This window comes from Mucilaginibacter sp. P2_A4, assembly GCF_056405015.1.
The window spans coordinates 115344-230686 of sequence record NZ_JBFUCX010000007.1; the positions used below are offsets into that span (position 1 = coordinate 115344).

General features: G+C 42.5%; 105 protein-coding genes and 1 tRNA gene (2 of these 106 cut by a window edge). 70 read left to right on the top strand and 36 right to left on the bottom strand.

What is annotated here, in order from left to right:
* From AC1DYB_RS14590 to AC1DYB_RS14600, 3 genes are all read right to left on the bottom strand, one after another.
* A protein-coding gene (locus tag AC1DYB_RS14590; RefSeq protein ID WP_477435975.1) for a cation-translocating P-type ATPase crosses the window boundary here: on the bottom strand, positions 1-1271 show its start. It extends 1426 nt beyond the left edge of the window; 1271 of the gene's 2697 nt are visible here — the first part of the coding sequence; its start codon is at positions 1269-1271; the stop codon falls past the left edge of the window.
* A 17-nt stretch (positions 1272-1288) separates the two neighbouring features.
* Complete coding sequence (locus AC1DYB_RS14595; RefSeq protein ID WP_477435977.1) at positions 1289-2131, bottom strand: universal stress protein; 843 nt, start codon at positions 2129-2131, stop codon at positions 1289-1291.
* A 348-nt stretch (positions 2132-2479) separates the two neighbouring features.
* A complete protein-coding gene (locus AC1DYB_RS14600; RefSeq protein WP_477435979.1) occupies positions 2480-3307 on the bottom strand; it encodes a DUF6920 family protein in 828 nt (275 codons plus the stop codon).
* Between the two features lie 277 nt (positions 3308-3584).
* On the opposite strand from AC1DYB_RS14600, the gene AC1DYB_RS14605 reads away from it, so the two are divergent.
* The 3 genes from AC1DYB_RS14605 to AC1DYB_RS14615 all read left to right on the top strand — a co-directional run bounded on the left by AC1DYB_RS14605 (position 3585) and on the right by AC1DYB_RS14615 (position 5308).
* Positions 3585-3800 carry a hypothetical protein gene (locus AC1DYB_RS14605; RefSeq protein ID WP_477435981.1) on the top strand — a complete coding sequence of 72 codons (216 nt, stop codon included), beginning with the start codon at positions 3585-3587 and terminating at the stop codon, positions 3798-3800.
* Entirely contained in the window at positions 3797-4219 is a 423-nt protein-coding gene (locus AC1DYB_RS14610; protein WP_477435983.1) for a hypothetical protein, read from the top strand. Before AC1DYB_RS14605 ends, AC1DYB_RS14610 begins: the two co-directional genes overlap by 4 nt.
* Before the next feature lie 228 nt (positions 4220-4447).
* Positions 4448-5308 (top strand): universal stress protein, encoded by an 861-nt coding sequence (locus AC1DYB_RS14615; RefSeq protein WP_477435985.1) that lies wholly within the window; start codon positions 4448-4450, stop codon positions 5306-5308.
* A gap of 140 nt (positions 5309-5448) precedes the next feature.
* Here the strand turns inward: AC1DYB_RS14615 and AC1DYB_RS14620 are convergent, their stop codons facing one another.
* Positions 5449-6486 carry a sensor histidine kinase gene (locus tag AC1DYB_RS14620; protein ID WP_477435987.1) on the bottom strand — a complete coding sequence of 346 codons (1038 nt, stop codon included), beginning with the start codon at positions 6484-6486 and terminating at the stop codon, positions 5449-5451.
* 308 nt (positions 6487-6794) lie between these two features.
* On the opposite strand from AC1DYB_RS14620, the gene AC1DYB_RS14625 reads away from it, so the two are divergent.
* Entirely contained in the window at positions 6795-7847 is a 1053-nt protein-coding gene (locus AC1DYB_RS14625; protein ID WP_477435989.1) for a response regulator, read from the top strand.
* An 80-nt stretch (positions 7848-7927) separates the two neighbouring features.
* On the opposite strand, the gene AC1DYB_RS14630 is transcribed toward AC1DYB_RS14625, so the two are convergent.
* From AC1DYB_RS14630 to AC1DYB_RS14645, 4 genes are all read right to left on the bottom strand, one after another.
* Positions 7928-8305, bottom strand: coding sequence for a response regulator transcription factor (locus AC1DYB_RS14630; RefSeq protein ID WP_477435991.1), 378 nt, complete (start codon positions 8303-8305; stop codon positions 7928-7930).
* 95 nt (positions 8306-8400) lie between these two features.
* Positions 8401-9933 (bottom strand): sensor histidine kinase, encoded by a 1533-nt coding sequence (locus AC1DYB_RS14635; protein WP_477435993.1) that lies wholly within the window; start codon positions 9931-9933, stop codon positions 8401-8403.
* Between the two features lie 166 nt (positions 9934-10099).
* Complete coding sequence (glgP, locus tag AC1DYB_RS14640; RefSeq protein ID WP_477435995.1) at positions 10100-11761, bottom strand: alpha-glucan family phosphorylase; 1662 nt, start codon at positions 11759-11761, stop codon at positions 10100-10102.
* A 106-nt stretch (positions 11762-11867) separates the two neighbouring features.
* The gene (locus tag AC1DYB_RS14645; RefSeq protein ID WP_477435997.1) at positions 11868-13202 is read right to left on the bottom strand and encodes an acetate/propionate family kinase; all 1335 of its coding nucleotides are present in this window, start codon (positions 13200-13202) and stop codon (positions 11868-11870) included.
* A gap of 209 nt (positions 13203-13411) precedes the next feature.
* On the opposite strand from AC1DYB_RS14645, the gene AC1DYB_RS14650 reads away from it, so the two are divergent.
* Complete coding sequence (locus AC1DYB_RS14650) at positions 13412-13621, top strand: YgaP family membrane protein (RefSeq protein WP_477435999.1); 210 nt, start codon at positions 13412-13414, stop codon at positions 13619-13621.
* Positions 13622-13696: 75 nt separating this feature from the next.
* Complete coding sequence (locus tag AC1DYB_RS14655) at positions 13697-14080, top strand: hypothetical protein (protein ID WP_477390419.1); 384 nt, start codon at positions 13697-13699, stop codon at positions 14078-14080.
* A 53-nt stretch (positions 14081-14133) separates the two neighbouring features.
* Here the strand turns inward: AC1DYB_RS14655 and AC1DYB_RS14660 are convergent, their stop codons facing one another.
* Together AC1DYB_RS14660 and AC1DYB_RS14665 are read right to left on the bottom strand one after the other, a co-directional pair.
* Positions 14134-14283, bottom strand: a complete 150-nt coding sequence (locus AC1DYB_RS14660; protein ID WP_477436001.1) for an AAA family ATPase — start codon at positions 14281-14283, stop codon at positions 14134-14136.
* A gap of 6 nt (positions 14284-14289) precedes the next feature.
* Positions 14290-15048 carry a glucose 1-dehydrogenase gene (locus AC1DYB_RS14665; RefSeq protein ID WP_477436003.1) on the bottom strand — a complete coding sequence of 253 codons (759 nt, stop codon included), beginning with the start codon at positions 15046-15048 and terminating at the stop codon, positions 14290-14292.
* A 488-nt stretch (positions 15049-15536) separates the two neighbouring features.
* On the opposite strand from AC1DYB_RS14665, the gene AC1DYB_RS14670 reads away from it, so the two are divergent.
* The 4 genes from AC1DYB_RS14670 to AC1DYB_RS14685 all read left to right on the top strand — a co-directional run bounded on the left by AC1DYB_RS14670 (position 15537) and on the right by AC1DYB_RS14685 (position 22213).
* Positions 15537-17915: a phosphoketolase family protein gene (locus tag AC1DYB_RS14670; protein ID WP_477436005.1), complete on the top strand. Its 2379-nt coding sequence runs from the start codon at positions 15537-15539 to the stop codon at positions 17913-17915.
* Between the two features lie 173 nt (positions 17916-18088).
* Complete coding sequence (locus tag AC1DYB_RS14675; RefSeq protein WP_477436007.1) at positions 18089-18922, top strand: hypothetical protein; 834 nt, start codon at positions 18089-18091, stop codon at positions 18920-18922.
* A gap of 16 nt (positions 18923-18938) precedes the next feature.
* On the top strand, positions 18939-21497 hold the full coding sequence (mgtA, locus tag AC1DYB_RS14680) for a magnesium-translocating P-type ATPase (RefSeq protein ID WP_477436009.1): 2559 nt from the start codon (positions 18939-18941) through the stop codon (positions 21495-21497).
* Positions 21494-22213 carry an LOG family protein gene (locus AC1DYB_RS14685; protein ID WP_477436011.1) on the top strand — a complete coding sequence of 240 codons (720 nt, stop codon included), beginning with the start codon at positions 21494-21496 and terminating at the stop codon, positions 22211-22213. Before mgtA ends, AC1DYB_RS14685 begins: the two co-directional genes overlap by 4 nt.
* Positions 22214-22364: 151 nt before the next feature.
* Here the strand turns inward: AC1DYB_RS14685 and AC1DYB_RS14690 are convergent, their stop codons facing one another.
* Positions 22365-22640 (bottom strand): helix-turn-helix domain-containing protein, encoded by a 276-nt coding sequence (locus AC1DYB_RS14690; RefSeq protein WP_295711488.1) that lies wholly within the window; start codon positions 22638-22640, stop codon positions 22365-22367.
* Between the two features lie 318 nt (positions 22641-22958).
* Between AC1DYB_RS14690 and AC1DYB_RS14695 the strand changes: the two genes are divergently transcribed.
* The 8 genes from AC1DYB_RS14695 to AC1DYB_RS14730 all read left to right on the top strand — a co-directional run bounded on the left by AC1DYB_RS14695 (position 22959) and on the right by AC1DYB_RS14730 (position 30352).
* Positions 22959-23384, top strand: a complete 426-nt coding sequence (locus AC1DYB_RS14695) for a QcrA and Rieske domain-containing protein (RefSeq protein ID WP_477436014.1) — start codon at positions 22959-22961, stop codon at positions 23382-23384.
* A gap of 12 nt (positions 23385-23396) precedes the next feature.
* Entirely contained in the window at positions 23397-23834 is a 438-nt protein-coding gene (locus tag AC1DYB_RS14700; protein ID WP_477390405.1) for a thioredoxin family protein, read from the top strand.
* The gene (locus AC1DYB_RS14705) at positions 23821-24777 is read left to right on the top strand and encodes an FAD:protein FMN transferase (RefSeq protein WP_477436016.1); all 957 of its coding nucleotides are present in this window, start codon (positions 23821-23823) and stop codon (positions 24775-24777) included. Before AC1DYB_RS14700 ends, AC1DYB_RS14705 begins: the two co-directional genes overlap by 14 nt.
* 3 nt (positions 24778-24780) lie before the next feature.
* Positions 24781-25008 carry a DUF4266 domain-containing protein gene (locus AC1DYB_RS14710; RefSeq protein WP_295711496.1) on the top strand — a complete coding sequence of 76 codons (228 nt, stop codon included), beginning with the start codon at positions 24781-24783 and terminating at the stop codon, positions 25006-25008.
* 14 nt (positions 25009-25022) lie between these two features.
* On the top strand, positions 25023-26246 hold the full coding sequence (locus AC1DYB_RS14715; protein WP_477436019.1) for a DUF3570 domain-containing protein: 1224 nt from the start codon (positions 25023-25025) through the stop codon (positions 26244-26246).
* A 26-nt stretch (positions 26247-26272) separates the two neighbouring features.
* Positions 26273-26962: a VIT1/CCC1 transporter family protein gene (locus AC1DYB_RS14720; protein WP_477436021.1), complete on the top strand. Its 690-nt coding sequence runs from the start codon at positions 26273-26275 to the stop codon at positions 26960-26962.
* A 22-nt stretch (positions 26963-26984) separates the two neighbouring features.
* Entirely contained in the window at positions 26985-27803 is an 819-nt protein-coding gene (locus AC1DYB_RS14725) for an AraC family transcriptional regulator (RefSeq protein ID WP_477436023.1), read from the top strand.
* An 80-nt stretch (positions 27804-27883) separates the two neighbouring features.
* Positions 27884-30352, top strand: a complete 2469-nt coding sequence (locus tag AC1DYB_RS14730; protein WP_477436025.1) for a TonB-dependent receptor — start codon at positions 27884-27886, stop codon at positions 30350-30352.
* 42 nt (positions 30353-30394) lie between these two features.
* On the opposite strand, the gene AC1DYB_RS14735 is transcribed toward AC1DYB_RS14730, so the two are convergent.
* Positions 30395-31060 carry a cytochrome b/b6 domain-containing protein gene (locus AC1DYB_RS14735; RefSeq protein WP_477436027.1) on the bottom strand — a complete coding sequence of 222 codons (666 nt, stop codon included), beginning with the start codon at positions 31058-31060 and terminating at the stop codon, positions 30395-30397.
* A gap of 277 nt (positions 31061-31337) precedes the next feature.
* Between AC1DYB_RS14735 and AC1DYB_RS14740 the strand changes: the two genes are divergently transcribed.
* The 3 genes from AC1DYB_RS14740 to AC1DYB_RS14750 all read left to right on the top strand — a co-directional run bounded on the left by AC1DYB_RS14740 (position 31338) and on the right by AC1DYB_RS14750 (position 34170).
* Complete coding sequence (locus AC1DYB_RS14740; RefSeq protein WP_477436029.1) at positions 31338-32012, top strand: response regulator transcription factor; 675 nt, start codon at positions 31338-31340, stop codon at positions 32010-32012.
* Positions 32012-33292 carry a sensor histidine kinase gene (locus AC1DYB_RS14745; RefSeq protein ID WP_477436031.1) on the top strand — a complete coding sequence of 427 codons (1281 nt, stop codon included), beginning with the start codon at positions 32012-32014 and terminating at the stop codon, positions 33290-33292. The genes AC1DYB_RS14740 and AC1DYB_RS14745 overlap by 1 nt, the downstream gene beginning before the upstream one ends.
* A gap of 119 nt (positions 33293-33411) precedes the next feature.
* Positions 33412-34170 carry a hypothetical protein gene (locus tag AC1DYB_RS14750; protein ID WP_477436033.1) on the top strand — a complete coding sequence of 253 codons (759 nt, stop codon included), beginning with the start codon at positions 33412-33414 and terminating at the stop codon, positions 34168-34170.
* 211 nt (positions 34171-34381) lie between these two features.
* Here AC1DYB_RS14750 and AC1DYB_RS14755 read toward each other — a convergent pair whose 3' ends face one another.
* The gene (locus tag AC1DYB_RS14755) at positions 34382-34846 is read right to left on the bottom strand and encodes a hypothetical protein (protein ID WP_477436035.1); all 465 of its coding nucleotides are present in this window, start codon (positions 34844-34846) and stop codon (positions 34382-34384) included.
* Between the two features lie 345 nt (positions 34847-35191).
* Entirely contained in the window at positions 35192-35803 is a 612-nt protein-coding gene (locus AC1DYB_RS14760) for a TetR/AcrR family transcriptional regulator (protein WP_477436037.1), read from the bottom strand.
* Positions 35804-35932: 129 nt separating this feature from the next.
* On the opposite strand from AC1DYB_RS14760, the gene AC1DYB_RS14765 reads away from it, so the two are divergent.
* From AC1DYB_RS14765 to AC1DYB_RS14855, 19 genes are all read left to right on the top strand, one after another.
* The gene (locus AC1DYB_RS14765; RefSeq protein WP_477436040.1) at positions 35933-36523 is read left to right on the top strand and encodes a carbonic anhydrase; all 591 of its coding nucleotides are present in this window, start codon (positions 35933-35935) and stop codon (positions 36521-36523) included.
* A 30-nt stretch (positions 36524-36553) separates the two neighbouring features.
* Positions 36554-37183: an HD domain-containing protein gene (locus AC1DYB_RS14770; protein ID WP_477436042.1), complete on the top strand. Its 630-nt coding sequence runs from the start codon at positions 36554-36556 to the stop codon at positions 37181-37183.
* A 330-nt stretch (positions 37184-37513) separates the two neighbouring features.
* A complete protein-coding gene (locus AC1DYB_RS14775; RefSeq protein ID WP_477436044.1) occupies positions 37514-38335 on the top strand; it encodes a DUF2249 domain-containing protein in 822 nt (273 codons plus the stop codon).
* Positions 38332-39618, top strand: coding sequence for a cytochrome C oxidase subunit I (locus AC1DYB_RS14780; RefSeq protein WP_477436046.1), 1287 nt, complete (start codon positions 38332-38334; stop codon positions 39616-39618). Before AC1DYB_RS14775 ends, AC1DYB_RS14780 begins: the two co-directional genes overlap by 4 nt.
* A complete protein-coding gene (locus AC1DYB_RS14785) occupies positions 39605-39937 on the top strand; it encodes a metal-sulfur cluster assembly factor (RefSeq protein WP_477390359.1) in 333 nt (110 codons plus the stop codon). Before AC1DYB_RS14780 ends, AC1DYB_RS14785 begins: the two co-directional genes overlap by 14 nt.
* A complete protein-coding gene (locus tag AC1DYB_RS14790) occupies positions 39937-41121 on the top strand; it encodes a hypothetical protein (protein ID WP_477436048.1) in 1185 nt (394 codons plus the stop codon). The genes AC1DYB_RS14785 and AC1DYB_RS14790 overlap by 1 nt, the downstream gene beginning before the upstream one ends.
* A 78-nt stretch (positions 41122-41199) precedes the next feature.
* Positions 41200-42153, top strand: a complete 954-nt coding sequence (gene ric, locus AC1DYB_RS14795) for an iron-sulfur cluster repair di-iron protein (RefSeq protein WP_477436050.1) — start codon at positions 41200-41202, stop codon at positions 42151-42153.
* A 43-nt stretch (positions 42154-42196) separates the two neighbouring features.
* The gene (locus tag AC1DYB_RS14800; RefSeq protein ID WP_477436052.1) at positions 42197-42625 is read left to right on the top strand and encodes an RrF2 family transcriptional regulator; all 429 of its coding nucleotides are present in this window, start codon (positions 42197-42199) and stop codon (positions 42623-42625) included.
* A gap of 183 nt (positions 42626-42808) precedes the next feature.
* The gene (locus tag AC1DYB_RS14805; RefSeq protein WP_477436054.1) at positions 42809-43297 is read left to right on the top strand and encodes a c-type cytochrome; all 489 of its coding nucleotides are present in this window, start codon (positions 42809-42811) and stop codon (positions 43295-43297) included.
* Positions 43298-43317: 20 nt separating this feature from the next.
* Entirely contained in the window at positions 43318-45300 is a 1983-nt protein-coding gene (gene nosZ, locus AC1DYB_RS14810) for a Sec-dependent nitrous-oxide reductase (RefSeq protein ID WP_477436056.1), read from the top strand.
* A 23-nt stretch (positions 45301-45323) separates the two neighbouring features.
* A complete protein-coding gene (locus tag AC1DYB_RS14815; RefSeq protein WP_477436058.1) occupies positions 45324-45935 on the top strand; it encodes a hypothetical protein in 612 nt (203 codons plus the stop codon).
* Complete coding sequence (locus tag AC1DYB_RS14820; RefSeq protein WP_477390345.1) at positions 45932-46372, top strand: nitrous oxide reductase accessory protein NosL; 441 nt, start codon at positions 45932-45934, stop codon at positions 46370-46372. The genes AC1DYB_RS14815 and AC1DYB_RS14820 overlap by 4 nt, the downstream gene beginning before the upstream one ends.
* Complete coding sequence (locus tag AC1DYB_RS14825) at positions 46369-47607, top strand: nitrous oxide reductase family maturation protein NosD (RefSeq protein ID WP_477436060.1); 1239 nt, start codon at positions 46369-46371, stop codon at positions 47605-47607. The genes AC1DYB_RS14820 and AC1DYB_RS14825 overlap by 4 nt, the downstream gene beginning before the upstream one ends.
* On the top strand, positions 47595-48311 hold the full coding sequence (locus AC1DYB_RS14830; protein ID WP_477436062.1) for an ABC transporter ATP-binding protein: 717 nt from the start codon (positions 47595-47597) through the stop codon (positions 48309-48311). The genes AC1DYB_RS14825 and AC1DYB_RS14830 overlap by 13 nt, the downstream gene beginning before the upstream one ends.
* Complete coding sequence (locus tag AC1DYB_RS14835; protein WP_295711562.1) at positions 48305-49072, top strand: ABC transporter permease subunit; 768 nt, start codon at positions 48305-48307, stop codon at positions 49070-49072. The genes AC1DYB_RS14830 and AC1DYB_RS14835 overlap by 7 nt, the downstream gene beginning before the upstream one ends.
* Positions 49072-49491, top strand: coding sequence for a hypothetical protein (locus tag AC1DYB_RS14840; RefSeq protein ID WP_477436064.1), 420 nt, complete (start codon positions 49072-49074; stop codon positions 49489-49491). The genes AC1DYB_RS14835 and AC1DYB_RS14840 overlap by 1 nt, the downstream gene beginning before the upstream one ends.
* Before the next feature lie 2 nt (positions 49492-49493).
* On the top strand, positions 49494-49874 hold the full coding sequence (locus AC1DYB_RS14845; protein WP_477436066.1) for a hypothetical protein: 381 nt from the start codon (positions 49494-49496) through the stop codon (positions 49872-49874).
* 141 nt (positions 49875-50015) lie between these two features.
* Entirely contained in the window at positions 50016-52292 is a 2277-nt protein-coding gene (locus tag AC1DYB_RS14850) for a TonB-dependent receptor (RefSeq protein WP_477436068.1), read from the top strand.
* 44 nt (positions 52293-52336) lie between these two features.
* On the top strand, positions 52337-53026 hold the full coding sequence (locus tag AC1DYB_RS14855; protein ID WP_477436070.1) for a Crp/Fnr family transcriptional regulator: 690 nt from the start codon (positions 52337-52339) through the stop codon (positions 53024-53026).
* Between the two features lie 471 nt (positions 53027-53497).
* Here the strand turns inward: AC1DYB_RS14855 and AC1DYB_RS14860 are convergent.
* Positions 53498-53571, bottom strand: a tRNA-Met gene (locus AC1DYB_RS14860).
* 239 nt (positions 53572-53810) lie between these two features.
* Between AC1DYB_RS14860 and AC1DYB_RS14865 the strand changes: the two genes are divergently transcribed.
* The 3 genes from AC1DYB_RS14865 (at position 53811) to AC1DYB_RS14875 (ending at position 57146) form a co-directional block, all read left to right on the top strand.
* Positions 53811-54191: an START-like domain-containing protein gene (locus AC1DYB_RS14865; RefSeq protein WP_295720991.1), complete on the top strand. Its 381-nt coding sequence runs from the start codon at positions 53811-53813 to the stop codon at positions 54189-54191.
* A gap of 110 nt (positions 54192-54301) precedes the next feature.
* Positions 54302-55726: an LptF/LptG family permease gene (locus AC1DYB_RS14870; protein WP_295720990.1), complete on the top strand. Its 1425-nt coding sequence runs from the start codon at positions 54302-54304 to the stop codon at positions 55724-55726.
* 214 nt (positions 55727-55940) lie between these two features.
* Positions 55941-57146, top strand: coding sequence for a bifunctional 3,4-dihydroxy-2-butanone-4-phosphate synthase/GTP cyclohydrolase II (locus AC1DYB_RS14875; protein ID WP_295720989.1), 1206 nt, complete (start codon positions 55941-55943; stop codon positions 57144-57146).
* Between the two features lie 176 nt (positions 57147-57322).
* Here AC1DYB_RS14875 and AC1DYB_RS14880 read toward each other — a convergent pair whose 3' ends face one another.
* Positions 57323-61711 carry a translocation/assembly module TamB domain-containing protein gene (locus AC1DYB_RS14880; RefSeq protein ID WP_477436073.1) on the bottom strand — a complete coding sequence of 1463 codons (4389 nt, stop codon included), beginning with the start codon at positions 61709-61711 and terminating at the stop codon, positions 57323-57325.
* A gap of 233 nt (positions 61712-61944) precedes the next feature.
* Here AC1DYB_RS14880 and tsaD point away from each other — a divergent pair, with 233 nt between their 5' ends.
* Together tsaD and AC1DYB_RS14890 are read left to right on the top strand one after the other, a co-directional pair.
* Positions 61945-62946: a tRNA (adenosine(37)-N6)-threonylcarbamoyltransferase complex transferase subunit TsaD gene (tsaD, locus tag AC1DYB_RS14885; RefSeq protein WP_295720987.1), complete on the top strand. Its 1002-nt coding sequence runs from the start codon at positions 61945-61947 to the stop codon at positions 62944-62946.
* A gap of 138 nt (positions 62947-63084) precedes the next feature.
* On the top strand, positions 63085-63255 hold the full coding sequence (locus AC1DYB_RS14890; RefSeq protein ID WP_295720986.1) for a hypothetical protein: 171 nt from the start codon (positions 63085-63087) through the stop codon (positions 63253-63255).
* Positions 63256-63576: 321 nt separating this feature from the next.
* Here the strand turns inward: AC1DYB_RS14890 and AC1DYB_RS14895 are convergent, their stop codons facing one another.
* Both AC1DYB_RS14895 and uvrA read right to left on the bottom strand, forming a co-directional pair.
* Positions 63577-64173, bottom strand: a complete 597-nt coding sequence (locus AC1DYB_RS14895) for a glycoside hydrolase family 19 protein (protein ID WP_295720985.1) — start codon at positions 64171-64173, stop codon at positions 63577-63579.
* A gap of 307 nt (positions 64174-64480) precedes the next feature.
* On the bottom strand, positions 64481-67414 hold the full coding sequence (gene uvrA, locus AC1DYB_RS14900; protein WP_295720984.1) for an excinuclease ABC subunit UvrA: 2934 nt from the start codon (positions 67412-67414) through the stop codon (positions 64481-64483).
* A gap of 509 nt (positions 67415-67923) precedes the next feature.
* Here uvrA and AC1DYB_RS14905 point away from each other — a divergent pair.
* The 5 genes from AC1DYB_RS14905 (at position 67924) to AC1DYB_RS14925 (ending at position 73311) form a co-directional block, all read left to right on the top strand.
* Positions 67924-68508 (top strand): RNA polymerase sigma factor, encoded by a 585-nt coding sequence (locus AC1DYB_RS14905; protein ID WP_295720983.1) that lies wholly within the window; start codon positions 67924-67926, stop codon positions 68506-68508.
* Between the two features lie 268 nt (positions 68509-68776).
* Entirely contained in the window at positions 68777-68920 is a 144-nt protein-coding gene (locus tag AC1DYB_RS14910; RefSeq protein ID WP_295720982.1) for a hypothetical protein, read from the top strand.
* Positions 68921-69222: 302 nt separating this feature from the next.
* Positions 69223-69984 carry an endonuclease III gene (nth, locus tag AC1DYB_RS14915; RefSeq protein WP_477436076.1) on the top strand — a complete coding sequence of 254 codons (762 nt, stop codon included), beginning with the start codon at positions 69223-69225 and terminating at the stop codon, positions 69982-69984.
* A gap of 219 nt (positions 69985-70203) precedes the next feature.
* Positions 70204-71226: a recombinase RecA gene (gene recA, locus AC1DYB_RS14920; protein ID WP_295720980.1), complete on the top strand. Its 1023-nt coding sequence runs from the start codon at positions 70204-70206 to the stop codon at positions 71224-71226.
* Positions 71227-71676: 450 nt separating this feature from the next.
* Positions 71677-73311 (top strand): ABC transporter substrate-binding protein, encoded by a 1635-nt coding sequence (locus AC1DYB_RS14925; RefSeq protein WP_477436078.1) that lies wholly within the window; start codon positions 71677-71679, stop codon positions 73309-73311.
* A gap of 267 nt (positions 73312-73578) precedes the next feature.
* On the opposite strand, the gene AC1DYB_RS14930 is transcribed toward AC1DYB_RS14925, so the two are convergent.
* The 6 genes from AC1DYB_RS14930 to AC1DYB_RS14955 form a co-directional block, all read right to left on the bottom strand.
* Complete coding sequence (locus AC1DYB_RS14930) at positions 73579-73902, bottom strand: hypothetical protein (protein ID WP_295720977.1); 324 nt, start codon at positions 73900-73902, stop codon at positions 73579-73581.
* 160 nt (positions 73903-74062) lie between these two features.
* Positions 74063-74629 (bottom strand): hypothetical protein, encoded by a 567-nt coding sequence (locus AC1DYB_RS14935; protein ID WP_477436081.1) that lies wholly within the window; start codon positions 74627-74629, stop codon positions 74063-74065.
* A gap of 113 nt (positions 74630-74742) precedes the next feature.
* Entirely contained in the window at positions 74743-77010 is a 2268-nt protein-coding gene (locus AC1DYB_RS14940; RefSeq protein ID WP_477391743.1) for an aconitate hydratase, read from the bottom strand.
* Positions 77011-77163: 153 nt separating this feature from the next.
* Positions 77164-78387, bottom strand: coding sequence for a PQQ-dependent sugar dehydrogenase (locus tag AC1DYB_RS14945; protein ID WP_477436083.1), 1224 nt, complete (start codon positions 78385-78387; stop codon positions 77164-77166).
* Positions 78388-78428: 41 nt separating this feature from the next.
* The gene (locus tag AC1DYB_RS14950; RefSeq protein ID WP_477436085.1) at positions 78429-81188 is read right to left on the bottom strand and encodes a glycoside hydrolase family 2 protein; all 2760 of its coding nucleotides are present in this window, start codon (positions 81186-81188) and stop codon (positions 78429-78431) included.
* Positions 81189-81361: 173 nt separating this feature from the next.
* Positions 81362-81997, bottom strand: coding sequence for a polysaccharide deacetylase family protein (locus AC1DYB_RS14955; RefSeq protein WP_477436087.1), 636 nt, complete (start codon positions 81995-81997; stop codon positions 81362-81364).
* 94 nt (positions 81998-82091) lie between these two features.
* Here AC1DYB_RS14955 and AC1DYB_RS14960 point away from each other — a divergent pair, with 94 nt between their 5' ends.
* Together AC1DYB_RS14960 and AC1DYB_RS14965 are read left to right on the top strand one after the other, a co-directional pair.
* Positions 82092-83540: a TolC family protein gene (locus AC1DYB_RS14960; protein ID WP_477391739.1), complete on the top strand. Its 1449-nt coding sequence runs from the start codon at positions 82092-82094 to the stop codon at positions 83538-83540.
* Positions 83541-83580: 40 nt separating this feature from the next.
* Complete coding sequence (locus AC1DYB_RS14965; RefSeq protein WP_477391738.1) at positions 83581-84930, top strand: efflux RND transporter periplasmic adaptor subunit; 1350 nt, start codon at positions 83581-83583, stop codon at positions 84928-84930.
* A gap of 216 nt (positions 84931-85146) precedes the next feature.
* Here AC1DYB_RS14965 and AC1DYB_RS14970 read toward each other — a convergent pair whose 3' ends face one another.
* The 4 genes from AC1DYB_RS14970 to AC1DYB_RS14985 form a co-directional block, all read right to left on the bottom strand.
* Positions 85147-85971: a type 1 glutamine amidotransferase gene (locus tag AC1DYB_RS14970; RefSeq protein ID WP_477436090.1), complete on the bottom strand. Its 825-nt coding sequence runs from the start codon at positions 85969-85971 to the stop codon at positions 85147-85149.
* A gap of 100 nt (positions 85972-86071) precedes the next feature.
* Positions 86072-87169, bottom strand: coding sequence for a carboxylate-amine ligase (locus AC1DYB_RS14975; protein ID WP_477436092.1), 1098 nt, complete (start codon positions 87167-87169; stop codon positions 86072-86074).
* A gap of 242 nt (positions 87170-87411) precedes the next feature.
* Complete coding sequence (locus AC1DYB_RS14980) at positions 87412-88503, bottom strand: ATP-grasp domain-containing protein (protein ID WP_477436094.1); 1092 nt, start codon at positions 88501-88503, stop codon at positions 87412-87414.
* Positions 88504-88641: 138 nt separating this feature from the next.
* Positions 88642-89349: an alpha/beta fold hydrolase gene (locus AC1DYB_RS14985; RefSeq protein ID WP_295720966.1), complete on the bottom strand. Its 708-nt coding sequence runs from the start codon at positions 89347-89349 to the stop codon at positions 88642-88644.
* Between the two features lie 161 nt (positions 89350-89510).
* On the opposite strand from AC1DYB_RS14985, the gene AC1DYB_RS14990 reads away from it, so the two are divergent.
* Positions 89511-90299, top strand: coding sequence for an alpha/beta hydrolase (locus AC1DYB_RS14990; RefSeq protein ID WP_477436097.1), 789 nt, complete (start codon positions 89511-89513; stop codon positions 90297-90299).
* A 17-nt stretch (positions 90300-90316) separates the two neighbouring features.
* Here the strand turns inward: AC1DYB_RS14990 and AC1DYB_RS14995 are convergent, their stop codons facing one another.
* Positions 90317-90823 carry a hypothetical protein gene (locus tag AC1DYB_RS14995; protein ID WP_477436099.1) on the bottom strand — a complete coding sequence of 169 codons (507 nt, stop codon included), beginning with the start codon at positions 90821-90823 and terminating at the stop codon, positions 90317-90319.
* 110 nt (positions 90824-90933) lie between these two features.
* Between AC1DYB_RS14995 and typA the strand changes: the two genes are divergently transcribed.
* Both typA and AC1DYB_RS15005 read left to right on the top strand, forming a co-directional pair.
* Positions 90934-92745 carry a translational GTPase TypA gene (gene typA / locus AC1DYB_RS15000; protein ID WP_477391732.1) on the top strand — a complete coding sequence of 604 codons (1812 nt, stop codon included), beginning with the start codon at positions 90934-90936 and terminating at the stop codon, positions 92743-92745.
* A 241-nt stretch (positions 92746-92986) separates the two neighbouring features.
* Positions 92987-94006: a right-handed parallel beta-helix repeat-containing protein gene (locus AC1DYB_RS15005; RefSeq protein WP_477436101.1), complete on the top strand. Its 1020-nt coding sequence runs from the start codon at positions 92987-92989 to the stop codon at positions 94004-94006.
* 24 nt (positions 94007-94030) lie between these two features.
* Here the strand turns inward: AC1DYB_RS15005 and AC1DYB_RS15010 are convergent, their stop codons facing one another.
* Positions 94031-95506 carry a lipopolysaccharide biosynthesis protein gene (locus AC1DYB_RS15010; RefSeq protein ID WP_477436103.1) on the bottom strand — a complete coding sequence of 492 codons (1476 nt, stop codon included), beginning with the start codon at positions 95504-95506 and terminating at the stop codon, positions 94031-94033.
* Between the two features lie 53 nt (positions 95507-95559).
* Here AC1DYB_RS15010 and AC1DYB_RS15015 point away from each other — a divergent pair, with 53 nt between their 5' ends.
* Genes AC1DYB_RS15015 through AC1DYB_RS15035 form a run of 5 tightly spaced genes read left to right on the top strand, consistent with a single transcriptional unit; the run spans position 95560 to position 100352 of the window.
* Complete coding sequence (locus AC1DYB_RS15015) at positions 95560-96570, top strand: glycosyltransferase (RefSeq protein ID WP_477436105.1); 1011 nt, start codon at positions 95560-95562, stop codon at positions 96568-96570.
* Between the two features lie 31 nt (positions 96571-96601).
* Positions 96602-97375 (top strand): class I SAM-dependent methyltransferase, encoded by a 774-nt coding sequence (locus AC1DYB_RS15020; RefSeq protein ID WP_477436107.1) that lies wholly within the window; start codon positions 96602-96604, stop codon positions 97373-97375.
* A gap of 12 nt (positions 97376-97387) precedes the next feature.
* Positions 97388-98287 carry a sugar transferase gene (locus tag AC1DYB_RS15025; protein ID WP_477436109.1) on the top strand — a complete coding sequence of 300 codons (900 nt, stop codon included), beginning with the start codon at positions 97388-97390 and terminating at the stop codon, positions 98285-98287.
* A gap of 42 nt (positions 98288-98329) precedes the next feature.
* Positions 98330-99607, top strand: coding sequence for a glycosyltransferase family 4 protein (locus AC1DYB_RS15030; RefSeq protein ID WP_477436111.1), 1278 nt, complete (start codon positions 98330-98332; stop codon positions 99605-99607).
* A complete protein-coding gene (locus tag AC1DYB_RS15035) occupies positions 99600-100352 on the top strand; it encodes a glycosyltransferase family 2 protein (RefSeq protein ID WP_477436113.1) in 753 nt (250 codons plus the stop codon). Before AC1DYB_RS15030 ends, AC1DYB_RS15035 begins: the two co-directional genes overlap by 8 nt.
* A 5-nt stretch (positions 100353-100357) precedes the next feature.
* Here AC1DYB_RS15035 and AC1DYB_RS15040 read toward each other — a convergent pair whose 3' ends face one another.
* The 6 genes from AC1DYB_RS15040 to uvrB form a co-directional block, all read right to left on the bottom strand.
* Positions 100358-100717 carry a DUF5615 family PIN-like protein gene (locus AC1DYB_RS15040; RefSeq protein ID WP_477391723.1) on the bottom strand — a complete coding sequence of 120 codons (360 nt, stop codon included), beginning with the start codon at positions 100715-100717 and terminating at the stop codon, positions 100358-100360.
* A complete protein-coding gene (locus tag AC1DYB_RS15045; protein ID WP_477436115.1) occupies positions 100718-100948 on the bottom strand; it encodes a DUF433 domain-containing protein in 231 nt (76 codons plus the stop codon).
* 92 nt (positions 100949-101040) lie between these two features.
* Complete coding sequence (locus AC1DYB_RS15050; protein WP_477436117.1) at positions 101041-103530, bottom strand: YfhO family protein; 2490 nt, start codon at positions 103528-103530, stop codon at positions 101041-101043.
* A gap of 83 nt (positions 103531-103613) precedes the next feature.
* On the bottom strand, positions 103614-103910 hold the full coding sequence (locus AC1DYB_RS15055; RefSeq protein ID WP_477436119.1) for a hypothetical protein: 297 nt from the start codon (positions 103908-103910) through the stop codon (positions 103614-103616).
* Between the two features lie 6 nt (positions 103911-103916).
* On the bottom strand, positions 103917-104168 hold the full coding sequence (locus AC1DYB_RS15060) for a DUF4834 family protein (protein WP_295721271.1): 252 nt from the start codon (positions 104166-104168) through the stop codon (positions 103917-103919).
* A gap of 150 nt (positions 104169-104318) precedes the next feature.
* The gene (gene uvrB / locus AC1DYB_RS15065; RefSeq protein WP_295721273.1) at positions 104319-106343 is read right to left on the bottom strand and encodes an excinuclease ABC subunit UvrB; all 2025 of its coding nucleotides are present in this window, start codon (positions 106341-106343) and stop codon (positions 104319-104321) included.
* A 150-nt stretch (positions 106344-106493) separates the two neighbouring features.
* Here uvrB and upp point away from each other — a divergent pair, with 150 nt between their 5' ends.
* From upp to lptC, 10 genes are all read left to right on the top strand, one after another.
* Positions 106494-107138, top strand: a complete 645-nt coding sequence (gene upp / locus AC1DYB_RS15070) for a uracil phosphoribosyltransferase (protein ID WP_295721274.1) — start codon at positions 106494-106496, stop codon at positions 107136-107138.
* Between the two features lie 143 nt (positions 107139-107281).
* Entirely contained in the window at positions 107282-107974 is a 693-nt protein-coding gene (locus AC1DYB_RS15075; protein WP_477436122.1) for a YjjG family noncanonical pyrimidine nucleotidase, read from the top strand.
* The gene (locus AC1DYB_RS15080; protein WP_477436124.1) at positions 107971-108498 is read left to right on the top strand and encodes a DinB family protein; all 528 of its coding nucleotides are present in this window, start codon (positions 107971-107973) and stop codon (positions 108496-108498) included. The genes AC1DYB_RS15075 and AC1DYB_RS15080 overlap by 4 nt, the downstream gene beginning before the upstream one ends.
* Before the next feature lie 262 nt (positions 108499-108760).
* Positions 108761-109615, top strand: coding sequence for a UDP-2,3-diacylglucosamine diphosphatase (locus AC1DYB_RS15085; RefSeq protein ID WP_477391715.1), 855 nt, complete (start codon positions 108761-108763; stop codon positions 109613-109615).
* Positions 109616-109966: 351 nt separating this feature from the next.
* Positions 109967-110974 (top strand): glycosyltransferase family protein, encoded by a 1008-nt coding sequence (locus tag AC1DYB_RS15090; protein WP_477436126.1) that lies wholly within the window; start codon positions 109967-109969, stop codon positions 110972-110974.
* Between the two features lie 126 nt (positions 110975-111100).
* Positions 111101-112087 (top strand): DUF6427 family protein, encoded by a 987-nt coding sequence (locus AC1DYB_RS15095; protein ID WP_295721284.1) that lies wholly within the window; start codon positions 111101-111103, stop codon positions 112085-112087.
* Positions 112088-112246: 159 nt separating this feature from the next.
* A complete protein-coding gene (purQ, locus tag AC1DYB_RS15100; protein ID WP_477436129.1) occupies positions 112247-112939 on the top strand; it encodes a phosphoribosylformylglycinamidine synthase subunit PurQ in 693 nt (230 codons plus the stop codon).
* Positions 112939-113682, top strand: coding sequence for a type III pantothenate kinase (locus AC1DYB_RS15105; RefSeq protein WP_477436131.1), 744 nt, complete (start codon positions 112939-112941; stop codon positions 113680-113682). The genes purQ and AC1DYB_RS15105 overlap by 1 nt, the downstream gene beginning before the upstream one ends.
* Positions 113675-114988 (top strand): BamG family beta-barrel-assembly machinery protein, encoded by a 1314-nt coding sequence (gene bamG / locus AC1DYB_RS15110; protein ID WP_477391709.1) that lies wholly within the window; start codon positions 113675-113677, stop codon positions 114986-114988. Before AC1DYB_RS15105 ends, bamG begins: the two co-directional genes overlap by 8 nt.
* A 7-nt stretch (positions 114989-114995) precedes the next feature.
* Positions 114996-115343, top strand: partial view of an LPS export ABC transporter periplasmic protein LptC gene (lptC, locus tag AC1DYB_RS15115; RefSeq protein WP_295721292.1) — the 5' portion only. The gene runs 234 nt beyond the window's last position; the window shows 348 of its 582 coding nt (coding positions 1-348); it begins with the start codon at positions 114996-114998; its stop codon lies beyond the right edge, outside the window.

Below are 115343 nucleotides of genomic sequence, written 5' to 3' on the forward strand. Positions count from 1 at the left end.
GCATCGGTATCCAAACTCCCGGCAACTGCTATTTGTAACAACGCAACTTCCACCGGATCTCCGGAGAACTTCTTTTCCCCACCGCTCATTTCGTCTGTTGCAATGATGGCATTATTGCATAAAATACCAGTTAAGAGCAATTTTTCAAAGTTTTCGGCGCTCACGTTAATCGCATCGTCCGGGAAATTTAAACTGTTATTTTCTATGATTACTTTGATACTTTCCTCCGGAAACGCCAATGTATCGGCATAGATCTTATTTTCAGTTAAGGTTCCGGTCTTGTCAGTTAGTATCACCCCGGTACTCCCCAGCGTTTCTACCGCGGATAGTTTTTTTACGATTGCATTACGCCTGGCCATAAGCAACATCCCAAAAGATAAAGCAACCGTTGACACAATAGGTAAGCCCTCAGGTATGGCAGCCACTGCTAGCGCAATGGATGTTTCAATGATGATCAATATTTGCTTACCCTGGATAAACCCTGTTGCCGCAAAAATAGCGGTCATAGCCAGTGTTATCCAGATCAGTTTCCGACTCAATCTATTCAGCTTTTTATCCAGTGGCGTGGCCGTATCGGTCGAATTTTCCACTAAAGCGGTAATCGTGCCTAATTGCGTATGTGCTGCAATACCAGTGATCACCATTTTCCCATTCCCGCTGAGCACGGACGTGCCTTTAAAAGCCATGTTTTTTTGATCCCCAACCACCGTATCCTCAGTTAATGCTGCTGTGTTTTTTTCAGATGGAAGCGATTCGCCGGTAAGCGATGATTCATCACACTGCAAGCGGTGCACCTCTACTAAACGGCCATCTGCCGGGATTATATCCCCGGCCTCCAGCGGAACCAGATCGCCGGGAACCAGCTGTTCCGACGGGACAGATTTTGTTTTACCATCACGAATCACCTTTGCCAGTATGACGTCCATTTTTTTGAGTGCCTTCATAGAACTGCGTGCTTGCACTTCCATAAAAAAGCCAATCAGGGCATTGATAACAATAACAACCAAAATGGCTATTGTCTCCAACAGATCCTTAAAGTAAAGTGAAACGGTCGCCCCCAATACCAGGAGGTAAACGATTGGGCTCCTGAATTGCAACAGTAGGATAAACCAGAGGCTTTTTTGCTTTTGAGTTTTATAGATATTAAGCCCGTAGGATTTACTGCGTTTTGCAGCCTCATTTTGAGGAATACCTTTATTCACATTTGTTTGAACGAGTGTTGCAACTTCCTCCAGGGATAATGAAAAAGGGTGATCTAAGGGATATTTCATTATCATTTGGTAAGCTGTTATTTGTTTTCCATTTTATTGAAGGTGAGTAAAGGGATTTTTCCATGAAAGGAGTAATTCTCTGCATTGGAAGGGAAAAATAATTTTTCAAACATGGACCTTGACTGATGGGTAAACAAAACCAAAAGAGATGGTTTACTGATTTTAATGGCATCGTCAATATCTTCCAGCAAAGCATTGGTGATATCTCTTTCTCTTTTTAGGATACTCACAGTATAATTCGCTTTTTTCTTTAACATAGCCTCCATAAACTCTTTATCAAATGCAAACTCATAAGGATAGGAAATATGCATCATTTCAACACTCGCCTTTATAGGTCGTGCAAAGGCAATTACTTTATCGAGTTCACGTTCGTAATCGGTCATGTCCGATGCATACAGTATATGCTTTAATTCTTTGAGATGATAATTACTTGGAATGCATAGTACAGGGATTGCAGAACTGGAGATGAGCTTAGCAGTATGGGTCCCGAATATTTTTGTGAGGGCGCCCGCACCACGGGTACTGATACATATATAGGAGCAATGATGTTTGTTTGCATAATCCATGATCCCATCCACCACATCAATGTTAGATACCAGTACCAATTGATAGTTGCTTTCAGGTTCCTCAATAGCCTTGTAGATTTCTGCAATAAATGAAGATAGCTCTTCAACCGTTTTTTTTCTGAAGTTACCGGCATACTCTTCAAAGGCTTGTTCACTCCATTTGAAAGGTTTTAACAGATGGTATACATGAAGAATAATCAATTCGGCTTTGCGTTGCTTCGCCAGCTTAATGGCAAAACGAATTGCGGCCCTTGAATTGGTGGACTGGTCGGTAGTGACGAGTATCTTTTCCATAATTTTATTTATTGGTGATTTAAAGGTCAATTGGCTAAAAAACCTGCATTGCTTTTATATTTATTATTGATGAGCAATAAATAAATGTATATCAATAGCTTTCATCAGTCTTTCAGCCATAATAATTACTGCATTTTTGGCAATGGCTTACTTATAATTACAAATATTTCTTAAAAAATTGAGTTATATAATGATGGCTGGCATTAAAATAAATGATGCAAATCACGAATTCATTTATCAACCTTTTAATAAGATAAAGCACATTCCGGCAGTTTCGATGGTGTCAAATCAGGATATACTTAGGTGCTAAAATAGATGTGATAAAGGATTTGTTCTAAACAGACATGTTTAGCTGCTTCCGTCTATTGTGTTTGATATCGCTCTATCAAATATATTGTTCTCCAGTCCGTCAATTTTACCCTTGAAATAACAGTAGTCTTCATGCGGCATTTTCCACACTGCCCTGAATTCGGAAGGGAACCTGATCCCGTTTCTTTCCATATAACCTCCGGCATAGGCGATCCATTTATACTTTTTGAAAGTTCCGTGATCCGTATAATAGCGATCTGAAGTTTCAAAGCGAAGAAACTCATGGTGTTTATTGAAGTAGAAAATACCGCTTGCAGAAACACCTCGATCATAAATGATCCCTTCCAGGGTATAATGATCCAATTCTTTCCAGCTGATATAGGGTTGTAGCGCATAAGCTGGGATCAGCATGGTTTCTGCCAAAATCGTTACCAGTTCCGCCACATCCATTTCTTTTCCCTGGGTATCAGATAGTGTGAAAATATTCATCAGCTTGATCAGCATGCTTCCCTTTCCATTTTGATATTTATCCCGCGCACCAAACGGCACTACACCCATCAATTTGGATCGCATATACACGATTCTCGCAGGTACCGGAAGAAAGTTCACCTGTTTGCATACCAGGGGAGTCCAGTTTTGTTGATTGGCTGTTTTTAAAAACGCCTCTTTCCAACTGACGCTACAACAGATCAAATTTTCTTTACCGTTGAAGCCAGAGGCAGACAAGCACTGTTGCAGGACTTCTGGCAAATCCGTTATATCCCGCAGAGGTCGGCTTACCCCGGAGAGATAATACTGCTCGGTTTCAGCCTTAACTTCTGTAGCGAAGATCTTTTTCAGTGAGGTGAAAGCGTTAAAGCCAAACATGGGATGATATGATAATATAGGGTGTCAAAATAGTTCTGGTGCTTATTTAACAGTGACCGTGCTAAATAGAGTTCTATCAAGGTCGATGCTGCTCAAAATTGCAGAGATATTGCTCCCGAAAAAATGCCGAAACTCACTTTAGTTCATAAAATATCGTCTGCCGCCGGTTAATATGATGGTTTTTTCCGACATAAGGTCACCATAAAACATGACCGCCATCAATTTTATACTGCACATAATTAGTCAGCTTTATATAACAAATTGATTGTGTAAAGTCATGAAAACAATAGTAATAACCAATGATTTTTCAGAGGGTTGGAAACAGGTTGCCCGTTATGGATTTGAACTGGCCAAACAATTAAAAGCCAGCGTGACCCTTTGTAATGCCATGATCATTCCGGCACAAATTTCACAAACTGGTTTGGCAGGCCGGCCACCTCAAGTTTTTGAGGAGTTGATGGACGACGAAAATTTATCAATTATAAAGCTATGAACACGAAACAATCCGACACTCAATTAGAGTACGAACTACAGGAACTGTATATTTTAAGCCAGCACTGGTTGCAGGACATTTCTTTTATGGAAGATGAAGTGCGTTTTTTTAAGAATATTCTGCTTAAATATCAGGAAGCGTGCCCTCTAAAAGAAATGCCAGCCACGGCAGCAGACTTTATAACAAAAATACGGGGACAGGAACAGCGTATAGATTCCCTTAAAATAAAGATTCCGGAATTTCTCCATTTTCTTAAACCGTTCATTGACGATTCGAAAAAGGAAATGGGAATTGATTTTCTGGAAAGATACAATAAGCTGGGAACAGAATTAAGGGCTCTGTTTGCAGCGGTGAAGGTAACCAAGACAGACCTATTCAATTACACGGAAGCGATTATGACAAAGGAAAAAGTGGAATAAAAGCGATGATACTCTATATAACCAACTCATCCATGATCTCGATGATGAGGTTAATCCTTTCCATCTAGGAGGGTTACAAAAATTTAAATTCGTCGTTCGGATTGTTATGTTGATGGTCACAAATCTCGGAGGAATAACAGGCCCTGATCAGTAAATTAAAAGATGGCGGTCGTTCTTTGAGAACAATAAAATGGAAAGATTTGAAAGTAAAGCCTTAATTAAAATGCCATGAAAAGAATACTTCTGCTTACTGACTTTTCCGAAAACGCTGCGCATGCGGCTCGGTCGGCAGTGATGTTGGGAGAAAAGCTGCATGCCGATCTCCTATTGCTGCACAATATAGCCGGCATCCCGGTAACACCCCATCATATAGGCGGTGGCTTTGTGGCCGAGGAAACGAGTTGGCAGATGGATGAAAGCCGCGGGCATCTTCTCAAGCTTACCGAGCAACTTCAAGTAATGATTGGTAAGCTGGGTTCAATGAGTTACAACCCGGTTGTACACCGCCAGATAGCCGAAGGCAGCCTCGGCGAGAACATTCTCACTGTAGTTAAAGAGCAGAAGATTGAAATGATCGTGATGGGCGGCAGGTCCGGAAGCGCCTTTGATCATCTATGGTTCGGGAACGACACCAGGTCGGTGATAGAACAAGCGGGCTGCCCTGTAATCGTCATACCGCAGGAGCATGACCTCGGCATAATAAAAAAAGTGGTTTTCGCCACAGACTTTAACGCCGGGGATATAAAAGCCGTTAAATACCTGGTCAAATTGGGGGAACTATTTGATTTTCAACTGGAAATTGTTCATGTCAGTCAGTTCGGTAAACAGGAAGGAGCGGATGATCAAAAGAAACTGTCGTTCGTGAGCCAGGTCTACAAATTAAATTATCCGAAAATTATATACAAAGATATCAGAGGTAAGGATTTCCTCGCGAGGGTTGATCGTTTCTGCGGGGAAACGGGAGCAGACCTGCTCGCGCTTGTACATTATCCACATTCTTTTTTTTCACGTCTGTTGCAGGGCAGTCATACGATGAAAGCCCTCAGTCGTCCGCATATACCTGTACTGGTGTTTCCCGGCAAGAATTGAAAATAAATGATCATGAAACTGCTGCAGATTAATTTTAGTCCTCCGTTGATCATACCTTTTTATTCGTTTTTTTTTCTGGCTGCCGGTCCCTGTCAGACTTTTACGCTATCGGTTCCTTCCGCATTCCTAAGACTGAAAGCTCAGCGGCTCACCGGAAAGGTCATTTCAAAACAGGTTTCTTCTTGCGGCCTGCTGTAAAAACTTAAAGTGCCACCCATCAACTGTACATATCGTTTAACAATGTGCAGCCCCAGTCCCGTGCCGGGGATATTTCCCGAATCATCAACCCTGTGAAAGATCGTGAACAGTTGATGCTGGTCTTTTTCTGCTATACCGGTGCCATTATCCTTCACGCTGATAGTGATCCATTCCTCCGTAATTTGCAGCAGCAACCAGATATGCGCCTGTTCACCCGCGTATTTGACCGCATTGAACAATAAGTTGGTCAGCGCCTTCCGGATTAGTTCCTGATCGAGTCCGACCATGCCGACGTTACCCGTTTGTTCATAGCTGAACTGCTGACCAGGCTTGCCCATGAAACAAACTTCCTCCATTGTCTCCCGGCACAACGTATCCAGGTCGAAGCTGACGGCGCTGGCCATTACCCGCCCGGTATCCAGTTTTTCGAGCGAGAGAAAGTCATCCAGGATAACCTCGAGTCGGTGAACCACCGTTTTAATCTTCAGGCTATGTTTGACGATGTTTTCCGTTTCCTGTTTTTGGGCGTATTTTTCGATCAGCGCGGCTGAGAGCATTACCGAGCTCAATGGCGTGCGGAACTCGTGCGAAGCAAGCGTGATAAAATTGCTTTTCAGTTTATTCAGCTGATGTTCGTGCTGGTAGGCCCGGGAACGGCTCTTCAGCTCATTCAGAACGATATAGACCAAAAAAGCCACAATCATCAGCACCATGGCCGTTCCGGCTGTCACAAATAGTTTGATCTGTCTCAATGCACCGGATTGCAGACCCGTGCGGGCGGTCGTAGCCTGCAATTGGCTGAGGTGCACATACGAAATCAATCCCAACACCACAACCAGGACGACAGAAACCCCGCAGCCGGTATAAAACAGCAGGCGGAAACGATACATAATATTATCCCCGCGGTCAGGGATTCTGTCATTGCTATGCTCAACATATTTCCTCCAGCCGAGGATCGCTGCTAATTGGTTATTGTTCATCTGTTTTTTTTAGACAATTTATCCTGTTCTGCCCGGTAACGCAATGATGGCTAACAGAAGAAGGCATGAGTTTAGTCATGTTGTGCACAATAGTTGCGGGATTTTTCTGACGATGATCACCCCTTGATGTGTCTCCGGTCATATTTTTCGGAGACTGGCCTGCCTAATTTTAAGGGTCAGTAATAAACGGTAATACGACTATATGACACTACTCTTTGGTGCCGCCCGTACGTGCTGTGTGCTGGCAGTCAGGGTATTAAATTTGCACAACAGAATGTTAAATTTACTATAGTTAACGAGACTGGAACATGAATATCAAAATTTTGATTATAGAAGATAACTGCGATATCCGCGAAAGCGTAGCGGAGATATTGGAGTTGGCAGGTCATACGGTATATGTTGCCGGTAATGGCAAAGAAGGGGTGGAGCAGGCCCGGATACAGCTGCCTGATATAATTCTGTGTGATATCATGATGCCGGAACTGGATGGATACGGTGTGTTGCACCTGTTGGGCAAAGTGCCCCAAACGGCCCATATTCCCTTTATTTTTCTGACAGCTAAGGCCGAGCGGGTGGATCTGCGCAAAGCTATGGAAATGGGTGCCGACGATTACCTGACCAAGCCTTTTGACGATGTGGAACTGCTGAACGCAATTGAAAGCCGCTTGAAGAAAAGGGAACAGCAAAAGGAATTTTACAGCAAGACCCTGGACGAGCTGGGCCATCTTGTTGCCCGGAACAATGGACTGGCAGAGCTGCAACGGATTATTCGCGAACGCAAGACCCGGCATTTTAAAAAAAACCAGGTTATTTACTATGAAGGTGATAAAGGGAACGGGCTTTATATTGTACTTGAGGGGAAAATAAAGACCAGTAAACTGGCCGAGGATGGCCGTGAACTGATCACCGCTATGCATACCGCAGACCAATACCTGGGCATCCACGCATTGTTGGCCGATGATGCCTATGCCGAAACTGCCACAGCGCTCGAGGACAGTCAGCTCTGCCTAATTCCCAAAGAACAACTGGAGCAATTGCTGAGTGTATACCCTGATCTGGCGCGTCAGTTTATTAAGCTGTTGGCTGGTCAGATTCGGGAAAACGAGGATCAGCTATTGCAGATGGCTTATCATTCGGTCCGGAAAAAGCTGGCCGAAGCTATTTTGCGCCTGCAGCGTCAGTCCGTTTCTACAGATGCCGGGCTCAAAATATCCCGTGAAGATTTGGCGGCGCTGGCAGGTATAGCTACCGAAACGGTCAGCCGTACCTTATCAGATTTCAGGAGCGAAGGCCTGATTGATAAGAACGGCAATCTGATCACGGTACTCGATTTGAAGCGCCTCGAGCGCATGAAAAACTAAAAGGTGGGTTGGTAGACCTTTCCCTTGCCCATCGCCAGGTTGAAAGGAATGTGACGATAATCATGTGAAAACTTCTGCCGTCAGTGCTTGTCAGCGAGCAGGCAGCAGCGGCCGAGCACTTCCAGGAGTTCTTCGGAACTGAAAGGTTTGCGGATATAGCCATCGGCGCCTAAGCGCATGGCAGCCTCCATTTCCGTATTTTCCGAGTTGGCAGTAAGAAATATGAATGGAATGGCCGCGGTTGAAGGTATGGCTTTTAATTCCCGAAACACCTCATACCCATCGGCCTGGGGCATCATAATGTCGCACAAAATAATATCCGGAAGGCATTCCTGTGCAAGCAACATCCCGGCCCGTCCGTCGGTAGCCGCCACAACCTCGTAGCCTTCCAATTCCAACAGTTCACAGGTGTTTTCCCGGATGTCATCATTGTCCTCTATTAGTAAGATCTTTTTCATGGTGGCTGTTTTTTGTTGTGCGGTGACCTGGCCGCAGACTATCTATAAAATTAACAAAGATTGTTTAATATTCCTATTAGTTTTGAAACGTCCCTTTACTTGATCTGCGGCTGCCGGAAACGCAGTGTGAAGGTGCTACCCTGGCCGGATTGACTCTCAAAGCCGACCGCCCCATCCATGAGGCTTGCGTACCTGGCCACAATATTAAGACCCAGCCCCGTGCCCTGGATCGACCCGGTGTTCCCTGCGCGAAAAAATGGGCTAAACAAATGCACCTGGTCTCCTTCCGGTATGCCGATTCCCTGGTCAGAGACAGACAGGCGACATTCGCCGGTGAGAAGTTCAGTGTCCAGCCTGATTATGGTATCTTCGGCTGAATATTTGATCGCGTTGGATAGTAGGTTATGCAGGCAGTTCCTGAGCAATTGCTGATCCAGCAGCACTGGTTCTGTTGCTCCCGTATGCCGGTAAAGTATTCGTTGTCCTGGTTTGGCCAGCATCTGCATTTCCAGGGCCGTTTCCTGGCAAAATTCAGACAGGTCAAATTCTGTCAGCGAAACACTGATCTTCCCAGACTCCAGCTTTTCCATTGAAAGAAACTCGCCCAGGATGCCGGAAAGGTTATTGACGGAATTCTTAATTTTGCCTATATGTTTGGCAATATTAAGGTCCGTGTAAGGCTGCGCATATTTTTCGATGAGGGAGGCGGAGAGTTTGATTGCGCTAAGCGGTGTGCGGAACTCATGAGAGGCCATTGATACGAAACGGCTCTTTAGCTGACTCAATTCTTTTTCTTTTTGCAAGGCCCGGTTCAGTTCGTCCGTTCGTTGTGCAACCATGTCCTCCAGGTGTGTAGTATAGGTCTTTACTTGTTCCTCTGCCAGTTTCTGCCGGGTAATATCACGGGCGATCTTGGAGGCGCCGACAACCCGGCCCGAAGTGTCGCGTACAGGGGAAACGGTCAGCGAGATCGGTATTTCCTGCCCAGTTTTGGTTCGGCGCACGGTTTCGAAATGTTCCACCTTTTTGCCTTCGCTAATCGCTTTGATGAGCCGTTTTTCTTCCGCCAGCCGTTCGGCGGGGATGATCAGGCTGATGTGCTGCCCTACTGCTTCGGCGGCGCTGTACCCGAACAGCCGCTCCGCGCCCCGGTTCCAGCTGGTGATGTGGCCATCCAAGTCCTTGGTGATAATGGCGTCATCGGATGAATCGACGATAGCGGCGAGCAGCGCCTGTTGTCTTTCTGACCTGCGCTGCGCGGTTACGTCGATCAACGTATGGATTGCGCCGTCGTAGTTTTCTGCCTCGTCCCATACCGCGATGGAAGAGACCAGGACATACCGGTCCGCACCATCGGGCATCCGGTAGCGGATCTCCTGCCGAACACCATCCTGATGCATTCTGATCTCCATGGTTACGGATTTATTGCCTGCATCGATCTGGCGCCCTTCGTGGTCAAATTTCGTTAGGGCCGGGTACCAATCTATTTGTCCCGTTAGCGGAGTGATTTCGAACAGTGACGCGGCAGCGGTATTATATTCCACCAATACATCGTTTCGGTCGCATAGATATACGGCTATGGGAAGCTTCTCGTAATACTGAATGGAGGAGGGGCGAACATCATCCATAGAAAAAGGTTTTTGTAGTTGTTGATTGCTAATTTACTATAAATTAACAAATTATATATTTTATTTCTTAGTAATCAACAACGAAACAATACGAGTGACGAGGGGCCCTCCTCTCTCTCCCAAAAAAAAGAATAATCGTTATAACATGGTCTTTAAACTTAAAATTTTATTTATTACCGTTGTACATTTTAGTATAATATTCATTGGCCAGCCGTCCGGACTCAAAATTGGGAACTATATCGGCCGCCGCTTTTTTAAGAATGGCCAGCCACTGTTCCGGGTGATCATAATACATGGGTAATACCACATTTTCAAGGGTGTCCATGAGGTTACGGTTTTCGTGAACATCTTTTTCCACCTCCGAAAGTGTGTCTGGTGCCGGTTGTATCAGGAAGCAATTATCCTTGTCGCGGGCGAATTCAGGTACCCAGCCATCCGGCATAGACAGGTTAATACTGCCGTTCATCGCAGCTGTCATACCGCTCGTCCCCGAAGCTTCATGGTAGAGCCGGGGATTATTGAGCCAAACGTCCGAACCTTTTTTTAACAATGCGGACAGCTGCAACTCATAGCCGGTAAGTACCGCGCAACGGGCAAACGGTTGGGCGCTGGCGATGATCTGGTTGAACAGCCCGATCGACTGCTCATCACGGGGGTAAGGCTTCCCCGCCCATATTAGCTGCACCGGCCGGTTCGTCTGGTTTAGCAGGCTGATAAACCGGGCCCAGTCTGCCATCAGTAAATCGGCACGTTTATAACCGGTAAAGCGCCTGGCCCAAACTATGGTAAGTATGTTTTCATCAAACAACTTACCGCATTGATCGGCCACCACCTTAAACAACTCCCGTTTCATTTCTTTTTTTCGACGGATGATCGCCTGGTCATCCCCGATAGCGATCGCGTTATCAAGCGGGGCATCCTTCCAATAATTTTTGTTCTGCGCGTTGGTGATCGGGATGATATCGCAGATACCGGGGTTGTCGCCCCACATTTGTTGTGCCACTTTGCCATGAAGCCTGGAAACGCCATTCGCCTTCCCTGAGAATTTGAGTGCCGCAAGGGTGTAGTTAAATTGATCGCCCGCTAAACCCAGCAGGCTTTTGACCTCATGTTCCTGCAGGTGGTAAAAAAAAGACATTTCTTTTAGCAGACTGTATTTATGCGATTCGTTGCCAGCCATCTCCGGTGTATGGGTCGTGAAAACCACTCTTTTTCTTACCTCTTCCAGGCTTTTGTATTTGGCATAGAGGTAGAAGTTAAGCGACAATGCGTGTCCTTCATTCATGTGATAAACATCCGGCGCCATGCCCAATATATCCAGCAAGCTGGCGCCACCGATCCCTAAAACAATGGTCTGCGCAATCCTGCTCGCCTCATTGGGGTCATACAGGTAATGGGTGATAGATCGTGAAAGTTCATCATTCTCCTTGATATCGGTGCTTAGCAGAAACAGGGGGGCGGTACCAAAGGTCTCCGGGTGCAGCAGGTAGGCTTTAACCTGCACCGGAGCGTCATGCACCCTGACTGTAAAAATGATACCGGTATCTTTTAAAAAAGTATATTCTTTTTTGATGAACGTGGTTTTCATCAAGCCCTCGCTGTCCCTGGTTTGGTCATAATAGCCATATTTCCAAAGGATTCCTATACCTAACAGGTTTTGCTTAAATTCATATGCACTGCGCATGTGTGAGCCAGCTAAAAAGCCTAATCCGCCGCAATAGATTTTGAGCGCTTGGTCAACAGCGAATTCCATCGAGAAGTAGGCGACACTCGTGGCATATTTTTCATCCGGCGAGTAGCCGAAAATTTCAGGTTTGGTCATCATCATTTTGAGCGTTAGCTTGTTTTTTCGGCCGCGGGCCGGTAATCATCTACTGCCAGTGGCAATGTTTTTCGTTGGTGTTTATCAGAGCTCTTTTCATTATAATCAGCATTTAATTAATAGATGCTGCCGCCCGTACCAGCCTGGCCATCATTAATTCCTCATCAGTTTTAATGACACGGACCATTACACGGCTTGTTGCTGTTGATATGGTATTTTCATTTGCTGCATTCTTTTGCAAATCCAGCTCCAGCCCTAAAAAACGGAGGCCCTTACAAATTCGTTCGCGGATGATGGCAGCGTTTTCGCCGATGCCGCCGGTGAATACCAGCGTTTCTAAGCCTTCCAAAGCGGCAGCGAGCGAACCGATGTGCTTCCTGGCACTGTAACAGAAAACCGCGAGCGCTTCTTTCGCCTGCGTATCTTCGGGTTCCATTTCCAGTAGTTGCTGTACATCGCTTACGCCGGCAATGGCTTTTAAGCCGGCATGTTTGCTGAGCAGTTCCTCCAGTTCGGCCGGTGTCATCTGGTACTGATTTAACAGGAACAACAATACGCCCGGGTCCAGATCCCCGGAGCGGGAACCCATCACTAAGCCGCCGAGTGGACTAACTCCCATTGTGGTATCCACACTGCACCCTTGATCTACCGCGGCCATGCTGGCGCCATTGCCCAGATGAGCGATTATCGTTTTTTGCCGGGCTGCAACCGGATCTTGCGCCATTAGCTCTTCCAGGATATAGGCGAAGGAAAGACCATGGAAACCGTATTTAAACAAACCTTTTTCACGGTATGTTACAGGCAACGGGTAGTTTTTCGCGATAGCAGGCATATGGCGGTGGAAGGCGGTGTCAAAACAGGCTATCTGCCGGCGCCCCGGATAAGCGGCCCGAAATGCCCGTATTGTTGCAAGTTCAACCGGTAAGTGATTTGTTGCCAGGTATGTATATCGTTCCAGGTCGTCGAGCAGCTCATCGGTGATTATTTCAGGTTCGCGGTGGTCCGGTCCGCCCTGTACCAGCCGGTGGGCGATGGTGTTTATCGTATGATATTTTTTTTGACCACTTAGCCAGGTGATCAGCTCGCTGACAGCGGCCTGGAAACCGGTATAATGTGCTGAACGGCTTTCGAGTATCTGCCCTGCGGCATCTTTAATTTCCAGCCCGGAATTTTCCTGCCCGATGCGGCTAATTTGGCCGCTGAGTTCCAGCAAACAGGTATTCGCCCGGTAAATGCTGAATTTCAGGCTCGAAGAACCGCAATTGATACATAAGCTATAATTTTCTGCCTGTTCAGCCATGTCCTCTCCGGTGATATTATGATGGGATATAATTCGTATTTCTGCAAAGGTAGTATAGGCCATAGCCGCGTAAAATGATCTGACCAGGTAAAAAAACTGACGGCGGTCATTAACCGGTGGTGGCCTTGATACAACTGGATGCTCCATGGCATAAGTTATTCATCCTTGAAATTGTGTCATCCGGATCCCAAAGAAAAACAGGCAACGCGCTGATAGCCGGAAAATGAGCAGTATCATGCGTAACGCAGTTGCGGGTCACGAAAAACGCGTGGGGCCTTACCGAACTTTGTCTTTATCAGCGAACGGATCAATCAAATTGCCGGCTCGTTTAATTAACAAATTTAATCTATACAGATATGAAAAAGAATATCGGTATACCCTACAAAGTAGCGTGCGTTTTGGTGGCTGCCGCCATTTTGGCTTTATATTTTTTTAGCGTTATTTCCGGCCTGCTGGCTATGCTATTGCTCGTGATCGCCGCTGGTCTCCTGCTAACCGGCCTGGCTAGTTTTTGTCAATTGTTTTTTCCGTCAAGGATACGGACCCGGAAATCCCTGATCAAATAAGTATAATGATAAATGTCACTTTCCGGGCTGCTGCCGGTCATTCCGGTTTTGGGAGGTCCGCCGTAATCTTGTCATATGAAAAATCATGTTAATATTAAACACATCAAAAACCTGAACAATGACGGTTTGAGAGGCACTGCGTTTTATAAACAAGAGTTGGGCATCCTGCAGGAAAGACTGCAAGAGATCGCGGCCGACAACACGACGCGCGAAGTACAGGAAGAAGTAGAGCATTTCCAGAACCAGTTTCTGATCCACGGGAATTACCTGGATGAGTTAAAGCAAGATATTCACGTCAATGACCAGGACATCGAGGCCGAGCTGCTGCTTACAGGTACTATGGTTTCAGAAGCCGTTGCTAACGAACATTCCCTGATCCATGAGCGTTACCTCAATGAAGAAAAAATATTTAACGACTTACGTCATGAATTTAACTCCATGGCTGCGAAGTGGATGTGAAGATGTTTAAGTAAATTTTACCGAAGTTCCGTTATGAGCAGCTGAATACCTGCTCATAACGGAACTTCCTGACATTGGCTGCTGACGGGCTTAAAGAAAGCCACCTTTTGAGCACTGCCCAAAAGTGTGTGCATTAGCCGGATGGCCACAACTGATTTTCCGCTGTGCGCTTCAGTAGCGGCGATATATATTGTTTTGCCCATATCCGATTAGTAGGCCGTCCAACCACCGTCAGCGGTCAGCACCGCCCCATTAATGAAAGCTGATTTTTCTGAAGCCAGAAATAAAGCCAGTTCTGCAATCTGCTCCGGATTTGCAGCCGGCGGGGCATTACCGGCTCCAGCGTTCATTCTTTCAAAACCGAAGGGGTGGGGTTCCATGCCTTGAATAATGTTGGTATTTACGCCACCGGGCGCTATCGCATTGCAGCGAATGTTTTTTGTGGCATATTGGTAGCCGATATTTTTGGTGAGGCCGACCAGGGCGTGCTTGGAGGCTGTGTAAGCGGCGCCTGCCCGGCCGCCGTACAGACCGCCAATTGAGGCGATATTGATGATCGTTCCTCCTTGTTTCTTCAGGAAAAGTTGAACGGCCTCCCTACAGGTGAAAAAAGGACCATTTAGATTGGTGCCCAGCACTTTGTTCCATAATTCATCACTGACCGCGGCCACCGGGGTGAAATTATCCATAACGCCGGCATTATTGACCAGGATGTCGAGCGTTTGGTAGCTATCAAGCACAAATTTTATAACCAGTTGCACGTCCTCTTTGCGGGCGATATCCGCAGCAATGCACAGTGCTGTTCCTCCTTTCGCGTTGATCCCCGCCGCAACGGTTTCGATATTTTGGTGGTGGATATCGGTCAGTACAACTTTGGCGCCTTGCTCGGCAAAAGTTTCCGCGATGGCTTTCCCGATCCCTGATCCGGCTCCGGTCACCAGGGCTGTTTTTTGTGTCAATAGCTTCATAATTGTAGGATTTGATTAAACAAAAGTCCTGCGTAAATCGGAGTTAAAGAATGATCACGGTCATCCAAATGGATGATGCCATACCGTAAAGATCAGGCAGCAAAATACGGCAGTCATTTTGCAGAAGTTGCCAAACCTCGCTTTTTCGGGGTATGGTTACGTCTCTTCGCTGTTTTGGGTGTGCTTATGTCCATTTGTTTTATACAACTCCACGCTAAAGGTGACAATTGTCATCTCTATAAATAACAACGATCATTTATCCGATGAAGGGTTGATTGTAGCTTCGTCTTAGTTTACAGTGGGCTTTAGCAAAGCAGTCTACAGTGCTATCACTAACGATTATTGCGGCTTTTGAATGTCAGGTTCAGTGCCGTGGCTCCTGCCGGACAACCGTGTAAAATGGCAGGGGGATTATTCCACAAGTAAAAAACTAAATTATCGCAAATATATAGTTCAACCCTAATGGCTCAGTAATCAAAAAAGCAATTATGAATACATTATCTCAAAAAGAACTGACTGATATTAATGCCTACTGGCGGGCAGCAAACTACCTGGCAGCAGGGCAGATATATTTACAGGAAAACCCCTTACTAAAGGAGCCTTTAAAGCCAGGGGATATTAAGCCACGCTTGCTTGGCCACTGGGGTACTTCTCCGGGATTAAACCTGATCTATGTTCATTTGAACAGGCTGATCAAAAATACGGGCGCAAATGTGCTTTATGTTTGTGGACCGGGGCACGGTGCTCCCGCCATTGTAGCCAACACTTACTTAGAGGGCACCTATTCAGAAATTTATCCGGAGGTTGGACAAAACGCGCAAGGCATGCGGCAGTTGTTCCGCCAGTTTTCGACACCGGGAGGTGTGCCCAGCCATGTAGGAGCTCATGTGCCCGGATCGGTGCATGAGGGCGGTGAATTGGGATATGCGTTGAGTCACGCATTTGGAGCAGTATTTGATAATCCTGACCTGCTGGCCGCCTGCGTTGTTGGAGATGGGGAAGCGGAGACAGCTCCGCTGGAAGGTAGCTGGAAATCGATCGCATTCCTAAACCCCGTACGGGATGGCGCCGTATTACCGATACTGCACCTAAACGGTTATAAAATATCCGGTCCTACAATACTTGCCCGGATGACCGATGTGCAATTGACCCAGCTATTCTCTGGTTATGGCTATGATGTGTTTTTTGTGGAGGGGGATATACCTGCGATGGTTCATCAGCAAATGGCAGGGATATTGGACGAGGCGTACCGGAGGATCAGGTTGATACAGGAAAAAGCCAGGACGGGCGGTATTACAACACCTATCCGGTGGCCGATGATTATTTTACGGACGCCAAAAGGCTGGAGCGGACCGAAAGAATGGAAAGGGGTTCCAATTGAGGGTACCTTCCGGGCGCATCAAGTGCCGCTTACCGGGGTAAAAGAAGATCCGGATAAACTGATATTACTTGAATCCTGGATGCGCAGCTACCGGCCAGAAGAATTGTTTGATGACGCTGGAAAATTGATACCCGAATTGGCCGCCCTGGCGCCGCAAGGGGATAAGCGGATGAGTGCATTGCCTGATGCTAACGGAGGGGTGCTGCTAAAGGAACTTATTTTACCTGATTTTAGCTCATACGAATTAAAAATAAGAGGCCCTGGTGAAACAGAAGCGGAAAGCACCCGCAATTTTGGCAAATACCTCCGCGATGTTTTTACCCTTAATAAAGATGCTAAAAACTTCAGGCTTTTTTGCCCGGACGAAACGACCTCGAACCGCCTGGAAGCAGTTTTTGAAGTAACCAACAGGTGTTCTATGGAACAGATTTTGCCAAAAGATGACAAGCTGGCCGACGATGGGCGGGTGATGGAAGTATTAAGCGAACATTTGTGTGAAGGATGGCTGGAAAGTTATTTACTCACCGGGAGACATGGCTTGTTCCCCTGTTATGAGGCTTTTGTCACCATTGTAGATTCTATGGTGAGCCAGTATGCCAAATGGATAAAAACATCGCGTGAGCTGCCTTGGCGCAAGCCTGTAGCATCGTTGAACTATTTACTGACTTCACATACCTGGCGACAGGATAATAATGGCTACAGTCATCAGGGGCCTGGTTTTATAGATACGGTGGTGAACAAAAAAAGCTCCGTAGTCAGGATTTATTTGCCGCCTGATGCCAATACCCTTTTATCGGTTATGGACCATTGCCTGCGCAGTAAAGATTATGTAAATGTGGTGGTGGCAGGAAAGCAGCCGGAATTGCAGTGGTTATCTATGAAAGAAGCTATTGAGCATTGTGCCAAAGGAGCTTCGGATTGGAAATGGGCGGGTAATAGCCATGGGCAAATGCCTGATGTAGTATTAGGCTGTGCCGGTGACGTACCCACATTGGAATCTGTTGCTGCAGCGAAATTATTAATGGATCACTTTCCCGATCTGGTGGTTAGGTTAGTTAATGTGGTGGATCTGATGGCCCTCTCTCCGCAGGCTTATCACCCACATGGGATGAGTGATGAATTGTTTAGTGAACTGTTTACAAATACAGCGCCCGTAATTTTCGCATTTCATGGTTACGTACGCATTATTCATGATCTGGTGCATGGCCGCCCTGATCCTGCCCGTTTTCATGTGCGTGGCTTTATGGAGGAAGGAACCACAACTACGCCCTTTGATATGGTGGTATTGAACCAGATGAGCCGCTATCATTTAGCGATGGAAGCAGTGAAAAGAGTGCCACGGATGCATCAGCAAGCAGATGGTTTTATCAACTGGTGCGAATCCAGATTAAAGGAGCATCACAACTATATCTGTGCTCATCTGGATGATATGCCCGAAATTAAGAACTGGAAATGGACCAGGACTGAAACGGTAGTGGAAGATTGATCGTTTTTGCATACCCGCCAAATTACCAATAAGTAGTACGCATCATCATAATGATGCGTACTACTTCGATTCAGGGTCTGACGTTAAACAATTCCTGATGTGATGTTTATCATTTAATTGCCGGGGCATTATTGCAAAATTTACAACAGGGGGAATATTCAACCGGATACATTATGAAAACTATTATCGTTCTCCATGACAACTCGCCGGCAGACCTTCATGCAGCCGCTTTCGCCAAGATGATCGCCAGGAAGATCCAGGCAAAAATAGTGATTTGTCATACTTCAAAAGTACGGAACCAGAAACGCGAAAAAGTGCGGGCTGGAACACATCTCGCAGCGGATGAGCATGAACAGTTTGTAAATAAAGTATTGGATGAAACAGATGTGCCAAATTATTCTGAGCGTAACAATAATCCCGTTATTGAAGAAATGAGGATTACTGATTTCAATATTCCCCGCTTTGCGGAGATGGTCAATAAAGATCAGGTATATATGATCATCAAGGGTTTGCCTTCTAAAGTAAAAAAGATCGATGCGGAAGGCAAACTGGATGCCTATTGCGTATTGAACCGGGTGCTTAGCCCGCTCATGTTGATCCCGGAGGATTGGCCGCTGAAAGATCTGGAACGCCTGGTTTATATAGCGGACCTCCGCTATTGCCGTATAGCTATTGTTAAATACCTGGTTGAGCTGGCTAAGCCATTTTACGCCAGCTTAACCATTGCCCATTTATCTGCCAAGGGATTGCCACATATTATTGAGTCATATGCACAAAGTATATTTTCAGAAGAAATAGTTTCTCGTTTTGATTATGACCGGCTGTTTTTTAACAATATACAGGAACGCGATCTGATCAAAGCGGTTGACGTGATGATCAACGGTATGCATAACGATTTGCTGGTTGTGGTCAATCACCGCTTTCATTTTGAGGAAATTATAGGTGAATATTTAGGACATTCCCTGCCCGTTCATATCTCTGTGCCATTGCTCATTTTTCCATGCTGATTAAACTATGGAAGTAATGGCCGATACTGAAATGAAATTTTGGGAGCTCGATACAGAAACGGCTTATCGGCAGCTATCCACCGATTCTAAGGGCTTATCAGATCGGGAAGCTGCCATCCGAAGGCGGAATTATGGGCCCAACACAATCAGGAACAATCCAAAAATATCTTTTTTTCTTTTATTTCTGGCACAGTTTAAAAGCCCGGTTACGCTGTTACTAATTGCAGCCGCTTTGCTTTCTGCTGGCTTGGGTGATGTGGCGGATACTGCAATTATCCTCGCCATTGTTCTAATCAGTGGGTTTTTAGGCTTCTGGCAGGAAAAAGGAGCCGCGGACGCTGTTAAGGAACTGTTAAAATTGGTACAGCTGCACTGTGATGTGCTGCGGGATGGTCAATTTAAAGCCATTCCTGTGGAAGAAGTTGTCCCTGGGGATGTAGTTAGCTTAACCGCGGGAGACTTTATTCCCGGAGATAGTTTACTGATGGAATCGCAGGACTTGTTTGTGGATGAAGCGGCATTTACCGGTGAGACCTTTCCGGTTGAAAAGCGTTGCGGCGCTGTTGCTGCCAATGCTCCCATGGCCAAACGGAGTAATACCTTGTTTATGGGATCACATGTAATCAGCGGCAGGGCCAAAGCATTGGTCATCCAAACAGGAGCCGGGACAGAATTTGGAAAAATATCCGCAGAATTAATGAGCAGGACACCCGAAACTGATTTTGAAAAAGGGATAAGAAAATTCGGCTACATGTTAATGGAGATAACCTTACTGCTTGTTATTATCATATTCGCCGCAAACGTACTGCTTCATAAACCTGTATTGGATTCCTTTTTATTTTCCCTGGCATTGGCTGTAGGGCTTACGCCGCAATTGTTGCCAGCCATTATAAGTGTGAACTTAGCTGCAGGGGCAAGAAGGATGGCCCAGCAGCAGGTGATCGTTAAACGCCTGTCTTCTATAGAGAACTTTGGCAGCATGAGCATCTTATGCACGGATAAAACCGGGACAATTACGGAAGGAAAGGTAACCCTTGCAGAGAGTCTTGATTGTAATGGCAGGCATAGCGATAAGGTGTTGCAATATGCATGGCTTAATGCTAAAATGCAGCAAGGCTTTCATAATCCCATTGATGAGGCAATATGTAATACGCACGTGGAAACGCTAAGCGACTATCATCTCCTGACGGAAATTCCGTATGATTTCATCAGAAAAAGACTGACTATTCAAGTTAAAAATGACACCTGTAATATGGCAATAACGAAAGGCTCTCTGCAAGGTATCCTGGCGTTATGTGACCAGGTGGAAACAAGCGAGGGAAAACGGGCGGATATCCGGGAAATGGAAACGGTGCTTCATGAACAATATACCCGGTTAAGTGAAGCTGGCCTCCGGACGTTGGGTGTGGCTTATAAACCTATTGACGGTAAACTCATCATAACAAAAGATGATGAGCGAGGGATGATCTTTTTAGGCTTTATAACCTTATTTGATCCACCCAAGGAGGGGATTTATGAAACAATTAAAAAACTGAATACACTTGGAGTCAGTTTGAAAATAATTACTGGGGACAATGCCCTGGTTGCTAAAAGCCTGGCGCTACGGATAGGTATTGGGCACCCTAAGTTGCTCACTGGATCCGCTATACAAAAAATGAGCAATGCTGCACTGAGCCATCAGGCGCCCCTTACAGATATATTTGCGGAAGTGGAGCCTAACCAGAAAGAAAGAATCATTATGGTTTTGAAAAAGGTAGGGCATGTGGTTGGTTTTATGGGGGATGGCATCAATGACGCCCCGGCCTTACATGCTGCAGATGTCGGAATCTCTGTAAATACAGCGGTGGATGTAGCCAAAGAGGCCGCTGATATCGTATTACTGAGCAGGGACCTGAATGTGTTGCTGGAGGGGATCCTGGAAGGGCGCAAAACGTTTGCCAATACCATGAAATATATTTTTATGGCCACCAGTGCTAATTTTGGCAATATGTTCAGTATGGCGGGCGCATCCTTGTTTTTGCCTTTTTTGCCGCTGTTGCCAAAGCAGGTACTGCTCACGAACCTATTAACGGATTTTCCAGAAATGGCGATCGCGACGGACCGTGTTGACGACATCAATATCCAGACGCCGCAACGCTGGGATATGCGGTTTATCCGGCGTTTTATGATCACCTTTGGCCTGTTAAGCTCGGTTTATGACTACCTGACCTTTGGGGTCTTATTATTCGTCATCCATGCCAATGAAAAAGTATTCCAAACCGGCTGGTTTACCGAATCCGTTATTTCGGCGATCTTAATTGTACTGATTGTGCGTACACGCCTGCCATTTTTTAAAAGCCTGCCCGGTAAGTATCTTTTTACAGCAACGATAATTGTCCTTATAGTGGTCTTGGCCTTGCCTTTAACGTCGTTAGCTACCTGGTTTGGTTTTGTTCAGTTATCCTTCGCATTTTACTGCTGGATGTTATTAATCATTGTATGCTATATGTTTAGCGCTGAACTTGCTAAATACTTTTTTTACAGGGGAGCGTATCATCTTTTGAAAAAGGGTCGCTTTAAATTTTTAACCAAATGAATCAAACCGAGATCCGTTTCCTGGAAGGACCGCATTCACGCTTGCAGGAATTGAAGTTTACTGTGCAAACCATGATTGACCTGATTCATGGTTTGCGGGCATTGCATTTTATTGGTCCGTGCATCACCATATTTGGCTCTGCAAGGTTCAAAGAGGATCATCCTTATTATGAAATGACCCGACGTGCTGGCGCAGCATTTGCCAGCCTGGGTTTTACCATTTTAACTGGCGGTGGTCCGGGTTTAATGGAGGCAGCCAACAGGGGGGCAAAAGATGTAGGTGGGCGGTCTGTAGGCTGCAATATACAGTTGGCGGCTGAACAGCTGCCAAATGCCTATCTGGATAAATGGGTGTATCTGAAGCATTTTTTCGTGCGCAAGGTATTGCTTGTGAAGTATTCTTTTGCTTTTGTTGTAATGCCCGGGGGATATGGTACCCTGGATGAATTTTTTGAGGCCCTTACCCTGATACAGACCCATAAGATCCATAATTTCCCGGTCATCATATTTGGAAGGGAATATCATCAGGAATTGCTCGACCACATAGCTGTCATGAAAAAGGACGCTACCATAAGCGAGCCGGATACAAGGCTTTACCTGGTGACCGACGATATTGAGGAGGCTGTAAACCTGATCCGTGAAAAAAGCATCAAGCAATATGGATTAAAACCCAAACGTGTAACAAAACCACTAAGATGGCTTTTTGAAGATTCGTGATAACAGGTAATGGGAGGGGGCTACTTATGCTTATTAAATTTGCAAAATTGTATGCCAAAGCAGGGTTTATACTAAAAACAGATGCTCAAAAAACAGGGTAGTGTGGAAATATAAATCTGCGACTATATTATCTAAAGTATGATAAAACAAACTAATGCTGATCGGCAATTTTGTAGGAGTGCTTATTATAACCCAGAGATATTTTTTCAATAAAGCCGGCTTCTACCAATTTTTTTAACCGGGTGTTAAATGAACTGATGCTCATCTTATACCCTTGATCGCACATTGCAAGCCAAAGGCTTTCCGCGTTTTTCTCCCCCGGTAATGTGGTCATATAATCGATGATCTGCTCGTTAATTATCCGTTGTTGTTCCTGCGGTTTGGTAGGGCGTGATTTAGAGGTTCTAAAAGGAAATGGGATATTCATACTTGTATCGCAATCAATAATAGCTACCGTAGTTTATTTAATCCCGTTAAAATAGCGTTGAAATTTGAAGCAAATCTGAAGTTGAAGCAGAATGACTTAAAGAAGGTTATATCAGGTTTTTGTTAAAATCTGTTAAATACCCTCAATTTCATGCCAACTACAGAATGTTAGGATAGTATTGTGAAAATAGAAGGTCCCGGGCGGTTATGTTCTGGTGTTTGTCGATACAAAAGCCCTCTCTGCCGGCACATCGTTTATAATGTTTAAAGGCTTTTTAAATTTAATAGAAACTTATTGATGTAACCTGATTTTAAATTTATGGACAGAAAAGAATTTCTTTCAGCTATTGGTATTACTGCCGTGTCATTCGCCCTTATCAACTGCGTAGGTTGTTCCAAAAAATCGGACGGCTCCGCATCTGGTGTTACTGGCCCTTCCGGCGTAGACTTTACACTTGATCTTAGTACATCAGCTAACTCAGCACTGCTTACTAACGGCGGTTACCTGGCATCTAACGGAGTTATTGTTGCCAAAACATCCGCCGGTACGTATATCGCTGTTCAGCAATCCTGTACTCACGAGAGTTATCCCCTGATTTATCAGGGCAGCAGCCAGCAGTTTTACTGTAATAACCATGGTTCGGCTTTTACAGAAAAGGGTGTTGTTAAAAATTCGCCGGCAAACCGTAGCCTAACGGTATATCAAACTACATTAACCGGAACATCGCTGAGGGTGTTCTCTTAAAAATTGGTAAAAATGAAACTATTAACAATTTTTCTTTTCTTGTTTACAACCAGTACCGCCACATGGCTGGGTGATTTCAATAAAGCACAAACTGAGGCAGCAGCAGCACATAAACTTATCCTGGTTAATTTCTCCGGATCAGATTGGTGTGGCCCATGCATTCGTTTGAGGAAGGAAATTCTGGAATCGGAAAAATTCAATGATTTTGCTACAGATCGCCTGGTGTTGGTTCGTGCCGATTTTCCGCGGCAAAAGAAAAATCAATTGAGCAAAGAACAGGTAAAACTGAACGAAGCGCTGGCCGACAAATATAATCCCGACGGCAAGTTTCCATTTACGCTGCTGATTGATGAGCATGGTAAAGTATTAAAAGAATGGGATGGATATCCCGATGAAACTGCCGACCAGTTTATTAGCCAAATCCAATCTTCTGCAAATGCCAGCCATTGAAACCATTAAAAAGGCAACAACCGCTTACAAGCGGGTACTGAAGTTGATGGGGAACCGGTTTGAGATTAGCGTGGTAGGTGATAACCAGGATTGGGCAGATAGTTGTATTGATATGGCTGTTGCCGAGATTAGCCGGATTGAAAAACTGTTGACCACCTTCAGCGATGATAGCCAAACTAACCAGATTAATGCGGCTGCGGGTATCCGGCCGGTAAAGGTTGATCTTGAAGTATACCAGCTGATAGAGCGCTCATTGAAAATATCTGAGCTTACCCAGGGAGCGTTTGATATTACTTATGGTTCTATTGATAAAAGCCTTTGGAATTTTGATGTGAACATGAAAAGCTTGCCGGCTGCAGAAACAGCCCGGGAGACGGTACGCCTTATTAATTACAGAAATGTAATCATGGATGCCGAAAATACCACAGTTATGCTCAAAGAAAAAGGTATGCGCATTGGTTTTGGAGGAATAGGAAAGGGCTATGCGGCAGATCGCGCTAAAGCTGTGCTACAGCAAAATGGAGTAAGTAGCGGGATAGTAAACGCAGCTGGCGACTTGATTACCTGGGGAATGCAACCCAACGGCAACCCCTGGACAATTGCTATTGCCGATCCGGATAAGCGAATGACGCCATTCTCTACACTCAATATCAGCAATATGGCTATTGCTACATCCGGTAACTATGAAAAGTTTGTCATCATCAATGGTAAAAAATATTCGCACACTATTGACCCAAAAACCGGCTTTCCGGTAAGCGGAATTAAGAGTGTAAGCATTATTTGCCCCAGCGCGGAGTTTGCCGATGCAATGGCCACACCCGTCACAGTTATGGGAGTTCATGTAGGACTTAACCTCGTAAACCAATTGCAACAGCTTGCTTGTGTAATCATTGATGACGATAATCAACTCTATACCTCCCAAAATATTAACATTAAAAATTAGTAGATGAAAAAAATACCCCTGAATAAATTAATACTCATAGCCAGTTTACCAGTCTTCGGCTTATCGTCATGTATGTCTGTAAAAGCTTATCAAAAAAACCGCCTGAATGATGCCGAAATGGAGTTGTCTGCCCGTAAATCGCAGAAGTTTGAACAAAGTTTTCAATTATACAGAGAAGGTGGCTCGGGAGCCAATGGTGGTAAAAGCGGCGGTGGCTGCGGATGTAACTAAAAACGCGGCTTGATATGAGAAAAATATATTTATGTGTGGCTGCCCTATATTTAGGGATTGTTGCTTCGCACGCGCAAACTAAAACTTTACCGGTTAAGGATAGTAGCAATTATGAAGCACGGAAGCTTAAAATTGAAGAGATCAATATCATTTCGGCTTATTACCACCAAAATGGTAACAACTCTGCAGTAACCGGAGGCATCGGCACCGAAAACTTAACTGATTTTGCCAATACATTTGATTTGCAACTTTCAAAATATGGCGTAAGTGGCAAGAAACATACTTTTACTTTCGAGCTGGGGGTAGATCACTACACCTCTGCATCATCAGATAAGATAGACCCGAACAGTATTTCCTCCGCCTCCAGGCAGGATACCCGAGTATACCCATCATTGAACTGGACCGTTTCAAACGACAAAACCGGCAACGCTTTCGGATTAACTGGATCTTATTCGCATGAGTTTGATTATCAGTCTTTTGGTGGGGGTATAAATCTTACCCGGGTATCTAAGGATAAAAATACCCAGTTTGATTTTAAGGGTCAGGTTTTTCTTGATACCTGGAAAGTAATTTTACCGGTTGAACTGCGACCGCCAGGATATGGTTCAGGATCTGACCGCGATGGGCGAGGCGCCGTTGACCATAGTCCGCGTAATTCATTCAGTACCTCTTTTTCTGTTTCACAGGTGCTAACGCCCCGGCTTCAGGCTTTACTGATCATCGAGCCATCTTATCAGCATGGTTTGCTGGCCACCAAATACCAGCGTGATTATTTTACCGATGGCTCTGAACGGGTAGAAAGCCTTCCCGGTAGTCGATATAAACTCCCCATAGCCGTACGATTTAACTATTTCCTGGATGATCATTTTGTGATCCGGACGTTTTACCGTTACTATATGGATAGTTGGGGTATCCGGGCCCATACCGCAGAGTTGGAAATACCTATTAAACTAACTTCATTTGTATCGGTGAGCCCTTATTACCGGTATAATAACCAGCAGGGTACACGCTATTTTGCACCTTATGGGCAGCATAATCCTACCGATACATATTACACCAGCGATTATGACCTATCTACATTACATAGCAATTTTGTTGGGGCCAATATAAGGTTGTCTCCGCCTACAGGTGTGTTTGGTTGGCAGCATTTCAATTCGCTGGAGATTAGGGCAGGCCACTACATGCGCTCCACCGGATTGAATTCAAATATTGTAACGCTGGCCATGAAGTTCAAATAATATACCCGTTAATAAAACAAGTGAAAATGCATCACGAGCACCATGTAACCAGTTCAGAAACCATCAGAGATATCGTGATCGGTATGTCTGATGGGTTAACAGTCCCTTTTGCTTTAGCGGCAGGTTTAAGCGGAGCTATCAGTTCTTCGGGTCTCGTGGTCACCGCGGGTATCGCGGAGATCGTTGCGGGTTCTATAGCTATGGGCTTGGGTGGTTACCTTGCCGGGCGAACAGAGGTAGATCATTACCAGTCTGAACTAAAGCGGGAATATGAAGAAGTAGAGCGCCTGCCTGAACAGGAAAAGGCAGAAGTGAGAGAAGTATTTGCAGGCTTTGGTCTTTCGGAAACTTTACAGCATCAAATTGCTGATGAAATGACAAAAGACAAAAAACAATGGGTGGAGTTTATGATGCGCTATGAATTGGGATTGGAAGAACCCAATGCCAACCGGGCAAAAAAAAGTGCCGTTACTATTGGCATCTCCTACATTGTTGGAGGCATTATCCCCCTGACACCATACATTCTTATTAGCCATGCTCAGGAAGCTCTTTTTTATTCTTGTGGACTTACATTAATTTGCTTATTTATCTTTGGCTACTTTAAAAGTAAGATGACGGGCCAACCGGCATTAACCGGGGCATGCAAAGTAGTTGTAATTGGCGCACTTGCCGCTGGGGCTGCTTTCATGATGGCTAAGCTAATTACCGGAAAATAAAGCCTGCTAACTTAGTGTAAATATGAATGCCATTCCTGTTAAAACAAAAATTGCATCAAATCAGGTTCTGAAAATCAGCCCGTTTAAGGAAGTGATCAAGCCCACTGTGCCGCATAAACATGTTGGTTACTTCGAGCTGATCATATTAAGTCAGGGTTCGGGATTTCATACCATTGATGACAGCACATTCGAGGTGTTGCCCCCAGCTATTTATTTTTTAAAGCCTGGCCAAACGCACTGCTGGGATTTTTCCAGGATACCCAAAGGCTTTGTTATCCTGTTCAGAGAGGAGCTGCTGAACAGGGAAGGTTTGGAGATTGTTTATCATTTGCCTTCGCACTTAATTCCTGCAAATAGTGACACGCTTTTAGAGTTGGTAAAAAGATTTCACCAGGACTATCAATCCGGCACATCACTCACTATACTTAAAGTTTATTTACAACTGATTCTGTTAAAGATTGCAGAGAGGGAAAATGCCTTACCACAAAAAGATGCAGCGTTTAATGCCGTTTATTACCAATTTAAAAGCCTGGTTAATGAAAACTACCAACAGATAAAAAAGATACAGGATTATGCCGATCTGTTAAACGTGCCAACATCCCGGTTAAATATGATCTGTAAGAACGCTTCAGGTAAAACCCCTTCCATGTTGTTAAATGAGCGCATCCTCTTAGAATCCAAAACGTTGTTATCCAATACTCCATTGTCTATCAAAGAAATTGCCGCCGTTCTCAATTTTTCTGATACTTCACACTTTGTTAAATTTTTCAGGCTCAATACCAATTTAACACCGGGTAAGTACCGGGAGCTTGCCTTGGCATCGGCAGGCAAAACAGTTTAATTATACCGCAAATGATAGGTATTATACCGTGATCAACATGCGGTAAACTCTACTTTTACAGGTGCTATCTGCATGCTATCATGAAAGTACGTTTACTACTCGGTTGTTTTATCTTGTTTTTTTCTTATACCCATTCATTTGCGCAGAGAGCGATTTTGAAAGGTAATGTGACGGATGCCAAAAGCAAATTGCCGGTTGAATATGCGAGTGTTGCCCTGTTCAAAACAACAGATTCCACACTGGTTGCCGGCCAGGTAACCATGGCCAATGGCGAATTTGAGTTTGCCAAAATACAACAAGGCAGCTATCGCCTCAAAGTTGTATTTATAGGCTATGAAACTAAATATCTGAAAGATATTAATGTATCATACAGCCAGCAACTGAACTTAGGCGATATCCAGATCAATCCCTCGGGTAAAATGCTGAACGAGGTTGCTGTTTCTGGCCAGAAAATAACAGCATTAAATAAAATTGATAAACAAAGCTATAAAGCCGGGCCGTTTGAGTCTGCCAAAGGCGGCTCAGCTATTGATGTATTAAAAAATTTGCCATCTGTTGCTGTCAATGCCGAGGGCGACATTAGCGTACGTGGCTCAGCTGGCTTTATGGTACTCATTAACGGTAAACCTGTTTTGGCCGATGCACAAACGGTGCTAACACAGTTACCGGCCAATGTGATAGATAATATAGAACTGATAACGGCGCCATCAGCTAAATATGATCCGGATGGCCGGGGCGGCATCATCAATATAGTTACTAAAAAGGGTACGGCGGATGGCCTTACACTTACAGCCAATGCACAGGGCGGGCTGCCCAGTACAACCTACTATGGCAACCTGGAGAAGCCGAAACGCTTTGGAGGCGATGCCACCATTAATTATAGGAAAAATAAGTGGGATATTTCGGTGGGGGGTAATTATACCCGGAATGATAATGCAGGTTATCGGGAAGGTGACGTTTATACAAAAAATTTCACCAACAATACCATCACCCGTTTCCCATCTAACGGAGAAAGAAGTTTCGACCGGTATAATTATGCCGGAAGGGCATCCGTAAGTTATGCTGCCGACCCGAACAATGTAATTTCGGTGGGACTGTACAGTGGCAAAAGATACCAGGCGCGCCTGGCCGATCTGCTGTACAGCAACACCACTTCAAACCTAAGCAACAATACACCTATCAAAAGCACAACCTATTATAACTCAAACCTACAAACCAAAGAAGGCGCTTTTAATCTGGGGAATATTGATTATGCCCACACCTTCACCAATAAATCAACCCTGATAGCCAGTTTGCTGTATGAGCATGATAACTTGTACGGGGCTACCCAAAATCGAAATTTAAAATATCCAAATACAACCGACACTATACAATATGTAAATAACCCTTATAAAAGACCCATCAATGCTTACCGGTTAAAACTTGATTATAGTGTAACCCTTGGCATGGGGAAACTGGAAAGCGGTTACCAGTTCAGGCATGATACCCAGGATGGTATTTTTGATTATTTTGTAACACCGGCCACCTCGCAACCCGATCTGGACAGGTTTAGCGGCAGTACCCACGCTAAAAATGATATCAATTCATTTTATAGTCAATATACAGGCAAATTACAAAAGCTGGAATACGTTGGGGGCTTGCGTTATGAATATGCAGCACGCACGGTTAACTTGTCATATGACCTCAATCCTCATATCCTGAATCTGTCCAATCTATTTCCTTCTGCCAGTTTGCTGTATCACATCAACGAGGGTTGGAACCTTAAGGCGGGCTACAGCAGGCGGGTACAGCGTAATAGCAATTTAGAATTAAACCCTATACCCGAGCGCGAACATTCAGAAACACTGGAACAGGGCGACCCCGACCTGCTGCCGGAATTTATTGACCTGGCCGAGTTGGGTATGAACCGGAGTTTTACCAAAGGCTCCTTCTTTACCACGCTATATTACCAGCATATTAAAAACCCCATACAACGGCTCAACAGCGTGTATGCCGATACCATCCTGAACCGGGTGTATACCAATGCCGGAAGCGCCAGGTTATTCGGACTGGAGGGGGGAATGAATTTATCGCCCTTTAAATGGTGGAACATTTATCTTGGCGGCAACCTGTATAATTATAAAATACTTGGTAACATTGCCATTTTAAATGAGCCTTTTATCATCTCCAATACAAAGTGGGCCTATTCGGTTAATGGTAACACCAGCTTTCAACTGAGCAAAACGCTTAGTTTGCAAGCTAACGTGAACTATCTTTCTAAAAGGCCAACAGCCCAGGGAGAAGATGGACGGTTTTTTGTACCGAATACCTCTGTGAAAAAAACATTCATGAAAGGGCGCCTGTCTGCATCGCTGCTATGGCAAAACATGAACATGGGGGTGTTAGGCGCAAACAAACAGCGTATTACTACTGCCGGGCCTAATTTTTACACTACAACAAACTACATCTCTGAAACAGATATACTCCTGCTCAACCTTAGTTTTAGTTTAAACAGGTTTACCAGTAAATTAAAATTACCCACCAGCGAAACAGGTGATAAAGAGTTTTAATAAAGATAGGTTACAAAATAATAGCTTCGTTTAAACTACACTTTACCCCCCATTGATCATATCAGAGACGATACCTTTATTATCCTTGCGTTCGGCTAAAAAAACACCAGCCAGGTGAACAAAGATAAAAGCAATGATCAGGTACATACAAAAGCCATGAACTTCTTTAACGCTGTGTCTGATAGATTTGAAAGGTGCCAACAAGTCTTCAAATGCCAAAAATAAACCGGTTACAGCCATAACCACGAGCAGAATATAAAATGCAGCATAAATAGCTTTTACCGTAAGTTCATGTTTTGCCAGCTCCCTTTCCTTTTTTGTAGATTGGAATTGCCGGTAAACGCTTTTCATTTTACGAATGAATTTTTGATCGGCCAACTGAAAAAACTCAAAAACTAAGCGAAATAAAAATAAACCAACCAATACATACCCAAAATAGGTGTGTATGCTCCAGACACTATCGCTAAGCGCATGTGCAACAGAACCAGCCTGCTTGTCGCTTACTGTGCTGCCGGCGTTCTTTAATTCATCTTTAATCAGTGTCGATACAACGTGGTCATCCGTAATGGTTGCATTGATTAATACCGTGATTAATGAACTGCTGATAACGATGGTATTGGCCCAGTGCCATACGCGCAGCGAAGTTGAATATTTTTTAGTGTGTCCGTGATGCTGGACGTCTTTACGGACAGGTTCGATTGTTGCCATATTGGTTCTAATTAGTACAGGCTTGGCTTAAGTATGTTTTAATGTTAATCAGATTTAAGCGGATGATCGTGATTGTGTTTTTTTAATATAAAATATCGGGCTTTCTTTTTTGAGCACCTTATTTACCGCAAATAGCGTCTGAATTGTTTGTAAATTACCAAATAAATATGAAGCAAATCTGTAGTTGCGCTATTGTTACCCGATTCATAAAATAACAGGTCGCATATACTTCAGGTTGTCTTCAATTTCGGTGGTTATATTTGAATAAAAAGCAACTTTGAAAATACTGGTAATAGAAGACGAGCAAGGTTTACGTGAGAACATCACCAACTATTTGAATGTAGATGGCAATATCTGCGAAAGCTGTAGCGCGTTGAATCCTGCATTACAGAAACTATCAGACTATGACTATGATTGCGTTCTGTTGGATATCGGGCTGCCTGACGGAGACGGTTTTGGTGTTCTGGAGTACTTGCGAACCAATCAGAAAAATGAAGCAGTGTTGATCATTTCTGCCAGAAATTCGTTAGATGATAAATTAAAAGGATTAAATGTTGGTGCCGATGATTACCTGACCAAGCCCTTTCATTTAGCAGAACTCAAGGCTCGCCTTATGGCAGTTTACCGCAGAAAGGCATTAAATACTAATAATAAGCTGGTATTTAATGAGATATCCATCGATGTATTGGGCCGGACGGTTGAAGTTAATGAAACCGCTATCGTCCTGACCCGGAAGGAATATGATATGCTATTGTATTTTATTGCCAACAAGGGTAAGGTTATCTCCAAAAATGCCATTGCGGAGCACCTGTGGGGTGATGAGATGGATATGCATGATAATTTTGATTTTATTTATACACACATCAAAAATCTTCGCCGGAAACTACTGGACGCGGGCGGCAAAGACTATTTAACTTCCATTTACGGGCTTGGGTATAAATTTATTGCTTAATGAAATTATCGGCACATTATACCAGGACGAGTATTTACATCACCCTCAGCGTATTATTGACTGGGGCGGTCATCTATTATTTTGCTATTAATTACATTGCCCAGCAACAGCTGAACGAGGGACTTCAACAGCAATTGACAGAAGCAGAAGAATATGTAAGGAGCAGTAATCAAAACCCGCAACAGTATGACCTTGACAAAGATCATGCAGTGTTTATCAAAACTAATGAGCAGGAGTTACAGAAACGTTTTTTTGATACTATCTATTTCAATCCCAAGGAGCAGCGGAAGGAGGCTGGACGTGCAGTTGAGGACCTGGTTAAGCTGAAAGATACCAATTACAAGGTCATTATTACCATTTCCAGGGCTGGCCAAAAATACCTTATAGAGATTATCATCATCATTACCCTTGCCCTGCTGGCAGGTTTGTTATTGGTGCTTTTTATCATCAATAAATATTTTCTAAATAGCCTTTGGAAACCATTTCAACTCACATTAAAGGAGATAAAGCAATTCAACATTGCAGATGTTAACCAGTTTAAAGGAAAGGCAAGTAAGGTGGACGAATTTGCTGAACTTAACGAAGCCATCCGGGAGATGTCTTTAAGGGTAACCTATGATTACCTTAACCTGAAGCAATTTACAGAGAATGCCTCCCATGAAATGATGACCCCTTTAGCTGTTGTGACCACCAAGCTGGATACGCTGATCCAGGATGAAACCTTAAGTGTTGAACAATTGGCACAGATTACTGACATCTACAGCTCGATCAATAAATCAAGCCGGCTTAATCAAACTCTATTATTGCTGGCAAAATTGGAAAATAAACTGATCACTGATGAGGTGCCAATTAGCCTTGAAGTTGTGCTGCCCGCAAAAATGCTGCAGTTTCAGGAACTGATGCAAACCAAAGATCTTTCGTTTAAGTCCAATCTGCAGCCCAGGCAGGTGTTAGCCAACAAATACCTGATCGATATTTTATTAAATAATCTGTTCAGTAATGCCATCAGACACAATAATCCCGGTGGCGTTATTAGTATCGAATTGACAGAAGATCAATTGTGTATTAAGAATACCGGTGCTGGCCATCCGTTAGATGAGCATCTGATCTTTGAACGTTTTCAAAAGGGTAAGGAATCACAGGGCACCGGCCTTGGATTAACGTTGGTTAAAAATATCTGCCAGCATTATGGCTATACCATCCGCTACCAATATGAATCCGGATGGCACGGGTTTATCCTCTCTTTTAAGAAAACTGTCGCTGATCAGGGATTATCATGATCCTGTTTTGTCACTTTTGTTATACAATTCAAATTTAGCGACCAACTACAATTTTGCTTCAGATTATCACGATAGTTTTAAGGCGAATGCGATTTGCATACGTTTAAAACGGAATATCAATGAAATATCTATTCGTACTTATCCTTGCGTTTTCTACCCTGAAACTTAAAGCACAGGACAATTATGAGATCCAGGTTTATGGTTCTGAAACAGTTGAAAAGGGTAAAACCATGGTGGAGCTGCACAGTAATTACACGATCAACGGAAGTAAGACAGTAGCTAATGGCGAGCTTCCGACAAACCACGTAGAACATGAAACGATTGAGATAACACATGGCTGGACCCCCTGGTTCGAAACCGGTTTTTATTTTTTTAATTCGATGGGCGATGGCGGTCGTACCGCCTACGTGGGCTCCCATATCAGGCCAAGAGTTGCTGCACCGCTGAGCTGGAACTGGCCAGTTGGTGTAAGTATTTCAACCGAATTTGGCTTTCAAAAAAGTGCATTCTCGGCAAATACAAGCACACTGGAAATAAGACCTATAGTTGATAAAAAATGGAATAAATTATATGTTTCCGTTAACCCAACCCTGGAGAAAAGCTTTAAAGGGCCGGATGAGAACAGGGGATTTATCTTTTCGCCTAATGTTAAAGGCAGTTATGACGTGACTAAAGTTGTTGCCCTCGGCTTAGAGTATTATGGCAGCACCGGCCCGTTTTTTCATTATGACACATTCAAACAGCAGGATCATCAGTTGTTTGTAGCGACAGATTTGAATTTTGACCCTAATTGGGAATTTAACGGTGGCGTTGGCTATGGTTTTACGCAAAATGCAGATAGAGCTATCATTAAAATTATTATAGGGAGGAGATTTTAGAAAAGATTTATAGTCTGTGACAATTTTGTTATCTGGCCTTAGATCTGGCCTTCCGTGGGAATTGAACTTCTCGTTAAGGTTGGTTTACTATAAAAGTACGCTTCTGTTTAACAGCCCACCCGCCGTTTAGATTGATAATAGCCCGGCGTTAATAAAAAAGCTGGGTATCCGTTAGAAAACCCAGCCCAAGTATCTTGATAGCACCAAAGTGTTAGCTCTTTGCTTTTTTTGCTTCTTCCTTTTTCTTTTGCTGTTCTAAGAAATAACAATGTGCAGCACAGGCATGTAACTTATAGTTCATATGAGCGGTTCCAAAATTATGTCCTTTAGGGTCTAAAATGGCACATTTTTCTTTATCAAGGTCTTTCGTGTTAAGAATGTTCTGTCCATTGATATTGTAATAGGCCCCATTTTTCTTGGCCATACCCAATTTCTTACCATTGGCATCAATCACATTACCGGCCCCATCAATAAAGTAAAGCTTTTCCCCTTTGTTGTTGCGCACGATATTGTCTTTATCGATATACCCCAATTTGGTGCCACCGTAGTCTCGTATCCATCCCTTGTCGGTAATGGAGATTTTAAATGTCGTGTCTTTTTTGGTTTGGCCCCACGCACTAACAGTAACAGCTGTCGTCATTGTTAGTATAAATAAAAATAAATGTAGCTTTTTCATGATTTTGATCTTATCTGACGTAAATCTCCTTTATTTTTATTTTTAATTAAATGATAATCAATTGGTTATTAGGTGATGGAAATCACTTTTCTGATGGCGGGAAACGTCTTGCTTACTAATGGCTCCATTGTTATTCCACTGAGGTTGACGGGTCAATGTAAGCAAAAGATCCAGTCATTAGTGTTTCCGGACGGTTCGATGCCTGTGGCCTTTCAGGCGATAGTTATTGTTGATCAATATGGAACATACTAAACGCCTTTTGCACTATCATCGAGCGTGTAGCTGCTGCTTTTGCCATAGAATGCTAATTTGTAGGGTTGCAAACCTAAAAGTTAAACGGCCGTATTAACAACCCGCTAAAATACTTTCGGCTATCCGCTTGTTTAAAGCGGCTACCTTTGCATCGCCCAGCCCCTGCGCCACAATGACCGATCCGGTGATCAGACTTAACAATTGAGGAAAAAGTATCTTCACTTCGTCCGGTTCTACAAGTGTTTTGAGACGCGTTTTAATAAAATCTCCCCAATGCTCAAAATAAAGATCAACCTTCCCCCTTAACTCTTTTACATCCTCCTGGTTAAAATCATTTAAACCACGGGCAAAAGCGCAGCCATTAAAATCATCTTCAGAGAACCATTGTTCCAGGAAATCAAATATTGCCAAAATCTCCGCTTTAGCCCCGCCTTTTACACGCGAAACGTGTTTATCAAGCTCCGAAAACCGGAGCCAGTCCTTAGATTCTAAATAGGCAGCGATCACTTCGTTCTTTGAAGGGAAGTGATTATAAAAAGTTCTTTTTGATACACTGCTTTCTGCAATGATCCGATCAATTCCAATGGTATTAACGCCATATTCATTAAAAAGCGCATTCGCTGTTTTCAAAATGCGATCACGGGGTTTGAGCGATTCAATGGTATTTGCACGCAGGTCTTTAAAATTTGATACTTCAGTTGTCATAAATCATCCATTTGTCAATTTATAAAAAGTACACAAATCTGTCTACTTTTTCTCGCAAAAGTACACAAGTCTGTCTACTTTTGTCAAAGATAATATTAATAAACATTTTCAATAAAGGAGGAAAAAAAAATGACAAATTACAGCGAACACGAATTCAGGAAACAACCCTGGTTCGATCAAAAGAACTTCCCCGGCTTCGACCAGGCAATCCCGATGAAATCTATGGTGATTTACTGCTTTGATCCACGCGCCGCTAATATTCCCAATGCAGTTGCAGCATATTTTGGGGATGAGGTCTATCCTGGCGAAAACATATTTGACGAAGCCGGCAATAATGTAGGGTCGACACAAACCTTGTTTACGCTATCAAATGCCGGTGGCCGGGCTATCGGTGCTTTGCAGTCAGTTGCTACCATGAATTACCTATTTAACGACTTGGAAAGACTTATTGTAGTTCACCACTCTTTCTGTGGCGCAACCTCATTTGAACCGGACCAGCTTATCGAGAAGTTTCATGACCACTACCACGCAGATATCTCAAAAATGTGGGATCATGACGACCTGGCTATCATGGACTACGAGCAATCGATCAGGCATGATGTCGAACTGCTACGGTCAAGCCCGGTAACGCCGAAAAAAATGAAGATATATGGTTTCTTCTATGATATCAGTTCTGGCAAATTAACCGAGGTGCTTCGCGATATTCCGGCAGAATACTAAACGTAACTAATGCCATAAACACAGATCAATATGAATATAGATTTCAAACTCCCGGACACTGAAATCGTCAGACAAGCACACGATCTGGTCCGCTCAGCTTCGGGCGACATGCTTTATAACCACCTGATGCGGTGCTATTTTTTCGCGGAGCTATTCGCACAGCAGGAAAACTCCAATGCTGACCGCGAATTGATCTTCTTATCAACAACCATGCATGACCTTGGTTTCACAGACCTGGGCCGCGGCCCTAATCGTTTTGAAATAGAGGGTGCTCACGCAGCCCGCCGTCATCTCAAAGAATGGGGCGTTGAAGATGACCGAAGCTGGAAGGTCTGGACCAATATCGCCGCGCACACCTGGGACATTAACCTGTTCAAAGAAGACGAGGCCAGGATATCCCAACTGGGGATACTTTATGACGTAATCGCCCTGCCGCCGGAGATCAAACTTGACCCGGAAACGGTGGCAGAAATTGTTCGGCGCTACCCGCGCCTGGACTTTAAACATGGTTTTTACGAGATGCACAGGGAGGAATTGGAAAGTAAGCAGCCTTATCCGCACAGGTTTCATATGTGTACATGTATTGCGCATGAGCAGGGGCTTCAACTGGAAATCCTCAACCCGAAAACCTGGTTGAACGGTGCTCCTTTTAACGAATGACTCCGGCACAAGTTTAAAAAGCAAAGAGGCTGTATCATAAATCATGATCAGCCTCTTTTTGCCTTAGTAGAGTCAAGCTGCAAAAGTTCTAACTTTCATCATGATATAGAGGCAATTGTAAGCGCTCGAACATTAATTGAAAACACAAATAGTTTATAGGATTAATTCTTCACTATTAATTTTCTCGAAAGGCTGTTATTTTCGGCTGATTATTTATTCTCATAAATAATTCCAACTAAATATATAAATCTACTATATGCATCGCTATTGTCACACAATTATATGATTTAAATCATATAATATAGATCAAAGTGTGCTCATTTTTGCGTTATGGAACTCGCAATAAATCCGCAAACAAAGATCAGTCAACTGCTCGAAGTCGACCGAGACCTGGTGATCAAGACGCTGGTCGGCTTGAATAAAAAATTTTCAAGACTTAAAAATCCATTACTACGGAATTTATTGATCAAAAGGGTTAGCATTGCCGATGCCTGCAAAATATCAAAAACCGAGATCGCTGATTTTATGGGGAGCATGAAGCAGATCGGATTCAAAGTAACAACTGACACTTGCGTTGAAAATAATATATCCGTGCCGAGTGCTTCTTTCCAGGAGCCGTTGGATTATCTCGAACTTGATGTTCGCCCTATATTGGCCCGGGATAAAGATCCTCTAAAAGAAATATTAGCCTGTATTAAGAAACTCGAAGACGGTCAGGGATTAAAACTTATCAATACCTTCGAGCCGCTGCCATTGATCCATTTGCTGGTGGACAAAGGATTTTCTTTCCGTATGGAACACCCGGAACCAAATGTGGTCGTAACTTATCTTAGCAAAGCAGTACCGACGACGAAAGAAACGGCAACCATTCCTTTAACAGTCCCGACAGCTGATAATGACCAATTTGACCAGCTGCTGAAAAGATTCGACGAACACCGAATTATTTTTCTTGATGTTCGCCAGCTGGAGATGCCAAAACCCATGCTGGCCATCCTGGAGCAAACGCCGAACCTTGTGGCAGGTAACGCCTTATTTGTACATCACAAAAAGATGCCGGTATACCTGCTCCCTGAACTGGAGAAACAGGAATTGACCTATGTCTTTAAAACGATTGGCCCGGCTGATATCAAGATGCTGATCTATAAAAAATGAGTGGGATAAAGCAGAACCCTGGCCTTTATAAGATCGTGGTAACCCATTATGTGGCTGCCGCGTTTTGTTTTTCGGCACTTTCTGTGATGATGCTGTGCTCCGTGAAAGCTTTTACCGGGCACTATTTCCATCCGCAGATCCTTGCTATCACCCATATGGCCGCGCTCGGCTGGGGAACAATGATCATCCTCGGGGCATCTTATCAGTTGATCCCTGTTGTACTGGAAACGGAACTGTACAGCGAAAGGCTCGCGTGGATAAGCTTTGCGCTGTTTATGCCTGGGTTAATTGCACTTGTCTATTCATTTTGGGTATTTGTACCGGGTATCCACATGCAATGCGGGGCTATTTTATTGCTTTTGGCGGTTGTCCTGTTTACGGTCAATGTATATCTGACTGCTAAAAAGAAAAAGCAGCAGACCATCCAGGAGGATTTTATCTTCAGCGCCTGTATCTGTCTTTGCCTGACCATTGCGTTAGGCGCGGCTTTGGTCTTTAATTTTACGCTGTCCATATTTCCGCAGGATCATCTGCATTTTCTGAAATTGCACGCGCATATGGGGTTGATCGGATGGTTCCTGCTGATGCTGATCGGCGTGAGTTCCAAACTGGTACCCATGTTCCTGGTATCTTCGTATCAAAGCACCAAATTGCTTACCTACAGTTATTACCTGATCGTCGGCGCGCTGCTGTACTTCCTGGTAGATTCCTATCTATTCGGGCTCAGCCTACGTACCTATCTGATATTCGCGATAGGTACCGCCGGATTAACCTGCTATTTTATCTTCATTTTAAAATGCCTGCGGTCGCGGTTAAGAAAACATATCGATCTGCCGATGATGAACAGTTTCCTGTCGTTTATCCTGTTAAAGATAGCAACGCTAACCGTTCCATTCATCATCTACTTCCACCTCAGAAACAACCCGGTGACAATCCGGTTTTCCATGATCTATGGTGAATTCATGTTGATGGGCTGGATCACCGCGTTAATACTGGGGCAAACTTTCAAGACTCTGCCCTTCATTGTTTGGGTAAAACACTATGAGCATCTAACAGGCAAATTCAAAACGCCGATGCCCGCGGACCTTTTTTCAAATAACCTGCTAAAGGCACAAACAGTTTCCTACCTGATCTTTTGTGTGACCTTTATGCCTGGCTGTTATTTATTGTTTATGCCGCTTATCTACGTCGGGATAGCCGCGCTAATGATTACCGCGATGCTTTACCTATCCAACATCTTTATTGTACTTTTTCATAAAACGAAAACTTATGGCAAGCTTTGATATTACCGACCCCAATTCCTTTTTAAAAGAACAAATCATAGAAACGCTCCGCCTGGTGATGGATCCGGAACTGCACATCAACATTATCGACCTTGGGCTGGTTTACGGCATAGAAATAGACAGCCCTAAAAAACAGGTTCAGGTTCAGATGACCTTGTCCTCTTCGTATTGCCCAATGGGTGAAAGCATTGTATCTGCGGTTAAAAACTGTATCGAGGGCCATTATGAAGGTTATACGACTAACATCGACCTTGTTTGGGAACCAGTTTGGTCATATAATAATATATCTGATGAAGGTAAACGGTTGTTAGGCATGTAATGAAACGCTTTTTCACCCTTAATTACCCCCGCTGGGCGATCGTTAATTTTATTGTGCTGAGCATCTTCGGTGTAATGCTGCGTTATATACAGCTTTATGACATTCCCGGACTTGATTACCAGTTCATCCTGCACGCACACTCGCATTTCGCTTTCTCAGGCTGGATGTTTTTTTCAATTGCCTTGCTGATCGCATTATTATGCGGTGACGGCAAAATCGGTTCCGGTTTCACAATTGTCCTTTTATTAACGCTCGTCAGCGCTTATGGTATGCTGGCCAGTTTTTCCTGGCAAGGCTATAAACTTGTTTCCATTAGTTTTTCAACACTTTTTGTAGGTATAACTTTTCGTTTTACGTACCTCGTATTTCATGGAAATTTATTAAAAAACCGTGTGAGCGAAACGGCTTATATCCTCCTCCGGGGTAGCCTGATCTTATTATGTCTTTCCGCGTTGGGGCCATTCACCTTAGGCCCGCTGGCTGCATTGGGGCTTAAAAACACACCGTACTACCAGGACGCGATCTACTTCTACCTGCATTTACAAATGAACGGGTTTATGTTACTCGCTGTTTTGGGACTACTGGCTGCTGCCTTGCCAATTAAGCCATTAGGAAGGCGATCAAGGCTATGGCTGTATCTTTTTATCTTTTCCACGGTACCTCTCTTTTTTATTTTCACCTTATGGAGCAAGCAAGGTAATATTGTCTGGATTCTGGCCTGTATCAGTGCTGGCTTAAACTTGGTCAGTTGGCTTGCACTGTGTTTTAATTTTAGAAGTCAATGGCGCAATTTGTCGTTTATAGAACGGGCGGCTTTCATAGGCCTCACTTTCAAATGCGTTTTTCAACTCCTGGTATGTGTTCCTGCCGTTGGCGACTGGACCTTCCTCAACCGCAACCTGATTATTGGTTACATCCATTTGCTTACCCTGGGAATAATCATGCCCCTGTTGATCGGTCAGTTTTTAAGGAAAAGCCTGATTGTCCGCTGTAAATCAGTTTCCATAGTAAACACCCTTTATATCTTGCTGGTGGTAGCATACCTCTGCCTGCTCTTTATACAACCCTTGTTAGCGTTATTTTCCATCACAATCCCATCTTACCAGTCCCTGTTATTTTTACTTTGCCTTTCCTTTCTTCCTGTCGGTATTTTATTGTTGTTTAAGACAAAAAGCAACGTATAAAGGCCAGACGTGACGACAATCACTTTTTGATAAATAATAAAAGATATATTTGTCTTTTATTATTTAACAATTTAGAAAATGGAAGTATTAGACATTTTGGACGTGACCGTGATCGAACCACGGTTTAAACATCCAAAGATTTTTGACAAGTTCGATTCGCTGTTAGCAGGCGAAGCTTTTATTATTTACAATGACCATGATCCTAAACCTTTGTATTATCAGCTCCTGGCTGAAAGAGGTCAGGTATTCTTTTGGGATTATCTGGAAAGCGGGCCGGAAGTATGGCAGGTGAAAATCGCCAAAAAGACCGAAGCAGAAAACACCGAGACCATTGGTGAGATTGTGGCAAAAGATTACCGTAAAGCGCAAGTCTTTAAAAACTTAGGTATAGACTTTTGCTGTGGTGGTAAAAAAACCATAGCTGAAGTTTGTGAGAAAAAAGGGATCAGTCCCGAAGAAGTGGTGCGTCAGCTCGAAGCCGTTAAAGGTGAAGCCACCACGACCAGCGAAAACGATTTTCAAAACTGGGACCTGGGCTTCCTGAGTGATTATATTATCAATACTCACCACCGTTATGTACGCGATAATACAGCTTTCATCCTGGAGATAGCGCAAAAAGTAGCCCGCGTCCATGGCGAAAGACATCCTGAACTTATCCAGGTAGCCCAGTTATTCGAACGGATCGGCAATGACCTGATCCTGCACATGGTAAAAGAGGAAAAAATACTATTTCCTTTTATTAAGGAACTGGCACAGGTTTACCATACAGGTGGATTGCTGCCTTCGGCAAACTTCGGAAAGATCTCCGTACCGATACAGGTGATGGATTCCGAACATGAGCAGGTAGGTGGCGACTTTGAAACTATAAGGACCATTACTTCGAACTATCAATTGCCGATGGACGCCTGCAGTTCTTATATTATACTATTCAAGAAATTGGAAGAATATGAAAACGACTTGCACCGTCACGTGCACCTGGAAAGCAATATCCTGTTTCCTAAAGCCATTCAGCTCGAAAAGGAATTATCTTAACGGATAATTATATATAAGGGTTGTAAAATCAACAGCACAAAAAATGATACTATCCAAATCATGTGAATACGCCATCAGGGCGACGGTTTATGTCGCCCTTAAAAGCAGGAAGAATGAAAAGACGGGGATCATCGAGGTTGCTGGAGCAATTGGTTCGCCCATGCATTTTACAGGCAAGATATTGCAAACCCTGGTCCATAAGAAGATTCTTTCGTCCGCGAAAGGGCCGACCGGTGGTTTTTATGTTGAAAACGGGCAGGACCTTTTCCTGATCGACATTGTACGGGCCATTGATGGCAACGACCTTTTCACCTCTTGTGTGCTGGGTTTAGAGAAGTGTTCGCAAGCACAGCCATGCCCGATGCACGAACAGGTCAAACCGATCCGGGATATGTTAATGGCCGAGTTCAGCAAGAAGCTGGTTACTGAACTGGTGGAAGATTTCCAGCAGCATAAATACTTTTTGAAGTAAAAAAATTTGATTTAATAAAAGACATTTATATCTTTTATTAATATGATTTAAAGTGGATAAAATAAGCATAAACAAACCGAACATAGCTTATAATATGATTTAAATCATATTATAAGCTGTCGGACATCACGTCCGCCCTGCTTGTTTACTGATAGTTTTATCAAAAATTAAAACACAAGAAAAATGAAAAATTTAAAAACCTTACTTATTGCTACGCTCGTGTCAGGTTTGACCTTTTTATATGCCTGCGGTCCGTCAAACGGAGCCACGGAGGCAGACAATACATCGGCCGCTACGCCAGCAGCAAGCGCGGATATTGACCCGGCTGCAAAAAGCGACAGCAAGGGTGTCGGCAAATTCACGGATGTGAAACTGACTGCCATTGACCCCGCAATGGCGGATAAAGGGCTTGTCGTGTTTAACGCGAAATGCGCTGCCTGTCATAAATTGACCGACCAGAAAGTGGTTGGCCCGGGCTTGAAGGATGTTACCAAAAGACGCACCCCGGAATGGATTATGAACCAGATCACCAACCCAGTTGAAATGGAAGCAAAAGATCCGGTTGGCCAGGCATTATTGGCAAAACACCTGACCCAAATGACCTTCCAGAATGTAACGGATGAAGAAACCCGCCAGATATTGGAATACTTTAGAAAAAACGACAGCAAATAACATTTAAACTTTTACGGATTATGAAATTTTCACCTTATAAATTATTGGTAGCGGCCCTGGCTTTGTTAGCGGGCAGTACCATTTATGGCTGTAAACCCGGAAAAGCCGGCTCATCAGTCGATGCCGATGCCGCGCAAAAAGTATATGTGGCACCAGGTAAATATGATGAAGTATATGCTTTTCTATCCGGCGGGTTTAGCGGTCAGGTAGCTGCCTACGGTATTCCTTCCGGACGCTTGTTAAAAGTGATCCCTGTATTTTCTCAAAATCCGGAGAACGGCTACGGTTATTCGGAAGAAACCAAACCGATGCTGAATACTTCACACGGCTTTGTGCCCTGGGATGATTCGCATCACCCGGAGCTTTCAAAAACCAATGGCGAGGACGATGGCCGCTGGTTATTTATTAATGGAAATAACACGCCGCGTATCGCTCGTATTAACCTGGCAACCTTTAAAACAGCAGAAATTTTAGAATTGCCGAACATCGGCGGAAATCACGCGTCCCCGTTTTGCACAGAAAATACGGAATATGTTGTCGGCAATACCCGTTTCAGCGAGCCGCTTGATAACAATAAAACAGATAATCCGATCAGCAGCTTTAAACAGACCTTCAAGGGTGCTGTATCATTTGTTAAAGTAAATAAAGACGATGGAGCAATGAACCTGGCTTTTCAGCTGATAGTTCCCGCCTTTAATTATGATCTAGCACATGCCGGTAAAGGCCCGTCACATGACTGGATCTTTTTTACCTGCTATAATACCGAACAGGCGCATACCCTATTAGAGGTGAATGCCAGCCAGCGTGATAAGGATTTTATAATGGCCGTGAACTGGAAAAAAGCAGAGGAATTGATCGCCGCCGGTAAGGGAACTAAAACGCCTGCAAAATATGCGCACAATATATATAATGAAAAAAACCACACGGCTACCTCTGTCATTGAAACAGAGACACAGACCATTGATGTCACTAAATTTCCAGGCCTTGTTTATTACATGCCCTGCCCGAAATCTCCGCATGGTGTAGATGTAAGCCCTGACGGTTTAAGTATTGTAGCAAGTGGCAAACTGGCGGCCGTTATCCCGGTTTTCTCTTATCAGAAAATGCTGGACGCTATCGAAAAAAAACAATATGATGGTATGGTAGCCGGTACTATCCCGGTATTGAAATACGAAGCCGTCCTTCGCGGTGAAGTTAAAAAACCAGGCCTGGGCCCCCTGCATACCGAGTTTGATGATAAAGGCTATGCCTATACCACCATGTTCGTTTCTTCAGAGGTGGTTAAATGGAAAGTGGACAACCTGGAAATTATAGACCGGATACCTTCTTATTATTCACCCGGCCACTTATCCATTGTCGACGGCGACTCTAAAAAACCATTTGGCAAATACCTGCTTTCACTGAACAAGATCACCAAGGACAGGTACCTGCCAACAGGTCCGGAACTTGCGCAGGCTTGCCAGCTAATTGATATTACCGGGAACAAAATGAAGCTTTTGCTGGATTTCCCAACCATCGGCGAGCCGCATTACGCGCAAATGATCCCGGCAGAAAAGGTGCTGAAAAACCAAATCAAATTCTTCAAACTGGAAGAAAATAAAAACGCCTATGTAACCAAGTCTGAAAAAGACACTAAAGTAGTACGAAACGGCAACCGGGTGGATGTTTACATGACAGCTATCCGTTCACACCTTGCACCTGATAACATTGATGGCATTAAGATCGGGGACGAAGTTTATGTCCATGTAACTAACCTGGAACAGGATTGGGACGTACCGCACGGCTTCGCGATCAAAGGTGCAAATAACGCAGAATTATTGGTCATGCCGGGTGAAACCTGTACCCTAAAATGGACTCCAGGATTAGCGGGTATTGTTCCCTTTTATTGCACTGACTTTTGTTCAGCGCTTCACCAGGAAATGCAGGGCTACTTTAGGGTGTCACCAGCAGGCTCCAATGTACCCATTAAATTCTCTATCGGCGAAAACCCGGTAACTCAATAATTATAAATCAAAGCGTATAGTGTTTGAAAACACTATACGCTTTGGATAATTCCCCGACCATGAAAACCCATACAAGAGTGTTGATCTTCATCAGCGGCCTGCTGATGCTGAGCGCTTATTTTTTTCCGTTATGGCATATTTTACTGGACGCTCCCCAATACCCCGAAGGCCTGGAAATGAAGATCTGGCTGAACGGACTATCGGGTAGTATCGATCAGATCAACGGTCTGAACCATTATATCGGCATGAAATTTATTTCTGTAGCCGATTTTAAAGAATTTAAGATACTCCCCTATGTATTTGGGGTATTGACGCTCATCGGTCTCGCAGCCGCTATCGCCAAAAGCCGCAAGCTTTTATGGACCTGGTTTATTGGTTTGTGCCTGTTCGCCTGCGTTGGCTTTAGTGACTTTTACATGTGGGAATATAGCTACGGACACAAACTCAATCCACATGCCGCTATCAAAGTAGAAGGGATGAATTACCAGCCGCCGCTTTTTGGCTATAAGCAACTGCTCAATTTTACTGCTGGTTCGTTACCTGATACCGGTGGGATCCTGGTAGGATTAGGCGGGTTATTAGCTGCAACTGCACTTTTTTATAAACCGAAAATTTCTCCAAACAAGATCAAATGAAAAGGTTAAACATTATTACAATGGTGCTGTGTTATTTTTTGACGGCTTGCAGCAACGCGCCCGATCCCATCCGATATGGTAAAGATGCCTGTGCGCATTGTAAAATGACGATCATGGATAAGCGTTTCGCTGCTGAGCTTATCACCGCGAAAGGCAAAGTATTCAAGTTTGATGCAGTTGAATGCATGGGTAATTTTATAAGCGAAAATCCTGCCATTGCCGACGACTCGAAGAGTGTTTTTTTAGTCAATGATTTTAGCAAACCCGGACAATTTACCGATGCCCGGAAATCCTTTTTCCTCCGGGATAGTTCGCTGTCCTCACCTATGGGTGGGAATTTGGCGGCTTTTCTTTCCCGGCCAGCGGCAGAAGCCGCAAAAAAAGACAGGTCGGCACAGGTGTATGACTGGTCACTGCTATTAAGTAAAGACAAATGATGAGATCGCTGATCGTTAAAATAGGTTTGTTGTTGGCGATGCCGCTTCCGTTATGGGCACACACGATCATCGTGGCGCCCGGAACAAAGGTGGCAACGCTCAAACAGGCGGTAAACCTCGCCAAAAATGGCGATACCATACGCGTTGAAAAAGGGACCTATATTTCACTGAATACGATAGTAGATAAAGAACTGACCATTTTAGGGCAGAACCAACCGATCCTGGATGCCCGTTACCAGGAAGAAGTGCTGACGATCACTTCCGGTCATGTTAAACTGGACGGTTTTATCATCCAAAATTCAAAAACGGGCTCCATGCGTGATTTTGCAGGCATCCGCTTAAGTAATGTGGAATTTGTGACCATCAGCAACAACACGCTCGTCAATAATTTTTTCGGAATTTATTTATCCAACTGTAAACACATCCAGGTACTGCATAATCATGTTACCGGCTCCAACAACATTGAGAACTCCGGGAATGGCATCCATTTATGGAAATGTAAGGAAGTACTGCTCAACGGAAATTACGTGACCCGTCACCGGGATGGTATCTATTTCGAGTTCGCTAAAAAATGCCTGATCGAGAATAATTTCAGTGAAAAGAATATCCGTTACGGGCTGCATTTCATGTTCTCTGACGATGACACCTATCGGCAAAATACCTTTAAAAACAATGGATCAGGTGTTTCCGTCATGTACACCCGGCGCATTGCCATGCTGGATAACACGTTCATTGAAAACTGGGGTAGCTCTATCTATGGGGTATTGCTCAAAGAGATCACCGATGCGCGGATCGAAGGTAATCATTTTATCCGCAACACCACCGGTATCTATATGGAAAACTCCGACCGCATCACGGTAACCCATAACGATTTTATTTCCAATGGCTGGGCCATGCGGGTACTGGCCAGCTGTAACAAGGACCATTTTACCCAAAACAACTATAAAGGAAATTCTTTTGACGTTACCACCAACGGTACTTTAAAAGAGATCTATTTCAACGACAACTATTGGGACAAATACGAAGGCTATGACCTGAACAAGGATGGTACCGGTGATATCCCGTACCGCCCGATAAGCCTGTACGCGCAGATCATCGAACAGAACCCGCAAAGCGTCATGCTGATGCGAAGTTTCATCGTCAACCTGATCGACAAGGTAGAACGCGCCATTCCTTCCATTACGCCCGAATCTGTTAAAGACGAAAAACCAAGAATGAAACCATGGAAAAGATAATAGCGGTCAAGGGACTTAAAAAATCATTTGGGCGGCTGGAAGTACTCAAAAATGTGAGCTGCGATTTTACCAGCGGCGGGGTGGTATCCATCCTGGGGCCAAATGCCTCGGGGAAAACTACGCTGATCAAATCCATCCTCGGGATGGTTATACCGGATGGCGGAGAGATCTTGTTTCAAGGCAGGTCTATTCTGAACACCTTTGATTATAAAAGAAACATCGGTTATATGCCCCAAATAGGGCATTACCCCGATAACATGAAGATCGGTCAGCTTTTTAAAATGGTTATGGATATCCGGCAACAGGACGCGGTGGACACAGAACTGCTCAAAGCTTACCAACTGGAAAGCATGTATCAAAAAACCATGCGCACTTTATCCGGTGGCACGTTACAAAAAGTAAGCGCTGCGCTGGCATTTATGTTTAACCCTGATGTGCTGATCCTCGATGAACCATCTGCCGGCCTTGACCCGCTCGCCGCCGAAGCGCTGAAAGAAAAAATACTGGAAGAAAAATCTAAAGGCAAACTGATCATGGTAACCTCCCATATTCTGAGCGAAGCCGATGAGATATCTGATCATATCCTCTACCTTTTTGAAGGCCAGATCAAATTTTATAAAACTTTAACGGACCTGAAACTGGAGACCGGCGAGCAGAAACTAAGTAAGGCCTTAACACAAATATTGAGTTCACCATCATGCTAAAGATCGCGAAATATATCATCCTTGATATCGTACGCAGCAAGGTATTGCTGGCGTATACACTTTTATTGCTGGCGATCAGCCTGACCATTTTCTTGTCAGATGCGGACGTAACCAAAGGTCTGGTAAGCATTACGACGGTTATCCTGATCATCGTTCCGCTGGTGAGCATCGTTTATGCGACCACTTATTACTTCAATGCGGCCGAATTCACCGAAATGCTGGTATCGCAGCCCATCAGCAGGCGAAATATTTTACTGGGGAAATTCATCGGGATCAGCAGTTCGATCTTGCTTGCTTTTTTTATTGGCGTATGTATTCCCGTTTGCCTGTTCGCTTTTTCTGCCACCGGCATCACACTGATGATCTCCGGCTGCCTGCTGACACTCAGCTTTATTTCGCTGGCTTTCCTGACATCGACCATCACCCGCGATAAAGCCAAGGGTATTGGACTTGCCCTAATGCTTTGGTTCTATTTCTCGATCATATTTGACGGGCTTGTTTTATTATTTCTTACGCTTTTTGCCGATTATCCCCTGGAAAAAGCGATGATCGTTTTAACGGCATTAAACCCAATAGATCTTGCCCGTATCCTGATCCTGCTGCAACTTGATATTTCCGCGTTAATGGGCTATACGGGCGCGCTTTACCAGCAGTTTTTTGGAAGCGGTATCGGGATCGTATTTTCCCTGTTGATGCAAATGATCTGGATCATTGTGCCATTATTCTTTGCACTTAAAATATTCAAAAAGAAAGACCTATAATGAAAAAATCAATCACTGTTATTGTGTTTGCACTCGCTTTTTCTGCACTTCATGCAACGATCCGCTATCAGCATGAAAAAACTTCCGAGGAATTAGTGCTGAACAACGGCACCAAGTGGAAGATCGACCAAGCTACCGGTAATAATGTTGCCCGTCTCCGGCAGATCGTCAAAAAAGTCAACGGCAATACGTTAGCTGATTATCACCAGGCAGGCACCAGGTTACAGGCGGGTATCGATCAAATGATTAAAGAATGCCGGATGAAAGGCCCGGATCATCTGGCCCTGCATAAATGGCTGGAACCTTTGATGGAACAAGTTGCCCAGCTTAACCAGGCAACTAACGCAGCATCGGCCAAAATTCACATCAATGAAGTAAAAAAACGCTTAAATATATTCAACCAATATTTTAAGATATAAAAATGTTAAAGCAGTTAGCGGCATGGCTTTTAATTTTCTCGGTGCTCACCGTTAACTACTCCCGGCTGTTCGTTTATGCCGGGTTCAAATTGAACCAAAGCTATATCACCGCCAAACTGTGCGAAAACCGAGATAAACCTTTACTGCATTGCAACGGTAAATGTTACCTGATGAAAAAGATAAAGCAAGCGGAGGACAAACAAAACAATGCCGAAAGCCAGGCGCAAAAAAACCTGTTCCAGGATGGTTATTTTGTCAACAATTTCTTTCACAACAGCACCTTATGGCGCGTGGGTATCGAAAGCCCGTTCCCGTCCGTAGGAAATTACGGTAAACCTCGAGGTACTTTTCACTCCATATTCCGCCCGCCCCAATTGAGTTGATCTTTAATTAAGTCTAACCATCAAGAAGGAGTCTTTTGGCACCTCCAATGGATAATTTATGCACGGATCGTTTCTTCCGGCCTAAAGAATAATTTTCAACGATCAGCAAACCGCGAGCGGTTTTACTCAATATATATTCCAATGAATACGCTAAAAAAAATGGCGTTGCTTATGATAGTCACCGTTTTAGCGGTGCAATGGGCAAACGCACAATGCATTTATAAAGGCCATATCGCCGATAATACCACCAAACAGCCACTGGAATGCGCCTGTATTCGCGCCAATGGCAAATTGTGCTGCACCAGTAAAACAGGGGACTTTCAGCTTTCGCTTCCATCTGACACGGCCACTTTGACAATTACTTATATTGGTTACACGACAAAAGTTTTTCCGGCGCACAGTTCAGCTATTCCGGTTAGCATTGTAATGGATAACGGGCAGGTTGACCTGAAAGAGGTGGTGATCGCCCCTTCACTGATGTGCAGTCCTTTTCATACCCTGAGTACTTTAGATCTGCGGCTGCGCCCGGTTAATTCTTCACAGGACCTGATGCGTCTGGTTCCCGGCTTGTTCATCGCCCAGCATATGGGCGGCGGCAAAGCGGAACAAATCTTTGTACGGGGCTTCGATGCGGATCATGGCACCGACCTGAACGTTTCGGTCGATGGTATGCCGGTCAATATGGTTTCCCACATTCACGGGCAGGGTTATGCCGACCTGCACTTTCTGATCCCTGAAACGGTAAAGAATTTTGACTTTGGCAAGGGTCCTTATTATTCCGCTTATGGCGATCTGGCAACGGCAGGCTATTTAAGTTATACCACCAAAGACGCGATTGAAAGGAGCATGATCAGCCTGGAGGGCGGGCAGTTGCATTCCTTCCGCATCGCGGCACTTGTCGATCTATTAGGGAAGCAAGCCACTCAAAGCGGAACAACAGCCTATATAGCCGGGGAATATAATTATACCGATGGCGCTTTTAAGCTGCCGGAACATTATAAACGCACCAATCTGTTCGGAAAGTACACTCAAAAAATAGGAGCAAACAATAAATTAACCTTAAGCGCTTCTACCTTCAGCACCAGTTGGATCGCTTCCGGGGAAATCCCTGAACGGGTAGTTGCGGCTAATACGGTTGCACTGGACGAACAGGGAAACGCGATCAGAATCCAGGCCGCTCCCGTAACCATCGACAGGTTTGCCGCCATCGACAGCGCCCAGGGAGGCCGCTCAACGAGGGTGAATGCCATTGCCCGCTTAACCACTGGTTTAAAAAACGACTGGTCCATGGAAAATCAGCTATACTACACCCATTACACATTTTCATTGCATGTGAACTCCACTTTTTTTGCGGCAGACAGTGTTAACGGCGACGAGCGACAGCAAGCGGAAACTCGGGATATGTTCGGTTATAACGGCAAACTCAGTAAACGCAAATACTGGGAGAATAACCTCCTGACTTCTATTATTGGATTGACCGGTCGCTTTGACCGCACCTATGGCACCGTTTATGACCACGTAACCAAACAATACCAATTCCTGGATAACATCACCCGGGGCGATATTCGACAAAATAACACGGCCATCTACCTGGATGAAACATTGGAAAGTGGTAAATGGCAGTTCAACGCTGGTGCACGGCTGGACTACTTTAAATTCAATTACCATGATTCCACTAAAAACAGTTTCGCGGTAAGTCCAAAACTGAATGTCCAGTATACAGCCAATAAACAAATTCAATTTTATCTGAAAGCGGGTAAAGGGTTTCATTCCAATAACGCTATCGCTGTCATCGCCAATAACGGGCTGGAAACTATCCCGTCAGCATATGGGTTGGACCTGGGGCTGAACTGGAAGCCAATGCCGCGCTTATTCATCAACGCAGCGGTGTGGTACCTGTATCTGTCTCAGGAATTTGTTTACACCGACGATGGTGACATTGCGCCAGGTGGTAAAACCAAACGTTCTGGCATTGATCTCTCGGCCCGCTACCAGCTGACCAAATGGCTTTTTGCCGATCTGAACGTCAATATGGCCCGTCCAAGATACGCCGACAGTACAAAAAGCACCGGCTACCTCGCGCTCGCGCCCACGTTGACCAGCACCGGGGGGCTGGATTTTAGATTAAATAACGGGATTAACGGCGGGTTGAGCTACCGCTATATGCGCAACCGCCCCGGAAATAACACGAATACACTAACCGCAGACGGCTACTTCGTAACTGACCTGAAGATCAACTACAGCAAAAAACACTACGAGTTCGGTTTAACTGTAGAAAATCTGCTGAACAAAAAATGGAACGAATATGCCGTTGAACAGGTGAGCCGCTTGAGAGGAGAAGCTGCACCGGTTGATCAGATGAGTTTTACACCAGGTACCCCCTTGTTCGCGAAAGTCAGGGTGGCTTTTTTCTTTTGACAATATATACTATCATTACCAACTGAATATTTAAACGAAAGTCCATGAACAAGCCCCAGAAAGGATGTAACCTCGAAAAATGTTTTTTGTGCAGTAATACCGTTCCAGAATGGCGCGAGACCATCAACCTCCATAAACAAAACCTGAAATTCAAAAAAGGCGAGGTGATATTTAGCGAAGGGCAACCGGTAACAGGCATTTATTTTGTTTATTCCGGCGCGGCAAAGGTGCATAAGAAATGGGGCGATGACAAAGAACTGATCATCAAGTTTGCCGCCGATGGGTCTATACTAGGGCACCGGGGACTGGGCAGCAAAATGGTTTACGGCGTTTCCGCTACTGCTGTAGAATCGCTGGTAGTTTGTTTTGTGGATATCAAGTTCTTCGAAGCTTCGCTGAAAACCAATAGCTACCTAAGTTATAAACTCATGGTACTTTTTGCAGAAGAACTGGATGTTTCCGAACGGAAAATGCGTGACCTGGCACACATGCCTGTCAAAGGGCGCGTGGCGCAGGCCTTGCTATCATTAGAAGAACAGTTTGGCAAAGATGTGAATGGCTATATCAATTTGACACTTTCCCGGCATGACCTTGCTGCATTTTCCGCCTCTACCTATGAAACGGTGTTCCGGGTGATCATGGACCTTATAAAAGAAAATATCGTTATCGTGACTGGTAAGCAGATCAGGATCAATGACCGCCAAAAACTGGCGGGACTCACTACGGACGCCTGATGGCTCCTGGGCCGTTTGGCAAGTTGCTGTTAGTCGCTTTTTATCCCGGCGCTCATGAACAGCCGCTGCGCCAGAACCCCGATCAGCTTACGCTCTTTGGTTACCCTGGCTTCGTATATCTTCTCAGCTAGCTAATCAAAATGCGCCTAACCTTAAGGAGAATTCGAACCTTGAGAAAACAGCTAAAAAGCAACTTTCAGTTTCCTTTTTAGACCACATTGAATAAAAGTCTAAGGATTTGTCAGCAAAGTTCGAACTAAAAATGACGAGACTTAACGATTTGGCTCACAGATTTTTATTGGCATAAAAAAGGAAACACCAATGATATAGTGTTTCCTTAAGTAGCGGGGAGCAGGATCGAACTGCCGTTCGTTGGCTAACGAATATGAGTCCTAGGCCTTAATAAATTTTATTGTTAATAATGGCAATATACAAGAAAAGCCCCTTTTTAAAGGGGCTTTCTGTCAAGTGTAGCGGGGAGCAGGATCGAACTGCCGACCTTAGGGTTATGAATCCTACGCTCTAACCATCTGAGCTACCCCGCCGTTTTTATTGAACTTTGCTTGCCAAAGTTTGTCTGCCGTCTTATTTCTGCTTAAGTCGCCTTAAGCTTCGTGGCATCCTTTTTAATTCAAAGCTCTGTTTTTATGGTTGTTAAACCGAGCGACAACGTTTATAAAACAATTGTCTTCCTTAAAAAGGTTTGCAAATATAGCAGAAATTCGTTTTCTTTAGAAAAAATGTTAACATTTACTGCTTAACCCGTTTTCAAGTATAAACTTAGATGTCCGAAAAAAAGAAATTTACTATAGAATATGAGATAAAATCATCTCCAAGAATACTGTTCACCTTCTTGAATGAGCCTAACGGGTTAGCACAATGGTTTGCCGATGATGTTAATGTACGCGACCAGGTTTATACGTTTACCTGGGATGATGAGCCTCAAAAGGCCAAGCTTATCACCGTGAAAGAAAATAAACTGGTAAGGTTTAAATGGGTTGATGATGAGCCACAATGCTATTTTGAGATGGAGATTTTGCAGGATGAGCTTACCAATGATGTTGCATTAGGTATTACTGATTTTGCTACCGAAGAGCTGATTCCCGAACGCAAACTTATTTGGGATAACCAGATTGATTACCTCATAAGTGTATTAGGCGCCTAAGGCAAACTTAATTTTAGCTAATTTTGTATTGTGAAACGTTAATTTTGCGTTAATGAAAATTAACCTGCAATAATGTGCGGTTTTAATCCTGTAAAATACAAATTGCCCCGATGAAGAAGATCCATCTTTTACTGCTTAAATCATTTATAAGGCCTTTTGCAGTTACGCTTTTCATTGTGATGTTTGTGTTGCTGATGCTGTTTTTGTTTAAATACATTGACGATTTGATAGGCAAAGGCTTTGCCTGGTACACCATCCTCGAGCTGATGATGTATAACTCGGCAACCAATGTGGCTATGGCTTTGCCCTTATCAGTATTGCTATCAACCATTATGACCTATGGCGCGCTTGGCGAAAATTATGAACTGGTAGCCATTAAAGCTGCAGGCATTTCATTAAGCAGGGCAATGTATCCTATGGTTGTTATTATATCCATATTAAGTGCTGCTGCCTTCTTTTTTTCTGACTATATGCTGCCGGTAGCAAACCTCAAATATTTTTCGTTGTTGTATGATGCCCGTCAACAAAAATCAGCCGATTTATTGCCAGAGGGGGTTTTTAGCGCGAGTTTTCCAGGCTATACTATCCGGGTAAAAAAGAAAGATCCTGATGGGCAGCGTTTGTATGATATCATGATATACAAAAAAAATGATGAGGAAAACAATACAGAAGTTACCCTGGCCCGCGAAGGAACTATGTTTCGTACCATGGGCGATAAATACCTTGTTTTAAAATTAAAGGATGGTGTAAACTACGTGGAATCAAAAAGCGATGGCGCCAACTATAACATGCGCCAGCGCTTAACCCGGTTTAGATTTACGGAGAGCGAACAAAAGTTTGATCTATCCGGCTTTAGACTTAAGCGTACCGATGAGAACGAGTTTAAATCGGCCTCGCAAATGATGAACCTCAGTCAGCTAAGAAAGTATATTGATTCAAGCCAGCATGCGGTAACTGCGGCAGTTGTTATGAACTATAAGCTAATTACTCCCTATATCAAATATTTTAGCATGCCTTCAAAGTCTGCTAAAAAAATAAAATATATTCCTGCAGATAAGGATCTGTTGAAAGGGATGACCATAAGCAACCAGGTAATGACACTTTCAAGCGCCGCATCCGAGGTGCGTTCCATAAAGGATGTGCTAAAAAACCGTACCGATAAATATAATTTTGATTCCATGACCATTCGCAGGTATGCGTCTGAAGTGCAAAAGAAATTTACACTGTCGGCTGCGTGTATCGCCCTGTTTTTAATAGGTGCGCCGCTTGGCGCAATTATCCGCAAAGGGGGCCTGGGTTTACCCGTTGTAATTTCGGTAGTGTTTTTCCTGATCTATTATATCATATCAACCATAGGCGAAAAATCTGTTAGGGCCGGTAACGTTTCTACATTTTTTGGCATGTGGATAGCCATCATCGTGTTAACGCCCATAGGATTGTTCCTGTCATACAAGGCAGCTACTGATTCGGCATTATTTGATATGGACGTTTATAAAAGGCTTTTCAATAGATTATTTAAACGTAAAACGGCTTAAATAGCTGGAAGAATAAAGGGTAAAAGATGAGAAAGCCTGCTTTTGCACTTTTCATCGTTCATCTTTGTTGTTTTTTCCTCTTGATTATGGGAAAACACATTGGGGATGATTTTACACAACACCGACCAGAATCATTTTAATAAACTTTAAATTTGTTTAAACTTTAAATATACCATGGCACCCTTTTAAGCTTGCCGTACGTAATACATATACAATGTTAAATACAATACAAGAAGCTATCGAAGATATAAGGTCAGGTAAAATGATCATTGTAGTTGATGATGAGGATCGCGAAAATGAAGGTGATTTTTTAACAGCAGCACGTAATGCAACTCCCGAAGCTATAAATTTTATGGTACGCTATGGCCGAGGCCTGGTATGCGCACCTATTACTAAAGATCGTGCACGTGAGCTTGATCTTGAACCTATGGTGAGTCATAATACCACCTCGCATGAAACCAACTTCACCGTATCTGTTGATTTGCTTGGCCACGGCTGCACAACAGGTATTTCGGCTACAGACCGTTCAAAAACCACTTTAGCTTTAATTGATCCCTTAACCAAACCAGAGGACCTGGGAAGGCCGGGACATATTTTTCCGCTGATTGCCCAGGATGGTGGCGTTTTGCGCAGAACCGGGCATACCGAAGCTGCAATTGACCTGGCTGTTTTGGCCGGGTTTGAACCAGCCGGCGTGATTTGTGAAATTATGAAGGAGGATGGCGATATGGCCCGTTTGCCAGATCTGCTGGTGATGGCAAAAGAATTTAACCTCAAAATTGTTTCTATAAAAGATCTTATTGCCTACCGCTTAAGTGCAGAAACACTGGTGAAAAAAGAAGTATCGGTACAAATGCCAACCGAGTGGGGTGATTTTGAAATGATAGCCTACACACAGCTTGATACCGGCGAAAATCACCTTGCCCTTGTAAAGGGCACATGGGAACCCGGTGAGCCTGTTTTAACACGCGTGCATAGCTCATGTGTTACCGGCGATATTTTTGGCTCTTGCCGCTGCGATTGTGGTCCTCAGTTGCACAAAGCAATGGAGATGATAAGCAAAGAGGGCAAGGGCGTGGTTATTTATATGAACCAGGAAGGACGTGGTATTGGTCTTATCAATAAATTGAAAGCATACCACCTGCAGGAAAATGGTTATGATACTGTTGAAGCCAATATAAAACTTGGTTTTAAAATGGATCAGCGCGATTATGGGATCGGCGCGCAGATATTGCGGAGCCTTGGCATTTCAAAAATGCGCCTAATGAGCAACAACCCTAAAAAACGGGCCGGTTTAATTGGCTACGGATTAGAAATAGTTGAGAATGTGCCTATCGAGATTGCCTCAAATCCTCATAATGAATTATACCTGCGCACCAAACGCGATAAAATGGATCACGCCATTATGCGCGATCATTAATTAGATGTGCAGATTTTAAATTTCAGATGTGCAGATTGATTGAAGATGTGCAGATTGATTGAACAATTTATAAATAAAAAATGGAGGCCGATAAACATCAACCTCCATTTTTTATTTTATCTGCACATCTGAAATCTGCACATCTGCACATCCTTCATCAACTTGCACATCTAAAATCAATCATCCTCATCCGGCTTTGTAACTATGGGAGTTGAGTTATTTACCGGTGCAGGGGTTACAGGTGCCTGGTTGCGTTTACCGCTTCTGAAAAGGTTACGGATAAACTCGCCAAATGTGTCAAAATCCCGTTGGTATACCAAACCAATACCGCTCACATATTCGGGCTGCAGGGTTGTGGTGATGCTATTTAAGGTAGTACTATTTAATACCCTGTAGGAGTACCTTGCGGTAAGGTTGCCATCTTTCCTGATCTGGTATAGCGTTTCAAAATCCTTTGTAAGTTTGGAGTTGAACAGGGTAGTGTTATTGTTGTTGAATATGTCGTTTGATCCTGTATTGGTGTACAAACTCCCGCTAAATGATAGCCTGTTATTAAAAAATCTAAACGAGGCATTGGCTTCATTGATCGACCTGATGTTTAAATCGAAATTCTTTACGTTTGATTGTGCTATCAGGCTGTTTAGCTTGTTAAATGCAAACTCACTTACCGCCTCGCTGGCTGTGCTAAAAACCTGGTTGGTTAAGCTGCCGTTATTACCCGAGTTAAAGCTGCGGCGTACAATAATACTAATGGCCTGCTGGCTCCTGTTATTGGCATCGGCAAGGTAAGTGGCCACATCATCCTTAATTGATGGATCGGTAGGGAAGTTAAAGTCAAAATCAATAGTAGGTTGTAATAAAGATTTTGTCAAAATCAACTCGGCCTGTACAAGTACCTGGTTGGTATTTGCCGATTGCAGACCAGCTGCCGTATAAAGTGGGGCCCGGCTTGTACGTACCTCATATAAGGCCTTCAGGTTTATCTCGGCGTTTGATGGGTTACCCGTCCACCGTATGGTACCACCCTGGCTCACGGTGAAGTTTTTACTGATAAAGTTTTTTGCAGTAAACTCAAACTTACCCGTGGTTATCAAAAAGTCGCCGTACATTTCAAAGTCGCCAAGGCTGTTAATGTTCAGCTTTAGGTTGTGGGCCACGCCGCTGCCTTCCAGCTGTCCGTAATCGGTAGCTATCTTAACAACTGTTTTTTCATCAACAGTTAAATCAAAATTAAGGGTAACGCCGTTAAAGGCACGCTCTTTAGCAACAACCTTCGCGGTATCGCTATGGCTCACAAATTTTATAAAATCAAAATCACTTGTTGTTGATGATGTATTAAGCGGGATGTTGAAAACCGTGCCTGCTTCGGTACTGGCGGTAATATCTATTTTCATATTATCCACCGGCCCCCTGAAACTAAATTTACCGGTGCCGTAAGCCGTACCGTAATAAAGGTGATTATCTTTAAAAGTAGTGCTCAGCGCCATCAGATTTTTAGCAATAAGTTCAACTTCAATATCGGGGTTTGATATATTGTTTAAATCAACAGTTCCGTTAGCTGTACCTGTACCGCCGCGCCTATCCTTTAATACCATGTTATCAATTTTAATAACACTGTTTTCAACGTTTAATTTTGTATTTACGGTGTAGGCGGTTTTTAAATAGTTAACCTTAACCCCGGTGTTTATTAAAGTTACATCGCCATTTAGTTGTGGTTTTAAGGGGCTTCCGGTAAGTTTTAAATTGGTAGATACGTTTCCTTTGATATCTGAAACCAGGTCTTTGATAAAAGGCTCAAAAATAATGGCTTCTGTTTGGTTCATTTTTACATCAAAATCAAGGTTATCTTCCGTGTCCTTCCCAAAGGCGTAAATTCCGCTCAGGTTCATGGTTTCAAGTCCGCGATTTACGATATTAAGTTTCATATCCGCCTGTTTGCGGTCATTACCCAGCGTTGATACTAGTTTTACATCACCAATGAGGGTTTTGTTCATGGTAAGCGAATCGATAGTTAAATGCGCGTCAACCCCCGGCGACTTGGTGATGCCGGTAAGTTTAACGTCCCCATTAAGCGCGCCTTTTAAAAATATCCCCGATGTTTTGGTAAGCTGGTTAAGCGTACGCATGTTGAATTTCTCAAACGATAGCTTAAGTTCATCCGCTGGGTTATCTGATATAAACCCGTTTATACGTACCTTTTGTGTGCCATTTGATAGCTCGAAACCCGATACCTGTGTTTTGCCATCAAGGATGCGAATGCTTACCTGTTCCTGTATCTTCCATTTTTCTTTCTCCAGTATCACATCTGATGGCAGCAGTTTGAGTTTGGCGGTGGCATCGCGGCCAAATTCAACAAGGCCGTAAAGATCCAGCTGATTTACCGCGTTTTTATCAGATAGCTTAATGTTAAAGTTGAGGCTATCATTTTTAAGGAAGTTGGTAATGTTGATGTCTTTTATAAACAGGCTGTCTGTAAGATCAATCCGGCTTAAGGAAAGGTTGAGGCCAAGCAAATTATCTGATGTGCTTTCGTCAATAATAAAATCGTGGAAAATTGTTTTACCGTATTTTATGGTTTTAATATAGCCCGATAGCGTAGCCGTTTTGTTCCTTGAATCAAATTTGCCGGTAATTGTTCCCCTGTCTGGTATTTTTAAATCGGGTACAAAAATTGCCGTAAGCGGATCGAGGTTTTTAATGGTAAGGTTAAAATCAAATTGCTCGGGCTTTGGGGGTACAATAGTGGTTTTTAAAGATGGGATATATTTTTTAACGATGGTTTTAAAGTACGATGGCAGTGTGGCCAGATCAAAGCTGCCTTTAATATTGGCATCTGCAAAATCAGAATTCAGGGCTATTTCTCTCGATTCGCCCATCCCATTTGCAGAAATATACAGCGAATCAACCAGGTAGTTATTGCGTGGGTCAATCACCCTAACCGGCGATAACAGGATATTGCCCTGTAAGTTTTTAAGATCATTACCAGAGAAAGCTGTTTTTAACTGTGCGCTTATGGTAATGGTATCCTTTATGAGCTTTAATGCATTTAATTTGGCGTCCTTAATGGTTGCCGTAAGATCATAGGATGGCAGTTCGGGGTTTAAATTAACTTTTCCATTCAAATCAAGCTTTACGTTTTTATCATTAATGGTGATATGCCCGTTAGCCTGTTTTTTTATAAAAGAGCCTTTGATAGTTAGGTTATTATAGGTGTAGTTATTAAAGTCTATGTATTTGATTCGGGCATCTCCTTGTTCGCTCAGTGTTTTGATGTCGTTTCCACTGCCTTTTATATTTGATGTAAAAGTGGTGCGGCCCAGAGAACTCTCGTCAAGCAGCGTTCCAAGATCAAAGTTGAAGGCATCCAGTTTGCCGCTATAGCTGGGGTTGCCTTTTTTGTCTATCTTTAAATTGATGTCTGAATCGAAGCGGCCAAGTTTGGTTTTAAAAATACCATATGCTACAAAATCATTTTGTAAACCTGTGAACCTGCCGGTGAAATTGATATTGCCGAATTTGTTTACAATATCAGGAACTTTAAGATTTGGCTGACCTGAAAAATGACTGATGAGATAGTCAATGTCTTTTTTATTGGAAGCGATCTGGTCGAACTTTAGTTCAAGAACGGTGTTGTTCCAATCCGGCAAACCTCTTAAATTAAAATCACCCTTTATAAACGTAGCCTGGCCGGCGGTGATGGTGACACCTTTGGATTTTAGATTGCTTACCGGCCCCCGGGCGCGCCCTTCTAAGCCAAGATCAAAGCTTACCTTTTCAAGTCCACTTGTAAAGTAAGCTATATCTGCCGATGATACACGTGATGATTTAAAATCGGCATCCATGTAAACCTTACTTGTAAATTCATTAAAATCGTTAAATGATTTAAACCGCATCCTGAAATAATCTTTCAGATCAGAGTGGCCTGTTTTAATATGAAGGTTTTGCGCCAGGATCTGGTTGGTATCAATAGTGAGATTGGAGCGTAGGTTTTTAACATAGAAACCACTTTTTTCCTGCAGCGTTAATTTTTGCACATTGGCTTTAAACAGGTGGTTTTTAAGATCCATCCCTAATAATACCGTGCTGAAGTGCTTAACATCGATGTCTTCAAAATTAACCTGTGGCATTACTGTATCAACCAGCTGATTTTTATACCTGAAATGAAAGTTGTTAATAACAATCTTATCAAAATTAAGCGTCCAGGGTTTACTGATAGTTTTGGCGGTATCGCTTTTGGCAGTACCGCCCGAGTTGAAGTAATCAATAATAAATTTAAGGTTGGTGGTGCTATCTTTTTGTTTTTTGAGGTAAAAGGAGCCGTTGTCCAGCTCAATATTTTCAAAATTGATAACACGCTTTTTTATGCTGTTAAACAGCGAGAAACCGTTGATATCTACAGCAAGCTTAGGTGTGTTTAACAGGGTGTCCTTTTTTTTATCAAGGATATATAATCCCTCAATAACAACGGAGCTAAAAGGCCTTATGTACAGGGTTTTTATAGATACGGTGGTTTTCAATTCATCCGACAAATATTTGGCCGCTTTTTTAGCGGCCCAGGTTTGCACGGGTTTATATTGAAAAGCCAATAAAAGTATGCTCAGTGTCAATAATATCAACAACACCAGCCCGAGTACTATTTTGAGTGCTTTTTTAATAACTTTGTGTTTTTTAATTAGTGAATTGCTGAATTGTTGATTTAGAGAGCTTTTCCCTTCATTTACAATCTAACTGAATGATAGTTTGGGAAATATTCATAAATCGCTATTTAGCTAATTCAATAAATCAATAATTCATAATCGTGCCTGTAATATTAGGAATTGAATCTTCATGTGATGATACCTCGGCCTCTGTTTGCGTTGATGGTGTAATATTGAGCAATGTTATTGCCAATCAAAGCATTCACGAAGCATATGGGGGCGTTGTTCCTGAGCTAGCCTCAAGAGTTCATCAGCAAAACATTGTTCCGGCCGTTCAACAAGCATTATTGAACGCAAAAGTAAACAAAAATGATATTGATGCAGTAGCTTTTACGCGCGGTCCGGGACTTTTAGGCTCACTTTTAGTTGGAGTATCGTTCGCAAAGGGATTTGCGCTGGCTCAAAAGGCTCCGCTTATTGAAATAAACCACATGCAAGCCCACATATTGGCGCATTTTATTGGTGATCATAAACCAATATTCCCGTTTTTGTGCCTTACGGTATCTGGCGGGCACACGCAAATAGTGTTGGTGAAAGATTATTTTGATATGGAGATCATTGGCCAGACTTTAGATGACGCTGCCGGCGAGGCCATGGATAAGACCAGTAAGATTTTAGGCTTGCCATATCCGGGTGGGCCGTTGATTGATAAATACGCACGCCAGGGTAATCCTGATGCGTATAAATTTCCGGAGCCACAGATCCCCGGGTTTAACTTTAGTTTTAGCGGCTTAAAAACATCTATACTATATTTCATAAGAGATAATGTGGCAAAGAACCCTGATTTTATAAGTCAAAACCTGCCGGATATTTGCGCCTCTGTTGAAAAACGGATAGTTACCATATTACTGAATAAGCTACAGAAAGCTGCAAATGAATATGGTATAAAGCAGTTAGCTTTGGCTGGAGGAGTATCGGCAAATACTGGTTTAAGATTAGGTTTAGCAGATCTTTGTGAAAAAAATGGTTGGGAAAGTTTTATTCCAAAAATGGAGTATTGTACTGATAATGCGGCCATGATTGCCATTGCAGGTTACTATAAATATTTAAAAGGAGAATTTGTAGGGCAGGAAATTGCACCTATGGCGAGGATGATATTTTAATTAGTGAATGACTGAAGGAGTGAATTAGTGATTTGAAAAGAATGATCTGTCATTAACTTTGCAACTCTAAAATCACTCATTCAATATCAATAATTAATGCAATCACTAATTCGCTAATTCAATAAATCACTAATTGATATGAACATTCCATCATTAATATTCTGGGCGGTATTTGTACTGCCACTGGTTGTATTTTTAGTTTGGCTGATGCGCCAGGATAAGAAAAAAGGAGTTACCGGGCTTATTGTATTAGCTATTACCGTTATTGGAGGTATAGTTTACATGTACATAAAAACAGGCGGGAAGTAGGTTGGTTGGCTGATTGGGCTAATAAAAATCGTACCTGAGATTTTATTGAAAAATCGGGTTAAAACAAAAAAAACACCCGTCATTGCTTCGTGCCTACCTATGACGCTTATGTCTCGAGGTGGGTAGGCCTGTCAGTCTGAGCCTGTCGAAGACTAGCGCGGAGAGGCCTCTGCCCGCTATCCTTCGACAGGCTCAGGATGACAGCCATTTTTGTTACATCAATTTCTCCTTCAGAGGCCGCCTGATTTTAAAACTCGACGCGTTTCATTAAATCATAGGAACCTCTCCTCCAGATTTTAGTGCTGGCAATCACGCGTTTCACTACGCCATAGCCACTTCTTCGGTTAAACCTTTATGAAAAACCTGCGCATAGCCGGCTATCATTTCGGCGGCATCAAGGCCATTAATTATTTTACGGGCATTTACCCAGTCGGTAACTTTATCATTAAAATATTTACCCAAACCGGCGCCAGTGAAAAAGCCACCGCTCATTCCTTTCACCAGGATGGCTGCGGCAATTTCGGGCTGCAAGGCCATTTCGGGGTTGTTGAGCAAATCAACGTGCAGCAAGCGGCCCATGCTTTCATAATTCTCATACCAGGTTAACTGTACATAACCCCGGCCATAGTATAATTTATCCGGGGAACTGTAGGCAACGCGATGACCAGGGCCACTTCCCATTTTAAACTTTTGACCATAAGGGTGCCCGGCTCCTTTACCAAATTCGGCAATGGGTTCCATTGTTTTGGCACATTCATGAAAAACAGTAGCCAGCATGTAGGCTGCTTTGCGTTCATCAGTGATACCGGCTTCTGCGATAGCTTTTAAAATGTTTTCGATGCCATCAATCTGGCTTTGTGAAATATGACCGCCAAACATGGGGCGGACATCGTCATAAAATTCTTTTGTACCTGGCATGATCTTATAGATTAGTGGTTAACAATAAAAGAAAAATATGCAAGCTAAAGGCTTGTTTAAAAGGAAGATAGATTAGTTTATAGGCTTTGTGTATCAAAAGTAAATATTCCTGATTGGAATATCAAAATAAAATTTAAGCTGAAATTATTTTTAATGTGGAGTGCGTAGAGGGTGTCTCCGGCGTGCAAATTCAAACTGGAATGTACGCTGTATATAGTTAGAGGCGCATATTTTGCGCCTCTAACAAAGGGAAATTCTATAATTTGGAAAGTCTGCTTAATCTGGTTCAGAAAAAAAAGCAGCGGTTTTATTTTCCGAATCGTTCTTTTAAATAATGCCCGGTATGTGATTTTTTTTCTTTGATCAATGCCTCGGGTACGCCTTCAAAAACAACTTTACCGCCACGGTCGCCACCTTCTGGGCCGATGTCAATAACCCAGTCGGCACATTTTATTACATCCATATTGTGTTCAATTACAATAATGGTGTTGCCATGATCCAGCAGTGCATCAAAAGATTTAAGCAGTTTTTTGATATCGGCAAAGTGTAAGCCCGTAGTCGGCTCATCAAAAATGAAAAGTGTTTTATGGGTGTTGTTCCCTTTTACCAGGAAAGATGCCAGTTTAATACGCTGTGCCTCGCCGCCTGATAATGTATTTGATGATTGACCTAATTGCACATAACCCAAGCCAACATCAACCAAAGGTTTTATTTTGGCAATGATCTTAGGCTCTTTGGCGAAGAAAAGGAGTGCTTCATCAATGGTCATATGCAACACTTCGGCAACGTTTTTTTCGTTGTAGGTGATATCGAGGATATGCTGCTTAAAGCGGTTGCCGCCGCAGGTTTCGCAGGTTAAAAAGATATCGGCCATAAACTGCATCTCTATCTTCACCTCGCCCTCGCCCTGGCAAACATCACAGCGGCCACCCTCTACGTTAAACGAGAATGCTGATGGCTTTAAGCCTGCTGCTTTGGCTACTGGTTGAGAGGCATACAAGTTACGGATCTCATCCCAGGCTTTTACATAAGTAACCGGGTTTGAGCGCGATGAACGGCCGATAGGGTTTTGATCCACCATTTCTACCTGTTCAATTTTAGCATAATCGCCATCAATGCTGTCGTATGATCCGGTTTGCTCGCCAGAGTAATTGCCCAGCGTTTTTTGGAGTGCGGGTGCTAAAATACGTTTAACCAGGCTGGTTTTGCCCGAGCCAGATACACCCGTAACCACCGTAAGCACGCCTAACGGAAATTTAGCGTTAACGTGTTGCAGGTTGTTTTCGCGGGCGCCTTTTATCTCAATAAAATCATTCCATTTTCGGCGAGTGGCGGGTATAGCAATTTCTTCTTTGCCACTCAAATATCTGCCGGTTAAACTATTATCGTCCTTTATAATTTCGTCATAGGTGCCGGTAAATATCAGCTCGCCTCCATGAGTACCTGCTTCCGGGCCAATGTCAATAATATGGTCTGCGGCTTTCATGATCTCTTCCTCGTGCTCAACTACCAAAACGGTATTGCCTACATCACGAAGGGATTTAAGTACCCCTATCAACCGCTGGGTATCGCGCGGGTGTAAACCAATGCTTGGCTCATCTAATACATATATGGAGCCTACCAGGCTGCTACCTAAGGACGTAGCCAGGTTAATGCGCTGTGATTCGCCGCCCGATAGGGTGTTTGATAACCGGTTAAGTGTTAAATAGCCTAAGCCTACATCATTCAGGAACACCAGGCGGTTGGTGATCTCCATGAGCAAACGCTTGCCAATTTTTAAATCTGTTTCGGTTAGCTTTAAACCCTGGAAAAACTCCAGTGCTTTATCCAAAGGCATCAATACCACATCGGTAATGGAGCGTTCGCTGATCTTTACGTATGATGCATCCTGGCGTAAACGGCTGCCCTTACACTCGGGGCAGTTGGTTTTACCCCTGTATCGCGATAGCAAAACACGGTATTGAATTTTATAGGTTTGCGCCTCCATCTCCTTGAAGAACTCATCAAGTCCACGGAAAAACTTGTTACCTGTCCACAACAACCTTTGCTCTTTGGCGGTAAGCTGGTTATACTGCCGATGGATCGGGAAATCAAATTTTAGCGCATGTTTTACTAAATTATCGTTCCACTCGCGCATTTTTTCGCCGCGCCATGGTGCAATGGCACCTTCATAAACAGATTTGCTTTTATCCGGAATAACCAGGTCTTCATCAATGCCAATAACCTTGCCATAGCCTTCGCATTTTTTGCAGGCGCCATAAGGGTTATTAAAGCTGAAGAAATTAGGGCTCGGCTCTTCGAATTTTATGCCATCCAATTCAAAGCGGTCGCAAAAAAAGCGTTCCGTTTCCTGGTCAGCATCCGGCTCCTGGTAACGCACGTAGCAATCGCCTTTCCCCTCAAAAAAGGTGGTCTGTATAGAATCGCCAAGGCGGCTTACAGTTTCATCTTCTTCGTTTTTATGTATGCGGTCGACAACAATTCTTACTGCCGAGTAGGAGGTAAGTGACGACTGGTGCGTGGTAAGGTTAGTTTCGGTATCTGCTTCAACTTCCTTTTTTTTGCTTTTAGTTTTCAGCTTTAAGGTTTCGCCTTTCGCCTCCTCAATAAGCCATGAGCCATCATCAACAATGCTGGCATCCTCTAATAACGCTTCTATTTTTGATAGTTTGCCCTGGTACTCTACCCGCACAAAACCTTTTTGCATTAACACGGCAAGCTCTTCTTTTAAGCTGCGGTTATTATGCGGATATAATGGCGCTAATAAAGTTACCTGGGTTTCATTTGGCAGCGATAGTATAAAATTCACCACATCGGTCACCGAATCCTTTTTTACCGGGAGGCCCGATACAGGCGAAATGGTTTTGCCAATGCGTGAGAAAAGTAACTTCAGGTAATCGTAAATCTCGGTTGAGGTACCCACTGTTGAACGCGGGTTTGAGGTGATTACCTTTTGCTCTATAGCGATAGCGGGCGCAATGCCCTTAATATAATCTACATCAGGCTTGTTCATACGACCCAAAAACTGGCGTGCGTATGATGACAGGCTCTCTACATAACGGCGCTGACCTTCGGCATAAAGTGTATCAAATGCGAGAGATGACTTACCCGAACCCGACATGCCCGTAACCACAACCAGCTTGTTTTTGGGGATAGCCACATCCATGTTTTTAAGGTTATGAACACGTGCCCCTTTTATAATGATATGTTTCGACGGATCTTTTTCTGCTTCTTTACTCATTCTTCGAATTAGTTCATGGTTCATAGTTCATGGATCATAGGGATTAGTTAAACAGGAGAAAATGGCAAAAATTTTGCCATAAACTATGATCTGTTAACTATGAACTTTTTGCGAGTGCAAAAATCCTAAAATATTTAGCAGTATCCAAATTGGTTTTACTTTGTTTGGTTGTTTATATTGAATTAGGTATCGACTTTACAGTTTACTGACTTTTAATTGTTTACGATAAATTTTTAGATGTATATATTGTGAGGATTATTTGAATCGCAATTAAACCTTTTTTACAAAGAATCGTCGAACAGGTAAGCGTCAAAATATTTTATGCCCCGATGCTTATTTACAGCAATTAACCTGATAGACAGAAGTAAATAAAAAATATAATTTGCTTTTTAAGATAGAAATTGTTTTATTTGAGGTAACAATTTCTTAACCCCTAAGGAGCATACTATAGAAGATACTTTACTTGTAAGAAGATTTTAACTAAAATTAAGTTTAAAGTAGTACGTTCTATGGATTTTCAATTGAAGAGTGATCAGGATCTAATCCATCAATATATTGCCGGTGATGAAGCAGGATTGGTAGAATTGATAAGACGATATCAGTCAAAAATATACACCTCTATTTATCTTTTGGTAAAAGACGAATACCTTGCCGAGGATATTTTTCAGGATGCTTTTATAAAAGTAATAAATACCCTTAAAGCCGGTAAGTATAACGAAGAAGGTAAATTTTTACCTTGGGTAACGCGTATTGCGCATAATTTGGTCATTGACCATTTTCGACGCGAAAAACGTGCTCCAATGGTAAGTAATGGCGACGACTTTGATATTTTTGAAGTGTTGGGTAATTACGATGAAAGTACCGAGGATAAGATGGTTAGAGACCAAACCTATAAGGACCTTAAATCGTTGATACAGCTGTTACCTTCCGAACAAAAGGAAGTATTGATTATGCGCCACTTTGGCGATATGAGTTTCAAGGAAATAGCCGATATAACTGAGGTGAGCATTAATACCGCTCTTGGCCGTATGCGCTATGCACTCAATAACCTGCGTAAGATGATGCAGGGCAAGGAAATGAGTTTAAAAAATTAATATTAAGTTTAGGTATTTTTATATGTAGATCCGGTTGCTGATTAATTATCAGTTAATCGGATTTTCTGTGTTAATGCCGGTATCAAGCAAAAAATCAAATACTTAGTAACTAATAAGTAAATGGCAGAATAAAAAAATTTCATTTAATTTTCATTTAACAAAATATTATCTTTAAGCCACCGTTATAAATCGTATAAAATTTATACTAAAAAAGCTTATGGATGAAACCTTTACAAAAACATTAAATGGAACTGCTAACCAAGCTCAGATGAACGATAACGTACATGAATATCTGGATGCGGATGATATGATTTTTTATAACTCTATCCGTGCCGATTTGGACCTTTTGAAAAAGAAGCCCAAAGTGCAAACTATACACCAGATTTTGGACTACTCGAAGAGTTTACGGTAAGCATTACTAACCTCACTGGTTCATAGATCACAATTGTTGATTAAGGTTACCCGATGTGAATCGAAATAACCAAAAGCCAATAAGTGATTTATGAACCTTTCTATTTAATAGTTCATTAGTTCACTGGTGAATAGTTCGATAAATTTTTATAGCTGATATTTTTACGGTTTTGCCAATTGCGATTTATTGAGCATAATTGCAATGTATTGGATATGCCGCATTATTATAAACTAATAAGCGGTTAGATTAATGAATTATGCAGCTACCAATGAACTAATGAATAAGCGAACCAATGAACTAACATGCTGAAAGCCGAACGTTACCGCCATTTTGTTGAATATTTTTCTAAAAGCCAACCTAACCCTGTTACCGAGCTTCATTATAATAACCCTTTCCAGTTGCTGGTGGCGGTCATTTTATCGGCACAATGCACAGATAAGCGAATTAACCAGGTTACGCCTGCGCTTTTTGAACGTTTCCCTACGCCGGACGATCTGGCAGCTTCTACACCCGAAGAAGTTTTTACTTATATCCGTAGTGTGAGCTATCCTAATAATAAAGCCAAACATTTGGTTGGTATGGGTAAAATGCTGGTTGAAGTTTTCAACGGCGAAGTGCCATCAGGAATAGAAAATTTACAAAAGATGCCGGGTGTTGGTCGAAAAACGGCAAACGTTATAGCTTCGGTAGTGTTTGATGAGCCTGCAATGGCTGTTGATACCCATGTTTTCAGGGTAAGCAACCGGATAGGTTTAACCAACAACGCTACCACCCCGTTGGCAGTAGAAAAGCAATTGATTCAACACATTCCTAAAGAATATATAGGCGTTGCTCATCACTGGCTGATATTGCATGGCCGTTATATATGCGTGTCCCGCAGCCCTAAGTGCGAGATATGCCCGCTAACCTGGTTTTGCCGGTATTATGAACGTAACAATACCGAGGCCGCATTATTACGCGCCGAAGCTGCCAAAATCAAAAAAGCGAAAGAAGCTAAAAAGAAAAAGGCTTTAAACGTGATCAGTAAAGAATTGAAGAAGCGTAGTGTGGATAAAGATATTTGATTGGTATTATTAGGTTGATTAATTTCAACATAAATAATAAACCCACCCGTCATTGCGAGGCACGAAGCAATCTCTACATAAGCAGATCGGACTTGCATGGCCTGTACTGTATAGTTTGGAGATTGCTTCGTACCTCGCAATGACGCTTTTTTAAATAAATTACTAAAAAAATTAGTATTTTAAAATAAAACATTTATATTTGTTGAAGAAAATTTGAAGATGGCTAACATAGATAAAAATAACTCGGATAAATTAAAAGCATTACAGCTTACACTGGATAAGCTTGAAAAATCATACGGAAAAGGTACCATCATGAAATTGGGTGATTCCGTTATTGAGCCTACAGAAGTTATATCAACCGGTTCTTTAGGGCTTGATATTGCATTGGGTGTTGGTGGCTTACCTAAAGGTAGAGTTATTGAAATATATGGCCCTGAATCATCTGGTAAAACCACGCTTGCTATTCATGCCATTGCCGAATCGCAAAAGAAAGGTGGCATCGCGGCATTTATTGATGCGGAGCATGCTTTCGATCGTTTTTATGCCAAGAAATTGGGCGTTGATGTGGAGAACCTATTGATCTCTCAACCCGATAATGGTGAGCAGGCCCTGGAAATTGCTGATAACCTGATCCGTTCAGGAGCTATTGATATTTTAGTTATTGACTCTGTTGCCGCGTTAGTTCCTAAAGCGGAGATTGAAGGCGAAATGGGTGACTCAAAAATGGGTCTTCATGCACGTTTAATGTCACAGGCTTTGCGTAAATTAACTGGTACCATCAGCAAAACCGGATGTTGCTGTATATTCATTAACCAGTTGCGCGATAAAATTGGTGTGATGTTTGGTAACCCCGAAACTACAACAGGTGGTAACGCTTTAAAGTTCTATGCTTCGGTACGTTTGGATGTACGCCGTATTTCGCAGATTAAGGATACCGACGAGGTTTCTGGTAACCGCGTAAAAGTGAAGATCGTTAAAAATAAGGTGGCGCCGCCGTTCCGTATTGCTGAGTTTGATATTATGTTTGGTGAAGGTATTTCTAAAGCCGGCGAGATTATTGACTTAGGTGTTGAGTACAACATTATTAAAAAAGCAGGTTCTTGGTTCAGCTACGGCGAAACCCGCCTTGGCCAGGGTCGTGATGCGGTTAAACAACTGATATTGGATAACCCGGAACTGATGGAAGAATTGGAAGCTAAAATTAAAGAAACCGTTACCGGCGAGCATTTAGCCGAGGTGTAGTTTTTGATTTCGGATTTCGGAATTTCGATTTCGGATTTTTATAGATATAAAAGGCCTTCTGTTTTGGGAGGCCTTTTTTATGGATTTATTTAAACTGACAGGATCATGTCACTGTTCGGATTTTCAAAAATCAAGTGTTCGGGGTGTTCGGACCGGGTTGTTTTATGAGAATTAACTTATTGATTATCAATGCATAGTGTTTTGGACTGAATAGTCCGAACACTTAATTGATTGATTATCAGAAATGTTGTTTTTAATGGATATCCACTGATGACAATACCCTCATAAAAGCGAACACCTTTATAAATGCGTTGTCGCCTTTGCCAGCAAGCTAAAACCACTCTCCTAATCAACCTAATCCAACCACTCACTATATAAAAGCTTCATCTTTAAGTAATAAATCGCCGGGCCTCCAATTCGCTAATTCAATAATTATTACATTAGCTTTTGATGAATAAACTGGTTGTATTGCTGCTATTTGTGCTGATGTTTCAGCTTTCGGCTTGCTTTACAAAATCGACCAATTCGGGCAAGGCAGTTTTTAATATTAACCTGGAGGAAGGCCTCACGTCGCTCGATCCGGCTTTTTGCCGCAACCATTATACCATTTGGATGGATAACCAGGTTTTTAACGGGCTGGTACAGATTAATGATAGTTTAAAAGTTACTCCCTGCATTGCCAAAAGCTGGCAGGTATCGGCCGATGGTTTACTTTACACTTTTCACCTGCGCAATGATGTTTATTTTCATGACGATCCCCATTTTGCAAATGGCATCGGGCGTAAAGCTGTAGCGGCAGATTTTGTTTACAGCTTTGGTCGATTGATTGATCCAAAAGTGGCCTCATCCGGCTCCTGGATCTTTAGCGATAAGGTGGATGATAAGCGTGCATTCTCGGCTCCTGATGATAGCACGTTCTTAATAAAGCTTAAACAGCCCTTCGCGCCATTTTTGAGTATGCTTACGGCCCAGTATTGCTCTGTAGTGCCAAAAGAGGTGGTGGATTTTTATGGTAAGGATTTCAGAAGTCATCCCATAGGTACAGGTCCTTTTAAACTGAAGTATTGGAAAGAGGGTGAAGTGCTGGTACTGCTAAAAAATGATAAGTATTGGGAGTTTGATAGTAAGGGTAAACGGCTACCATACCTGGATGCTGTCAGGGCTACTTTTATTGCCGATAAGCAAACCTCCTTTTTGGAGTTTGTGAAAAAGAAGCTCGACTTTTTGAATGATATTGATGGCAGCTACCGCGATGATATTCTTACCAAATCGGGCAAGGTAACGCAAAAGTATAAGGGCAAGTTCATCCTGAATACAGCGCCGTATTTAAATACCATGTACCTGGGGATCCTGGTGGATAGTAACCTGGCCATTGTGAAAAAATCGCCCCTGAAAATATTGAAAGTGCGGCAGGCTATAAACTATGCTATCGACAGGCAAAAGATGATCAAGTATTTGCGCAATAGCATGGGTACACCGGGGTACTCGGGCTTTATACCGCAGGGTATGCCTGGCTTTGATGGTAAATGTGTTAAAGGGTATTCCTACGATCCGGAAAAAGCGCGGAGGCTATTGGCAGAGGCCGGTTTCCCAGATGGTAAAAACCTGCCCGAAATATCGTTAGCCACCACTGTTGGCTATCGCAGCCTGATAGAGTATGTACAAGGTCAGCTGGATAGGATCGGTATTAAAACCAGCGTAGAAATTACCCAGGGCGCCAGTTTGCGTGAGTTAGTATCCAAAAACGGCATCAACTTTTTTTACGGCCAATGGATAGCCGATTACCCGGATGGTGAAAACTACCTGTCGGTTTTCTACTCCAAAAACAAAATTCCTTATGGCCCTAATTATACCGGCTTTAACAATAAAAGGTTTGATACATTGTTTGAACAAACTTACCACGTAAAAAATGATTCGGCCCGATATGCGCTGTACCAGCAAATGGATAACCTGGTGATGGAGCAATCGCCGGTGGTGGTATTGTATTATGATAAGCTGGTGAATTTATATCAGAATAATATCTCGGGTTATAGTTTAAACGGACAAAATCTATTGGTGTTGAAGAGGGTGGTGAAGGGGCTTTAAACGCTTGAAAGGGACTACTGTGAGGAGATAGCTTTTTAGTGAAAGAAAATGTCATTTCGACCGAACAGGCGTGGGGAAAAAGAAGAGGGGGAGGAGAAATCTTATACGACCTGCATGTTCGCTTGTCGCTTATATAAGATTTCTCCTCACCCCCAGCGCTCAATTCCTACTTTGGTTCGCTCGAAATGACAATCGGTTTTGTTAATTTATAAGGTACAAAAGATGTATTTACGTAGATGAAGGGGGGGCACATAGATTGTCACTGTATTATTTATCTGTATACTTCAACGCATCGGCATTTACTATAGCTGCCTGGTTATTCTTGGTGGCATCGGTGCCTAAAATAACCACCGCATCTGCACCAACGGTTTTGGCATATTCTGATAGTCTTTGCTTTACAGCTTCCTGCTTCGGGTAATTTTCGCAGGTTAAATGGCCTATAACCTTGTATTCCCTTTTAACATCATGGGTAGAATAATAGATTTCTACAGATGTAGTAGGGCTCAGCCTATCGCCAAAATAAGTAATTGGAACAGCACAGGAAGATAGCAATAAGCAAATACCTGCAGTAAATGAATAATGATTTTTCATAGCCCGATTGTTTAGATTAGTTAGACTAAGATACAGCCGGGTGGTTTACTGAATATTGTGTAAAAGTGATATTACAATAAATAATAACCAACAAAAAACAACGAAAAGTGGAGCAATTAGCTTGACGCTTTTTAAATTCGTAGCGAGCGTAGGTTGGAATTTAAATACTTAATGAGTAGTGTTCATTTTTGCTCTTTATTAAATATTTAATAATAGCGGGTTTGGTTGTTAAATGCCCTTGTAATGTTCCGGTCCAAAAATCTGTTATTATTTCATTTTTATATCGTATCAAAACAAGGTGTTGAGTTTCTGCAAATCCTCCTGTAAGATAACTGATAAAATATAGATTTTTACTTTTGCCCTGGCAAATAAGCTGCCGGTTTGGTAATTGATCGTTTTGGTCGCAGCAGCAATTCCAATCTTGTCCGGGTCTTGCTATAGTAAAGTTGACATTGCCAAAGGATTCTAAAAAGGACTTAACAAACCGTGGCATATCCCCCAATTTATTGGACGAAGACAAACTTGTTTTTTGAAGATCAGTTATGAATGCCTGCAAGTTTTTATTTTTAATGATAACTATTTGATTGATAGAAATACTATGTTCATGGTATTTAACGCTGCTAACTGAATTTATTGGGCTTACACGAGACTGTTTAACTAAATTCTGCTGTGCATGTGTATGAATCGTAATTAGCAATAAAATAAGAATACCCGGTATGGTTCGCATAGTGTATTGATTATAGGCATAGTAAAGTTAGTTAATTGGCCAACAAAAAAGCCTCCCCAAAGGGAGGCTCATATAATTAGCTTTCAGCTTTAACCTTTCGGCTTTCAGCCTTATTAAGATGCCATTTGTTTACGGATGATGTTCAATGCGCCACCTGCTTTAAACCACTCAATTTGCTGAGCGTTATAAGTATGGTTAACCGCGAATGAATCAACAGAACCGTCTTTATGGTTTAATACTACGGTTAACTGTTTGCCTGGGGCAAATGTTGTTAAGCCATTGATATCAATCACATCGTCTTCTTGAATCTTATCGTAGTCGTTGTTATCTGCAAAGGTGATACCCAGCATACCTTGTTTCTTCAGGTTGGTTTCGTGGATACGGGCAAATGATTTTACCAGTATGGCACGTACACCCAAGTGACGTGGCTCCATGGCCGCGTGCTCACGTGATGAACCTTCGCCATAGTTTTCGTCGCCTACTACTATTGAACCAATGCCATTTGCTTTGTAATCGCGTTGAGTAGCTGGTACAGGTCCGTATTCGCCGGTTAATTCATTTTTAACGCTATCTGCAGTGTTGTTAAAGTAGTTGATAGCACCAATCAGCATATTGTTTGATATGTTATCCAGGTGACCACGGAACTTTAACCACGGGCCAGCCATAGAGATATGATCGGTAGTACATTTGCCTTTTGCTTTAATCAGCAATTTGAGGCCTTTAATATCGGTACCTTCCCATGCGGTAAACGGCTCCAATAATTGCAAACGCGCTGATTTTGGATCAACCAATACCTGCACCTGGCTGCCATCTTCGGCAGGGGCCTGGTAACCGGCATCTTCAACAGCATAACCTTTAACCGGCATTTCAATACCCAATGGTTCGTCAAGCTTAACTTGTTCGCCATTAAGGTTAGTTAAAGTATCGGTAAGCGGGTTAAAAGTTAAATCACCTGCAATAGCCAAAGCAGTTACAATCTCTGGGGATGCTACAAAAGCGTGGGTATTAGGGTTACCATCCTGGCGTTTAGCGAAGTTACGGTTAAAAGATGTGATGATAGAGTTTTTACGCGTAGGATCGTCTGTATGACGTGCCCATTGACCAATACAAGGTCCGCAGGCGTTAGCCAATACTACACCGCCCATTTGGGTAAATGTATCCAGGTAGCCATCACGTTCAACGGTGTAACGTACCAGTTCTGATCCTGGTGTAATGGTAAACTCTGCCTTGGTAGTAAGGTGTTTATCAATTGCCTGTTTTGCAATAGAAGCAGAACGGGTGATATCTTCGTAAGATGAGTTGGTACAAGAACCTATCAAGCCAACTTCTAATTTTGCAGGCCAGTTGTTTTCTTTAACCGCGGTAGCAAATTTAGAGATAGGCCAGGCCAAATCCGGTGTAAAAGGACCATTGATATGTGGTTCCAGCTCAGATAGGTTGATTTCGATAACCTGGTCAAAATATTGCTCAGGGTTTGCGTAAACTTCGTCATCGCCGGTTAAGTGCTCAGCAACGGCGTTTGCAAGCTCGGCAATATCAGCACGTTTTGTTCCGCTTAAGTAGGTCGCGATTTTTTCATCGTAACCAAATACAGAAGTGGTTGCACCAATTTCGGCACCCATGTTACAGATGGTACCTTTACCTGTTGCAGAAAGTGAACGTGCACCTTCGCCAAAATATTCAACAATAGCACCGGTACCACCTTTTACAGTAAGGATACCTGCTACTTTCAAAATAACGTCTTTAGCTGATGTCCAGCCAGATAATTTACCGGTTAATTTAACACCGATAAGCTTAGGGAATTTAAGCTCCCATGGTAAGCCGGCCATAACATCACAGGCATCGGCGCCACCAACACCAATAGCAATCATACCTAAACCACCCGCGTTTGGTGTATGTGAATCGGTACCGATCATCATACCACCCGGGAAGGCGTAGTTTTCAAGAACAACCTGGTGAATAATACCGGCTCCTGCTTTCCAGAAACCAATACCATATTTATCTGATACCGAAGCCAGGAAATCATAAACTTCACGGTTGATATCGATAGCTGTATGTAAATCTTCAACTGCGCCAACTTTTGCTTGTATAAGGTGATCGCAATGTACGGTAGATGGTACAGCAACCTGCGGACGGCCAGCCTGCATAAACTGCAATAAAGCCATTTGCGCCGTTGCATCCTGCATGGCTACACGGTCTGGAGCAAAGTCAACATAGTCAACACCACGGCCAAATGCTTTTTGGGCATCGCCTTCAGAAAGGTGGGCGTATAGTATTTTTTCGGTTAAAGTTAAATGTTTACCAGTCGCTTTACGGGCAGCATCCACACGGGTGCTGTAGCGGTCGTAAACTTTTTTGATCATATCTAAATCAAAAGCCATTTGTATTTGATTTTTAGGTGAAAAGTAAAAGAATTGACACTAAACCCCTTGATAGGAGCGTAGTGCGGCGAATTTACAAAAATTACAACTAAAAGCTGTTAGTCAACCGGGTAAATGTTATTTGGAGAAATTCTAAATAAGTTGCTTCCCTGTTTAGTTTTTCACCAGCTTATAAATGCCCCCATTTGCATTTTCCGGCCCGGTATCTGCATTGGTAAGTACATACACTTCGCCTGCAGGGTCTTCACCAAATCCTAATATTTTTGAGTTAGCGGGGATGTTTTGCAAAGTAATTTTACCACGTAGCCATTTAGCACCTGCTTTTTGTAAATAAAACACCTTTCCTACCCAATCGGCAAACACATATTTGCTTTTCAAAGCGGGCAATTGTGTGCCGTTATAAACATAACCACCAATAACAGATATACCTTCCGTATGGCTATATTCGGTAATTGGCATGGTAATACCCTTAATATCACAACCGCTGGCAGGATTATAGCAATGCGTTCCTTCCATCAGCCTCCAACCGTAGTTGGCGCCCTTTGTTACAATATCAACTTCTTCCCACAAATCCTGACCAACATCACCGGCAAACAATTGCCCGGAGGCCTTATCAAAAGAAAACCGATAGGGATTACGGAAACCATACGCCCATATTTCTGGCTTTGCGTCTTTTCGGTCAACAAAAGGATTGCTTTTTGGTACTACGTATCCAGATGCGGCATTAACATCAACCCTCAGGATTTTTCCAAGCCAGGTATTGATGCTTTGCCCGTTCCCAAAGTCGCCATGCTTATCGCCCTGGCCGCCGCCATCCCCAAATGAGATGTACAAATAACCATCTTTGCCAAACTGTATACAGCCGCCATCATGATTTCCGGCTGGTTTCTCGGCTGAGAGTATGATTCTGCCGCTGTTAACGTCAACCTGGTTTGAATTTGGCGACAATTTATATTCGGCTATAACATCCTTATGATCCGATGATTGGCTTGACGCCGCGCTGTAAAAAACATAGAATTTTTTATTTGACTTAAATTGAGGGTGCAGGCAAATTCCTAACAATCCGCGCTCTTCATATCCTTTATTTACTTTTAGCATTTTGCTCCTGAGGTCAAGCAAAGGCTCTTCAATTAACTTTCCATTTTTTATTACCCGTATTTTTCCGGGTTGCTCGGTTACCCAGATATCGCCATTGCCAGGAAATGTTAGGGCTGTTGGCGAATACAATTTATCGGCGATGGGTTGTACTTTTAACGTAATGAGAGCTGGCTCGTCGCTTTTTTTAACCGGCTTTATTTCGTGTAAAACATAGGACGGCAATACGCATACCGCAATGCCCAAACACAATAGGGCGGTTAAAGGAAGATGTTTTTTCATAGGGTTTTATTTGTATTGATTGGTTTAATATTTGGTTATGATCAATGCGTAAAATCAAACCACAGCGTGCCGTTTACCGGTTCGCCGTTAATATGATTTGTTTGGCTTTGTGGCCCCATTACTTTTGCCGCCTGAAACTTGGTACCAATAGGGCTTATGGCATTTAAAAACCCGATACTGCCCTCGGGAAAAGCGGGCTCAACGTTATTATTGCTAAGCGCATCTTTTTCCCTGGCCGGGTGCAGCATTTGCAGGTACATGTTTTTATCGGCTGTATAAACAGTGAACGGTGATTCTTTATTTTCTATCACCACCCAGTTAACTTCGGCATGGTAACCTTTAAATTCGGGGTATCCCCAGGTTTCACCCGTGATAGCGTTATTATAAGCTTTATGCCAAACGCCAAACTGCTGCCCTTTCAGCCTGTTTTTCCAAACCCGATAAGGGCCCTGGCCAAGCCATTTCATGCCGGTAATTTTTTCTTCGGGATAATTGAATGTGATCCCGGTAAAATCAGCATCACCCTGCTGGGCGTGTTGGTATTCCAGTTTAACAGGGTGGCCCGGCGTGAATGTCCATTTTATGTGTAATGCTCCTCCGCCCTGGTAATCGGCTTCGATAATATATTGTTTGTTAACGGCTTTATGCGTAAACAGTTTTAAGCTGGTATTTACGCCTGCCAAAACTGGTCCGCCTGATAAAGAGATAGTGCCTGCAGGTTTAACAACCTTTTGAATATATCCGGTAGCTTTATCAAAATAATAGCTTATCCCATCGCATTGTATACGAAGGGATTGATCTGTTTCGTCTGTTTTTATTGCTGATTTAACGGGCGTTGACGCAATTTTACCGGCGATAGTTGCCGGACTGGTGATTGCCCAGCTCCATGTAAATATTTCTTTCTTATCCGGCCCGTAAGCGGTAAGATAAAGCGCGTCGCTTTTTGACCACGATGTTGGTAAGGCTAAATTTAATAACCCTTTTTCGCCTGGTTTAAGATCGGGAGCTGCCGGTAAGCCGGTTGCATTTACAATGTCTGCCGTAGTTTTATCATGTGCCGATGGAAATTTAACCAGTTTCCATTTAAATGAGCATTGGTTAAGGTTAGTAAAGGAATACCTGTTTTCGACGGGGATTTTCCCGTTGAAGTTTGCATTAACAGGCTGAGGATTTATATAAACCGGCGACCAGATCTCTTTAATGGCATAAAAGCTGCCTTCCTTTTCGCGGTGCGGACCAACAATGCCATCGGGGGCATGGTTCCCATCAGAATCGTAGGTGTTGTTTTTATCTGTACGGATAACAGCTTCATCCAAAAGCGCCCAAATAAAACCACCGCCTCCATGAGGGTGTTTCACCATAAGGCCCCAAAAATCATCCAGTCCTGCTGCCGCTCCGCCGTCGTAAAGGCCGTGCATAAATTCTGTAGGGAAAAAAACTTCCTGCCCGGTAGCCACCGCGTTAACAATGTAGTTGTAATCGGGGTAATGCTTGGTATCGGTACCGTTAAACTTTTCCCATGGGTGTATCACGGTGCGTTTTTGAGGGTCGTATAAGGCATAGTCGTTGTCTAATCCCCGGTTCCAGCCGCCCTCGTTACCATTATCCCAAAAAAGGATTGAAGGGTGATTTACATCTCTTACTACCAGTTCTTTAACTAATTTACGGCCGGCTGTAGTATCATATTTAGCTTGCCAGCCGGTTAGTTCATCCAGCACATACAGTCCTAAGGAATCGCACACATCCAAAAAATCCGCATCAGGCGGATAGTGCGACATGCGTACCGCGTTCATGTTCATCTGCTTCATTAGCTTAACATCCATTAAATGAACATTATGACTCAAAGTACGACCGCTTTCGGGCCAGAAACTATGGCGATTGCTGCCTTTCATCATTATTTTGGCGCCATTTACATAAAGCGCATCATTTGGCCTTAACTCAACTGTGCGGAAGCCAAACTTTTGCTTAACCCGGTGAATAACCCCCTGTTTGTTTTTAATAGCTACTATAACCTGGTACAAATTAGGAAATTCGGCACTCCATAATAGTGGCTTGCTAAAGTTTGATTTTAGGTCCAGATGTTCATCTGTGGTGTTCGCTTTAATAGCAAATGGTTTACCTAAATTTTCACCATTTAGCTTTTGTACCTGGGCTTCAATAGTTTCGTCGCCTTTTAAGTTTTGGGGGTATACATCGAGCTGAAATGAACCATCGGCCTTGGCATTTACGGCAAGCCTTTCAATAAAAGTGCCTGGTACAACTTCCAGGTAAACAGGACGGTAAATGCCTCCAAAAACCCAGAAATCACTGTTCCTGCGTTCTGCATCATTTACAGATGAATTTGCCGATGTTTTATCAACAGTAACCTCGAGCAGGTTTTGCGCATTGGGTTTTATTAATTCGGTGATATCGTATTTGAAGCGATAAAAACTGCCCTGGTGTACCGATCCGGCTTGTTTACCGTTAACCGTCACTTTGGTATCAGTCATCGAGCCTTCAAAAACAATAAATATTTTCTTATCCTTCCAGTTGCCGGCAGTAAATTCGTGTTTATATAATCCCTGTTCGTTAGCTTTAACTTTATCGTGCCCGTAGTTGTATGTGCCAAAACACTGCAGTTCCCAGTTAGAGGGGACGTTAATTTTTGTCCATTTATTGCTGTTTCTCCCGCCGGTGCAAAAGAAATCCCATTGCACGGTATGATCTTTATCCGTGCCTGAGAGGTATTTAATAGCAGTTTCCTGTGCTAATGCAGCAGAAACGATGAGCATGAACAAAATTGGAAGGATTGTCTTTTTCATTGTGGTTTAAGTATGTTACTTTTTAGGCTATGATGGCGTAATTATTCTGTCAATCAATAAATTGATCGAATAATTTTATACCGCTGACAAGATTAATTACTACTGAACAACAAAAAAAGAATATGTTCAATTAAAACTACGCAATCGTTGCCGGAAGAATTTTGAACCCACAATTAAATAAATTCTTCAGGGATTAGGGCGTTAAAACTATATCCCGCTTTACTCCAAGTCTCCATCGCCCTTGGCAAAACATATTCCAGCCTCTCAAAAGCTTTCAAGCTATCATGAAAAACTACAATTGATCCGGCTTGGGTATGTTTCAATACATTTTTAAGGCAATCTTCGGGTTTTAAGTTGATGTCGAAATCGCCGCTTAGCACGTTCCACATGATGATCTTCACATTGGGTCGTGCTGTTTTCAAATCTTTCACCTGCTGTTTTTTAATGCGCCCATATGGCGGCCGAAAGAGATCGGTATCCAATAATTTATCGGTGAGTAAAAAATTATCGAGGTAGGTTTTGTTATCTGTTTTCCATCCTTTGAGGTGATTATAGGTATGGTTACCTATGGCATGACCATCTTTTACAACCTGCTCAAAAATATCCGGATGCTTGCCTACATTATCACCAATGCAAAAGAATGTGCCTTTGGCCTCATATTGTTTTAAAATATTTAATACAAAGGGTGTAACAATAGGTATAGGTCCATCGTCAAAAGTGAGATAAATGCAACGGTTGCTTTGGTTTACGTTCCAAATTAGTTCGGGATAGAGCTTTTTTAACAGCCATGGAGTTTTAACCAGGTACATATCAAATAAAAAAATAAATGTTAAATTTTCCGATATATAGAAATCAACATTGCAATGTAGTAAACAGTTGCTTACCATTGTATAGAAAAACCTTATGAAACCAAAATTACTATTATCACTTAAAGCAACTGTTATTTGCACCATACTGTTTTCGTCGCTAAGCTTCAGGGCTAAGGCGCAGGAAGTGATATCCTTGCAAAAAGCAGTAAACCTGGCTTTGGAGCGCAACCTTAACATCAAGCAATCGCAATTTACTGAGGCTTTGGATGATGAAACCTTAAAACAATCAAAATATAACCGGTTGCCAAACCTTACGGCAGGCCCCCAGGCTTCATTCAACTTTGGCCGTAATATTGACCCTTCAACCAACCAGTTTATCAATCAGCGTATTTTTGCCTTAAATGGTACTATACAAAGCCAGGTAACCTTGTTCCAGGGTGGGCAGCTGCGCAATACCATCATTCAGAACAAGTTATTATTGGATGCGGATAAAACAGCGACAGCAAAAGTAAGGAACGATCTTATTTTAAACGTGGTTACTACTTATTTGCAGGTATTAACCAACCAGGATTTGGTAGTAGCCGCTCAGCAGCAAATTGATGTATCGAAGATAACTTTAGACAGGGCTCAAAAAAACTTTGATGTCGGTAACCAAACACTGGCAGATCTGTCTCAGGCTAAAGCAACTGTATCTACTGCAGACCTGAATTATACCAATGCCCAAAATGCCTATGAAATTTCATTGCTCACGTTAAAGCAATATATGGAAATGGGTCCGCAGGAAAATATAGTTGTGGAGAAACCGGATATCAGTAAGCTAACCGACATTCAAACATTATATAATGCGGAGGAAGTTTTAAAAACCGCTCAATTGGTTAACCCTGATCTGCTGTTGGCAGAGCAACGGGAAAAAGCTACCCAACAGGGAATTAAAATAGCCCAGGGTAATTATTACCCAAGCCTGGTATTATTTGGGCAATTGGGTTCAAATTATTCTGACGCACGTACTTTGTTTGGCGGCGTTACACCTACAGGCAGGGTAGATACCATTGGCTTTGTGAATGGTAACCGCAACCAACCCGCAACATTACCTAATGTTGCCCCGGTATATAATAAGTACCCGTTTTTTAAACAGCTTAGCGATAACTTTAATCAGTCGGCAGGGGTTAGTTTACAGATTCCTATATTCAACCGCTTTAGTGCACGTACATCGGTGCGTAAAGCAAAAATTCAATACGAAAGTGCAAGGTTAACCACACAGCTGGCCCGCAACAACCTGAGCAAGATTATTTACCAGGCCGTATTGGATGTAAAAGCTGCCGAAAAATCATACCTGTCATATACGCAAACTTACCAGGCTAATAAAGAGGCTTTTAATATTACCCAGCAGCGCTATAATGTTGGTTTGGTAAACTCGCTTGACTATAATACCTCTTTAACCAACCTTAATAAATCGCAGTTTGATATGATCAACGCACAATATATGGTTGTGTTTAGGGCAAAAGTGATTGATTACTATCTTGGCAAACCGATATCATTATAAATAAAAAAATCTAAAACCGTAAATATCCAAACTCATAATCATGGGAAAAACTACTAAATATATTCTGATAGGGCTTGGCGCTCTGGTCGTTCTGCTGATCATAGCTAAAGCGACCGGCTTAATTGGTAAACCGCCTTTAACACAGGTTGCTACCGAAAAAGCCGATGTACGTGAAATTAATGAAACGGTATCTGCCAGTGGTAAAATTAAACCACATATTGAAGTTAAGATAAGCCCGGAAGTATCTGGCGAGGTAGTAGAATTGCCTATAAAGGAAGGCGACGTGGTTAAAAAAGGCCAGTTGCTATGTAAAATCCGTCCGGACATTTTAAAGTCTGGTTATGATCGTGCCATTGCATCATACAATACCCAAAAGGCAAGTGTAGGTAACTCTGGCCAGATGTTGAAACAAGCCGAGGCAACTTTTAACAACCAGGCTGGTATTTTTAAACGCAGCCAGGAACTTTATAAAAATAAGGTACTTACCGTATCAGAGTATGAAAACGCTAAAGCGGCTTTTGAAGGTGCAAAAGCATCACTTGAAGCAGCAAAACAAAACGTTATAGGTTCTCAATATGGTTTGGCACAATCTTCAGCATCAGTTAAAGAAGCACAGGATAACCTGGCCAAAACAACCATTTACTCTCCGGTTGATGGCGTGGTATCAAAGCTATCAATTGAATTGGGCGAGCGTGTTTTAGGAACCCAGCAATTTGCAGGTACCGAGATCATGACGATATCTGATCTGAGCAAAATGGATGTGAATGTGGATGTAAATGAAAACGATATTAACCGCATCTCTTTAGGTGATTCATCTAATATCGAGATCGACGCGTTTTTAGGCAAAAAGTTTACCGGGGTAGTTTCTGAAATAGGAAGCTCGGCCAACGTAGTTGGTACAACTGCCGACCAGGTAACTAACTTCACGGTTAAGGTGCGTATCAATGCTGCATCATATGTGGCCTTGCTTAAAAAGACTGCGGATAACCCTTCACCTTTCCGCCCTGGATTGACAGCTACTGTAGATATTAATACAAACCAGGTTAAATCATTATCGGTGCCCATTCAATCGGTTACAACCCGCGAGGAGAAAAAAGAACAGAATGGTCCGCCAAAGAAAGATGATGATAAAAGCAAACCGCAGTTAACACAACCATCAAAAGAATATGTTTTTGTTTTAAACGGCACCAAGCTTAAACAAATACAGGTAACTACCGGTATTCAGAATGATACCTACATCCAGGTACTAAGTGGCCTTAAAAGTGGCGATGAAGTTGTATCGGCTCCGTATGCGGCCATATCAAAAACACTTGCCGATGGCATGGTGGTTGAAAAGGTTGACAAAGCGAAGTTATTTAATCCGGATAATAAGGATGGCAAAAGTAACTAGGGAGTAATTATCTATATAATAACAAAGCCGCGACCATTTAAGGTTGCGGCTTTGTTGGTTAATGAGATCCTTCACGATGCTACCCATGATAGGTTGTAGAATCCCAGACTTACGAAGTTTCAAAAACTTCGTAAGCCTTTGCCGTTCGTTGTTTCTCATTAAGAGTTTCGTGGAATTTCATCACTCAGGATGATAAATGAGAAGGATGGTATACCCCTACATTACCCCCTGTAAGCTCAGCACAGCCTGATCTAAAAAGTTAGGGATCAAGGTTTTTTGCGTATGGGTTATCTTTTCAGGATCGGCAAGGTGCTGCAGCATTTCTTTATATTTTACATCACCATGCTCGTTGATCACTTCTTGTTTCTTTTCGTCTTTTAACAACAGGTTTCGCATACCGTTGGCATCAGCTTCCGGGTGAAACTGGGTCGAAAAAAAATACTCATTAAAACGGATAGCCATCAAAGCCCTGGGCAAATCAACATGAGGGCGTTCTTTTTCAATAGCTACCAATTGCATGTTTAATTCCTTAAACCGTTTTTGGTTCGGGTTTATCACCTGCCAGCTACGCGAATCCACGGCATAGAATGGTTCGGCAAGGCCTTCAAAAACAGGCTCGTTAAAGCCTTGTTCAGTTTTATGTACGGGTAATACCCCAAATGAGGGGGAACGACGGGTATTGATATCGCCCAATTCGTACTTACGGCACATCAGCTGGAAGGAATGGCAAACAAACAGGCCATGCTTTTTATCTGTTGTATTGGATAGGTTATGATCTTCCAATCTGTCTGTCAGCCTGAAGAATTTTTTCTCCCACTCCGTTCCTTCGTCCAGCGGGCTACCTGGACCACCGCTCGAAATGTAGATATCAAAATCAAGCCCCGGTACTTCGCAACCTCTGCGAACATCAAAAATTTTGTAGGTAATATTTAAATTGTGCTGCGCCTTATACCTGTTTAAAATATCCTGGAAACCGCGCATCCCCTCGTTTGCTATCCCATTGTACAGATCAAGTATGGCTACTTTTATTTCCGGTTTCATAAGCCCCTTCTAAATCTCCTCCGCCAGCAGGCGGAGAGACTTTCGTTTTTTAATATATATAAAAGCCCTTCCGTTAACTAACGGAGAGGGGCGGGGCCGTCTACAACCCCTTCAACGTTTGCGAGGTAATGTAATCAACCACGTCTTCAAAGTTATTATTTTGGTGGTAAACTGCCAACTGCCTGTCGGCGCCTGTGCCATGTTCCAGTATTTTATGCACATATTGCAAGTCATCGCGCGAGCCAAGCTCGTCAACTACATCGTCAACAAAATCAAGTAGTTCCAATACCAACGACCGCGTATTTACTTCCATTTCTTTACCAAAGTCGATCATTTTACCATCGATACCATAACGCGCGGCACGCCATTTATTTTCGTTTATGAGTGCGCGGGAGTAGGTAATAAATTTCATGTTTTGCTGCCTTAGCTTATAAAGTTTGGCGCACAAAGCCTGGAAAAGCGCTGTAAAGGCAATGGTTTCATCAACCAGCATAGGGCAATCGCAAATGCGGAATTCAATGGTTTCGAAAAAGGGATGTACCCGGATATCCCACCAGATTTTTTTGGCGTTATCAATGCAATTGGTTTTTACCAACAGCTTGATGTAATTATCATACTCCTCAATGCTGCTGAAGTAATCAGGAATGCCGGTACGTGGAAATTTATCAAACACCTTTGTACGGAATGATTTGAACCCTGTATTACGCCCTTCCCAAAAAGGCGAATTGGTTGATAGCGCGTAAACGTGCGGTAAAAAGTATCTCACCTGGTTGGCAATATGAATAGCCATATCCCGCGATTGGATGCCCACGTGAACATGGAGCCCGAAAATAAGGTTTGAGCGCGCAGCATCCTGCATTTCATCCACTATTTCAAAATAGCGTGGGTGGTCGGTTATCAACTGGTGCTGCCAGTGCGAGAACGGGTGCGTTCCCGCTGCGCCAATCCGTAAACCGATATCACCAGCCAGTTGTGCAACGGTGGAACGCAGTTTACCTACTTCCTTGCGGGCTTCCTGGGTATTTTTACAAATGTGGGTACCCACTTCTACTACGGCCTGGTGCATTTCGGCCTTCACCTGGTCTTCATGGATCTTTTGCGCGCTATCCACAATTTTTTGCTCATGCGATTTTAGCTCCCTGGTAACAGGGTCAATCACCATAAATTCTTCTTCAACACCTAAGGTAAACTTGTTCATAATTGGTTAGGTTATATTTTACCTATCGCCTGTGTCCTCACAGGCGATCATAATAGTTGCCTGTGAGGACACAGGCAACGGGATATAATTGTTAATAAACAAGTTGTCATTTCGAACGAACGGGGGCTGGCTTTGAGCCTGGGTGTGAGGAGAAATCTTCTACGCCTGGCCCGCCATTTACATAGTCGGATTAGCAAACAGTATAAGATTTCTCCTCGTACCTCGTTCGAAATGACATCCGTTTATTTTTTGGCTTTCTTCGGTTCTTCTACTTTTTTCGCTTTTACCACCTTCTCCTTCTTCACTTTTCCCTCTGCCTCAATAGTATGGTCAACTGCGGCAACAGTTACATCGGCCTTAGCGGGTTTGGCTTTTACACTTACTAACGGCGTTTTAGCTGCTGATGTTTTTACATATTCGCCCCAGGTAAGATTATCCAACCCGTCTTTTTGTTTTTTGGCGCGTTCAATGGCATAGTCCGCAGCAGTTTCAACTACCCATTCAAAGTTTTCCTGGCCTACACTGGTCACTTCGGCATCGGGTGCGGGGTTGCAAAAATCAATAGCGTATGGGATGCCATCGCGGATAGCAAACTCAACTGTATTAAAATCATAGCCTAAAAACTGGTTAAGCTTAATCACATAATCCTTAATCGTTTCTAATAGCTTTTTAGATGCAGGTGCCTTGCCGTGCTCATAACGCAGGTGATGTGGGTTGCGTGGCTCGTACTGCATAATGCGCACATGTTTGCCACCAATGCAATAGCAACGGAAGTAATCGTCAAAAACAACCTCCTCCTGCAGCATCATCACATACTGCTTGGTTTTGTTGTATTTGGCAAAAAAATCTTCCTTATTTTCTAATCTATAAACTTCTTTCCAGCCACCGCCATCAAAAGGTTTCATGTAGGCCGGGAATCCAACGTAGTTAAAGATTCCTTCCCAGTGCAACGGATAGGCCAGGTTACGGAACGATTTATCTGTAGTATCATCTGGCAGGTCCTTTGAGGGCAGAATTACGGTTTTTGGAACCGGAATACCAATTTTTACAGCAAGGGCGTTGTTGAAAAATTTTTCGTCGGCGCTCCACCAAAAAGGGTTGTTGATAACGGCCGTACCACAAATAGCTGCGTTTTTTAATGCCGCGCGGTAGAATGGGACGTTCTGCGAGATCCTGTCGACGATCACGGCGTAATCCAGTGGCTCGGCCTGTATAACTTTATCAATGCGTACAAATTCTGCTGAAATGTTTTTCTCAGCTTTTTGGTTTATCCTATCCACAAATGCCTGCGGGAATGAATTTTCCTGTCCGAATAAGATGCCTATTTTTTTCATAGTGTTGTTCAGTTTGCAGTTGCCTGTTTGCAGTTTGCATTTGAGGCTCCTGGCTGTTTATGTGTAGATTTTAGTTTTAGATTTTAGTTTTAGATTTTATTGTTTTTTGTCTTGATTCCTGACTCTTGTTTCTTGATTCTATTTTATCGTGGATAAATAATGCGGAAACATTTCTTTCCATATCGGCCAGTCGTGATTGGCATTTGGGCGGATATCCAGCCAATGGTTAATGCCTTTTTTGTTTAAAATGTTTGATAGCTGGATGTTATAATCTTTACAGATGTCCCGCTCGGATGTGCCGAGGATAATATTCATCTCCCATAATTCGCTCCGGTCGCTGCCTGGCAGGTAATCTACCGGGTTGTTATAGAAAATATCATCATTGTAAAACCCATCAGTAAACATTTTGATATCAAATGCGCCACCCATGGTGAATAAATGCGCCACTTTTTCGGGATGTTTAAAAGCGAAGTTGGCAGCATGATACCCACCGAAACTGCAGCCTGCCATAGCCACTTTGTTTACTCCGGTTTCATGCATGGCCCAGGGTGCAAGTTCGTTTACCAGCATTTTATCGTACCAGCTGTAATTGCGGGCGCGGTCGGCAGGGTGAATGCCTTTGTCATACCAGGTACGGTCATCAAGCGTATCGGGGCAATAAATTTTTACCAGTCCTTCATCTACAAACCATTTTACGCTATCTATCAAGCCAAAATCCTTGTTTTGATGAAAACGACCTTTAGTTGTGGGGAAGAGAATAACAGGAAATCCCTTATCGCCGAACACCAGCATTTCAACGTGTAAGTTTAAGTTTGGCGAGTACCAGCGGTGATATTTTTCTGTCAAAATGGTCGGTTTATGTTTTCAGAGATGTAAGTTAAGTGGTTTAACTGAAAATGGCAACTAACTGATAAATTAATACGTTAGCTTAATAAATAAAAAACATAGCGTACTTTTGCACCCTTTAAATTTAACATAGAATGTATTTGGGCTGGGCTGAAACAGAGATGACGATTACTGAAAAAATAATAACTATAAACTCCGGGCTGCTGAAAAGGGAGGTAACTTGTACCATTTTAATGCCCGATGAACAGGAAATTGCAGGGCCTTTAAGTCTGTTGTTACTGAACGACGGCCAGGAGCTTGAAAGTCTTGGATTGAGCCAAACGCTGGAGCAGTTATACAACAGTAATCGCCTAAAGCCAGTGTTGATTGTAGCCATACATGCCGGTGAAGACCGCTTACAGGAATACGGTGTTGCAGGCAGGCCCGATTTTAAAAACCGCGGTGCAATGGCTGATATTTATACTCAATTCGTCATCACCGAACTGTTGCCGCAGGTTAAAAATTATACGGGCATCAACGAGTTTGAAAGCACCGCTTTTGCAGGCTTTTCTTTAGGCGGATTATCGGCCTTTGATATTGGCTGGAACAATGCAGATATATTTGATAAGGTGGGTGTATTCTCGGGTTCGTTTTGGTGGAGGAGCAAAGACCTGGCTAAAGGTTATACCGATAATGACAGGATAGCACACGCTTTGGTTAGAGAAACCGTTGATAAGCCAGATTTGGAATTTTGGCTGCAAACCGGTACTAAAGACGAAACCAGCGATAGGAATAAGAACGGAATTATTGATGCCATTGATGACACTATCGATTTGATTAAAGAACTGGAAGCAAAAGGCTATTCACGCCCCGAGGACATTCAATATGTAGAGGTGGTTGGGGGCAATCACAATGCCGAAACCTGGGGTAGGGTAATGGGTAAGTTTTTGAGTTGGGCTTATGGCCGATAGCTGGATGATGAATTGTATCAGTTACTTAATGAAATTGAAGAAAAATAATCGGCCGTTAAGTTTGTGGTTGCGTTACTCTTTATAATAGTTGAAAGGCTGTAAAGTTTATTGCCAATAAGGAGCATAAATAAATTGTATTTATTTTTTAAATTATCCGTTCCGGATGAGGTGTAATTTGTAAAGCCTTTCCATGTACCTATCTTAAAATCTTCGAGGGTTACGTTTGGCAGGCTTTTATTCATCCCTGCTTTTAATTGAGCTGCAAATTCAGGTGTAGATTTATATGGGGCCAGTGCTGTTGAATCAATATGGGCTACCTCTTCAAAATCAACAACAGTTAAAACAAATGCATTACTGCTATCCTTAAGTGCCATGCCATAGCTGCCTTTTATTAGCTCTTTTGGCTCAGTCGGAAATTTAACAGAAATACGATTGTCGGCTCTGTAAGTTACCCAGTTGCTTTGGGCTTTTGCAGTATTTGCAATAATTACTATTGAAAATAAGAGGGTTAGGCATTTTTTCATTGTTGTTTCAAATGTCAGCAAAAAATAATTAAATGGCTAATAACTTGACAACGTTTTATAATCTCATATATTAACGTTACCTTTGCGCCAAAATTAGAAGAGCATTTTTCATGCAAAAAATAAGAAACATTGCGATTATCGCACACGTTGACCACGGTAAAACCACTTTGGTTGATAAAATTTTACACAGTTGCGCCATTTTTAGGGATGGTCAGGAAACTGGTGAATTGATATTGGATAACAATGACCTGGAACGTGAGCGAGGTATTACCATCGTATCAAAAAACGTTTCAGTAATGTATAAAGACGTTAAAATCAACATTATTGATACTCCTGGTCACGCCGATTTTGGTGGCGAGGTTGAGCGTGTATTGAAAATGGCTGATGGTGTATTATTACTTTGCGATGCTTTTGAAGGCGCTATGCCTCAAACTCGTTTTGTAACCCAAAAGGCTTTGGCTTTAGGCTTAAAACCTATTGTGGTTGTAAACAAGGTAGATAAAGAAAACTGTCGCCCTGAAGAAGTTTACGAACAAATATTTGAATTATTCTTCAACCTTGAAGCTACTGAAGATCAACTGGATTTCCCGGTTATCTACGGTTCATCAAAACAAGGCTGGATGAGCACCGACTGGAAACAACCTACAGAGGATATTTTCCCGTTGATGGATGCTATATTAGCTAACATCCCTCCTGCACCTATAGAAGAAGGTACTTTACAAATGCAGATCACCTCTTTGGATTATTCTTCATTCGTAGGTCGTATCGCTATCGGTCGTGTAGCTCGTGGTACTATTAAAGAAAACCAACCGGTATCTTTGGTAAAACGCGATGGTACTATCCAAAAATCAAGAATTAAAGAACTTTATACTTTTGAAGGTTTAGGTAAAGTACGTGCAACAGAAGTTGGTTCGGGCGATATCTGCGCTGTAGTTGGTATCGAAGGTTTCGATATTGGTGATACTATCGCTGATTTTGAAAAACCAGAACAACTTGCGGTTATCAAAATTGATGAGCCAACAATGAACATGTTGTTTACCATCAACACTTCACCATTCTTTGGTAAAGAAGGTAAATTTGTTACTTCACGCCACTTACGTGACCGTTTGTACAAAGAGATGGAAAAAAACCTGGCGCTTAAGGTTGTTGAAACCGAATCGCCTGATTCATACCTGGTGTATGGTCGTGGTATTCTCCATTTATCTGTATTGATAGAGACCATGCGTCGCGAAGGATATGAGTTGCAGGTTGGCCAGCCACAGGTTATCGTTAAAGAAATTGACGGTGTTAAATGTGAGCCGGTTGAAACCCTTATTGTTGATGTACCGGGCGATGTTGCTGGTAAAGTAATTGAGTTGGTAACACAACGTAAAGGCGATTTGTTGGTAATGGAGCCTAAAGGCGATTTACAACACTTGGAATTTGATATCCCGGCACGTGGTATCATCGGTTTACGTAACAACGTATTAACAGCAACAGGTGGCGAGGCTATCATGGCTCACCGCTTTAAAGCATATGAGCCATGGAAAGGTACTATCCCTGGTCGTTTAAATGGTGTATTGGTATCAATGGATACTGGTAAAACCACTGCTTTCGCTATTGATAAATTACAGGATCGTGGCAGGTTCCACATTGATCCGGGAGTTGATGTTTACGAAGGACAAGTATTAGGTGAGCACATCCGCGATAACGATTTGGTTATTAACTTAACCAAAGGCAAGCAGTTAACCAACATGCGTGCATCAGGTAGTGATACAAACGTTAGGATTGCACCAGCTATTAAATTCTCTTTAGAAGAATCAATGGAGTATATCCAGGCAGATGAATACATTGAGGTAACACCACAAAGCATCCGTTTACGTAAAATATTCCTGAACGAAAACGAAAGACGTATTAACGCTAAGAGATTTACAAACCAATAATAGGTTAGTAAATAAAAATACAAAAGCCCTTCGGTAATCCCGGAGGGCTTTTTTTATGTAGGTATTTTTATTATTCGGACATTTTTTTATGCACCATTGATTGCCAAAAAAACATATTTTTGGCAATCAATGGTACTTGACTTGGTAATATAATTAAACCTTACACAAAATCAACCGCATGTGTGGATGTACAAAAGTACCTTCAATATTAAAAGCTGCTGCGTTCTGTATCTCTTTATCATTGATTCCATTTTTTATTTCCTGCAAAAAGAAATCTGCCATCGATAATGTCGCGCCCCCTGTTGCTGATACCGGAAAACTCAATACCAACAGTATTGATACTGGATATAACACTATAGGTGCAGCCATAGTCAAAGAGATGTACGCAGCTGAAACTCAAAACATACAGTTCAGGTATTCTGAACCTCTGACATTGACATTCGTTCACAATGCGATTATAAGCGGAATATCAACATCGCAAATAACGCTGGTAAGCTGTGAGAATATTACCATTAAACATTGCCAGGTGAGTAATGGAAAAAGGCCTGGCATTAATATATCCAAGTGTACCAATATTAAAATCGATAGCTGCTACCTTTCCGAAGTTCCCACCGGGATATCTGCCGAAAATAGCCAAACGATTAGTGTTACCAATTGCCAGGCAAAAAATATGCTGGGGCCTTTTCCCGAAGGCCAATTTGTACAATTTAAAAATGTAAGCGGAGCAGGCAACCAGGTAAGATTTAACAAAGTTGAAAATGTTTTAGATAAGAGTTACGCGGAAGATGCTATAAGCATGTTAAAAAGCAATGGCTTGCCTTTAAGCCCTATTTTAATAGAAGGCAACTGGATAAGAGGCGGCGGACCAAGTCATTCAGGTGGTGGCATTATGCTTGGCGATGGCGGCGGTTCATATATGGTAGCAAAAAATAATTTACTGGTGGATCCGGGTGAATATGGAATGGCCGTTTCCGGTGGTAGTAATATGTCTATAGTTAATAACACCATATATGGTAAGGCCCAATCCTTTACTAATGTGGGTTTATATTATCGTAACTATTCGGGGCTGCCGAGTTCAAATATTTTTATGGGCAAAAATGCAGTGAATTTCAAAAATTCTGAGAATAAATTAAGCAATATCTATGTTTTTCCTGCCGATATTATTCCTGCAGGCTGGGGTACCAATATTTACAACGCTCAATTATTTGAAGGCATTCTTCCCGAAAATATGGTGTATGAGCCGCTGCCTTCACCTCAATAATACTTTGCCGGCTTTTCAGTAAAATTAGCGTTTCAGCTTCAGCACCAGGCTATCAATGATCCCGTTGATATCCTCCGATAGTTTTAAAAAGTAAACAGCCGGTAAATAAAGCGCGGTAATAAAGGCTGTGCGTAAAACAGTATCAACAACATAATTCTGCACATGCGGAATGATCCATAACGACAGGTAATAAACCAGCACGCCTGTAACTAACGCCAGTAAGCATTTAAAGTCAAACGGCTGCATCTTAAATTTTACCCAGATAAATATGTACCTGAAAAGGTTGAAAATAAAATAAGTTGCTGCCGATGCGATGGCTGACCCGGTAATACCATATTTAGGTATCAGGACTAAATTTAAAATAATAATAACCGGTACAAGCAGTAAGTTAAACAGGGCCTCATACCTGAAATATTTTGAGGTAGCCAATATCACCAGGTTAATACCCGTAGCAGAGTCGATAAAATACCCCAGGCCAACAAAAAATACGGCATACTTACCGGCCTTAAAATCGGGAGGTAAAAAAGCAAAAACATTGTCAATACTGGCCCATATTAGCACAAATAAAAATAGCGCGCTGATGATCTGGTTTACGCAGCTTTTCTCATAAACGGTGTTGATGTTTTTCAGGTCGCTTGTTTTCCATGATTCAGAAACAATGGTGTAGGAGATGCTGTATAATGACCGCGAAGGCAATGAAATAATGAGTCCAAAATTAAAAGCCAGCGCATATACGCCGGTATGGGCCAGGTCCAGTTTTTTTGAAATCAGTAACGTATCAATATTCTGGATAATTAAAGGCGACGAGCCTGTTAAGATGGTAAAAAAACAAATACCAACTAATTTATTGATCATGACTTTATCCAGGAATTCAAAATTGGGCTTAAGCGAAAATTGCTTGTCTTTAATAAGTCTTGCCATGATTTGAAAGGTGGTGATCACGTTGGCTACAAGCCAAAGTATCATAAACAAATCAAAACCAATCAAGCGAAAGTAGACCAGCAGAATGGGTATTAATATGAAAATTCTTTTAGTAAATTCCCTTAGTATAAGGCCCGTGGTGATGTTATAAAGCATCCGGGCATACAGATCAAATACATTAAAGAATAAGGTGAAAAAGGTAAGTGGCAACAAGTACCAGTAGTATTGTTTAAATAGAATGGTTTTGGCATTCCGGCCAACTATTACATCTTTAAATGCATACATGAACAATAAAAGTAACACGGTACCAACCAGGGCTACCAGGCACGCCAAAAATAAGTAGCCATGATGTTGCTTTTCCTCGCTGCGGAAGTAAGGGAAATACCTTGCTGTACCATTAAAGCCAAGTATGAAGAATTGGGCAAATAAAGCGGATAAGGAAGCAAGTAGCGTTATAAGCCCTATTTGTGCCGGTGTTAATGAATAAGGCTGAAGGACAGTTACGGTGAGGAAACCAACTAAAACACCCAGGTACGAATAAATGGAACCCTTAATTGTTTGTTGCTTTATTATGCCCATTCAGTTTTTAGCCGTGTATTGTATGAAGTAAAATGATAATTTTGACGCATTCGATGGCAAATATAAAATATAAAGTGTGTGTGTTAACGGTTACCTATGCAAATAGGTGGCAATTTTTGGAGCAGGTGCTAAACCGGCTGCTATCGTTGGCGCAGGTAACACAGGTTGTGGTAGTTAATAACGCGTCGGCTTATAGTGTGGATGATAAGGTTGCCGGCTTGAATGATAGCCGTGTTGTTGTTTTAAATAATGAAGAAAACATAGGCTCGGCCGGGGGATATAAACAGGCTATTGAATATGCTTATCAGCAAACTGATGCCGATATGGTGTGGCTGCTTGATGATGATAATATGCCGGCCGAAAACGCGCTTGCAGGCCTGCTTGCCCAATGGGATAAAATAGGAGGCGAGAATAACAAAAAGGCGCTTTATTGCTTGCGCGAAGACAGGCTGCCCCATGTTAAAATAGCCCGTGGCGAAAACCCGTCGAGATATTACCTGGTGCCCGATAATTTTATGGGCTTTAATATTTTTAATGTCCTTAAAAATCAGGGTTATAAAAAGAATGACAGGTTTGGAACTGGCGTGCCTTACCAGGATAAGGCGATGATGCCCTATGTACCCTACGGTGGTTTGCTGATGCACCGCTCGTTGGTTGAGGTGATTGGCTATCCCGACGAAAAGTTCTTTGTTTATGTAGATGATTCGGAGTATACTTATCGCATCACGCAATCGGGCGCTGTTATCTGGCTAATACCCGCTTGCAAGGTTATTGATATTGATCAATCGCAAGGCATCAACTATCAGCCTAAACCTTTCCATTCGCATTTGTTGGATCTGTGGAGTTTCAGAACCTATTATGCCATACGTAACCGGATGTATTTTTATTCAAAGGTGACTATACGTTCCCGCCTGATTTTTAAGTTAAATAAAGGCTTATACCTCGGTTATTTATGGGTAGTAAGCAGGCTGAGTTCAAAACAAAAAGAATACAATAAATTAGTTGCAGCAGTAAATGATGGCCTTACTGGCAAACTGGGGAAAGCTGCTCCGGAAAAGTTTTAATAAGCAATAAAAATTTTACCTTCGTATAATAATGCAGGAATCAATTATTGGCGGCGAATTTAAAACCGCATACGATCAATTTTATCAAAAACACGATGAAGCCTGGCGCATGCTTGGCGCAAAGTATAAGGCACAACACATCATTGATGTATGCAAAGGCTTAACTTTTGCCAATGTGCTGGAAGTTGGCGCAGGCGACGGCAGTATTTTGAAGATCTTATCTGACAATAACTTCGCGCCCGAATACCAGGCGGTAGAAATTTCGGGTAGTGGGGTGGAGTACATCTTGTCGCGTGGGATAAAAAATCTGAAAGCGGCACAGGTATTTGATGGTTATAAATTGCCTTTTGCCGATGATAGCTTTGATTTGATCATCCTTTCGCATGTATTAGAGCATGTGGAGCATGAACGTATGCTGCTGCGCGAGATAAAACGGGTTGCTAAGCGTTGTGTAATTGAGGTGCCGCGCGATTATAAAACCGGCGTTGATACCCGCATTAAGCACTTTTTGGCTTATGGGCATATTAACGTATACACGCCAACCTCCTTACGCTACTTGTTGAGTACAGAGGGTTTTGAAGTTGAAAATGATCTTACATCTATGATTGAGCCAGAGGTAACCAGGTTTAATATGTATGTTAATCAAAAGAAACCTAAGAGCCTTTTGAAAAACCTGCGGATAGCGGCTGAGTTTACCGTGAAACAAACATTAAGTAAATTGATGGGAAAAAAGGTTAGCGAACAATTTGCAAACGCTTATACCGTTTTGTGTAAAAAAGCCAGTCAGCAACCAGAATTATTTTGATTTTTTTGATCGATGCAAAAACTTGCCCCAATAGCCTTGTTTGTGTACAACCGGCCCGATCATACACGCCGGACGCTTATACATTTACAAAAAAATGTATTGGCCGATGAATCGCGTTTGTACATTTTTTGTGATGCTCCCAAAACAGAGGCCGACCGCGCCAATGTTGATGAAGTGAGGCAGGTAGCTAAGGAAACAACAGGATTTAAATCGGTAAAAGTTATTTTGCGCGATCATAATTTGGGTTTAGCAGAATCGATCATTAGCGGCGTTACTCAATTGGTATACGAGTATGGTAAAGTGATTGTATTTGAGGATGACCTGTTATCATCACCCTATACTTTGCAATATTTTAATGAAGCGCTAACGCTGTATGCTAATCAACCCAAAGTGATGCATATAGGTGCTTACATGTATAATCTGAAAGAAAAAGATTTGCCCGAGTCATTTTTTTACCGGGCTGCAAGCAGCTGGGGATGGGCAACATGGGCACATGCCTGGGATAGTTTTGAACCCGACATTGATAAGCTGATAGCGCAGTTTGATACTTTAAAGATCCTTCGTTTTTCAATTGAAGGCAAGATGAATTTCTGGAAACAGATACAGGAGTTTAAGGCCGGCAAAAATAATTCATGGGCCATACGCTGGTATGCTTCCATATTTTTAAAAGGAGGCCTTACGCTAAACCCATCCCGCTCCCTCGTTAATAACATAGGGCATGATGGCACAGGAGTACATAGCAATAAAGAAAACATGTACGATGTGCATATCTCCCAACAACCCGTTAAAAAATTCCCTGATGTAATTGAGGAGAATGAAAAAGCCTATCATGCCATCAAGCATTTCCTGGCTCACCGGAAGGGTAGTTTATTACAGCGGGCAGTGCGTTTTGTACGGCAAAAGGTTGGTTAACTTGTCTCATCAGGGTTTAAATGATTAATGTATTTTTGAGGCATGTTAAAAGTAGTGCATTTAAATACCTATGATGGTAATGGTGGCGCAGGCCGCGGTTGTATGCGTCTAAATCGTGCATTACTTGGGCAGGGTGTCGATTCCAAGATGGTGGTCCATTACAAGTTTGGGAACAATCCCCATATCGGTACTTTTAATTCCAATAAAGTTCAAAAAACATATACCGCGTTTAAGATCATATTAGAGCGGATACTGGCCAAGCGCTTTTTAAAACCGGTGAAAACGCCTTTTTCATTTGCCTGGTTCGGTCGCTCTGTTATTCATCATCCTGATGTTAAAAATGCCGATATCATCCATCTGCACTGGATCAATCACGGTTTTCTTGACCCCAAACATATTGCCGAAATTGCCAGACTAAACAAGCCGGTTGTATGGACCTTTCATGATAGCAATGCTTTTACCGGTGGCTGCCATGTACGTTATACCTGCGATCATTACCTGCGCCAATGCGGCAATTGTCCCTTGCTGATCAATGCGGCTGACGATGATATTTCAAACCAAATCTGGAAACAGAAACATAAAGCTTACGAGGTTTTGGATTTTGCCATAGCTGCCCCAAGTTCATGGATGCAAGATTCTGTAAAAGCCAGTAGTTTAATGAAAGGAAAGGCGGTTCACCGGATCCCTAATACGCTGGAGACCGATATTTTTAAACCTATTGATAAGAAACTGGCAAAAGAGCAGGCCGGATTACCAGCCGATAAATTTATTTTCCTGAGTGGCTTTATGCCATCGCGCAAAGACCTGCACAAGGGTACCCAGTACCTGTTGGAAAGTATGGAACTATTGAAACAACGTTTGGGTAACGATGCGGATAATATAGAGCTGGTTGTTTTTGGTAATCGCGGAACAGAAGGTGTTCCTGATTTTCCTTTTAAGACCAGTTTTTTAGGAACCATAAGCAATGATGAAAAACTAGCGCAATACTACGCCGCCGCCGATGCCTTCCTGATTCCTTCACTGGAAGATAACCTTCCTTATACGGTAATGGAAAGCCTTGCCTGCGGAACGCCCGTTATTGCCTTTACTACGGGCGGTATCCCCGATATGGTGCAGCATGAATACAACGGTTACCTGGCCACTTATCGTTCGGCAGAGAGCTTTACTGATGGCATGGAGTGGATTATTCAGCATCCACAAAGGCCACAGCTACAGCAGCAGGCCCGGCAAACCATAATGAATACCTTTTCGGAAGAGGTGATTGCAAAAAAACATATCGCGCTTTACAAAAGTTTGCTAAAAGGAGGCGCTGATGTTTAACCCCAAACTAAGCGTTATTACCGTAGTATATAACAATGTGCAGGATGTGGAACGTACGATGCTTTCTGTATTGGGGCAAACGTATAATAATATAGAGTACATTATTGTAGATGGTTTATCTAATGATGGCACTTTAGCGGTGATTAACAAGTATGCAGGTAGCATCAGTAAGTTCATCAGCGAAAAGGATAAAGGCATTTATGATGCCATGAATAAAGGCCTGACCATGGCTACCGGCGATTATGTGATCTTCATGAACTCCGGCGATGAGTTTTATGATGCCGAAACTGTTGCCGCGGTGTTTGCTACTGCCAATGATGCCGATATTTATTATGGCGAAACCGAAATGATAGCCGGTGATGGCCAAAGTTTGGGTCAGCGGAGGCACAAAGCCCCAACTCAATTTACCTGGAAAGGCTTTAAATATGGCATGAGCATTAGTCACCAGGCTATTTATATCCGGAGGACGCTAACAGAACCGTACGGCAATAAATATCAACTAAGCGCGGATATTGATTGGATAATCCGGGCGGCTAAAAAAGCCAGTAAAATTGTAAATGTAAATCGTTACGTTGCCAAATACCTGGTAGGAGGGATGTCAAAAAAGAAGCACCGGCAAAGCCTGCAGGAACGTTTTGATATCATGAAACAGAATTATGGATTGCTCCCCACCATTCTGAACCATTTTGTGATCGCTTTTAATTTGGGATGGTATTGGTTGAAAAATAAAAGGACGAATGATTGAGGCTATCAACCATTAAGAATAATTCTTTCATCGCTTACTTCTAAATAAAAAGTCTCGTTCAACGATAGCGTTAAAATACGTGGGATATATTTTTCAAAAAGTAGAATTAAGTTATTATTTGAAATATTACCTAAAGTTATCCTGATTACTTTTTTAGGCGTTTTATTTACAAAATGCGAGTTTTTAAAATCCTGATCTTTGGTAATTACCACAAGATTATTTAGGTCGGCATATTTACAAATATCTGCATCTGTAGTATTCCATTTTTGCAGTATTTGATTTACATGAATTGCGGAGCAATGTTCTTGACTATTCAGAAATTTTGATAGGCTGATGGGTAAATGGACATCAATAAGAAAATTCATTTAGCTAACTTCTTCTAACGATTTACCCGATAGGGTGATTTTGGCATATGATAACGATGCGAGAATATCCTCTTTTTCTAATTCGGGGTGATCATTAATGATATCATCAAAAGACATTCCTGAGGCAATCAGATCAATTATCACTTCAACAGGCCACCTCATGTGGCGTATACACGCCATGCCGTGGCATATATCTGCATCAACCGTAATCCTTTCTAACAATGCGCTCATAACGTAAATTTACAAAATATTTGCTATTTATATAAATGCAAAAAGCGATGAACTATCCGCCCATCGCTTTTCTTAGTATCATTGAAATTTCACTACACCTTCTTCGCCGCCGGCTTGGCAACTGGTTTCTTTTTGGTTTCGGTATAAACCGCACCACCTAAGGCCAATACTAAAAGGATAGATCCTGCTAACGAGATATTTTCGCCTGCGTAGTATGATGTAGGGTGGAAATCGAAATTTATTTTGTGGTTACCAATAGGTATTACAGCAGCACGTAAAAGATAATCTGCACGGAAATAAGGTTCTTCTTTACCATCAATAGTCATCGTCCATCCCTTATCGTAATAAATTTCCGAGAATACAGCTACCTGGGTTACAGGGCTGCTGCTTTCGTATTTAAGATGTTCCGGTGTGTAGCTTGTTAATTTAATGGTTGCAGTGGGTTCTGCTCCTGGAGATTTACCATCAATCATGCTTTTATACTGCTTGTCAACAATAGCTTCTTCTTTTGGTGAAAAGCTGCTGATGGCCTGCATTTCCTCATCCGCGTTCTCTGCAAATTTTACGCTTTTAACAAACCATACATTTCCGCATGCGGTAGGATTAGCCTGCATAGTAGCATTTCCTGTTTTTGGATCGGCGTTAATAATGTACTTGGTATTCAGCATATCCAACACATCGTGATTTACACTTTTGCTGAATTGGCTTTCTATAAGCTCATCAAATCTTCTTAGTCTGGCAGAGTGAAAACCACCCACTGTTTTATAAAAATAGGATGAGTGTGAATCATGAAATGGGTCTCCGGAGGTCATGTCAAATACCCTGAAATTCGGATCGGGATCTTTCATGATAAACTGATCAACCTCGCGCGGTGCGCTGTAAAGCTGTTCCAGGTCGGATTTTGCTACAAAATTGGCATCCTTAAGGTAGCGTTTATCAACACCCCACATATCAAACAAAACAATTGCAGCCAAAACCAATGCGGCTATGTTTGCTTTAATCTTTTGTTTAATGAGCAACCATACCAGTCCAGCAGTTAACAATACAAATATTAACGACCTGATAGCATCGGCGCGTTCAAGGCTTACCCTATCTTCAATTAAACCATTGGCTACGGTATTGGCTAACGCTGTATTACCTTTAAATATTTGGGTAAGGTTGTTAACGAAACCTAAATGATCGTCAGATTTAAAGTTTAAAACTACTTCGGGTACAGCAATCATAATTAACAGTAAACCGCCGGTTATGTAGAAGGCTATCTTAGCCCGTTTAAAAATCAAAGCCTTATCCGTATTGGTGATAACTTCGTTAATAGCCAGTAAGGCAAGTATCGGGAAGCAAAACGCTGCTATAACCAAAGTTGATTCAACTGCCCTGAACTTGTTGTACATGGGTACGTAGTTGAAAAAGAAATCGGAAAGGAAAGGCAGGTTTTTACCAAATGATAAAAGCATGCTTAATAAAACAGCGCTTAGCAACCACCATTTTAAACGGTTCTTTACAATCAGTAATCCTAAAACAAACAGAAAACATATAGCGGCACCAAAATACCATGGGCCAAATGTGCCTGGTTTATTACCATAATACAGTGATTGTGATATAAAACCCTGCGCCTGACCTGGGTCAACGCCGTTATCAACAAGTGTTTTTACGGCCTTTGAATCTTCACCAACAACAGTGCTTGAACCACCGCCGTAGGCGTTCGGAATTAAAAAGGTAAAGCACTCGCCCACGCTCTGGCTCCAGGTATAAGCATAGTCCCTATCAAGACCATGATTTGGGCCGACAGTACCTTTTGAGGTTAAATTAGCTTTACCCCTGATGGTGTACTGGCTATACTCGTAGGTGGTCCATAAGGTGCCTGCATTTACGGCAATGGCCAATAATGTACCCGCGGCTAAAGCGCCCATAGCTTTAAAAAACGGTTTGGTTTGTTTCGCTTTTATGGCATGATAAAGCTCAATGCCTAAATATATGGCAATAGCCAGCAACAAATAATAAGTCATTTGCACGTGGTTACTCCTTATTTCCATAGCAAGGAAAAAAGCAGTAAGTGATGCCCCTAACAAATATTTGCCGCGCAGGGTTAAAATAATTCCTGCCAGTATTGGTGCAAAAAAGGCGATGGCATAAGCTTGGTTGGAGTGACCCGCCGTTATATAAATAAAATTGTACGATGAAAATGCAAAAGCTATTGCGCCCGCTGCTGCTAACCATGGCGAAAGCCTTAACACGCTGAATAGTAAATAAGCTCCTAACAAGTAAAGCAATACGGTATCAACAGGGTTAGGGAAAACAGCTTTCAAAATATCAACCACATGTGATGTAATATTTGATGGAAATGAAGCCCAGATCTGGTAAGCCGGCATGCCGCCAAACATCTGATTTGTCCACAATGGGGCATGGCCGGTTGCGGCCCTGACATCATTGATCTCTTTTTGCATGGACTGGGCCTGTATCACATCATTTTGTGATAAAACTTTACCCTGCGTTAAAGGACTGAGGAAATAAGCAAAGGAAATTGCTATTAAAATTGCTACAATAATGAGGTGAACACTATTACGCTTGAACCAGTTATTCATCTAAGTTTTTTGAAATGGATAATATATTCCTCAAAAATAGAAATTTGAACGGGATTAGGAATTATTAGTTGTAAAGGAATTACTTAACAGTTTTGTGACCTGCCACGCATCAGGAAAAAGAAGCCAATAAGGATAACAATACTTAAAACGTAAGCTATAATCTGGGGTTTTTTATAGTCTTCGCGGTATTTACGAACGTTAAAAAAATTGTAAATAACCAATACGCCTACGGTCACCCAAAAAAAGTTATTGATCTTATTACATGTAGCAAATAATTGAATGGCTAATGAAAAAACAATAAAGTTTGCAATGATAAGCGTTATCGACTCTGGCGTATTATTATGGTTTGGGCGTCGTTTGTATACTTCGTCTGGCAGCATGGCGGTTTATTTTACTTCTTCGTAATCAACAAACTCTCCTTCAGAGTCGGGTAATTTGCTTTTTTTGCCTTCGGGAATATAATCAACCTTTATAGCGCCTTCATGCTTCCGGGGTTCGCGGTAGTGCTGTTGTTGTTGTGCCTGTTGCTGGGCTTTGTTTATTACGCTCTGGAATAATGCAGGTATCAGGTACCGCATTAAACTGCGAATAATGTATAAAACACAAATTGATATGATCAGGAAACGAATTAATAGCATCTTGATTTAACTTTAAGCTTACAAATATAAGCATATAACGCTAAAATTGTTTGAATATGATTTTTGTAGTATTTTGAGAATTAGGTAAATTGAAAATTTGAAGATGCGGTGACTGTCATCTTCAAATTTTCAAATCAGCAAGCTTTCAAATCAAAACTTCTCTTCCATCATTTTTTCAAGCGCAAACATTTCGTCGCGCAGTTTGGCGGCTAATAAAAAATCCATGTTTTTGGCTGCGGCAAGCATTTCTTTTTTAGTGTTGTCGATTGATTTTTTCAGGTCGGGTTTGGTCATGTACTGTACAATTGGGTCAGCAGCCAGGGATGCCATATCAGCCTCCACATAGGCTTTTTGCACACCGCCTTTAAAATCAACAACCGATGTTTGCTCCATGATCTCCTCGCGGCTTTTACCTACCGTAGTTGGTGTAATGCCATGCGCAGTGTTATAAGCTATCTGTATTTCGCGCCTGCGGTTGGTTTCGTCCATCGTTATCTGCATGGAATCGGTTATTTTATCGGCGTACATAATTACGCGGCCACGATCATTACGTGCTGCCCGGCCAATGGTTTGGATCAATGAGCGCTCAGATCGGAGGAAACCTTCTTTATCAGCATCAAGGATAGCCACCAATGATACTTCCGGTAAATCAAGCCCTTCACGGAGTAAGTTGATGCCTATCAGTACATCAAATTCACCAAGGCGTAGTCCCCTTAAAATTTCTACGCGTTGAAGCGTTTTAACTTCCGAGTGGATATAGCGGCATTTGATGCCCAGCCTGTCCATATATTTGGCCAACTCTTCTGCCATGCGTTTGGTAAGGGTGGTAACCAATATGCGATCGCCCATTTTTATAACCTTGTCCACCTCATCCAATAGGTCATCTACCTGGTTTATTACCGGGCGAATCTCTATGATTGGATCAAGCAAACCAGTTGGGCGTATCACCTGTTGCACCACTACACCTTCAGATTTCTCCAGCTCAAAATCGCCGGGCGTTGCGCTTACATATACGGTTTGCGGGGCAAGTTGTTCAAATTCCTGGAAATTAAGCGGGCGGTTATCCAAAGCAGCCGGCAAGCGGAAACCGTAATCAACTAATGACATCTTGCGCGACCTGTCGCCACCGTACATGGCCCTGATTTGGGGAACAGTAACGTGGCTTTCATCAATCACCATCAGGTAATCGTTAGGGAAATAATCCAACAGGCAGAAAGGGCGTGCACCAGGCAGTCTGCCATCAAAAAAGCGCGAATAATTTTCGATACCGGAGCAGTAGCCAAGCTCGCGAATCATCTCCAGGTCGTAATTAACCCTTTCTTCCAGGCGTTTGGCTTCCAGGAAGCGGCCATCGCCGATGAACTGTTTTTTTCGGGTTTCCAGTTCTTCCTGTATGGCCCAGATGGATTGTACAAAACGCTCGCGTGGGGCAACGTATAAGTTGGCGGGATAAACCACCATATGTGTCATTTTTTCGATGGTTTTGCCGGTGCTTACATCAAAAGTGGTCAGCTCTTCAATATCATCTCCAAAAAAAGAGATGCGGTAGGCGTGATCCATATAAGCCGGGAAAATATCAACCGTATCACCCTTAACCCTAAAAGTACCGCGTTTAAAATCGGCAGTGGTGCGGGCATATAGTATCTCAACCAGGCGGTGTAAAAAAGCATTCCGGCTGATGCGGGTGCCTACAGCAAATTTAAAAACCGATTGTGCAAAATCCTCAGGGTTACCCATACCATAAATGCAGGATATGGACGATACCACGATAACATCCCGCCTGCCTGACATGAGGGCAGAGGTAGTACGCAAACGCAGTTTTTCTATTTCCTCGTTTATCTGTAAATCCTTTTCTATATAGGTATTGGTAGTAGGAATAAATGCCTCGGGCTGGTAATAATCATAATACGATACAAAATAGTTCACCGCGTTTTCGGGAAAAAACTGCTTAAACTCGCCGTAAAGCTGCGCCGCAAGAGTTTTGTTATGGCTAAGTATTAAAGTAGGCTTTTGTGTTTGCGCAATAACATTGGCCATGGTAAACGTCTTGCCAGATCCGGTAACACCCAAAAGTGTCTGGAATGGATCGCCGTTGTTTACACCTTCAACCAGTTGCCTTATGGCTTCGGGCTGATCGCCGGTGGGAAAGTATTGTGAGGTTAAATTAAAATCCATGTGTTGTGTAAAAATACAAATAATACTACAATAGGGTTTGCAAATCAAAATAAGTGCATGATAATGACAACCGTATGTCAACAGTGTTTTATCGGCGTAATTTTTTATATATTTATGAGCAATTGTTGCTCATAAATCAAATCTACAATTATGATTTTCGTCCTCAATAAAACCAATACTATTGCCAACCAATTCCTGGTTGAACTGCGTGATGCCGTTACCCAGCTGGATAGAGCACGTTTTAGGCGGAACCAGGAAAAGCTGGGCGAGATTCTGGCTTATGAATTAAGCAAAACGCTGAAATATGAGTTGAAAGAAGTGCACACGCCTTTAGGTACCACAAATGTAAATGTGCCTGCATGTCAACCAGTTTTGGGTACTATTTTGCGTGCCGGCCTGCCGTTTCACCAGGGCTTTATGAATTATTTTGATCAATCGGCATCGGCATTTGTTACGGCTTACCGTAAGGTGAAAAGGAACAGTGCTTTCTTTATCCAGGTTGATCACATCTCCACTCCAAACCTGGACGACCAGGTATTTATTTTATGCGATACTATGCTGGCCACCGGGCAAAGCGTTGTGGCAGTTTGCAAAGAACTGATGGCTCAGTATGAAATAAAAGAGCTGCACATTGCCGCCGTAATTGCCAGTACCGAGGGCGTGGCGCATGTTAGAGCTAATTTGCCAAAAGCGAAACTCTGGCTTTGCGCCATTGATGATGAAATGACCAGCAAGGCATATATCGTACCTGGCTTAGGCGATGCGGGCGACCTTGCTTTTGGGGAAAAAGTATAGGCATTGCGGAATTAGGACGTTCGGTTTGGGATTTTGAGATTTAGATGTTTAATTTTGGATTTTCGGAATTGGATAAGAACACCGAAATCAAAAAGCGGCGAAACCCTCTTTAAATATCGCCGGAAAACTACTAAATGTTAAAAATGAAATACCGACACATTTTCTTTGATCTTGACCACACCATCTGGGATTTTGATAAAAATGCCGAGGAAGCTTTGCACGAGCTTTATCATATTCATCAACTGGAAAGTATCGGCCTTACATCACCTGATCTGTTCATTGAAACTTATACCCGCAACAATCACCGGCTTTGGGCACAGTACCATGTTGGCGAAATCAGCAAAGACGAGTTGCGCGATGCCCGTTTTAAAGCAACCTTTACCGATCTGGGCCTGCACCCCGACCTGATGCCTGCTGATTTTGAAGATGCCTATGTAAAGCTTTGTCCTACAAAAACAAACCTGTTTCCGCATGCGCATGAAACGTTGCAGTATTTACAATCCAAATATACGCTGCACCTGATCTCTAATGGGTTTAAAGATTCCACCCGGATAAAAATTGCAGGTACCAACCTGGCGGGTTATTTTCAAAACGTTATTATCTCCGAAGATGTGGGCGTTAACAAGCCCGATAAAGCCATATTTCAGCATGCGATAGACCTGGCTGGCGCCGCTATTGATGAAAGTGTAATGATAGGCGATAGCCTGGAGGCTGATATTTACGGTGCACTCAATTTTGGTATGGATGCCATTTATTTTAACCCTTTTAATGCGCCTAAGCCTGATAAGGTGCCTGTGCAGATTACTCATTTAAAAGAATTAACTTTAATATTATGAGTATTGCCAAAGAACGCCGCGCCATTGACGCGGCGCTTGATAATTACCGTAAGCAGCTTGATGCTATTCCTGATGAGCAGTTTACCGAAACTCCTGCTGAAGGCCAATGGTCATACGCCGAAGTTTACAGCCATATATTACAGGCAACTTTAGGGTCATCTATCGCGCTGGAGCGGTGCGCGCATGGCAGTTGCCCGCCAACTAAGGATGGCCTTACCTGGCAGGGACGCCTTTTATTAATGTTGGGCATGTTTCCGCCGGTAAAGTTTAAAGTGCCCGAGGCTGTAGCCGGTAAAATACCTGCCACAAAGATCAGTAAGGAAGAGGCCAGGAACATGATCATCAAATGCCGTAAACGGATGGACGATAATACGCCGCTCATTGAAGCATCCTCCGCGGCCAGCCGTTATAAGCACCCACGCATGGGAATGCTTAACGCCCGGCAGTGGTTCAGGTTCATCAGAATACACCTGGAACACCATTTAAAGCAACTGGAAAGGATAAAAATAAAATTATCAAAGTGATGAAACCTTTTACATTTAACAGAGTCTTAACAGTATGATAATGTTGATTTTCTGATATTTGTAAAAATCATTTATGATGAATTTTGAGTACACTTATTTAGTTGTTATAGCTCTGTTGCTGTTGGTAGGTATTTTCTATTTCAGCCCCTATGAATTAAATGTTAATGAAGACGAAGACGACGAGTAATCGTTGGTTCAGTATTTCTATCCAAATAAATAACCGGCAAAATGTGCCGGCTGAGAATTTAACCCCCTTATTTTAATGGCAAAACGTGAAGTAGATATCGTAGTAATATCCGACGTGCACCTTGGTACCTATGGCTGCCACGCAAAAGAATTGCTTAAATATTTAAAAAGCATTAAGCCCAAAATGTTGATCCTTAACGGCGATATAATTGATATATGGCAGTTTAGTAAATCATATTGGCCCGAAGCGCATATGAAAGTGGTGCGCCGCATCCTCAAGTTTGTTACCGATGGTATTCCGGTATATTATCTAACCGGCAATCATGACGAAATGCTGCGTAAATTTGCCGATTTTGATTTGGGTTCTTTTAAACTGCTTAATAAAGTAGTATTAAATATTGATGGTAAAAAAGCATGGATATTTCATGGCGATATATTTGATGTTACTATGCAGCACTCCAAATGGCTGGCCAAATTGGGCGCTGTAGGGTATGATACTTTAATATTGATCAACAGTTTTACCAACTGGCTGCTAACCGCTATCGGCAGGCAAAAAATGAGCTTTTCGCAAAAAATAAAGGCCCGCTTTAAAGAGGCCGTAAAATTTATAAACCAGTTTGAGCAAACCGCCGCAGATTTGGCCGTTGATAAAAACTACCAATACGTAATATGCGGGCATATTCACCATGCCGAAATCAGGGAGATAGAGGATACCGAACAAACCGGTAAAGTACTTTACCTCAACTCAGGCGATTGGGTAGAGAGCCTCACCGCGTTGGAGTACCAGGATGGCAACTGGACGATATTTAAATATAATGCCGACGATTTTAACACCGATGCCGACGAGGATGACAAAACCGACGCCGAAGACCTTGATGCCAAAATGGATGTTAAAAACCTGCTGGACAGGTTTAGGCAGGAAACGGAATGAGTGTATTTTCTACCGAACAGCCTTTAACACCGTCATTACTTCGTGCCTGTCTATGATTCTTTTTACAAAAAAAAATTGTCATCCTGAACGAAGTGATGGATCTATTATTCGCCATGCTTCTTCGCTCTGTAAATCTGCGAATAGATCCTTCGTTCCTCAGGATGACAAACCTTTTAAAACGTCTATTCTCTTTGCAGAGTTCGGGGATTTTATACCTCGCAATGACGATTAGAGAAGATCAATAGTCAAAGTCAAACCTCTTTTTGCGTTTTAGCGCGAAAATATAGTTGAACTATTTTTTTCATTCCCCAAAACATTTCCTTTTACTAAATTGCCCCTAATTATATCTACATGAAAATATTGTTTGCGATACAGGGAACCGGCAACGGGCATATAAGCCGGGCCCGCGAAATTGTGCCTTTGTTGCAGCAATATGGCGAGGTTGATTTACTGGTAAGCGGTACCGAGGCCGAAGTGTCGTTGGCTCAGCCCCTTAAGTACAAATTTCATGGCGTTAGCTTTGTATTTGGTACCAATGGCGGCGTTGATAACTGGGCAACCTGGAAAATTATGAACCTGCGCCAGTTTATACGCGATCTGTATAGTCTGCCCTTAAAGCAATACGACCTCATCATTAATGATTTTGAACCGGTGAGCGCCTGGGCCTGTAAAATTCATCGCGTGCCGTCCGTGTCATTAAGTCATCAATGCTCCTTTGTATCGCCAAATACGCCGCGACCTCAAAAGAAAGATCCTTTTGCCCAGTGGCTGCTAAAAAATTATTCGCCCACTACCTATCATGTGGGTTTCCATTTTGAGCGCTATGACAATTTTATAAACACACCCGTTATCCGCAGCGAAATTCGGCAGATGGAAACCAGTAACCTGGGGCATTACAGCGTTTATTTGCCAGCTTATGATGATAAAACATTGCTTAAATACTTAAGTAAAGTAAGTGATGTTAAATGGCAGATATTTTCAAAACGACAAAAAACGTATTTTCAATCCGGCAACGTTGAGATCTTCCCGGTAAATAATGAGGCATTTAATAAAAGCCTGGCCAGTTGCGAAGGCCTGCTTACTGGCGGTGGCTTTGAAGGCCCCGCCGAAGCTCTTTTTCTGAAAAAGAAGGTAATGATGATACCCATGAAGGGACAGTATGAGCAGCAATGCAATGCCCTCGCCGCTTCAAAAATGGGAGTGCCTGTGGTTGCCGAGATTAATGAAAACTTTGTTGGCTATTTAAATAAGTGGATTCATGACGATAAGAAGATTGTAGTTGATTTTCCGGATGAAACGGCGCAAATAGTTGATAGTTTGGTAAAGCAATACGCAAGACCGCAAAGTATTATGGTGTAAGGGATGATGCAGGTGGGAGATCTAAAACGGGCAGCGATTTAATCTCTTCTCCTCATTTGCACAGAAAACTCTTACCACTCTTTTCGCTTTTTGTACTAATTTTACCCCCGCAAATTATCGCCGTATATGATCCAGGCTTTCCGCTCTTTTAATCCTTTGAATATTTTGTGGCTGGTTGTGGTGCTGTTCCTGTCGCGGGTGGGCTATTTGCTGCATGTGCCCGATAAGGTTGAATTTGTATTTGTTGAACCATTTGCGCGACTATTGGTGCCCGTGGCGTATGAGTACGCGTTTTCGGCCGGGGTAAATATATTTTTGGCTGCCGCCTTGGTGTTTATACAGGCTTTATTACTCAACTATTTAGTAAACCGCTATAATTTATTAGGTAAGCCCTCTTTTTTACCGGCGTTAATGTATGTAACATTATCAGGGTTGTTTTCGCCGTTTTTAATTTTGAGCGCTCCTCTCATCTGTAATTTTCTGTTGATCTGGATGCTTTTTAAACTAATGAGCTTGTATAAAGGCGACGATGCCAAATCAATATCATATGATGTGGGTATGATAGTAGCATTGGGATCGCTTCTTTATTTCCCCTTTATCTATTTGTTTTTGGCTATATGGATAGGACTTATTCTTTTTAAACCCTTTAACTGGCGCGAGTGGATATCAGGAGTTTTAGGTTATGGTACCATTTTTTTCTTTTTAGCGGTGTTTTACTTTTTAAACGACAGGATCTCCATTTTTTACAGAATCTGGCTTCCACTGGCAAAAAAGTTTCCGGATCATATCAGCATAAATTCTTTAAACTACCTGCTGCTGATACCGGTTATGCTCATATTAGTGCTCTGTGTTTTTAAATTGCAGCAAAATTTCTTTAAAAGTTACGTACAGATCCGTAAATCTTTTCAGCTGTTATTTTTTATTTTTTTAATAACAGGCTTTTCATTTTATGTTAATTCATCTTTCCACCTTAACCATTTTTTATTGTGTATAGCGCCTGCTGCGGTGTTTTTTGCCTATTATTTTTTATACGCGAAAAAAAAATGGTTTTACGAAAGCCTGTTTTTATTGCTGCTAATCAGCATCATCTACTTCCAGTTTAACAAATTTTAACTTTTACATTCGTTCAAATTTCAGCGGTTATATTAGTTTTGTAACGCGAAACCATCATTAGCTGTAGTTTACATGAACGTAAAAGCAAATGATATTAAAAAATAGATGCCCTGTTGGGTGTCTTTTTAAAGGCAATTATTACACAATAAAACAATTCAAATGAAATTTGGCGTAGTTATATTTCCAGGCTCTAACTGTGATGAAGACATCATATACGTATTAGAAAAAATAATGGGCCAGCAGGTTGTAAGGTTATGGCATAAAGATCATGACCTGCAGGGTGTTGACTTTGTTGTTTTACCAGGTGGTTTTTCATTTGGCGATTATCTTCGTTCAGGTGCCATATCCCGTTTTTCGCCAATTATGCAGGAGGTTATACAATTTGCTGCAAAAGGTGGTTATGTAATGGGTATTTGTAACGGCTTCCAGATATTGGCCGAAGCTGGTTTACTGGATGGGGCTCTGTTGCACAATACAAACCGTAAGTTTATTTGCCGCAATATTTATTTAAAGCCACAAACAACCAAATCATTACTTACAGCCGGTTTAGAGCAGGAGCAGGCATATAAGATCCCTATTGCACATGGCGAGGGTAATTATTTTGCCGATGCCGATGTAATTAAAAGGCTTAATGATAATGAGCAGGTATTATTTAGGTATTGCGATGAGTTTGGTAACATCGTTGAAGATGCAAACCCTAACGGATCAATACAGAATATTGCTGGTGTTTGTAATGCGAGCCGTAATGTTTTTGGTTTAATGCCTCACCCGGAACGCGCTGCTGATAGTTTATTGGCAAATGAAGATGGGCTGGCAATATTTGAATCTATACTATCAATAGTAAGGGCCTGATGACCAACCTGGTTATCGATATTGGTAACACATTAACAAAGGTTGCGGTTTTTAAGCTTGATGAGCTGCTTATGGTTGAGCAGTTTGAACATGTTGATGCAGGCTGGCTTGATGAACTATTAAATAAGTATGAAGCTGACAGGGCAATAATTTCATCGGTAAAAAAGCGCGTTGAACCCTGGCAAGCCGGTTTAGAAAAAAAACTATCCCTGGTTTATTTTAATAATTTGATGACCAGTGGTATACACAACCATTATTTAACTCCTGATACACTTGGTACCGATAGATTGGCAGCCGTAATAGGGGCCAGCTACATGTACCCGGGCAAAAATAGCCTGGTTATTGCGGGTGGTACCTGTATAACATATGACTATGTTGACAGCAACCGCAATTATTTTGGAGGCAGTATATCACCGGGTTTAAATATGCGTTATAAGGCTGTTAATAATTATACAGCGGGTTTGCCATTAATAAATACCGATGCTGATTTTACCGCGGAGTACGGCAATAACACAGAAACCGCCATACGCTCAGGTGTACAAAACGGTATAAAATATGAGCTAACCGGGTTTATTGAAAGCTATAAAGCCAACAATCCCCAACTGAATATTGTACTGAGCGGGGGCGACAGTATTTTTTTTGATACGCTACTAAAAAATAGCATCTTTGCCCCCTATATAAAAATTGAACCTTATTTGGTTTTAAAAGGATTAAACGCAGCTATACAAAAGCATAATGATTAAATATACCAGGTTTTTTTTAACACTTTTATTTGCTGTTATTGCATTTGCAGCACATTCTCAATCTACCACAAGCTCTCCATATTCAAGGTTCGGTTTGGGCGATATCGACCCACAGTTAATGCCTCAAAATATAGGTATTGGCGGTATTGGTGTGGCAACAAACAGGATAAGTTTATTTAATAATATAAACGTTATAAACCCTGCATCATACGGCGCCATTGGTATAACTGTTATTGATGTTGGTATTTACAGTAACTTTTCAACCTTAAACCAAACAGGGCAGGCCACCCAAAGCAATAAAAACTTCAGGCTTAGCCACATTGCTTTTGGTATACCGGTAACCAAAAAGTCGGCACTTAGCTTTGGTTTGCTGCCATATAGCGAGCGCGGTTATAACTATAAAAAATCTGTTAAAAATTTAGGCTCCTCTTCGCCTGTTGATACCAACGTAACCAATTATAACTACAGTGGTGATGGTGGTTTATCAAAAGCGTATTTGGGTTATGGTTTTGGTATAGGCAAGCATTTATTATTGGGTGGTAACGTATCTTATATATTTGGTAATATTAAGGATGTAAGCACAACCGAAATTCCTGGCCTGGCCGGTACGCTAAATTCAAAAATTGAACAAAGCAATGCTATCGGTGGTTTAAATTACGATTACGGTTTGCAATACTCGTTTGATTTTTCTGAAACCAAACACCTTATCCTGGGCTACTCTGCCTCAGCAGGTACAAAGCTTAATTCGCAAACCAGCTACATTGTAAGCCAGTATACAAATGATGCAAGTGGCAATCCCAATATTGCGGTTGATAGTGTTGTAAACAGGCAAAATGCTAAAGGAAAGTTAAAGCTTCCGCAGATAAACCGTTTTGGTATCTCATTCCAAAATGATGGCAAGTTTTTGGTTGGCGCCGATTATTCAATGGGCCAGTGGTCTGATCTGAGTATATCTAATGTAAACCAGGGCTTGGTAAACAGCCGCACTTTTAATGTGGGTGCGCAGTATACGCCAAACATTGCCACTATTCGTAACTACCTGGCCACGGTTGATTATCGTATAGGCGGTATTTACGACGAAACTTATATGACCGTTAATAATACCAGGATAAAAAAATACGCTATTACCGCAGGTTTAGGTTTGCCTTTGCGCCCAAGTAATGGTAGTTTTTATAAGATCAATATTTCGGCCGAGTTAGGTCAAAGGGGATCGTTGGTAAACGGGCTTGTTAAAGAAAACTACATTAATCTGCACCTGGGCTTCACGCTTAACGACAGGTGGTTCACGAAATATAAATTTGATTAATAAACATATGCTTAGCGGGGTAAAACATATAAAGGGCTTGCGCCTGCTGTTGTTGCCCCTGCTTGCCATTTTTATATCCTCATGTGTAAATGACCTGAATAAGGTTAAAGAAATAGCATCTACAGAGATGGGGGTGGTAGTATCACCCACAAAAGGTGTTGATTTAATCATGAGCGATTCTGCCCGGGTTCAACTGCACCTGATAACTCCATTGATGTTGCAGTATCAAACCAAAAAGCCCTATAAATTAATGCCACATGGCGTAAAGGTTATATTTTACGACAAGGAAACATTAAAGGAATCGGGTAATATTGTTGCCGATACGGGCATATCCCATGATGATCAAAAGCTGATT

Bases quoted from the DNA above. Each gene is read 5' to 3' on its own strand.
- AC1DYB_RS14965 (WP_477391738.1), top strand. From the start codon at position 83,581: ATGGGAAAAACTACTAAATATATTCTGATAGGGCTTGGCGCTCTGGTC.
- AC1DYB_RS14710 (WP_295711496.1), top strand. From the start codon at position 24,781: ATGAAAAAAATACCCCTGAATAAATTAATACTCATAGCCAGTTTACCA.
- AC1DYB_RS14800 (WP_477436052.1), top strand. From the start codon at position 42,197: ATGATACTATCCAAATCATGTGAATACGCCATCAGGGCGACGGTTTAT.
- AC1DYB_RS15040 (WP_477391723.1), bottom strand. From the start codon at position 100,717: ATGAATTTTCTTATTGATGTCCATTTACCCATCAGCCTATCAAAATTT.
- AC1DYB_RS14790 (WP_477436048.1), top strand. From the start codon at position 39,937: ATGAAACGCTTTTTCACCCTTAATTACCCCCGCTGGGCGATCGTTAAT.
- AC1DYB_RS14685 (WP_477436011.1), top strand. From the start codon at position 21,494: ATGAATCAAACCGAGATCCGTTTCCTGGAAGGACCGCATTCACGCTTG.
- AC1DYB_RS14720 (WP_477436021.1), top strand. From the start codon at position 26,273: ATGCATCACGAGCACCATGTAACCAGTTCAGAAACCATCAGAGATATC.
- AC1DYB_RS14760 (WP_477436037.1), bottom strand. From the start codon at position 35,803: ATGACAACTGAAGTATCAAATTTTAAAGACCTGCGTGCAAATACCATT.
- AC1DYB_RS14910 (WP_295720982.1), top strand. From the start codon at position 68,777: ATGAACGATAACGTACATGAATATCTGGATGCGGATGATATGATTTTT.
- AC1DYB_RS15095 (WP_295721284.1), top strand. From the start codon at position 111,101: ATGATCCAGGCTTTCCGCTCTTTTAATCCTTTGAATATTTTGTGGCTG.
- AC1DYB_RS14725 (WP_477436023.1), top strand. From the start codon at position 26,985: ATGAATGCCATTCCTGTTAAAACAAAAATTGCATCAAATCAGGTTCTG.
- AC1DYB_RS14705 (WP_477436016.1), top strand. From the start codon at position 23,821: ATGCCAGCCATTGAAACCATTAAAAAGGCAACAACCGCTTACAAGCGG.
- AC1DYB_RS14665 (WP_477436003.1), bottom strand. From the start codon at position 15,048: ATGAAGCTATTGACACAAAAAACAGCCCTGGTGACCGGAGCCGGATCA.
- AC1DYB_RS14970 (WP_477436090.1), bottom strand. From the start codon at position 85,971: ATGAAACCGGAAATAAAAGTAGCCATACTTGATCTGTACAATGGGATA.
- AC1DYB_RS14975 (WP_477436092.1), bottom strand. From the start codon at position 87,169: ATGAACAAGTTTACCTTAGGTGTTGAAGAAGAATTTATGGTGATTGAC.
- AC1DYB_RS14825 (WP_477436060.1), top strand. From the start codon at position 46,369: ATGATGAGATCGCTGATCGTTAAAATAGGTTTGTTGTTGGCGATGCCG.
- AC1DYB_RS14960 (WP_477391739.1), top strand. From the start codon at position 82,092: ATGAAACCAAAATTACTATTATCACTTAAAGCAACTGTTATTTGCACC.
- mgtA (WP_477436009.1), top strand. From the start codon at position 18,939: ATGGCCGATACTGAAATGAAATTTTGGGAGCTCGATACAGAAACGGCT.
- AC1DYB_RS14770 (WP_477436042.1), top strand. From the start codon at position 36,554: ATGAATATAGATTTCAAACTCCCGGACACTGAAATCGTCAGACAAGCA.
- AC1DYB_RS14650 (WP_477435999.1), top strand. From the start codon at position 13,412: ATGAAAAAGAATATCGGTATACCCTACAAAGTAGCGTGCGTTTTGGTG.
- AC1DYB_RS14765 (WP_477436040.1), top strand. From the start codon at position 35,933: ATGACAAATTACAGCGAACACGAATTCAGGAAACAACCCTGGTTCGAT.
- AC1DYB_RS14980 (WP_477436094.1), bottom strand. From the start codon at position 88,503: ATGAAAAAAATAGGCATCTTATTCGGACAGGAAAATTCATTCCCGCAG.
- AC1DYB_RS15015 (WP_477436105.1), top strand. From the start codon at position 95,560: ATGGCAAATATAAAATATAAAGTGTGTGTGTTAACGGTTACCTATGCA.
- AC1DYB_RS14995 (WP_477436099.1), bottom strand. From the start codon at position 90,823: ATGAAAAAATGCCTAACCCTCTTATTTTCAATAGTAATTATTGCAAAT.
- AC1DYB_RS14875 (WP_295720989.1), top strand. From the start codon at position 55,941: ATGTTAAATACAATACAAGAAGCTATCGAAGATATAAGGTCAGGTAAA.
- AC1DYB_RS14630 (WP_477435991.1), bottom strand. From the start codon at position 8,305: ATGAAAAAGATCTTACTAATAGAGGACAATGATGACATCCGGGAAAAC.
- AC1DYB_RS15055 (WP_477436119.1), bottom strand. From the start codon at position 103,910: ATGCTGCCAGACGAAGTATACAAACGACGCCCAAACCATAATAATACG.
- AC1DYB_RS15030 (WP_477436111.1), top strand. From the start codon at position 98,330: ATGTTAAAAGTAGTGCATTTAAATACCTATGATGGTAATGGTGGCGCA.
- AC1DYB_RS14745 (WP_477436031.1), top strand. From the start codon at position 32,012: ATGAAATTATCGGCACATTATACCAGGACGAGTATTTACATCACCCTC.
- AC1DYB_RS14780 (WP_477436046.1), top strand. From the start codon at position 38,332: ATGAGTGGGATAAAGCAGAACCCTGGCCTTTATAAGATCGTGGTAACC.
- AC1DYB_RS14840 (WP_477436064.1), top strand. From the start codon at position 49,072: ATGAAAAAATCAATCACTGTTATTGTGTTTGCACTCGCTTTTTCTGCA.
- AC1DYB_RS14755 (WP_477436035.1), bottom strand. From the start codon at position 34,846: ATGAAAAAGCTACATTTATTTTTATTTATACTAACAATGACGACAGCT.
- AC1DYB_RS14670 (WP_477436005.1), top strand. From the start codon at position 15,537: ATGAATACATTATCTCAAAAAGAACTGACTGATATTAATGCCTACTGG.
- AC1DYB_RS14625 (WP_477435989.1), top strand. From the start codon at position 6,795: ATGAATATCAAAATTTTGATTATAGAAGATAACTGCGATATCCGCGAA.
- AC1DYB_RS14830 (WP_477436062.1), top strand. From the start codon at position 47,595: ATGGAAAAGATAATAGCGGTCAAGGGACTTAAAAAATCATTTGGGCGG.
- AC1DYB_RS14715 (WP_477436019.1), top strand. From the start codon at position 25,023: ATGAGAAAAATATATTTATGTGTGGCTGCCCTATATTTAGGGATTGTT.
- AC1DYB_RS15010 (WP_477436103.1), bottom strand. From the start codon at position 95,506: ATGGGCATAATAAAGCAACAAACAATTAAGGGTTCCATTTATTCGTAC.
- nth (WP_477436076.1), top strand. From the start codon at position 69,223: ATGCTGAAAGCCGAACGTTACCGCCATTTTGTTGAATATTTTTCTAAA.
- AC1DYB_RS14615 (WP_477435985.1), top strand. From the start codon at position 4,448: ATGAAAAGAATACTTCTGCTTACTGACTTTTCCGAAAACGCTGCGCAT.
- AC1DYB_RS14655 (WP_477390419.1), top strand. From the start codon at position 13,697: ATGAAAAATCATGTTAATATTAAACACATCAAAAACCTGAACAATGAC.
- AC1DYB_RS14905 (WP_295720983.1), top strand. From the start codon at position 67,924: ATGGATTTTCAATTGAAGAGTGATCAGGATCTAATCCATCAATATATT.
- AC1DYB_RS14700 (WP_477390405.1), top strand. From the start codon at position 23,397: ATGAAACTATTAACAATTTTTCTTTTCTTGTTTACAACCAGTACCGCC.
- AC1DYB_RS14610 (WP_477435983.1), top strand. From the start codon at position 3,797: ATGAACACGAAACAATCCGACACTCAATTAGAGTACGAACTACAGGAA.
- AC1DYB_RS14845 (WP_477436066.1), top strand. From the start codon at position 49,494: ATGTTAAAGCAGTTAGCGGCATGGCTTTTAATTTTCTCGGTGCTCACC.
- typA (WP_477391732.1), top strand. From the start codon at position 90,934: ATGCAAAAAATAAGAAACATTGCGATTATCGCACACGTTGACCACGGT.
- AC1DYB_RS14950 (WP_477436085.1), bottom strand. From the start codon at position 81,188: ATGAAAAAGACAATCCTTCCAATTTTGTTCATGCTCATCGTTTCTGCT.
- uvrB (WP_295721273.1), bottom strand. From the start codon at position 106,343: ATGGATTTTAATTTAACCTCACAATACTTTCCCACCGGCGATCAGCCC.
- AC1DYB_RS14940 (WP_477391743.1), bottom strand. From the start codon at position 77,010: ATGGCTTTTGATTTAGATATGATCAAAAAAGTTTACGACCGCTACAGC.
- AC1DYB_RS14925 (WP_477436078.1), top strand. From the start codon at position 71,677: ATGAATAAACTGGTTGTATTGCTGCTATTTGTGCTGATGTTTCAGCTT.
- AC1DYB_RS14675 (WP_477436007.1), top strand. From the start codon at position 18,089: ATGAAAACTATTATCGTTCTCCATGACAACTCGCCGGCAGACCTTCAT.
- glgP (WP_477435995.1), bottom strand. From the start codon at position 11,761: ATGATGATGACCAAACCTGAAATTTTCGGCTACTCGCCGGATGAAAAA.
- AC1DYB_RS14890 (WP_295720986.1), top strand. From the start codon at position 63,085: ATGAACATTCCATCATTAATATTCTGGGCGGTATTTGTACTGCCACTG.
- AC1DYB_RS14855 (WP_477436070.1), top strand. From the start codon at position 52,337: ATGAACAAGCCCCAGAAAGGATGTAACCTCGAAAAATGTTTTTTGTGC.
- AC1DYB_RS15060 (WP_295721271.1), bottom strand. From the start codon at position 104,168: ATGCTATTAATTCGTTTCCTGATCATATCAATTTGTGTTTTATACATT.
- AC1DYB_RS15025 (WP_477436109.1), top strand. From the start codon at position 97,388: ATGCAAAAACTTGCCCCAATAGCCTTGTTTGTGTACAACCGGCCCGAT.
- AC1DYB_RS15050 (WP_477436117.1), bottom strand. From the start codon at position 103,530: ATGAATAACTGGTTCAAGCGTAATAGTGTTCACCTCATTATTGTAGCA.
- AC1DYB_RS14805 (WP_477436054.1), top strand. From the start codon at position 42,809: ATGAAAAATTTAAAAACCTTACTTATTGCTACGCTCGTGTCAGGTTTG.
- AC1DYB_RS14750 (WP_477436033.1), top strand. From the start codon at position 33,412: ATGAAATATCTATTCGTACTTATCCTTGCGTTTTCTACCCTGAAACTT.
- AC1DYB_RS14605 (WP_477435981.1), top strand. From the start codon at position 3,585: ATGAAAACAATAGTAATAACCAATGATTTTTCAGAGGGTTGGAAACAG.
- AC1DYB_RS14635 (WP_477435993.1), bottom strand. From the start codon at position 9,933: ATGGATGATGTTCGCCCCTCCTCCATTCAGTATTACGAGAAGCTTCCC.
- nosZ (WP_477436056.1), top strand. From the start codon at position 43,318: ATGAAATTTTCACCTTATAAATTATTGGTAGCGGCCCTGGCTTTGTTA.
- uvrA (WP_295720984.1), bottom strand. From the start codon at position 67,414: ATGAGTAAAGAAGCAGAAAAAGATCCGTCGAAACATATCATTATAAAA.
- AC1DYB_RS15045 (WP_477436115.1), bottom strand. From the start codon at position 100,948: ATGAGCGCATTGTTAGAAAGGATTACGGTTGATGCAGATATATGCCAC.
- AC1DYB_RS14945 (WP_477436083.1), bottom strand. From the start codon at position 78,387: ATGAAAAAACATCTTCCTTTAACCGCCCTATTGTGTTTGGGCATTGCG.
- ric (WP_477436050.1), top strand. From the start codon at position 41,200: ATGGAAGTATTAGACATTTTGGACGTGACCGTGATCGAACCACGGTTT.
- recA (WP_295720980.1), top strand. From the start codon at position 70,204: ATGGCTAACATAGATAAAAATAACTCGGATAAATTAAAAGCATTACAG.
- AC1DYB_RS14850 (WP_477436068.1), top strand. From the start codon at position 50,016: ATGAATACGCTAAAAAAAATGGCGTTGCTTATGATAGTCACCGTTTTA.
- AC1DYB_RS15080 (WP_477436124.1), top strand. From the start codon at position 107,971: ATGAGTATTGCCAAAGAACGCCGCGCCATTGACGCGGCGCTTGATAAT.
- AC1DYB_RS15090 (WP_477436126.1), top strand. From the start codon at position 109,967: ATGAAAATATTGTTTGCGATACAGGGAACCGGCAACGGGCATATAAGC.
- upp (WP_295721274.1), top strand. From the start codon at position 106,494: ATGATTTTCGTCCTCAATAAAACCAATACTATTGCCAACCAATTCCTG.
- AC1DYB_RS14600 (WP_477435979.1), bottom strand. From the start codon at position 3,307: ATGTTTGGCTTTAACGCTTTCACCTCACTGAAAAAGATCTTCGCTACA.
- AC1DYB_RS14990 (WP_477436097.1), top strand. From the start codon at position 89,511: ATGACGATTACTGAAAAAATAATAACTATAAACTCCGGGCTGCTGAAA.
- bamG (WP_477391709.1), top strand. From the start codon at position 113,675: ATGATTAAATATACCAGGTTTTTTTTAACACTTTTATTTGCTGTTATT.
- AC1DYB_RS15075 (WP_477436122.1), top strand. From the start codon at position 107,282: ATGAAATACCGACACATTTTCTTTGATCTTGACCACACCATCTGGGAT.
- AC1DYB_RS14595 (WP_477435977.1), bottom strand. From the start codon at position 2,131: ATGGAAAAGATACTCGTCACTACCGACCAGTCCACCAATTCAAGGGCC.
- AC1DYB_RS14930 (WP_295720977.1), bottom strand. From the start codon at position 73,902: ATGAAAAATCATTATTCATTTACTGCAGGTATTTGCTTATTGCTATCT.
- AC1DYB_RS14785 (WP_477390359.1), top strand. From the start codon at position 39,605: ATGGCAAGCTTTGATATTACCGACCCCAATTCCTTTTTAAAAGAACAA.
- AC1DYB_RS15105 (WP_477436131.1), top strand. From the start codon at position 112,939: ATGACCAACCTGGTTATCGATATTGGTAACACATTAACAAAGGTTGCG.
- AC1DYB_RS15085 (WP_477391715.1), top strand. From the start codon at position 108,761: ATGGCAAAACGTGAAGTAGATATCGTAGTAATATCCGACGTGCACCTT.
- AC1DYB_RS14870 (WP_295720990.1), top strand. From the start codon at position 54,302: ATGAAGAAGATCCATCTTTTACTGCTTAAATCATTTATAAGGCCTTTT.
- purQ (WP_477436129.1), top strand. From the start codon at position 112,247: ATGAAATTTGGCGTAGTTATATTTCCAGGCTCTAACTGTGATGAAGAC.
- AC1DYB_RS14820 (WP_477390345.1), top strand. From the start codon at position 45,932: ATGAAAAGGTTAAACATTATTACAATGGTGCTGTGTTATTTTTTGACG.
- AC1DYB_RS14935 (WP_477436081.1), bottom strand. From the start codon at position 74,629: ATGCGAACCATACCGGGTATTCTTATTTTATTGCTAATTACGATTCAT.
- AC1DYB_RS14835 (WP_295711562.1), top strand. From the start codon at position 48,305: ATGCTAAAGATCGCGAAATATATCATCCTTGATATCGTACGCAGCAAG.
- AC1DYB_RS14775 (WP_477436044.1), top strand. From the start codon at position 37,514: ATGGAACTCGCAATAAATCCGCAAACAAAGATCAGTCAACTGCTCGAA.
- AC1DYB_RS14730 (WP_477436025.1), top strand. From the start codon at position 27,884: ATGAAAGTACGTTTACTACTCGGTTGTTTTATCTTGTTTTTTTCTTAT.
- AC1DYB_RS14695 (WP_477436014.1), top strand. From the start codon at position 22,959: ATGGACAGAAAAGAATTTCTTTCAGCTATTGGTATTACTGCCGTGTCA.
- AC1DYB_RS14620 (WP_477435987.1), bottom strand. From the start codon at position 6,486: ATGAACAATAACCAATTAGCAGCGATCCTCGGCTGGAGGAAATATGTT.
- AC1DYB_RS14955 (WP_477436087.1), bottom strand. From the start codon at position 81,997: ATGTACCTGGTTAAAACTCCATGGCTGTTAAAAAAGCTCTATCCCGAA.
- AC1DYB_RS14660 (WP_477436001.1), bottom strand. From the start codon at position 14,283: ATGGGCAAAACAATATATATCGCCGCTACTGAAGCGCACAGCGGAAAA.
- AC1DYB_RS14735 (WP_477436027.1), bottom strand. From the start codon at position 31,060: ATGGCAACAATCGAACCTGTCCGTAAAGACGTCCAGCATCACGGACAC.
- AC1DYB_RS14645 (WP_477435997.1), bottom strand. From the start codon at position 13,202: ATGGAGCATCCAGTTGTATCAAGGCCACCACCGGTTAATGACCGCCGT.
- AC1DYB_RS14895 (WP_295720985.1), bottom strand. From the start codon at position 64,173: ATGCCAGGTACAAAAGAATTTTATGACGATGTCCGCCCCATGTTTGGC.
- AC1DYB_RS15020 (WP_477436107.1), top strand. From the start codon at position 96,602: ATGCAGGAATCAATTATTGGCGGCGAATTTAAAACCGCATACGATCAA.
- AC1DYB_RS14865 (WP_295720991.1), top strand. From the start codon at position 53,811: ATGTCCGAAAAAAAGAAATTTACTATAGAATATGAGATAAAATCATCT.
- AC1DYB_RS15035 (WP_477436113.1), top strand. From the start codon at position 99,600: ATGTTTAACCCCAAACTAAGCGTTATTACCGTAGTATATAACAATGTG.
- AC1DYB_RS14690 (WP_295711488.1), bottom strand. From the start codon at position 22,640: ATGAATATCCCATTTCCTTTTAGAACCTCTAAATCACGCCCTACCAAA.